This window comes from Pseudomonas baltica (assembly GCF_031880315.1).
Classification (GTDB): domain Bacteria; phylum Pseudomonadota; class Gammaproteobacteria; order Pseudomonadales; family Pseudomonadaceae; genus Aquipseudomonas.
The window spans coordinates 4,312,501-4,427,042 of record NZ_CP134771.1 but is presented as its reverse complement, the minus strand read 5'-3'; the positions used below and the strand labels follow the sequence as shown (position 1 = coordinate 4,427,042).

Genomic DNA, 114,542 nt, shown 5'->3' with positions numbered 1-114,542 from the left:
TCCCAGTTGTCGGCCAGATCGTTGGTGTACTCGATCGACAGCGATTCGCGGCTGATCACCTCGCCGGCCTGGTCGACGCTGGTCTGCGCCACCACCGTCATGGTGTAGTTCTCGGTCACCGCCTGGGCCCAGCGGCGCGCACCGGTCAGGGTGAAGCCCAGCAGGAGATCTGCGTAGTTGTTGACCCAAGGTTGGCCGTTGCCGCAGGGATCGGGCGTGCTGAGAATCACGCGGTACCAGTCTGGCACGCTCGCGATCGTGAGCCCCGCGCTGCTGGACGCCTCTTTGATCATCGCCACGTCGGGCAACTCGGTGCTGTCCGGACGCCATAAGCAAAAGCCCTGGGTGCCGGTGAAGCCATCCGTATCAGGGTGCCTCCAGCTGTAAAGCTGATTCAGCTGCTTGAGGCGCGAGAACCGATAGCTCGCATCGACGATCACTGTGTTGGTGAGGCTGGTCAAATCCGCGTAGCTCACCTGAACTGAGTCATACACGGTGGTGCCGGCGCCGAAGGTGAAGTCAGCGGCATCTGATGCATACCAGGTGCTCAGCCGCAGATCGCCATCGGCGGATGAGTCGAGGCTGGATTGCACCGCGGTTAAACGCTCTTGCGCATAGTCCCATCGGCTACGGCCTTCAGGATCTTCGAACACTTCCAAAGACCAGTAGGACGGGATGAGCTCGTCCACCGCCGCCACGCTGAGTTTCTCGATGCGCTGCTGCAGCTGGTCGCCACAGTTGCACACCAGCAGGCGTGTCAGCGAGCCCCATTCGGTCGTGACGATGCGGCCGGTGAACCGCCGCTTCGCGGTGGACACACCCGAAGAGGTGGTCACGTAATCTATCGTCACGACCCGCCCAACCCAGTCCATGGGCAGGACCGCGCCCGCAGTGAGCTGCAACGTGAAGCTGGCCACGCCGGCGGCGCCCCGCTCCCGATCGACAGTGACCTGACCCGAGAGCCTGCTGCTCATATCGACCTCGCCGACCATGACACGAAGCTGCCAGCGGAATGCGAGTCCGGGCACGATCGGCTGAGTGACGCCCGAGCCAGAAGCCTGGCTGCCCAGCCCATTGAGCGGGCCGGAGTTGAGGGGACCGCCGTTATGCATCAGACTTCCTCCCAGGTGATGGTCCAGCCGAAACTGCCTTGGCCTGAACTCTGTGTTTTCGGGGGCTTGCTGGCGAACACGCTATAAATCGGCATCCAGTGCACCATGTACTTCGAGGCGCCCACCACCAGATCGGCAGTGGCCACGCCAGAAACAAAGCTGCAACCCGTTTCCATCCACTGCGTCCCGACCAGGGCAAATGCCCAAGGCGCCTGATCATCGCGAGGCGTGCTGGTGAGCGTGAACTCCCGCGCATCGCCGACGATGCTTTCCTGCGAGGTGAGCCGAAGCTCAAGCGGCTGGCTGTAGTCGAGGCCATCAAGCCCGGGGGGCATCCAGCCTTGGCCGCTGATGGTTCCGGCCGACTTGCCCCAGTGGGTCATCTTGACGCCGGCACCGCCGGACAAGCGGATGACAGATTCGCCCAGTAGCGGCGTGTCTGACTGGTCCGGCGCGCCAGCGTGCAGAACAATGGGGATACCGCCCAAGGTCACCAATGGAAGGCTCATCCATTACTCCAGAAATGAAAACCCCGCCGAAGCGGGTCTGCTGAGCGAAGTAATCACTCCGTTATGGATCAAGACTTTCCGTACTTGATCCGCTGATTCCGTATCAACCGCTGGAAATCTTGCTGTGGGGCCTGCAGCTGGTACGTCTCCCCACCCATGTTCAGCGTAAAGCTTCCAAGAGATTCGGAGGCTTGGGGATTTGCCATATCGAGAAGCGCTTGGCTTGGCGCAGAAACGCTAGGCGCGAGACGAGCACCGACCTCACCGCCAGTCGCAAAACCCGGCAGGCTCCGCTGGTTTATCGAGCGCAGCAGGTCGGTACCGTAATGCCGGACTGCTGCAGCTCGAACCACAAACTCACCATTGGATAACCTGGCGAGAATGCTATCGCTTGTGCCGGTACCGGGACCGCGAACCATGTCACCGGAGGCAAACCCCGGCACAGTCGAATCGCTTGAGGTGTTCGAAGCCAGATCCCCGGACGAGGTAGCGACAACGCTTACGGGCACCGTCAACCGCTTCCGAAGGTCCTCAGCCATTACTGAAACAGCGGCCTGCGTCTCGGAAACGGAGCTTTGATCAAGTTCCGTCTGCACCGGAACATCAAGGTCGTCGGTGGAGTCAGCCGGCGCCACCGGATCGACTTCAACCGGGATATCGCCCTGATCGTCGATTTGATCCTCGATGGAGGCTGGCGCGCCAGGAGCCACAACCGGTTGGACCTCAACTCCCAGCTCATCCTGCGAGTAGCTATCTTTGCCAGGCACATAAGAAAGTTTCTTCGGCTGAACCGCCGTCACTGGCGTAGCCGTTTGATCAGTCGAAGTCGTGCTGCTTACCTTTTTGACCAAATCATTGGCCAAGTTGGTTCCTGTCGCTCCCCCGAGCTCGGGAGATGGCTGTTGGCCAAGCGACAGCTGGAGGTCCCTGAGCTGCTTTTTGACCTTGGCCAAGGCCTCCTCTGATAACTGCGGCGTGATCGTGATTACTTTCAGGTCGGCAATTTCCGCCTTTAGAGCCTTGACCTTGTCCGTAGCAGTTTTGAAACTGTCTTCGGCCTTATCCAAATTGATTTTGTCAGCCGCAGTTTCAATACTCTGAAGCTCCTTCATGAAGCCTTCAAACCCATAGGTGTTTTCACCTGATTGGGCCAGGCTTTGAAGCATTTTCAGGGCATCATCGGCTTTCTTTTTCGCGGCAGTGGTATCGCCAGCGCGCAGAGACTGCTGAGCGCTAACCTTTAGGTCCTGCGCTGCGCCGTAGCTTGCTTCTTTATCGCCAGACGAATTGAGATCCGCAATAGCTGCAGCATATTTTTTCTGCGTATCGAGCTGATCTTTCTTGGCCTTTTTCACCGCGGCCAACGCAGTCCTTTCGGCGGCTACCTGCTTATCAAGCTGGGTTTTCAGATCTGTTTGCAGGTTGGTCTGGATCGTCACCAGTTCTTTGCTATTGGCCTCAGCGGCCGCGACGCGTTCTTTCTCATACGATGTTTCCTGCTCAAGCGCCTTGCCATACTCGCGCGCTTTTTTTGCAGCGGCGAGGGCATCAGGATCGACTGGTCCAGAACCACCATTTTTTTCTGCGTCGGCCCTGCTTATTTGTTCAGCAAGCTTCGAATAATAGGTCTGCGCATTTCTCAGGCGCTCGACGTAGGACTTCCTCTCGGCTTCCGTCATCGCCTGAATCACAGCCGGCTGCGAGATGATGGTGTCCTTGTATTGCAGGTTTTTTGCGATGAGGTCAACGATGTTCTGCGCTGTTTTTTTCTGCTCGCTATTGAACTGCTCCATTTCTTGATACATGCCATAGAGCTGGCTGAGCTGTGATATCAAAATTCCGTACAGCCCTCCCCTGAGGATGCCGCCTGCAGAACTCAGCACGCCATTCATCTTGCCTGCTTTTGCGGCCGTTGAATCCATCGCAGCCCCCGCCAGCCCCAGCTGCGCAGCCGCCACCGCCGTACCACCGGAAAGAACCGAGAACGCCAAACGCGCGGCAGAAAGAGCCGCACCCACAGCTTTTGCACCAACACCAAAAGCAACGAAGCTCAAAATCCCCGTTTTCAGGTTATCGTTCAATCCGTTGAACGCATTAATGATGTCTCGCGCCAGCGCTACCAGAGGAAGGCCGGCAGCGATGGCCTGGCCAAACGCTATATTCAGATCACCCAAGGCAGCGTTGAATTTTTCAACTTGTGCCTGGGGCGTCTTGCTCATCTTCTCGTAGGCGCGTTCCGTGGTCCCTCCCGCTGCCTCCATGTTTTTCACTTGGCCCATGAAGCCCGCATAGTCTTTGGTCAAGGCCAGGATCGCAGTTCGACCTTCCGTTTCGGGGATTATCTGCGCCAGAGCATCGAAACCAAGCTTCTTGGATGCAATCTGCTCAAGCGTTGCGGAAAGGCCTTTCCACTCAATCCCAAGCTTGCCCATGGCTTTTCTGGCTTCCACGGCCGGCGAAGCAAGCTGGTTGATGGCGCTACGCAAGGCAGTAATCGCGATCGGCGCCTGAATGCCTTGAACAGTCATCCTGGCAATAGCTGCGCCTACCTCGGAGAAGCTAACGCCTGCGGCGGCCGCCGTCGGCAGAACCTGGCCAAGACCAGCGGCGAGCTGGTCGAAGCTGACAACACCGTCTTTGATTGCGACGAACAACTGATCGTAGCGTAGGCCCAGGTTGTCCATGCTTTCGCCATAGGCGTTGATGATCGACACACCTACGCCTGCGGCGGTTTTCGTGTCGCTCATCCCTGCTACAGCGGCCTTGGTCGACTGCTCGAGCACCTTCATCGCATCAGCTGTTGCTACGCCGCTACCGAGCAAGTCGTAGACCGCTGAGGCGCTTTCCTTGGCGGATTTGCCCATGTCCAGGCTCAGCCCACGGATGCTTTGGGAAAGCCCCGACAGCTGCTTGTCGCTCAAATCGGTAATGGTACCGATAGCAGTGATCTGCTGTTGAAAATCAGCATAGGTCGAGAAACCTTTCGAGGCCGCAAGCGCAAAGCCTCCAAAAGCAACGGCACCGGCAAGGATCTGCCCCCGGACATCGCTCAAGCTGGTGTTCCAGCTCTTGGTGGCGCCAGTGAGCTCGGCCGTCTGCGCGGACGCCGCAGCCAAACTTTGGCGCAGCGTGTTCTGCGCGATCGCGATTTCCGTGCTGGAAAGCTTCCCGGTTGAACGCAACAACTGAAAGTCGGATTGTAAGCGCGCAATCTCAGCGCTGGTGCTCGAGAACTTGGCAATACCCAGATTGACCTGCGCATCCTGGATGCCCTTGTCACGCTGGCCAACAACAAGCTTTTGCGAAAGATCCGACTGCAGCCGACGCTGTTCCCCAGAGAGATTCCGGGTATCGACTCCCGCGGCCTGAAGCTCCTTGCGCATCCGCCCCAACTGAGTCGTCTGGCTTTGCTCCTGGCGCTCCAGGACTTTCAGCTGGTTCACGGAGTCCCGATATTCGTTCTGCAACTGCCGAGTCGGTGAGACCGTGGCGGCCATCTGATCGCCCAACGCCCGAACAGCATCGCGCGCAGTAGTGATGCCTCTGCCAGTTTTCATAAGAGTGCTTTCGAGCTCTCGGAAAGAATTGATCTGGCGAAGGGGCTTTTCTACCGCCCGAACCATTTCGGCATACTCTTTCCGGAAGCCGCCGACATTCTTGGTCGCCGAGTCCAGATCCGCCGTCAGTTTCAGTTCGATGTCGCGCACGAGTACTCACTTAGCGGCGTCGATGGCTGCTCTGTAATAGGACCATGGGTAGTAAAACGCGTTGGAGTGGCCCAGCTTGATCAACGCATTCAGTGACCTGTCGAGGTTTTTCAGGCTCTGGCCTGGAGGGCATTTGTCAGACACCCCAGTAGGCCGAAAAAATGCGGGTTCAGCCCCTTGCAGGTGTCAATCACAACCTCCACCTGGGAAGGCCTCAATTGGTCGATCGCCTCATCCGTGAGGTCAGTCATTCGCAGGATGTCACTGATGGTGCAATCCTTGAAAAGCACTGCTGATACGGTATCCAGCGAGGTCGGCTGACTGGCTTCCTCAAGCCATTTGCGAACCTGCATAACCGTGAGTTCGCGGCAGATAACCCGCAAATCACCTATCAGCAGCTCCTTGGAATTCGTTTCTTGAATCATGCAGCGTCTCTCCAAAAGGCCCAGCCCGCCGGAGCGGGCCGGCACGTGTTAAACGCTGGCGGTTTCCTTCATGATCTTCATGTACTTCGACTTGCCGGCGCCAACCTTGGCCGGGTCGGAAAGCACCTTGGCGACCACTTCGGACCCCATGAAGTCGTCGGTGCTGATCCAGTCAGCGGACGCAGCCGGGCTCAACTGGCAACGGAAGTACTGCAGGTTCATGCGCAGCTTGGTGCCCGCGGCGTTGGCGCCCTCGAACAGGATTTCGTACACCTTGCCGCTGTTGGTAAGCGCCTCGATGACGTCGACGGCGGCGGCGCTGTAGGTGACCTTGATTTCGGCGTCATCAGCGATTGCGCCCGCCTCAAGGATTTCCAGGCCGGCGCCGGTCATCTGGTAATCGTCACCGTCCACGTAAGTGGTGCCACCGGTGGAGGCAGTCACGCTGGTGATGATCAGCGGCATCTTATCGAGCAGGATGGTGCCGCCTTTGGTCGCAACGTGGGTCTCGTCCGTCACTGTCGCAGCAGGAACCTTAGTGACGTCGCCCCAATACATGGCCGCCAGGTTGGAGGTGTACAGCTCCCGCCAGTTCATGGTCAGGCTCATGCTGGTGATACGGCTGAGCGCGTCATACTCGCCACCCTGCGGAGTGGTGGTGTCGGCCAGTGTGATGTCGGATTTCTCGATTGCCTGGACCAGCGTGGACACCAGGCCCACCGGGGTGAAAGCGCCGCCGACGCCATACGGGCGCATCTTGACCAAGCCGCCGACCACGAACGTTTCGATATCGCGTGCCATGTTTTACTTCTCCTGCATGTCGCCAGCGATGACGCCCAAGCTCTTCAGCCAGGCGCGTTGCTCTGCGGTGACTTTGATGGTGGCACCTGGTTGCAGGTCCACCCGTTCGTGGGTGTGCGGCTTGAGCAGCTTGACCTCGAAGCGTGGCGCTGCGCGCTCAACCTCGACGACTGTGGTTTCAGTTTTATCGGCCATTACGTGGCTCCTGGATGATGGTGTGCAGATGCACCGGGATGAGCACGCTCGCAGCGCGCACGCCCTCGGCGGGAGGGAAAGACTCGGGGGCACCCACCGTGATTCCGGAAATGCCTCTGGGAAGCCAATCGGGGAGATTGGCCAGTTGAGGCATCAGGCAGCGCAGCAGGTCGTGCTCCATTTCTTCTGCGGCATCTTCGTAGTTGTCGAGGTCGACGTTGACTGCCCCGACGACGTTGAAACCGGAGAAAACCTTCATTGCGTGAGGGCCAGGCTGGGGCGGCAGCCCCTTGGCCTTCTGGACCACGATCAGCGGAAACGCGACGCCCTTTTCGTGCAGCACCTCGTTGAACCACCCACCTCTGACATTCGCGCCAGCAGCGGTGAAATATCCTGCGGCCGGCATGATGGTGGTGAGCCGGTCAATCAGCGCGCGACGGCCCAACGTGATGATGTTATTCATCAGCCCTCCGACGGCATCAGCGAGAAACGATTGATCAACCCGTCAGCGCCCATGTACTCGTTGAGCACGTAGCGCTTGCGGCCAATGGTGAGCAGGTCGCCCTTGCAGGGGGTAGGCACCTCGCGGATTCGCAAATCGACCGCCAACTCGACAACGGTGAATCCGCCACCATCCGGAGAGCCCACGTTGCGCTGTAGCACCGCGCCCACTGCGCAGGGGTGCGCACCCTCCCTGGCGTCGTACAGCGCCCCGCCTTTCTCGCCGAAAGTCTCGAACAGCTCGTCATCCGCATCCGCGAAGGCCTCATCGAACTCCGAGCCGCCCATTACTTGGTCAGCTTGATGATGGCGCGTGGCAGGGTGCAGAGGCTCAGCGGATTGGACTGGGCCTCCATGTCGACGCCCTTGTTATGGCGCAGTGCTTCCTGGCTGGCGTAGAACGGCACGCCGGTGGTGTTCACCGTTTCCATGTAGTCCGCCGGGGCGTAGTTGGTGATGAATAGGCCATCTACACCGACGGGGACCAGGTACGCGGTATCGGGGTCCATGAACTGAACGCCGCCCAGGTTGCCGTAGAACTCTTCCCAGTTCACGCCCCCGAAGCTGAAGCCGTCGCGGCGGTGGTCATCGCGCAAGAATTGGCCATCGTTCCAGCGATCGAACGCCTTCTGGACGGAGTCGTGGTTGGTGAACGCGTCGAACCAGTTGCGGCCAGCAATGCCCAACCAGCCTGCGATGATGCCGGTACCGCCAATGGCGTCTTCTGCCTTGCGTTTAGCCTCGGTGACTTTAGCCAGCAGCTTAGTCTCGGTGGCGTTCATAGCGAATGCCACGGTTTGCTGCTCGATACCGAAGCGCGCGTACAGGTCGAGCAGCACGCGGGTGCCGTCGGCGTCGTAAACCTTGCCAGTGATCGCGCCCACTCGCTGGTAGCGAATGGTGGCTTCCAGGCGCTTGCGCATCTTCAGCAGGCGCTTTTCGACCATGGCCTGCACGGTCTCCAGTTCGCTATCGCTACCAAAGGCGCGAATGCCTTGGACCTCGTCGGCGCGGATAACGGCGCGGGTCGGCAGGTGAATGGTCTGGAACGGGATCATATCCCGGCCAGGCCCGGTGGTCGGATCGCTCGGCGCGCCGCGCTCGGCCGCGGGCACCAAGGTCAGGCTATCTTGTTCCCGTTCAATGAACACGGCCGTGGTAGTCACGCCCTCTTCTTCGAAGAGGGTATCCAGGCGGGTTGGTACCGCTTGCCCTTCAACCGGCTGGTTGATAGCGGTGGTCATGGCGATGGTACCGAACTCATCGCCAGCGAAAATGCTCAAATCGGCCATTCCGATCTCCAGAAATGAAAAAACCGCCAATAGGCGGTTGAAAAATGGGGTGCTGAAGAATCAGCGCAGGATGATGCCGGCGGCAGCCAGGGCCGAGCGTGCTGGATCGGTGAGCCCGACCAAGAGGCTTTCGATCACTTCACAGTCGCGCACCACGCCAGTTGCGTAGCGGTCAGCGGTGTTGTCGGCGGCACGACCTTCGTAAAGAATCGCTACCTCGACAGTTGCGCCGTCGGCCGGAGCGGTGAATGCCACAAACTTGCCCGCGGCATTCTTGGAAAGGATCTGGCCTGCTGGGAAAGCAGTGGCGCTCTTCAGGAGCAGAATCTGCTCGCGGGAGCGCTCGCCACTGGCCTCGTTCAGGAGGAAGGCGGCGATGCGGGCACCCTGGGTGACGATGTCGTATTTCATGCTTTCGCTCCTTTGCGAGAGGCCCAAATGGATTTGGTGGAGAACTCTGCCTTACCTTTGCCCGCAGAAGCGGAAGCAGGGTCGACCTTCTTGGCATCACGCTTGATGCTGTCCAGCGTGACGCCCCGATCTTTGGCCGCCTGGAACAGGCTCAGGCCTGCGGCTTCCACAGTGAGGCCACCGTCGATGGCGGCCTGCACTTCGGTCTCAAAGCCTGGCGATGCCAGCGCCTGGATGCCGGTGATGCGATCCTTTTCGCTGGCAGCTGCAGTTGCTGCCGACTCCTTGCGGATCGCGTCGACATCGACCTTTTCCGGTACGCTGATTTCGATGGCAGTGAGGTCGCCGCCGGCAGCGATGGCCGCCTGCAACTCAGCGGTGGTGCTGACTTTCGTCATGGTCTGTTTCCTCGTGATGTTCGCTGCCGGCTTGGACAGCTCGGTGATCAGGCCCTCAAGGGAGCCCAGTCGGTGGGCCAGCCCAGCGTTAACCGCCGCCCCCCCCACTCGAAGCCCGCCATGGTCGCCCATGCCAGGTACGTGCTCTGCTTCCACGCCGAGGTTGCGCGCGACCTTCGCCACGAACACATCCTCCAGGGCATCCACTGTCTCCGCGACCTTGGCCCGGCCCTCTTCCGTGGAAATGTCCGGGCGTTTGTTCGGCGCGTTGCGGCTGACGATCTGGTAGCTCTTGCGACCAGCCGCCTTTTCACTATCAACCACCGCCTCGACGACGACTCCGACGCTACCGGCAATGCCGGTTTCATCGATCACGATTTCGTGTGCGGCTGATGCGATCCAGTAAGCGCCACTGGCCCCGCTACCGCCGATGTAGGCAACGATGCGCTTCTGCGCCCGGCCGGTGTGAATCATCTCGGCCAGCTCGTTTATCCCGCTAGCCACGCCACCAGGGCTATCGATATTCAGCACGATCGACTGAACCGCCGGGTTGTCCAACGCTTCGCGGATGTCAGTGGCAAGCACCTGAGTACTGGTAGCGCCGCTGATTTCCGTGAAGAGGTTCGCGTAGCGAAAGATCGGGCCAATCACCGGCACCACGGCCACGCCGTTGCGGATGCTGACTGACTGGCTGTTGTCCAGCTTGCGGCCCAGCCGCGTTTCAAGCGCTACCGGGTCACCCATGCGCTCGGAAATCGCCAGCAGGTTTTCCAGTGCGTCCGGCAGCATCAGCCAAGGCTGAGCCGTGGCCAGCTCAAAGGCTCTTGGCATGGTCATTCCTCGTCTTCAGGTAGTTCGGGCTCAGGGGCTTTCGGCGCCAAGGCGGCTACTGGTGTTGCTGTCGTGCCGTTCTGCTGCCGCTGCTTGATCTCCCGGGCCCGCTGGCGGTTGACCTGTTGCCAGGTCTCGCCTGACATGGCCGCGGTTTCCATGGTTTCGTTGCTGATACCCACATCGATGCGCTCGCGGGCCGCCTTCGCTTCCTTGAGCTCGTCGATGGCACCACGCGCCGGGCCGATCCAGATGGCCTGGGTGTAGGCACGGCGAAGTGCCGGGTCACGGTAGCCGGGCGCCCGGATTCGGCCGGCAGCCACCGCTTCGTCGAACATCAGTTCATAGCTCGGCTGGCAGAAATCGCACACCAGCCACCAGCGGCGCATTGTGTAGAACCGCCAGGCCTGAAGCATCGCGGCACGCGCTGCGCTGTAGCTGCTGCTGTAGTGCAGCATCAACTCTTCAAGCGGCAGCTCCAGTGCCGCACCGATTTCCTTCACGATCGCCGAGAAGAAGGGATCGAACTGCGCGTTCGGCCGGGCTGGGTTGGCCACCATCGGCTCTTCGCCCTGGGCAAGGTCGACGATTGCACCCTCTCCAAGCTCCAGCGGCGCTGGTCCGGCGTCACCGCCGACTATGCCGTCTTCATCGCCGAACACCGGCTGGCCCTGCCCACCGCTGTTGAAGCTGTCGCCCTTCTTGATGAACACGGTGAACATAGCCGAAATAACAGCCGCCATCAGCTCGGCGCTGGCGTAACGCTCGAGCTTCTGCAGCGGCTCAAGGATCGGCGCCAGGTAGGGGGCGCCGCGCTTTAGCCCAGGGCGTTCCTTATCGCACCAGATCTGCAGCACGCGACGTCGGCCCGTCTCGGCGCCAAATACCTCGATGCGCTCCCAGCGTAGCGGGTACTTCAAAAACTTGTCGTCGGGATAGCCGTTGCAGATGTGGTAGGCCACCGGGGCGCCGTAGTCGTCGAATTCAACACCCTCAACGAGCCTTTCATTGTCCGAGCAACCATAGGGATTGCTGACCCGATCAGTCTCGATTAGCTGCAACCTGGTGTTGTAGACCGTGCCCGGGCGTTCTATCCACGGCGTGGCCACAAAGCAGTCCCCCCCCGTCATGGCCGAGACCAGCGCCAGAGCCTGCTGCTGGTAGTGATTCAAGGTCGCTTCTGCATCGCACTCGCGAGGGTCGCCAGCATAAAGTTCCCACTCCCGCTGAATCTGTGCGTTGAGGATATCAGCCTGCTCTTCGGTGATGCCCAAGGCTTCATGGTCGATCTGTGGCCGGCAAATGAGCCCGGTACCCACCACGTTGGTTCGGGTGCGCACGATGGCCGCGCGGGCAATCAAGTGGTTGCGCATGGCATCCCGCGAACGAGCCACCAGAGTTTTGCGCTCTGGCGAACTCAAATCGCGGTTCGGGCTACCCAGGAACGGGATCCAGCTCGACATGCTGCGCAACATGCGCGAAGCGCCGCGCCAGCGTGTTTCACTGCCGCCACCGCCACCCTGAGCGCGGGGCTGGCTCTGCACCAGGTTAGAGACTGTGCGCGTGGCTTCACGCACCATCCGCTCTTCTGGAGTGGTACGTGTCCACCAAGCCATGTCAGATCCTCATGTAGCTGATTCGGTTGCGGCCTCGAGCGCGGTTGGCTTCTGCGGCTACATCCGCCGTATAGGCCACTTCAAGCTTGCGCAGCGCCCCAAGGTCAGCCCTGGTTACTTGGCGCTCGCCATATCGAACGCTCTGGCCGCCCTTCAGGATCTTGCCGATCGCATCCTGTACGGCAGCCAGGCGCGCCTGCGCTGGTGTGTTCATGCTCATCCTCTTACCCGGCTGCGGGTGCCTCGTTGTGGTAAAGCGCGCTTGGCGCCGGCGAGCAGTTCAAGATCAAGGCCGAACCGTTGCTGGCTGATGCGCAGTGCGGCTAGGGCGTATACAAAGCAGTCGAGCGCCTCGTTTCGCCGGCCCTTAGCGGTCCAGCGATACTCCCGCCGACCTTTCACGATCTTCAATTCTTTGGTTTCAGCGGTGAGTTGCTTCAGTTCGTCTTCGCCGCAGACATCGTCGTTGGCCGGCAGGTGGACGCAGCCAGGTACCGGCTTGCCGGAGGTATCGGGCTGAATTTTCAGTCGGCTGTAGATCAATTCCTTGGCGTTCTCGGTACCGACCTCTACCAGGTACACCTTTTTCGCGTTGCGGGATTTTGGCCAAGTGGCAACCGGCTTTCCTGGCACGTTCGCGCCTTTCACCGGGATCACCCAGGTATCGCCCAAAGCCCGGCTTTCGGCGTAAACCTCATCGGTGTAGTGTCCGCCGGAGTCCCAGCACCACCTCTCGACGCCCATCTTCGCGCCGTCTCCACGTACGTACTGGTGGCGAACTCTAAGCCGGACCTTTTTTCGCAGCTCTTCGCTGGCCGGGTCCCCCATGAGCACCCACTTATCCACCAACCAGGCCTCTTCCCCCAGACCGATGGCCCAAACACGACCTTCGTAACGGTCGTCCTGGGTGTCGATGGCGCCCATCAGAGTCAAACCGCGCACGGGCACCTGCGGATACACCTCGCGGCGTCCGTACAGCAGCTCCCAATCCACTTTTTCGCCTTGATCGTCTTCCCACGTCTCGCCCAGAGTGGTGTTGACGAAGGCAATCAGGTTTTCGCGGTTGTCCTTGACCTTGTCGAACTCAAGGACCATGTCCAGCCAAGTTGTGAAGGTGCTGTAAGCAGTCCAGACATGAAAGCTCACGACAACAGGCGACTGGCGTACTTGGTCCAGGGAGTTAAGCCATTCGATGCCATCCCGAGTCCAGATGCCGGTGTTTTCGCATATCCACCGCCCGCACTGAGCGGCTTCGACCATCTCATGGTAAAGAACCACGCATTTGGTGTGTTCGCACACGTACCAGGCCTTTACAATCTCGCCCTGCTCGTCGCGGTCCCACTTAATTCCGAACTCGCAGTCTTTGCCGCCCCACTTCAGATGTTGCTCTTTTCCGCAGTGGGGACATGGGATGTGATACCGCAGAAGATACGATGATTCTGCAGCAGCTTTTTCGATCTGGCATGTGCCTTTGATCTTGGGCGTAGAGCCACGAATTGACTTAGGGAACGTTGCGCCCTCAAGGCGCTTATCCCCCAAGAATGTCGGCGCGCCTTCGCCTTCAATGTTCTGATCAAAGTTCGATAATTCATCGTAGATGACTTCATCGGCGGAAATTCGGCGATAGTTCCGACTGGCCTTGCCCCCGCGGCACCAGAACATCTTGCTGTTCTGAAATCGCTTCGAGCTTAGAGAGCTATCCCGGTGCTTTTTGCCGTACCAGGGGGCAAGCTCGAGTAGGGTCGGCACATCTCGCACCATGGTCTCGACGTCTTGCTTCATGAGGTCTTCGGCGTCGTCATCTGTTGGCGAATAAACCACTACACTCCGACGTTTGTGCTGAATTTTGAAGCCAACATTGGCCATGAGCATCTTTGTGTAACCGACCCGCGCGGACTTCATCATGTTGACGACGCGAATCAGGTCGTTGCCCATAGCATTCAGTGGGGCAATCTGGAAGGGGGCGGTTTCCCACTTCCCCTCCTGATAGGAAGACTCGGACGAAAGATAGAAATGCGTGTCTGCCCAGGCAACACACGTCAGTGGAGGTTCTTTAAACAGCGCCTGCAACCCTTTTTTAAATGCCTTTTTCAGGTCACTCATCCAAGGATGCGAGGTATTCATCAAGTATCTCCGGCAGTTGGTCGCCCAGTTCGGCGGCTATATTTCTCGCAAGCGCGACCTCACGCTGTAACGCCTCGACATGACGCACATCGATATCGGGATGTTTACGCTTGACCTTCAAGGCTACGGTGTCGAGCACCGAGCCGATTTGTGCAGAAACTTTGGCGAGAGCAAAAGTGCTGAACTCGACGGGGACGAGTGTTTTATCGGCAACTTGGTTTTTCTTTTCTTGGGCGATCCGCTGAGCAGCGGTTAAACCGCGCCGCTCTTCCATCAGTTTGTACTCGAGCAGCGGGTCTAAACCCTCAATATTAGGCGGGGTGGGTTCCACCTTCACCTGACCGCTGCCAACGCCCCTTAAATATGCGATATAAGCGCTGCGACAGGCGTCAACGTCCATCCCGCCTCGCCCCTTAGATGCCGGTAATACGCCGTCTGTGATCAGATTTCTGATCTGACGGTCGCTCAGGTCCAAATGGGCCGCTACTTCGACCTGACTCGCCATTTTTCACCCGAACCGGAACCGGAACCGCCCCGCCCTCAAAAAAAGTCACAAATAGTGGAAGACCGGGGTTCGAATTACCCGCAACCCGGGGGGCGGGGGCAAAGGACCCTTTGTGGCACGTCAAGCCCCCGAGCCGTCACGCCGTAACACTTCGTATGGCTCAACAGGATTGAATCCATCGGCCGGCCCATTCAACGGTTCGTTGCAAGCGAGCAGCTCGCCGATGGCGAGAAGTACAGCTCAATGATCCGCTCCGGATTGGCGCTTGATCCGTCCCCCCGACTTGCGGCAACGTGTATGACTTGAATCAACTCCGCCCGCGAGGGAGGGATATGCAAAGGAATAGCCATGGATGATCTCCAACAGATACTCGCTTCGCTGGGTGAACTCGAGTCAATTCTCACGGAGCACGACTGCCCAGAACCGAACCCCAGCGCACTAAGCCGTGTGCGCTTGCTTGCGGCACAAATGGCAGGCTACGACTCCTATGTGTCAGCAGAAGCAGCCCGAATTTCGGCGTTGGCTGGCATCTTCTACAGCGATCGAAACCATGCAACGCACCAGGGCGGCACTTCAGCTTTACTCATAGAAATTGCCTACGACCTGCCGAACCGGATTCGCGGACAGATTGCTCACCTGAGACGAATTCAGAAAGAGCGCGATGAACTCAACGACGACGAGTAGCGAGTGCACGGTCGAAGGCTTTCTCAAACTGAGCTGCAAGCTGGGCATCTGCCTCACGCTCGCCGATGCCGAAGAAGTCGAGAGCCCGTGCATAGCCGGGCTTGCTGACGAATGCCAGCACCATACGGATATCGGTTCGCTTCTTGCCGATCCGTTCGGCAATGCCGATCGCATTACGGCCTTTCCTCAACACGAAGTAGCGTGTCAGGTTGCCCACGCTGCGCCTGCTTGTCGTACTGTTCTGCAGCCGATCGCCTTGGGCACCAAGGCCAGACAAGATCTTCTGCAGTTGGCCGCGCCCGATGTTGCCGTAGCTATCGAGCGCCGCGCCCCTGCCGGGCACCAGGAACTTGCCCTCGGACAGAATGCCGCGAGACCTCAGTAGTGCCTCGCTACGCTTGTTGTTCCGTGGTCCGCCGTACACCTCGGGGGTCAGCCACTTAGTAGCTGGTTGGGCGCCGTCAGCTTCGTCCTTGATCCACACCCTGGCCTCCATCCGCTGCTTGGTGGCAGGGATCAGGCGCAGGCTGTTCATGGTGTAGGGGGTGGGCCTGTCGAAAACCGACCGCATCTCATCTTCGAGCCTGGCCTTGACCAGTTTGGCTGTCTCGGTAAGAGCCAGCACTGTGGCGAACGGTATCTGGCGCAGCTCGATGTCGGTCAACTCAGACAGATTGTCGGCGAGGCCGCGAGCTTGAACTGTGATCATGATCGTCCCTAGGTGTGGAGTGCGGCACGTTTACCTGTGTCTTGAGGCGTCCCCTGAACCATTCCAATCATGTCGGCATGTGGTCTATACGACTATTGGCCCAGAGCTTGCTTCTCACCCTTTATAAAACAAAAACGCTGGAAAACTGACACATCGGACTCCCTGACTTTTTGATTTCTCCGTAGTGACTCACTGCCTCGAGGTGAACATTGACAATCTCATCTATTCACAATTTAACCCAAGAATCTCTGTTGATTCTTCGAGCGCTTAAAGAACTGAAGAAAGTGTCGGGTGAGCTCGACCCAGTGGTTTCGGAAGCTCTCTTAGAACTAGCTGACGCCATTGCAGCGCTTCAGGGGAAGATCGAAAAATTAATTAGTATTCAATCATCAATACGGCCTGAGGTAGCCAAGAAACCGCATCTTCGATTAGTAGGATCAGATCGGCCAGCTCCTTAACTTAAGGAAATTCTGAAAAAGACTTCCTGATTTGGCAGAATCCCCGGACACCAATCGCCGAGCTTTTCGATGATGAAGCAAATGACCTTCGCCGACGCCGAGTACGCCGGTAAGCGCAAGCAGACCCGTAAGGAATTGTTCCTGATCGAGATGGATCGGGTCGTGCCCTGGAAGGGTTTGATCGCTCTGATCGAACCCCATTACCCGAAGGGCGAAGGCGGTCGTCCGGCGTATCCGTTGATGGCGATGCTGCGGGTTCATCTCATGCAGAACTGGTTTGGTTACAGTGATCCGGCGATGGAAGAGGCGCTGTACGAGACGACGATCTTGCGCCAGTTTTCCGGCCTGAGCCTGGAGCGAATCCCGGACGAAACCACCATTCTCAACTTCCGTCGCCTGCTGGAAAAACACGAGTTGGCCACTGGCATTCTCGGCGTGATCAATGGCTATCTGGGCGAGCGTGGCCTGTCACTGCGACAAGGCACCATCGTCGATGCCACGCTGATTCATGCGCCCACTTCGACAAAGAACAAGGACAGTAAACGCGACCCGGAAATGCACCAAACGAAGAAGGGCAACCAGTATTACTTCGGCGCCAAAGCGCACATTGGTGTCGACGATGACTCGGGGCTGGTGCACAGCGTGGTGGTCACTGCGGCCAACGTGGCGGACGTGACCCAAGTCGACAAACTGCTACACGGTTCTGAGAACGTGGTCTGCGCCGATGCAGGCTATACCGGTGTCGAGAAGCGCAAAGAGCATGCTGGACGCCAAGTCATCTGGCAGGTTGCAGCCCGGCGCAGCACCTACAAGAAGCACGGAAAACGCAGCGTGTTGTACAAAGCAATACGCAAGATCGAGAGAGCCAAGGCTCAGGTTCGCTCCAAGGTTGAGCATCCATTTCGGGTGATCAAGCGTCAGTTTGGTTATACGAAAGTGCGCTTCCGAGGCTTGGTGAAAAACACTGCTCAGATGGTGACGTTGTTCGCCCTGTCGAACCTGTGGATGGCACGTCGACAGTTGCTTTCTGGCGCGGGAGAGGTGCGCCCGTAATGAGGGAAATAGCCGCTGCAAGGTGCTTGCTGCGGAAAAAATGCATGAAATAAGCGGCAGACTTGATCGATTTTGAACGGCTGCCGTTTTTTGAAACCGCTATGGCTCAGCAGTTGAGAAATAGCTGCCTACTTCAGACCATCCTTAAGGCTCGTGGCTCCGTTTGATCTGTGCGTCTACCTGGTCAGCGCAGGTATCGAGCAGGTTGATAGCCCGGTCTTTCAACGCCCACAAATCGCCGTTCAGGGCTAGGTCGTCCTCTGTTTCACTGACCCGTTCGCACGGCACCATCTCGGGCGACTCCAGCCTTACCGCCGTCGTCTTTACCACTACCGGCTGGGGCTTTCCCGCGCAGCCCGTCAGGCAAAGGCTGAGCAGCCCAATCACGAACAGGCTTACTGTTGCGCTTGAGTTCTTCAAAGTCTTTCCTCGCTTGTTTGGCCTTATCTTCGCTGGCCTTGAGTCGCTTACTCAGGTCGACCGAGTAGTCGGCATTGCGCTTGGCCTCAGCACGCAAGGTGGTGATCGTGGCTTCGCTTTCTTTATTAGCGACGACAGCGTCCTTGGTGGCCTTTGCCTGGATCGTCAGGTCACCCTGTAGCGCGATAAGGCGGTATTGCTGAATTCCCACCAGCAGGATGCCGACCAGGCTGATGATCGCCGCGATAGCCAGTGCTCGAAGAGCCGTCATATCGAATCCACCTTGCGGCCAAGGAAACGTGTCACCAGCTCGCGAATGGCCGCTACGCCAAGGAAGCCGATCGTGCCGCCGGCAGCGACCGATAAACTGGAAGGCCAAGCCATCCATTCGATGATGCTGGACGCTACCAGGCTCAGCGCGCCGCAGATCAGCGACTCGAAGAGAACACGGCGTTTGCTGGTTTCTTTGGCATCGTAGAGAACACGCAGAAGGGATACGACGGCGGCCATGATTGCGCCCTGCCATAGTGGGTTCGAAAGGGCCAGCCAGACCTGAGCCCAGAAGTCAGGATTTTTCTCAGGCATCGAATTCATCCGAATGTTTTCCCTTCCGGGGAGCTGGAGATAAAAAAGGCTGGAAAGACAAAGCCTAGGCGCCCAGTAAGGAGCAGCGCAGGAACGTGAAGTCTTAATCGGGCCCGCTTGCGGCCCTTGACCAAGGCGTCATTGAATGATCGGCGAGCTCGAGTGTCATACGGTCATAGCTATCAGGAGGTAGACCGTATGGTGAAAAAAAATCTGCTTTCAGTCGAAGTTACAAATGAAGTGCCTTTGCTGGAACGACTAGATCAGTGTGCAAGGCTTCAGAGCGAGGCGCTGTTAGCACTTGATGATTTCCGTAATTCAATCGGAGTGGAGGGCGCCGAAGAAGTCAATCGACTGCAGTACGACGCCAAGATGAAGCTGGAAGATGTCATAGCTTACTCGGCCACCGTCTGGGTTGACTATGTTGATCCGGACGTAGCCGCGGAAGCTTAGTTCACATAAATTCGTTTAAATGCACAATGCCGCGCTATGACAGATGTCTATTCAGATGGTACAAATGGATTAGTTCGCATCGCGATCGTTTTTGCCGTATCACGATGATAGATATGGCCAGACAACGTAACTCTGGAGATAGCCAAACCGCTGATACGTGGATGAATCTCGATGTAACCACCATCTACGAGCAGCTCAATGTGCCCTTCTATAGTCACTTCAGGCCACCTAACCTCATCTTGATTTGCGAGCTCCGCGTTCAGGTCTGCCGCAGTCATTCGAAATGACCAACATTCTGGACTGATACAACGATCCAGTATGGAATAAAGCAACCTATTGTCGATCCTCAACATTCAACTCCTTGATTGACCCAAAACTCCGTCAAATCATAGGCCAAATGTCGAATCTGGAAAAGGCTATTGACGGATGCCCATGACTTGGGGCGACTGGATTGCAATACGAAAAAGCCCGGCACGGAGGCTGGGCTAAACCCAGATCACATTGCAGTACGCAGTCCGTGCGAGATACGTGTAATCCGAGGCGGACACGTCACCGCAAAAAGGACAAAGGTGAAGTGGCTGAAATGGCCAGGGAACGTCGCATGGCCAGCGAGCAATACGTGGGCAGCTACAGGAGCTCGTCCATCACAGCTGCCGAAAGCTGCACTGAGCACATCGAGGCTCTCACCGATACAACCAACGCGACTTGAGTGGGTGGAACAGTGACCTCGATAACTTTATCGGGATAGTTTTCTTCGAGCCGCCACTTGAGCCCCTTCGCCAAGCACTCGATCCGATCTAAGTCCCCGTGTGCCAGGCTTAGGGAGAGCTCTGCGGACACGCAGTCGCCCCCTCGATCCTGCGCATCGACGGTTTCACAGATCTTGACAAACATGTCGTTGACTTCTTGATGAAGGCGCTTGCTCATGATGACTGCCCGCCGTACGAGGTCCATTTCATTTTATAGCAGAAGACGGCGACTTCGGTGGCCGTGCACAGCTGAATGGTATGGAACCCTACCTAAACGAAGATATAGAGATATTTTTAGCGCGACATTTAACCGCGGCCAGTCGGGGGGTTCGGCCGCAATAGGTGGGTTCGAACCAGCGACCTTTGGGTTTTGAGCTCAACGAGCTACCAGGCTGCTCCACCCCGCAAAAAACACAAAGCCCCACTCAATGGCAGGGCCTAACTTCAAGGATTCGGAGAATCATCTTCCTCAGAAGGAGGATCTATCGTGGATTTCCGAGCGTTGAATTCTTCTTCGAGGCGCTTAGCCCATGCATTAGCTGCCTCTTCGCCATCGAACGTTTCGGAGACTTTCTTGGCGCCTACAAAAACTGCCCATCGCCTGCCGCCAGGGGTCAGCTTACTCTTTACCGAATACACGGCCATGTTCGCACCTATCAATTTCTCCATGTCGGAGGATGATAGCGGTTTTTCGCGCACAAAAAAGCCCGACTCAATGGCCGGGCTTTCTATCGATCCCCTTAACGCGCAGGGATCAATTGATGGATGGCAATTTCGCTCATTTACCCATCATTGTCAAGCCGCCAAATGTTTTGGCATCAGACTGACGTACCTGGCTTGATGTCATACGCCTTCTGGACCAATTCAGCACGTCGGCCCAATCCTTCATTACTTTTCCGAGACCAAACTGCGTCTAACTGCTCCCGTTGTTGGGTAATAATCTCTTTGGGTTCTACGTTTCGGTAAGTGCCAATCGCCCCAGTGATCACACCGATCGTGGTCTCGAAAACCGGCTCGGGGTCATACTGCCCATGTGGGAAGGCAAGGTTACTATAATCGAAGAGGCGGCTTGAAACGTCATCCGTCCAGCTTTTCCAGCTTTCGAACATCCGGTCATTGAATCCTGTGAGGAATGGGCCGGGATTGACGGTTGCGACTTCAATTCCGAACTCTTTAAGTTCCTGGCTCATCGCATCAGCGATCGCCTCGATTGCATGCTTAGAGGATGCATAAGCTCCTGCAAACGGATCTGTGGTCAAGCCAGCCACTGAGGACATAAAAACGACTTTGCCACGTTGCTTTTTGACCATTTTTTTGACGACAAGCTGAGTCAGCATCAAAGGGCCAATCACATTGACCTCATACTGGCGGCGAAGGTTTTCGGCAGGAATATCCACCGTCGCTCCGCCCTCAGAGATTCCCGCATTGTTCAGAAGTACGTCCACGTCCCACTCCGCGGCCTTGCGACGGTCGCCGTCGTCAGTGACGTCCAGTTTTTCGATCTGAAGACTCACGCCACGTCGGCGGGCCTCCTGTTCCAAGCCGTGTACCTGCGCAACGATCTCCACTCCCGCAATGACGTCAATGCCCTTGGCAGCGAGCCTCAAAGCCACTTCGTAGCCAAATCCAGTGCCTGCTCCTGTTACGAGAACTGTCATGAGTTTTTCCTAAATAAATGAGATTTTCAAGGTTAGAGCGCGGCAACTGCGGCTTCCGCCACGGCCTGATCCTGCTCCCCCGTTCCTCCACTGACGCCAACCGCGCCAACGTAAGCGTCTCCATCGATTAATGGAATGCCGCCTGCGAAAGTGATGATCCGCCCATCGACCGAATTGGAAATTCCGTAAAATTGCCCGCCCGGCTTTGCGTCAGACGCGAGATCACCAGTCGCCGTTTTGCAAGCAAGACTCGTGAAGGCCTTATTGATCGAATGGGTAATACTTGCTAACTGAGCCCCGTCCATCCGGACGTGAGCTACCAGATTCCCGCCCGCGTCTACCACCGCAATATTGCTTGGCGATCCAATGGACGATGCTTTGGATTCTGCGGCTCCAATTACCCGCTTCGCATCAGCAAGAGAGATTGAGACGATATTCAGCATGGTATGTCCCTCAAAAGCTTCGGTAGCATGAAAAACCCCTCGCCCTTCGAGTGACCGTGAAACGATGCTTATGTTCTCTTTATTTCCATGCGGCTGGATGGGCCGCATGCAGAGACGGTTTACTACTGCCCTATCTATCAAGTCCCGTCCAATAACTGCTCCCTGTCCAGCAGCTCCGTCACATGGACCACTGCTGCCTCCTCCATTGCGGCCAAGCATTTATGGATTCCAAGCCGCCAGCGGCCCCTGGTCGAATCTGGACGCGCTTCCGTGTCCCAGGTGTTGATGTCGTAGAACTCGTCGGGAAGGACAGCCACATCAGTCGAGCGCTTGCCTTGCTTGCCCTTCATCTTGGGAATGAACCACACGGTGGTCGCCTTGTAGATGAACAGCGCCGGGGCTGGCGAGGTGATGCGCGGGATTGTCCGGGATATCGCACCCACCCGATTGCCCTTGCTGGTCGAGTATCGGCCCACCAGCACATCCCAGTGCGCCGGGCTCAACTCGCGGTGCAACAGCGCGTGAAGGCAGCAGTCGTAATCGAATTGGTCGCGGGCAGACAGAAGCGCCCTGAAGCCTCCCGAACTGGCCCCTGAGTCGATCAGCTTCTGCCAGCTCTGCTTGGTTGAGTTGTCGATGCTGTCGGCCGCCAACACCCGGACGATCGCCGACATGACGTTGCGGTAAATAGCCGGGCTGAAGTCCGCCAGCATTTTGCGGGATGCCATCACGGTCACCTTACTCATAGTCTCTTCTCCCCTTCCGGCTCGTGAACTTGACCACTCGACCCATCTCGACCTCTTCGTCTGACGGGTAAGGGTTGCCGATGAAGTTGACGAACCGGCCGTACTCGCCCTGCTGCTGGAGCACGCAACTGCCGACCTTCGCGTGACGACACTTAGTCATCAGGATTTCGGTGACACCGTTCTGGCCTTCCTCGGTGTCCATGTCCCGATGAACCATCAGAATGCAGGAGGCATCGGCCTCGATCTCTCCAGAGTCGCGCAAGTCGCTGGATTGCGGCTTCTTGCCGACGCGCTTCGTGGAGTCCCGGTTCAACTGGGCCAGCTCGATCACCGGGATGTTCATCTCCTTGGCCAGACGCAGTAGCGCCTTGCTGATGGTGCCGACCTCCTCGCTTCGCGTCCGTCCCTTTTGCTCCGCTTTGATCAGTCCGAGGTAGTCGACCATGATCCCAGCCAGCCCGTGCTCGCGCTCGCACTGGCGGGCGGTAGCACGGATGGACGCCGGGGTTTGCACTGCGTCTTCACAGATGAACAGCGGCGCACCAACCGCTTGCGCAACTGCGTTGACCATATTCGCCCAGTCCTCGGTCTTCATCCGCTCCGGATTATCCAAGCGCCGCAGGTCGATGCCTCCAAGCGAAGCTATGGCTCGGACGCCCAGTTCCTCCCCGGGCATCTCGATGGAAAAGATCAGCCACGGTTTGTGCGTCCGAATCGCATTGTGCTGTGCGATTTGCAGGCCCAGCGTGGTCTTGCCGCTACCTGGCAACCCCGCGATGACCGTGACTTTCTTCGGCCTGATTCCTTGGACCAGCTCGTCCAAATCCTTGAGCCCGGTGTCGGGCCAGGTAGGCGCCCGGCCGTTGGCCTTGTCGTCGATGGCCTGGCTTGCATCACCCATGAATTCATCGAGACGGCGATACCGCGGGGCATCGTCATCGAGATTGCGCAAGTCGGCGGTGGCCTGCTGGGCCATGGCAATAATCTCGGAGACCGGCTTATCCTCGCTCGCGCTGTCGCGGATCACTTCCGCTACTTCGATCACCTTGCGCAGCGCCGACCGTTCAAGCACGGTGCGGCGATAAGCCTTCCAGTTCGCAATGCTGGGCGTATTCGCCGCGATCTCGCCGGCGTAGGCGATCGTCCGGTTGCCACTGGGCAGCGTAGGCCGCTCGATACCCACAGTCACCGGATCAATGGGCTGGCCAGAGGCGTGCGTTTCGAGGATGGCTTCGTACAGCGCCGCGTTTTCCAAGTCGCTGAAATCCCGGCTGTTCACTTTGCTGGTGATGTCGTCGAACAGGGTGGCGTTCAGCATCAAAGCGCCCAGCAACGCGTGCTCAGCCTCAATCGAAAAGAGCTCTCTCATGCTGCACCCCGCGCCGATGCCCAGCCGAATACCTCAACCAGTCCACCACGGTCGCGAAGCCGGTCGACGGCCCGGTCACCCAGGCACTCGCGCAGTTGAGGAACCGACAGGTTCGAGACCACGATGGTCGGCTTGGTCTGCTCGTATCGGCCGTTGATGACCTCGAAAAGCACCTGGCGCTCGAAGTCCGTACCGTTCTGCAGGCCTACCTCATCAATCACCAGTAGGTGCGGGGCGATCATCCCGGCGTAGACCTGCGCCTCTGTTTTGCCCTGAGCGCCAAACGTGGACTTCACTGAGCGGATAATTCCGCCGGCCGTTGTGTACAGGCCGCGCATCCCCTGGGTACCGAAGTACCGAAGGCTCTGCTGAAGCATCGCGGTGGCCAAATGGGTTTTGCCGGTTCCGACCTTGCCCAGTAGCATCACACAGCGACCCACTTCGAAGTTTTCAGCGAAGGCCTCTACGAAGCCGCAGACGACGTTCCAGACGCGCACCTTGGCTTGGTCATTCCCGGCAACCCAGTTCTCTAGCGTGGCCTGCTGGAAGCGCAGCGGAATGGCAGCATCGAGTAGTTGGTTGTTCAGTTGACGCTTGGTGTGCTCCAGAGCACCGCCAGCGCGGACAGTGAGGTCAGCGGCGTGGCGGCGGTCAAAGTGACAACGGGGGCAGCCATACCAGACCGGATCGGCGCCGAACTGTTCCACCAGCGCGTTAGGGTACTGACCGTGCTCGGTACACTGGCCAGCGCGGGTTTCGATTGTGAAGCGTGGTCGTGTGGTCATTGCGCTGCCTCCCCGATTCGGTAATTGCCGTGCTCGTCCGTCTCAAGGCCGGCGGTGTGGTCGATCTTGTCCAGGCCGGTGTGGCGGGAGTTACCAGTGCCAGCTCGTGCCGGCTTCAGGTCATCCAGGTAGCGTTTCTTGTTGAGCCAGGTCGAAGCCATGGGGACGTATTGCCCATCGTCCTTGGTCCAGTCGCGGGAGACGGAATGTTGCCCAAGGGCAGTCATCAACGTTTGGCGAAGATCGGCGTCAGGCTTGAGGCGCTTCCATGCTGTTGCTGCTTCCTGCTTGCCCTTCCCGTTCGGGTAAAGCTTCCAGAACATTTCAAAGCCTTCCATTGGGTCCGGTTTGCCCGAAGGGTTTTCAGTGCTTGCTGCTTCACTCAGTCCTTGCTTACCTTCAATACTTACTAGTGTCGGATTTGCCGGATGCGGTTGAGCCGTATGCGGTCCAGCCGGATACGGTGAATCCGGAAGCGGTGTTTCGGACACCATGTAAGTGACTTCCCCTAGCACACCGGCCTCTGTGCGCGGTTGTTCACGGCGGACATAGCCCGCCTTGATCAGCTCGTCCAAGAGACCGTAGATGCCATCGCGGCCGGTCGGCTTGACTGATGTCGCGGTCTCCCCACGAAGATGCGCAGGCGACACACGCCAGTGGTCAGGCTTGCCCAGCAGGAACACGAGAACACCCCGAGCAGCCCAGCTCAGGCGCCGGTCTTCGCTGATCGCCTTGTTCAACAGGTAGAAATTCCCCTCAGGGCGAGGGGCGCGGATGATGCTCATGCGGATACCTCCGGCACCTTACGGAAATCAATCGTCTTGGTGCCCTTCCAGCTGTTGCACAAGGCGCAAAGAGTTTGGAGATTCCCCAGCGAAGTTTCTCCCCCATAGCTTTCAGGAAAAACGTGATCTGCTCTGAGGTCCTTCTGGCTTTTGCAGCGGAGGCAGGCGTAGCCGTCTCGCTCGAATACCGCGAGACGCATGCGCGAGTTGATCACTTTCTTGCGATATGTCCGCTTCAACGGCGGATCTACCGGAATGGCGAGGAAGTACTGTCCAACGGCATGTCGCCGGATAAGCCCTCGACGTACCAGCCGTTCGACAGCCAGAAGCACTTCATCTTCGGACAAGTTGGTATAGCGAGCGATGCTGGCGTCGGCGATCGTCGCCTGGTTTTCCTGCGCACTGTCACACATGCACATCAAGACGAACTTATCGATAGGCTCAAGACTGGTCTGCGCCAGCGCCCAAACTACTGATTCCAGGCTCATTGCAGGGTCTCCGCTTTGACTTCAACCAGCCGCACGCCGTCGAACGGCGACCCGGGGCCGAAGAGGTCCGGGAGATCTTCTTTGGGCGCGGTCTTCAACCACTCCACCAAGGTGGCGAAGCAGGCTTCGAACAGCGGTCCACCATCGCCCCAGTTGTCGAGCCGCGGGCTCACGCTGTTCTCGAGGCGAGAGACGTAGATCAGCCCTGCCAGGCTGCGCTCTTCTTGGCGGAGCCTAGCCTCAGCCCGGTGGACCGGGTTGATGCTGAGCAGGTCACAGAGTTTTTCGAACCCCAGTGCCTCATAGGCCCCTTCGCGATCGCGCATTAGCATATGGCCGATACCCGTTAGGACATGGTCGTTACCTTCCAACTCTTGAGCGCGATGGCCGTCGCCCCGCGCGTTGAGCTCATCGATCGCCTTTCTGGCGAATGGCAGGTATGGCTTGAGCTTCGCCGCCTGGCGGTGGAACGCTCGACGCTCAGAAAAAATCTCCTTGCGGTGGCGCAACAGGTTGCGGGTCACGTGCTGGATGAGGATGAAGTGGGTGCTGGCGCTGCAGCCCGGCTTGGCTGCGATGTCGGCGATCTTCTGAGCTTTTTCAACAGTCATTTTCAGCATTGCGAATCTCCATCGGCGCCGAACAGGTCAGCCAGATCAATTTGGTAAACGGCCTCCCAGGCGGCAGCGGGCCAGGAGCGAACCCAGCCATAACGAGAGTCGAGAACCTTCGGCGCGGCGACGCCGTGTAAAGCGCACCAATTTTTAAGCGGGCGAAACCCCTGCTTGCCGAACTTGCGCTTGGCGGCCTTCTCAACGGCGGAGACGGTCGCCTGGAGACAGCCACGGCCAAGTTCGGCCTGAAGAGTGCGGACTTGCCGCACTGCTGCGGAAGCAGTGGCCATGGCAGTGGCTTCGCGCCTAGTGCCGATCTCTGCCTTGGTCGCTACCGCGTGGTCTCGCTGTTCAATCGCGAGTTGCTCGGAGCGTTTGGTGGCCAGCAGGTGCTCAAGAGCGGTGATGTAGTCGCCGGGAAGTGCGGGGGGCGATGCGGTTCGGAAGTACTCGTCAACCAGTCGAGACTGAACATCCCACGCGAGATCGTCGTTGAACGGCTTGGTGAGCAGCATGTAGCCGCGCTCAGTCAGCAAGACCCCTTTCGCGGTGCGAGGCGCGAATGCTTGGGCAATCGACTGCGTACGAATATCGTCCGCAGTCACTTCGAAGCAGTCGCGGCCCTCAACAAAGCGATCTCGGTGTTCATTGAAGTTGCGGCGCGCAGTCCCTTCTGGCCTCTCATGCACCTGGTCGATCATCGCCAAGGTCACGACACGCTGGCCGCGGTACTCGACGACTGGCATGGTGGTGTTGTGGATGGTGATCAGGTTCACTGGACACCCCCAACATTCACCGCGTCGTGCGCGGCACCGACATGACGCTTTTTCCAAAGAAAATTGCAGCTGTCAAAGCTGATCGCTTCGAGGCGGCACTCGATCTGCGAGGCGAGCGGATTGGTCCAACCGCCATCGAGCGACGGGATGATCTGGAACATCAGGATCGAGTGCAGCTCGCGGAACACCGCGCGCGCATGGTTCATCTTGGCCATTTGCTCGGCGGTAAGATTGACCTCGGCGAGCAGTTCGCCTTCGATTTCCAGAACGGATGGATATGTGTTCATTGCCCGTTCTCCAGTTGCGCGCCACGAAATGGCACCTCTTCGTTTTGTGGCGCCGACTGGCGCGGGTCGTACCGGCCGAATTGGCCGAGGCGGGCCAAGTATTCGTGGCCCGGACGATCTGCGGATCGGCACGAGATAATGAGGTCCCGGTTGCGCGCAGCGCGCGGGGTTACGATCTCGAAGTCCTCGGCATCGCCCGCGCAGGTCTGGACAATCACCCTGACGTCGGGTACCGCAGATGCGATTGCAGGCCGAAGTTCGAGCGCCAAATTCTTGTCGAGAATGGGCATGCCTTGAATCCTAATGTTTGGCAGGACCTGATCGACGGTGAACCAAATGAGGCCGAGCGGCATGTCTGCCTCGACTTGAATGTCCGAGGACTCTTGTGCTCTTGGAGGAGCAGTGGTATTTTTCGGGTGCATTAATTCGTCCTCCTATAGAACGAAGATTTGATAAGCTCCCCGGCAAGGGAGTGGTTAAAAGGCCCGCCTACGAGCGGGCTTTTTGTTGCCTGGAATAAAGTCAGCCGGACAGCAAAAATAAGGATTGGCAGGCGGTCATAGAGATACCTGCTTCGTACTGGATGGATTCACAGCAGATTCATGGGGCTGCTGAGTAGCAGCTTTTGCGAGTAAATTTTGCTCCATGGTCGGCAGCGACTTTGCTAACGATGGACGCAGTTGCGCAGCGGTGAAATGGCCACCGGTTTTGTTCTGCGCCACCAGAGCAACATCTGCCGAACATCCGTGGAGTCCTCGAATCCATCCACTAACGGTGCCTTGCGTTACACCGAGAGCTTTTGCGGTAGCGACTTGCCCACCGAAAAAGGCCACGAGGTCGTTAAAAATACTGGTCATCTGCCTAAACCATTTAGAGGTATACCTTTAATATATTTTAAAGGGATACCTTTTTGCAAGAAAAAAGGTATCCCATTAGATTGAGCAGCTATGGAACTTAAAGATCGCCTCAAACATGCCCGTAAAATGGCCAACCTCACCCAGGTTGAGCTTGCGGAACGCGCCGGCATCAAGCAGGCGTCTGTTTCCGAAATCGAAAGGGGACTGTCCCGGACAAGTGGTTATCTTGTAAAAATAGCGCAAATCTGCGGAGTGAGCCCGGTATGGCTTGCGGAAGGGGTCGGCCCTGTTGATTCGGTTGGCAACCCAGCAGTTACTGAATCGCAGGCAGGTAAGGTGACGCCAGGTGCGTCAGCTGCGGATTTGGTAAAGGAGATGCTTGCGAAAAGTGGTAAAGGAATCGCTGAAGAAACACGCGCCCGCTTACTGGCCGCGGCCGATGAGTCTCAAACCGACTTTCTTCCCTCCGAATACAGCTCATTACACCCGCGCAACGAAGAAATAGTCATCCCCCAGTACGACATTCGCGCTGCCATGGGGGATGGGCAAGTGCCACCTGATTACACCGAGGTCGTTCGCAATCTGGTAGTGCGCGAGGAATTGCTACGCGAGAAGGGCGTTACCTACACCTCAGCCTCAGCCCTAGCGATGATCAACGGTTGGGGGCAGTCGATGGAAGGCACGATCAATGACAAGGATTTGGTGATCGTTGATCGAGGAGTGAAGGATTTTATTGGCGAGGGAATCTACGTCATGACCTGGCACCAAGAGCTCTACATCAAACGGGTGATGCGCCTCGATGAAGAAAACTATCGCCTGATCTCGGACAATAAGCATTATGAGAACCAGACGGCCCGGATCGACGATGTGACAATTCACGCGAAGGTTCTCTACATCTGGAATGGTAGGAAGGCTTGAAAAATGTCTCTCACCAAGCCCAACCAAGATCTACGCCGCGACCTCAAGGGCATCGCTTCGGACCTCAAGTGGTCGGCGGTCGAGCTGATGCGAATCGCTGAGCGGCTGAGCCTGGCCGGCAACGAGGCGGATGCCCAGGCCGTGCAGAGGATGTGCCAGGTATGCCAAGATGGTGAGGATCGGCTGTCGGGGTATGCGGACGAGGTAGAATCCGGCGCGATTGAACGCTTCAGCAAAAGGAAACCTCCAGATGCCAATGAAAAGAGCTAACCGTGAGCTGCGCCACGATCTGGAGGCAGCGTTACAGCACCTTGAGGATTATGCTGGCGAATTGTTTCGGCAAGCTACCGTTGCCGGGCCGGATGAGTTTTCAGGTGCAATGGCGAGGATCGCAAAATTGCATTACCTCGTTGATCGGATTGGCGGATACGTCGAAGAGATCAAGGATCGGAAAATCACAAGGGAGTGACGGATGCAGATGAAAGACCGTAATGCGCAGCAGCAACGCAATGAGCTGAGCTACCTGGCGCATGATGCCAGGCGAATCATTGCCTCGAACCACAATAATCCACGGCTCCGGGAGACCCTGATCAGGGCGCTTTGCAGCAGATTCTCTGTGGGGTTATTGCCTAGGCCAGGCGGAGCGGCTGAAGGCGGGTAAATTCGAGGCATATCTGAACACGAAAGTGAAAGCCAAAGCTTTACCTGTTTCGGTTGCCCTGCTGGCGATTGCTTCCTACTCAGTCAATGCTCTTGGCAAGCCACAACAAGCAGCTCGGCCCACCCTAGCGCCGGGCTTTTCGTTTCCGCCATCCCCGCCTGACACCGTAGCCCGCCACTGAGCGGTTTTTTTGTGTACCCCCATCCAATGGCCTATCATGATCTTGGGTGCAGTCCACGCCGGTCACGCACCTAGCCCGCCAATATCCTCCCCGACACTGGCGGGCTTTTTGTTACTACTCCCAGGCAAGTGCTGTCAAAGCTTTCCAGCTCACGCCCGCAATTACAATGCAGACCACAAGGCCAACAAGTATTAGCCACGCCGTTTTGTCGCTACCTGGCGGAAGAAAGTTGCGCATTCGATGAGCCTCCTGGCCCAGAGAATTGACAGGGTATGCTGCGGGGTAGGATAGCTCGAATAAAGCCACCGCCTGATCAAATCGCAGTCCTCGCCACTGAGCGGGCTTTTCAGTTAAACCTTCCCATGTCCACCCAATGCGCGCACTCTTGATCCTCATCAAGGGGAACGCCATGCTCACCGATTCAGAGCGTCACCTCAAACTCAGGTTCTTGCGTTTCGTCCGATATGAGTTACTGCACATAAGCAGTGCTCCGCATTTATTCCGCCGCGATTACTGGCGCCTAAATTCTATGATTGTCTCAATGCGCCTCAGCTCGTACATTACGAGCGCCCAAGCAGCGACCCTGGAGGGGTTGGCTGCGGATTCCATGACACTTGGACACTCAGCCCACGATCATTTGGACACTCGTTCCACGCTTACTTGGACATCTGATCCACATCCACTTGGCCAGGCAGTCGGAGCGCAGCGACGCAGGTTTGCATTGTTAGTCTGAAGTCCCTGCCGCCGTCAATTTCGTTGCGCGCCTGCGCATCGATTCGCCCTTCAGTTCGATTCGATAAGCGTTGTGCACCAGACGGTCGAGGATCGCATCGCCCAACGTCGGATCGCCGATCAGCGCATGCCATTTGTCCACCGGCATCTGGCTGGTAACCAGTGTCGAGCGGTTGCCGTAGCGGTCGTCCAGCAGTTCAAGCATGTCGCGCCGTTGCGCGGCGGTAAACGGTGCCAGGCCCCAGTCGTCCAAGATCAGCAGGTCAGTCTTGGCGTAGCCAGCCATCAGTTTGGCGAAGCGGCCGTCGCCATGGGCCAGGCCCAGTTCCTCCATCAAGCGCGGCAGGCGCAGGTAACGGACGCTGTAGCCGTCGCGGCAGGCCTTGTGGGCCAGCGCGCAGGCGAGCCAGGTTTTGCCTACGCCAGTTGGCCCGCCGATGATCAGGTTCAGGCCATCGCGCAGCCACTGGCCGCTGCCCAGTTGCAGGATCAAGGCCTTGTCCAGGCCACGTGGGCTGCGGTAGTCGATGTCTTCCAGGCAGGCGTTGTGGCGCAGTCGCGCGGCTTTGAGGCGAGTGGTCAGGCGGGCGTCTTCGCGCTCGGTCAGCTCGCGATCGACCATCAGACCGAAGCGTTCGTCGAAGCTCAGATCATTGATATCGGGCGTTGCGTGTTGCTCGCCCAGCGACTTGATCATGCCGTGCAGGCGCAGGGTTTGTAGCTTGTCGAGCGTTGGATTCGGTAGCATTTCGAAGCTCCTTTTTCAGGTCAGTGGTAGTAGCCCGGGCCACGTAGGTTGATGTGCTCGTCGGGCAGTAGTGGCAGGTTTTGCTGGGCCAGCGGCAGGCGCTCCAGCTTTTGGCGCAGGATCGATTCCAGGCTTTTGTAGCTGCATGCGCCCAGTGCCAGCGCTCGCTGGCACGCGGCTTCCAGCCGCGCTTCGCCGTGCTGTTTGCTCAGGCGCAGGATGCCCAGGCAGGCGCGGAAGCCGTGCTGTGGGTGGATTCGGCGTTCGAGGATGTAGGCGATGACGCCAGCGGTGTTAGGCCCGGTCTGCTCTGCCCAGCGGATCAACCGTTGTGGAGTCCATTCGGCGTGCTCGCGGTGGCTCTTGGGCATGTGCTCGGTTTGGGTGGTGTGCCGGCCCTTGTGCAGCGAGCGCAGATGGCTGGCCACGCGTTGGTTGGCGTGGAAACACTCGACCGTCTGAGCCGTGAGCCGTACTTCGAGTTGGTGCTTCACCAGTTGGTATGGCACCGAGTAGAAGTGGCCATCGACCTCGACGTGGTAGTCGATATGGACGCGCACTTTTTTCCATTCGGCATAGACGTACGGGTGTTCCGGCAGCCCTTGCAGCGCCGGCTGGTCGAGGGCCTCGAAGGCTGATCGGCGTGAGCCGGGCAGCTTTTTGAAGGGCTTGTGATTGAGGCGATCCAGCAGCAGTGCGATGGCGGCATTGAGTTCACCGAGCGAAAAAAACTGGCGGTTGCGCAGCACCGCCAGGATCCAGCGCTCGACGACTTGGACGCCGACTTCGACCTTGGCTTTGTCCCTTGGCTTGCGCGAGCGAGCGGGTAATACGGCTACGCCGTAATGCTCGGCCAGGTCGCGGTAGCTGGGGTTGATGTCGGGTTCGTAGCGATGAGCTTTGGTCACGCCACTGCGTAGGTTGTCCGGCACCAGGATCTGCGATGTACCCCCGAGAAAAGCGAAGCAGCGCACGTGCGAGCCCAGCCAGTCGGGCAGTTTCTGCGACCAGGTGGCTCGGCGAAGGTGTAGCTGGACGCGCCGAGAACGGCGACGAAGATCTGCGCCTGGCGGATCTCGCCGGTTCGCCGATCAATGACCGGCACGGTCTGCCCGGCGTAATCGACGAACAGCTTTTCGCCTGCACGGTGTTCCTGGCGCATCACCACATCGACCTTGGCGGCCCAGAGGCGGTAGTGCTCGCAGAACCAGCTGTACTGGAAGCCTTGCGGGTGCGTGAGTCGATATTCCTGCCAGAGCAAGGCCAGAGTGACGCCGGGGCGGCGCAACTCGGCGTGTACCCATGCCCAATCAGGCATCGGCCTTTGGTCGCTTGGAACTGTTGGGGTTGGCGGGAACAAGCGTCGTTCCAACTCGGCGTCCGACAACGATGTCGGCCAACTCAGTCCGCAGGCGTTGAAGCGGTGCAAGTAGTTGCCCGCACTGCCGCTACTGATGCGCAGGCTGGCGGCGATCTTGCGCACGGACAGGCCGGCGTCGAACTTTAGGCGTAGTACCTCTCGGATTTTACGCATGGATATACGCTCCACGACGACCTCTTCGCTGCGAGAAAAGAGGTCGATGGTAGTGAATAAACCTGCGTTGCTGTCTGCCTGAGATTTGAGTGGGTCAGTAGAAAATCACTGTCCAAGTACTCGTGGAATCAGTGTCCAAGTGGCCGTGGAGTGAGTGTCCAAGTCAGCGTGGAATCGGTGTCCAAGTGTTCGTGGAATGGGTGTCCAAGTGCGCGTGGAATCCCCAGGTTGGCAACTACGGCGCTTGGCAAAGCACTGAAAGCAGAAAGAATACCTAGCCAATGAAATCCCTACGCGATGAGCCAGGCCGCCACTGAGCGGGCTTTTTTGTGCATGTCAGAAAGGCGCTGGCTCATCCAGCGCATTGAACTCCTCGTGCATCTCGGCACGCGGATCGTCGTCTGTAAGCGTCCAGCCCAGCCTCCTTGCAAACAGCCGCTCATCGCAACGGCAACAACTCATCAATCCTGCTGTTGGGCCATGTCGGGAGCTTTTCCAACGTATCGCGCAGCCATGCCGACGGGGCAAGCCCATTAAGTTTCGCCGTCGCCAGCAAGCTCTGGATCGCAGCTGCGCGGCATCCCGCTCGCTCAGAGCCAGTAAACAACCAGTTCTTCTTACCCACCGCTATAGGCCTGATCACATTTTCAACTGCGTTGTTATCGATAGGTAAATCACCGCTGCGGGCATAGCGTGACAACGCCACCCAGCGCTTGAGGCTGTAGTCCATCGCCTTGGCCAAGCTGCTGCCGTTCGCTACCCCTTGGCGGGTCGATAGCATCCACTCATGCATGTCTTGCAGCTTGGCCAGCGCCTCGCTGGTGCGCAGATGTTTGCGTGCATCACAGGTCAACATTTTTCCCCGTGATTCGATTTCGTACAATTGAGCGATCCGTAGTAAAGCCTCGGCAGCCACCGCGCTTTGATTGGCCGCATGCAATTCAAAAAACTTGCGCCGTGCATGTGCCATACAACCCACTTCGGTAACGCCCTGAGTAAATAGCGCTTTGTAGCCCGCATAATCGTCAACGACCAAATGACCTTTCCAGTCATCCAGAAAAGCGCGTGCATGCGCACCGCTGCGCCCGGTCTGGTAATCAAATACGGTAATCCCCGGCCCGGGATCCAGGTCGTTACTGCGATAAACCCACAAATAGGCTCGCTTGGTTTTGCCTTTGCCAGGGTCAAGTTGCTGTACCGGTGTTTCGTCAGCATGCAGGATCAGGCGTTGGCGCAACAACTCGGCCAATCGATCCGCCAGCGGTTGCAGCGCAAATCCATAGCGGCCAACCCAGTCGGCCAAGGTTGATCGTGCCAGTGTGACGCCCGCACGCTGGGCGATCTGTTCAAGGCGATACAACGGGAGATGATCGAGGTACTTGCTGATCAACACCCAGGTAATCAGTCCCGGAGCCGCCAGGCCGCCGTCGATGATGGCGGGAGGCACTTGTGCTGAAACAATACGTTCGCAGGGTCGGCAGGCGTATTTGCTACGGATATGGCGATGCACGAAGAACTTGGCAGGCTCGACATCCAGTTGCTCGGTGATGTCTTCGCCCACTTTTACCCATTCACCACCGCATTCAGGGCAACGGCAGGCCTCGGGCTTGTGGCGATGTTCAATACGTGGCAGATGTTCCGGCAGTGGTTGACGGCCGGCGCGAGAGCGCTGCGCTCGCTGTTGAGGCACGAGTGCCTCGACTTCTACTTCAATGGCGGCGCAGTCGGCATCGGCGGTTTCTTGAAATAAGTCTCGCTGCTCGGGCGACAACGCCTCGTTTCTGACGCCGAACCGAATACGCTTGTAATGAGCAAGTTCGAGGGTCAATGCCTGGATTTTCAACGCGTCATGTTGAGCCTGGGCACGTAGCTTATCGACATCGACCTGCTGTGAAAGCGCGGCCATGATCCTCTCCCGCAGGGCGGGATCAAGATTGAGGGCGGCGATTTCATCGGCGACTGGCATCCGTGGATTTTACTGAAAAAATCCACACTATCGTTATCTGCGAACGATATGAAAGAGTATTTCTCTACACTCTCCAGTCACTCATCGGACGAGCTTCCAATCGTTGCCAGTCAACGCCAGTGATCAGCCACTGCCATTGCGCCTGGGTCAATGTGAAGACTGTTTCGCCAGGGACAGGCCATACAAAAGTGCCTTCATGCAGACGGCGCTGGCTAAGCCAGACACCGGTGCCGTCCCATTGAAGAAGCTTGAGGCGGTTGCCTCGGCGATTACGAAAAGCATAAGCGGTGCCGTCGCACGGCGATCTTCCCAGCGCGTGTTGGACGCGCGACGAAAGACCATCGATGCCAAGGCGCATGTCCATCGGTTCAAGAATCAGCCAGACCTGTGCAGGCAATAGCATCAGCGCATCTCCTGGAGCAGATGGGCCAGCCACGCCGGATCTATCGTGCACGGCAATATCAGCTCCCAGCCGCTTGGATGTCTTAGCTTCAGCTCGCTTGCCGTGGCAACTTCACGTACGGCGATGGGCACTATCGTCAGGGTCTCGTTTTCCAGCTCGCGACTTCGAAACCAATAGCCAAATGATTTGGTGTTGATCTTGTGCCGCTCGCAGTAGGCAACTTGGGTCATGCCGCTGTTGCGCCATGCCTGGACATGTTCGGCCCAGAATGCGCGCCGTGCGGTGAGTCCGGCGGGTGGTTTCATGTGTGCTCCTTCGTGGAAGGGCACAGCGTGGCGAGAGGCGGAGGGGAATCATAGGTGGCTGGGCTGGACGCTTACCGTCGTCTGACGGCGCGTCCCAGCTCAGCGTGACCGATTCGTCCTCATCGTTGAATGTAATGTCGATCCCATCGACTTCCGACAATGCCCCCATCACCTCCTCCCACTCGCGGTCGCCGTCTGAATCCAGGCGGTGAATCTTTATGCTTTTCCGTTCCTGGGCGATCGGGTGATTAATCATGTTCGACACCCTGAGCCGTAGCCGCTCAACCCCGCTCACCTCAATCCGTTCTGCCGGTTTCTTCAGTGCCTTAACCATACTGCTTTCCTTCTGCTGTATATCCGTACAGTAAAAGCAAGCCTAACGCCTCTGTAACCGCCAGTAAAAGAGATATCACAAAATAAAGGTATAACTGTTGACAGCGCAATAAAGGCAAGCCTATATTTACTCCATCGAAACCAGCACGGAGCAATACGCCATGACCCACCCCACCATCACCTCGAACGGTATCGTCGGCCGGATCGGCGCCGGGCTGTCCCAGCGTGAGCTGGAGTGCGTCATGGCCGTCGCGTGCGGCATGAGCTCCAAGGAAGCCTCCCGCGATCTGGGCATCAGCAAGGACGGCGTCGACAAGCGCATCCTGGCCGCTGGCGTAAAGCTGGGTGTAGTGAAGCGTGCTGCTCTGGTTGCAGCAGCATTCCAGCGAGGCATCATTGCCTTTGCCGGCGGTGCGCCAACCCCAGGGCCCCAGCACCATGAAGACAGCGACGACCATCAGGGCGTGTTCGTGGCGTAAGAAGTGGCGTGCGCCGGTGCGCGGGCGCAGTCCGGTGATGTAACCACCAAACCCAACTGATTTTTGCGAAAGCCAACAACGCGGCCGGGATTCGTTCGGCCTAGAGAAAGGAAACCACAATGCTGATCCTCACCCGTAAAGCCGGCGAATCCCTCGTGATCGCCAACAACATCGTCGTGACCGTAATCGGCGTCAACCATGGGCAGGTCCGCCTGGGCATTGAGGCGCCGGCTCACGTGGTGGTCGACCGCGAAGAAATCCACCAGCGCCGTCAGGCTGAGCTGCAGAACACAACCCCGCTCGAGCACTACAGCCGTATGGCGGCAGAAGCCAAGGTGCGGCCATGAACAACTCATCCCTCGGACAGCGCCTGATCGCGTTGTGGCAGCTGCTCCAGCGCCGTGAGAGCACTTTTGGCGAAGTCATGGCCATGGCTGCCGAGTGCGGCATCGACGGGCGCCGGGTGCTGGCCGACCACTTCAATCAGCCGGCGGTAATCGTCTGCAGCCTGGAGGCTTAGCCATGAACAACGCCTATCAGCTCCCAGATCGCTACGATCAGCCAAAGCCGCTTTCAGCGCGAGTGGGGCTGCCGAAGAGCTCGTGCTCGACTGGTACTCCTCCCCTGCTGCGTCTTCTCCCTACTCGCCGCAATTCTGGCCTGCTCTACACCCCACGCGAGGGCCACGGTCATGCTCTCATTCAGCCGGGCTGGATAGAATTCTTCAAAGCAGCATCTTCCATCGCTTGCATATACGCCGATGAAGAGCTGAGTGACAGCGTCTCGAGAAAGCCGAACTTGAACGTCAATCAAGGCCCCGTCGGAGAGCCGCTCTTCATGCTCCCTGTAGTGCAGTTGGCAATCAGCCCATGTCCAAAACTTGGGGCCGCGACGGCGCATGTTGAAGCCTCTCTAACAGGAGAAAAAGGAACCACGGAGCAATCCGCGAAGGATCAGTGCGACCCGGATGAAAGTCAACGGAAGGCACCTCGAAATTCAGTGTTTTCGGGCCTTTTTTCGGAATTTAGGACCTGCGGTGGTTATAGAGGAGCGAAATTCCGCCTAGGAAATAGAAAAGGGCCCAAACATTATCCAATTCGAAGCAACGAGTTGCGCCCTACGGACCGCCCATACGGTAGCCACGGACAGCGACATCGTGTGCATCACTGGGAAAAACTCTTCGTAAATGAGTCCCCCATTTCTCTGATAGACGCCGATGAAAGCCTGGGTCGAATTCATGTCGTTCAGCCGGATCCGAACGTCTATCTGAACACCGGTACGATCAATCGAGGGGTAGGAGACGCCATGCATTCCGCTCTTCACCCATGCGTCGTACTCGTTGCCTCGTTTTCTCATAAAACTACTACCAGCGCAGATGGACATCTCAGGAGCCATTTGTTGGCAAGCCTATCACTGGCAAACCACATACCTAAGCCCCCCGACAGGCTAGGTACACCAAGGCACAGACACCAGCTTAGACCGAGATAAGGTGAGCACATGCGCTATGTGACCGTCAGGAAGTTCGCCAGCGAGTCTGGCTACACAGAGGACGCGATCCGCTCAAAGATCCGTGACGGCATCTGGCGGCTCGGAGAGATATGGGTTAGGGCTCCGGATGGCCGGACCATTATTGACGTAGAGGGATATGAATCATGGGTAGAGGCGGGCGGGGAGTTCGGGCGGTCTCCGATACGAGCATCGAAATCACGTTCATGTATCGGGGCGTCCGGTGCCGCGAGCGCATCACGCTCAAGCCCTCCCCCACTAATCTGAAAAAGGCAGAGCAGCACAAGGCGGCGATCGAGCACGCGATATCGATCGGGACCTTCGACTATGCGGTGACCTTCCCCGGCTCGCCCAGGGCTGCGCAATTCGCGCCAGAGGCGAGCCGGGAGACAGTTAACGGTTTCCTGACTAGGTGGCTGGCAGCCAAGAAGAAACACCTCGCGAGCAGCAGCTTCGACGGCTACCGAAAGATCGTCGAGCTCCGCCTGCTCCCTGCCCTTGGCGACCACATGCTGGTCGACCTCAAGCGCAAGATCGTCCGCGACTGGTTGGACACCCTGCTGGTGGGTAACAAGACGTTGAGCAACATCCAGAGCTGCTTGCGCTCGGCGCTGAACGACGCGTGCGAGGAGGAGCTGATAGAGCTCAATCCGCTGGCTGGCTGGACCTACTCCCGTAAAGAGGCGCCCCCGAAGGAAGACGACGTCGACCCATTCGCGCCCGAAGAACAAGCCGCAATTCTGGGTGTCCTCCAAGGTCAGGCCCGTAACCTGGTGCAGTTCGCGCTGTGGACAGGACTGCGCACCAGCGAGCTGGTGGCCCTGGACTGGGGCGACGTGGATTGGCTCCGCGGCGAGGTGATGATCACCAAGGCAATGACCCAGGCATCAGGCGGTATCGCCGAAGTACCCAAGACATCCGCAGGGCGCCGGAGCGTCAAACTGCTGCGCCCTGCCCTTGAGGCACTGAAAGCTCAGAAGGAGCACACGTTCCTCGCCGATCGCGAGATCTTCCAGAACCCGCGCACAGGGGAGCGGTGGACTGGTGATCAGCCGATCAGAAAGACAATGTGGGTACCGGCGATGAAGAAGGCGGGTGTTCGGTATCGGCGGCCTTACCAAACCAGGCATACCTACGCATCCATGATGCTATCCGCTGGCGAGCACCCAATGTGGGTTGCGAAGCAGATGGGGCATACGGATTGGACGATGATCGCCAGAGTGTATGGTCGATGGCTTCCAAATGAGCATTCGACGTCTGGTTCGAAAGCTGAAATTGCTTTCGCAACCGCCGACACTCAGCTAATGAATTGCGTTGTGAGGCCGACAACCTAGATGTAAACTGTAAACCAAGACGTAAACCAGCCCGATTCGAAGGAGCACAACGGTGCCGGACAAATTATCCAATGCCCCGGTCTACTACGCGATAGCGCAAGCGCAATTCAATCCTGTGCCGGCGATGCATAAATATGTAGTCGATATCCAGGACCAGCTTCGACGCGTTGGGTTCACGCTGTTCGAGCCGCAGCAACAGATGCAGCTGCAGATTCCTGAGGCTGGAGCAGCGTTCGCTGAACCGCAGGTTACGCAGACGTCGCTCTGGCTGCTTACAAAGCAGGACCGAAGCTCAGGCTTCATCCTAAACGCGAATTCTCTATCGTTTCATACGACGCATTACGAAACGAGCCAGGAATTTATTCCTACGCTCCTGATGGGGCTCAAAGCCGTGCACGAAGTCGTAGGTCTGGCGCATCTGAGTCGCGTGGGCCTTCGCTACCTAGATGCGGTTCAGCCATCAGAAGGCGAAAGCATTGAGCAATACCTAACACCCGGCCTACACGGATTGGATTTTGACGCACCACGATTACAGTCCATGATGGAATCGGTTTTCCATACAGAATGCGGCCCTCTGGTTCCCACTGGGATGCTGCTGAGCCGTGTCTACAAGGCTCGTGGGGTAGTGGGGTTTCCACCAGATCTCCTACCACATGGTTTAGTCATGATGCCGAAATTCGTGACTCCGGAAATAACTCATGCTGTTATCGATACCGACCATTCCGTCTCGGGGCAAATGCCAATTGATTTCGAAGCGATCGAAATGCAGATGAAAAATCTACACGCCGCAATTAAACAAGTCTTTGCTGCTACCGTTACAGATCATGCCAATCGCGTTTGGGCCTAAATCAGGGGGAAATATGTACGCAAGCCCGACTTCTACTTACCTTTCACCCTCAGCCAGCGGCAGCAAGAGCAAGCTTGTAGTGGCGGTGATGAGTCTTTTGGTTACTGGCACAGGCAGCGCCTATCCGATCACGGCGGCCGATAGCTGGTGGAAATCAGTCAAGCCTCGGGTTTCTTTTACGCTCGCGAAAGAAGATCCGCATAAGCATATAGATGTGCGCTCGCCGGTGGCACACATCGAAAATATTCGAGAAACCCTAAATCCCTCGATGGCGGATCTTTCGGCAGTGTTTGGTGTTTCTAGGCAGGCAATCTACAAATGGATAAGCCGCGACTCCGAGCCAGAGCCTGCAACTCAGGCGAAACTCGCGACGCTAAGCCGCATCGCCGATGAGCTCAAGTCCGCCCAGGTCGAGCGAGTCGGAAACCTGGTAAAAATGAAAGCGTTTAACGGAAGCTCCCTGCTTGACCTAGTGAGGTTGGGTACCAATAGCTCAGAGCATATTTCTGTTCTCATCACTGAGGCGCGGAAAATGGAAACAAATTATGCGAAGTCCGGTCTGCCGCAGTCCAAGGCAAAGCCTTCTGACTCGTGGCAAACCTATGTGTCCATTCCTGGTGCCGTCGAACGAGTGTAGGTAATAAAGATGCTTGGACGTGATACCGAATGGCGGCAAGGGCAAATGCTTAGCGAGGATCACGTTCTCAAGCTGGGCTTGGCTTTAGATGCGGCGGAAAATATCAAGGTTGTCGTGGCGACACACGACTGTGACCTGGCGAACGACCACGAAAATGACATTGAGGTGTTGATTGGTATTGGTCTAGATAAGCCAGAGGGCATCTTGGAGAACGCTAGAAACCCGCGGCGCCTTCATCTTACGTTTTCAACGGATCATGGGCCGATTTACATTGAGGTAGCTCATTCAGGGAGACGGTCGCTCTCCCGAAAGGACTTTATTGCGAGTGCCACAGGCGCCTCCGGGTCACCGCTAGACTCCGAGCAGAAAAGAGCCTTCAAGCAATGGTTAGCCGCACGCTATGGCCGCCCTGCTTTCCCAAATTCGTTTGAGACACGCCTCAGAACGCTGGTCGGAAAGAATCCCGTTGAAAAACAGATAACAAAAATCGTAACGCCTCATGCGAAACATTTGGTCGGGGTATTCTTTGACCTCGGAGAAGAACGTACAGAGGAATTAGGGGAAGAAACCCCCTACTTCCTCTCCATAAGCGTTCTGTACGATGCAAACGACGGAGGTCCAACGGCTCGAGAGGCGGCGGAGGCCGCGGCTGCCGCGTTGGTCGATTTATTTCACAATGCCTATGGGGCCGGTGAAAATCGTGGTGCGATTATTCTGGAGCGCTGCGCGGCAGTAGCGGATACGGTTATGACATTGGCCGATCTGCGCAAAGTGGACCAGTGGCGGCTTGAGTATGTGAGCCTCTCAGAATCCCCACCTGGAGATTTCGTAGGGGCTGGCGAGCTATCGACCTAGAATGACAGCAAAATGACAGCCTTCCGGCTGCACGCCTTATGGAGTGGGTCAGGGACGGGGGTTCAAATCCCCCCGGCCCAACCGAAACAGTAGCACGTGCCAATATGCCTACCCCGCATACAGCTCCCCCCCAAAGCCCACAGGAAAACCTCTGACAGCTCCATAACTCCGGGCAGCAAAACCATAAATCCTGATGCGACTATTTCGCCAGTTGAACCACTGCCATGCGATACGAATTAGCTGTTACGTTTCACAAAGGCGACGGCCTACAAAAATGCCGACCAGCACCAAGGAGACCGGCGGGACCATGCGCTTGCCTCTGCATTTACTCTGCGAACCCTGCAATCTGCCCCAAACGCACCCGTATTTAGTAAGGCCCCTACGCCAGCCTGGTAATAACCTCAACGCCAATCGCAGCATCAATCAAGGCATACCTGTACAATCCCATATTGTCATCCTCCCAGTGCCAACCGCGCCCACGCACGCGATCAGCGCTCACCCCCTGTGCCGGAGCGCCAACTGCATGCCGCAAGAACGACTGGACCTGTTGAAGCTACCCAAGCCTGTCCGTGGACCGATCAACGACCTGGTGCGTGCACTCAATGCAGCGAGCACACGGGAGGACATCGAACGTGAGGGTACGCTGGAGATTGCATTGATCCTTGGCCTCGAAACTGCCAAAAAATTGAAGCCAGCAGATATTGAAGCGCTTTACATGATTTTCGACGACGCGGTGCAGGAACGGTTGCAAAGGCTACCCGCAGAGGAATAGCCCCTCAACGATGGCTGACGCTGAATCCAGTCATTCCCTGCTCCTCTCAATGCCCCTACCTAAAGTCCTGCGCCTTGCAGGGCTTGGGACACCCGCCCGTCGCCCTTCATCCCCGCCCATCCCACCTTGGCCCATTTCTCGCTAACACCCAGCGGGGAACAATTTTCCGGCGCTCCACTCTCCACTCCGCCGGCCGATACCCCCTTGAGAGCAGCAACGCTCCCCGTTCTACCGGTATTCGCCCAAGGCAGAGGTTCCGATGGCCCGACCTTCATTTATCCAGCGCATCCGCACTCGGCTGCGTAATCGTTACTGGCAGTCCGCAGCGGGCATCGCCATCACCCTGATATTGGCCGGCGGCATGTGGCTATCCCACAGTGATTCCCCCGTCTCCGCCAACCCGACCATGGCCGAGCAACTCCAGCACGACGACAGCCCATGGCGCGCTCAACCTGCGCGCTTCTCCAGCTTCGTCGACGACGTGCGTGCCGACAAAGTGGCCGAGGCCATCAGCGGCAACAACCAGTTGTACGTCACCCTCAAGGACGGCAGCCATTACGCCGTGTACGACGGTTCTGGCTTCGTGGCGCGTCAGGCCTACTTGTTCGTGGCCAGCGATGCGACGCCGACCTTCCAGTATTCCGAGCTTAAAGAAAGCGACGCGATCAGTGCCGGCGCTGCCATCGACATGACCATGCGCTTGTTGGTGATCGGTTTGTTGCTGAGCGTCGCGTGGCCGACGGTGTCCGGGCGGGTGATGGGCTATCTGCGCCGCAACAAGCATACGCCGACCACTTTCGACGACGTGGTCGGCTGCGGCGAGGCCAAGCAGGCGTTGCTGGACATCGCCATGGCCCAGCGTTATCCCGAGCGCTTCACCTCTCTGGGCGCGCGACCGCCGCGTGGGGTGCTGCTGACCGGGTCGCCGGGCACCGGCAAGACGCATCTGGCCAAGGCGCTGGCCACCGAATGCGGGGTGAACTTCATCGCCGCTACTGGCAGCGATTTCTCGAGCATGTTCTACGGCGTCGGCATTATGAAGGTCCGCAGTCTGTTCCGGCAGGCGCGGCGCAAGGCGCCCTGCATCATTCTTATCGACGAGATCGACGGCATCGGCCGCCGCGCTGCCGAGCCGCGCATGGGCGAGGCCGAGCAGAATCGCATCGTCAACCAGTTTCTCACCGAGATGGACGGCTTCAGCTCCGCCCATGGCGTGCTGGTGATCGGCGCTACCAACCTGGCGGAATCCCTGGACCCGGCGCTGCGCCGTGAGGGCCGTTTCGACCGTACCATCGCCGTGCCGCTGCCGACGCTGGAGGACCGCAAGGCCTTGCTGCGTCTGTATCTGGGCAAGCTCAAGCAGGTCGGCGAGATGGACATCGACCGTCTGGCCGGCACTTGCATGGGCCTGACTCCGGCGGCGATTGCGGCGCTGGTTAATCAGGCGGCGATCTTCGCTGCCCGGGAAGCGGCCACCAGCATCGAGGAGCATCACCTGGTGAATGCGATCGAGACCCAGCGCATCGGCGAGAAGCCCATGGGTGTCACGCCGTTCACCGAGCAGGAACGTCGTTGTATTGCCGTGCACGAGGCCGGTCACGCGCTCGCGGCCGCGCAGTTGAAAATCGGCAAGGTCGACAAGGTGACTATCCTGCCGCGCGGTCAGGCGCTCGGCGTGACCTTGGTGATCCCGACCGAGGACAAGCGCCTGCATCGCAAGTCTGAACTGCAGAACCGTATCGTCATGTTGTTGGCGGGGCGGGCGGCGGAGAAGCTGTATTTCCATGAGGTGTCGTCGGGGGCGTCGTCCGATTTGCAGGAGGCGACCCGTATTGCCTTGTCGATGGTCAGCGCCTTGGGCATGGGCCCGCACAGTGATCTGGCGACGCTGAGTGTGATGCGCGATGCGGGTATCGAAGTTGACCCGACGCCTACCCTGCTGCAGGTGAATGCGTTATTGCGCGAGCAAGAGGCGATCTGTGATGGGCTGCTGCATGAGCATCGCGTCGCGATGGATACGGTGGTGGCGCGGTTGCTGGAGGCCGAGACCATTGACGGTGCGGAAGTTTATGAGGCGCTGGGGCTGAGTGCTGTGCGTAACTCCGAGCGCGAGCATGCCGCCCTGGAACGAGCGGCTTACAGCGAGGACTCGACGCTGAACTGACCTGCAGGCCGCTCGATCTGCCGCGATCGCCCCGGCGATGTAACTCAATGATGCTAACCGTTAGTCGGCCTTAAGCTACTGATTTTGTACTGGATATTTCTACTAACACTCTTACGGATTTCCGCCTCCAAGATGCTAGAGCCCCTTCTGGAGACCATCGCTAGAGGAAGCTTTCAACCCATAGCTGTTGGTCGAAACTGGCAGCAATGGCTCAATGCCTAGAGCACATCAGCGCACAGCGCTCACTAAGACCCTGGATGTATACAGTCTAACTGTATATATTCAGGTTTCTAGGCATCCAGGCGTCAGGGGTCGTTATGTCGGCAGTGAACAAAGCTATCGTCCGCCGCTTCAATCAAGAGGTTATTGAGAACTGCAACCGGCACGAATTTGAAATGCTCGTAGCGCAAGATTTCATCAACCATTCGGCAGCGGTCGGTCAGGACAAAGGGCGAGAAGGTCTATGGCATACCTTTCACAATGTTCTGCATCCGGGGTTGTCCGGTCTCCAAGTAGAGGTGCTGGATCAGGTTGCTGAAGACGACAAAGTGACGACCCGAAAGCGCATTATCGGCTGCCACTCCGGGGTACTTCTCGGTATATCGGCAACGGGGCGTGCAGTGTCCATTGATGTCATCGACATGGTCCGCATCCATAATGGCCAATATGTCGAGCACTGGGGGCTCAATTCGTTGCCCACTTTGCTGGCAGCTTTGCGCTCAGACTGATTGACCGTCTGAGGCGGTGGCAATCATTTGCTCCAGAATTCTGACCGCAGCTTCAAGCGTTTGCAGCTGGGATGCTGTGGTTTTTTCCTTGAGCTGGCGAGCCAACCAGTCACTGCGCTGATGACGGCTGTGTTCGAGCGCAGCTCGGCCTTGGTGGGTCAGCTCGAAGAGCTGCTTTCGGGCATCGCTCGGATCAAGACCTCGTGTCACCAGTTGCTGCTGCTCCAACTGGGCGATAACCAGCCGCATGCTTTGATGCTTGACGTGACGACGCGCAGCAATCGCGCTTATGCTCGCAGGCCCATGGCGGTCAAGCAGCCCTAGAGTTTCAGACTGTGCTGAAGACGGCGTGTGCGATCCACTGCGCACTTCCCGGACAAGATTGCCGACCACTCTTCGCAGATCTTCGGCCAACTGTTCAGTTGCCTTCTCAGAGGACACAGAGTAACCGCCGGGAGATTCTGAAGGAGAGGACAATGGGCTTTCTCTTAGTGGTCGCATGGGGCAAGCATACCGCTTGTGGCCAGTTGCTGCCGGTCGAATCAAGGCTGCTAACCATGGGGCCAGATGTTGCATTTACTAACAGTCGACATCACTCAGATGAATGTTCGACATACGGGGTGATCAACCAGCCGTTTATGTCCGAGCTGATCCGGTAGAGCTTTTCGCCGTTGAGCGGGACATCTGCCGGGATCGTCCTGACCTCGGCGCCGCCGCACAGCCCGGAGTCGGTCAATCCGACGCCGACAGTGGCTTTGCCCACAGGCAGATGGAAGGTGGCTCGCTCGCTGATGCCCAGTTTGGCCGCGCGTTTGTCGTTGACGTAGACGACTACATCGCAGGCAGCGCCGTAAACCCCGCCCTCCCGCATCACCGTCACTCGCCCGCTCGGGCCGCTAGGTTTTGCCTGATAGGCATAGACCTCATCTGCGGAGGCGGGCGTGGTCTGTTTGATGGTGATGGCGTTGGATGAACAGCCCGCCAATACTGCGACTGCCAACGCTCCGATGAAAATTCGCATGGAGATCCCTCCTTTGGAGGATTGGACTGCGGAACCGCAAAGGAAGATCCCAGAAATCCTCGAGCTTGAGTCGATATAAAGGAATGACGATGCGAACGGGCGGGGGATTCGAAATGGCCGGCGGAAAAGCAATCAACCCGCGCCTTCCCGCTCAAACCCGAAATGCAAAAAACCCGGCTCAATGCCGGGCTTTTTTAGCTACAAAACACCCTCAGTTCAAATGCGCCTTCAACTCCCCAGCCGCCTGGCGCATGGCTGCCTTCACTTCCGGCACCCCGCTCAACGGGTTCAGCAACCCATAGTCATGCACCATTCCGTTATAGCGAACCGCAGTCACGTCCACCCCGGCCGCATCCAGCTTGCGCGCATACGCCTCACCCTCGTCGCGCAGCACATCCAACCCCGCCGTCTGCACCAGCGCCGGTGGCAAGCCCTTCAACTGCTCGACCGTGGCCCGTAACGGCGAGGCGTGAATCTCTGCCCGCTGCGCCGCATCGGTGGTGTAGTTGTCCCAGAACCAGGTCATCATGTTCTTGGTCAGGAAATGCCCTTCGGCAAATTGCTGGTAAGAGCCTGTGTCGAAGTTGGCATCCGTCACCGGCCACAGCAGCAGCTGAAAACGCAGTTTCGGCGTGCCCTGCTCTTTCGCCATCAATGCGACCACCGCGGCCATGTTGCCGCCGACGCTGTTACCCGCCACTGCCAAGCGGCTGCTGTCGACGTTGAGGGCTTTGCCATGCTCGGCCACCCAACGGGTCGCGGCGTAGGCCTGGTTGATTGCCGTCGGGTAATGCGCTTCTGGCGATGGCGTGTAGTCGACATACACCGCAACCGCGCCGGAGCCTACCACCAGGTCGCGGATCAAGCGGGCGTGAGTCAGGTAGTCGCCCAGCACCCAGCCACCGCCGTGGAAGAACATGAACACCGGCAACTCGCCTTTGACATGGGCCGGGCGGACAATTTTCAGTTTGATGTCCTGGCCGTTGACCGAAATGGTCCGATCACTTACTTCGATACCGGACATGTCCACCTTCACGGACGCCTGGGCACCAGTCAGTACGGCACGGGCGTCTTTCGGGCTGAGTTGCTCGATGGGCTTGCCACCGCCGGCGGCCAGGGCGTTGAGAAAGCCCTGGGTCTGGTGCTCGGGCGTCAGATCATCGGCAGCAAAGGCGGTACCTACGCTCAGGGCGAGAAGGCTGGCGGCGAAGGCTTTTTGAATGATGTTCATGGGTGTTTCCTTACGAGGTAATCAGGGGTCGGCGTTCTATTGGTGCCTAGATTAATAGGTGGCCACGAGGGGATAAATCGGCTGAAAAGCGTTTTACTGTCAACTCAAAAAAGACAATCCGCGCGGGTTGGTTCTTTCGGGGAAAAGCGTCCTTGCTACAGATTCCATGCAAGCGGTGCAGGCCTTTTCGCTGGCAGGGCCCGCTCCCACAATGCACGCCGCGCCTGATTCGTACATGTGTGGGAGCGGCGAAGCGGCCAGCCGCACCCATGCGATGCGTGCAGATATTCGGCTTAGGCCAGGCGAGCACCAAGCGACAGGCTCGCCCACGATGAGCTCAAAACTCTTGATGCGTCGGGCGGATGACGATTTCGTTCACATCCACGTCGTCAGGCTGCTCGATCGCAAACGCAATGGCACGCGCCACCGAAGCCGCCGGAATCGCCTTCTTGTAGAAATCCAGCACCGTGTCCTTGGCTGTGCCGGAGGTGCTGTGCTTGAGGTCGCTGTCCACCGCGCCCGGGGCGATGGAGGTCACGCGCACCTTGTCGCCCACTTCCTGGCGCAGGCCTTCGGAGATGGCGCTGACAGCGAATTTGGTGCCCGAATACACCGTCCCGCCCGGTGCGAAGACTTTCACCCCGGCCACCGAGCTCAGGTTGATGATGTGCCCGCTCGATTGCGCCAGAAAGCGCGGCAGCACTGCGGCGATGCCGTAGAGCGTACCCTTGAGGTTGACGTCGATCATGGCGTCCCATTCGTCGGTGTTGACCTCTGACATCGGGCGGATCGGCATCAGGCCGGCGTTGTTGATCAACACGTCGAGCTTGCCGAAATCAGCCACCACCGCAGCGACGACGGCTTCGACCTGGTGCTTGTCGGTGACATCCAGGGTGTAGGCCTTGGCAGCCCCACCCTGGGTGGTGATTTCGGCCACCACGGCATCCAGTTTGTCAGCGCGGCGTGCGGCCACGGCAACCTTGGCGCCGCGGGCGGCAAGCAGGCGGGCAACTTCGGCGCCGATGCCGGTACTGCCACCGGTGATCAGCACCACTTTGCCTTCGATACCTTGACTCATGACACTACCTCCAATTCAGCGGCGACATACCGTGGGTAATCGGTAAAACCTTGCTCGGTCCCGCCATACAGGCCGGTGGCGTTCAGCGGGTTGAGTGGCCAGCCGTTGGCGATGCGCCGAGGCAGGTCGGGGTTGGCGATAAACGGCCGACCGAAAGCGATGAAGTCCGCCAGGCCAGCCTCGATCAGGCGTGCGCCGCGCTCAGCGGTGTACAGCCCGGCGTAGATGATCCGGCCAGTGAAGGTGCTTCTCACCTCGCGGCGGAAATCTTCCGGCAGGTCGGGGGCGTTGGCCCAGTCGGCTTCGGCGATCGACAGGTAGGCGATGCCCTCTTGCTCGAGCACCTTGATGGCTTCGATATAGGTCTCGTGCGGATTTTCCTCTACGAAGCCGATGTACACGCGGTCCTCATCGGTGCTGGTGAACAGTGGCGCGAAGCGCACGCCGACGCGGTCCGGCCCGACCACGGCGCTGACGGCCTGCACCACTTCACGCAAGAAGCGCAGGCGGTTGTGTAGCGAGCCGCCGTATTCATCGGTGCGCTGGTTGGCGTGCGCCGAAATGAACTGGTTGACCAGGTAGCCGTTGGCGCAGTGCAGCTCGACGCCATCGAAGCCGGCGCTCAGGGCGTTGCGCGCGGCTTGGGCGTAGAGCTCGACCAGTGCGTGGATATCATCGACGCTCGATTCACGCGGCATCGAGGGCTCGATCAGGGTGCCGGTGCCTGGGCCGGTTTCGATAAAGGCTTTGACGTTCTTCGCCTGGATTGCCGAGGGTGCGATCGGCGCACCGTCGTCGGGTTGCAGGGCGTTGTGGGATACGCGACCGACGTGCCACAGCTGGGCGAAGATCACCCCGCCTTCAGCGTGCACGGCATCGGTGACGGTGCGCCAGCCATCGATCTGCGCCTGGCTGTAGATGCCCGGCGTCCAGGCGTAGCCCTTGCCGCGGGGTTCGATCTGCGTGCCTTCGCTGACGATGAAGGCGGCGCTGGCGCGTTGCTGGTAATAGGTGGCCATCAGGGCCGTGGGCACGTCGCCAGGCTGGGCGCTGCGCTGGCGGGTGAGCGGCGGCATGACAATGCGGTTTTTCAGGGTCAGCGGGCCCAGCGTGGTGGGTTCGAACAGTGCGGGATATTTCATGAGTCAGTTTCCTTGAAGCGTGAGTCACTCGGCGGGCGAGCCCCGAGGCTGAGAAATTTGTGGGTGCCGCAGGTCTAGCCTGCGCCGCCGCTGCTGATGTCCGTGACGCCGTGATGGGCACGTCAGAAAATCAGGGCGCAATCCGCCGCCCCATGCCGATGGCGTGAAGTGCGGATACAGGGGGTTCAATTCAGGCGAGAGACGCGGCTGCGTCCCCCGCCGAGCGCCGGATCAGCCGTTGTTGAGCAGGTCGATCAGCACGGTCGCGGCTTCGCTGGACGAGCCCGGGTTCTGACCCGTGATCAGCAGGCCGTCACGGACCACGTAGGAAGACCAGTCCGCGCCTTTGGAATACAGGCCGCCGTTGGCCTTGAGCATGTCCTCGACCAGGAAGGGCACGACATTGGTCAGGCCGACCGCCTCTTCTTCGCTGTTGGTGAAGCCAGCGACTTTTTTGCCTTGCACCAGCGGGGTGCCGTCAGGCTTTTTCACGTGGCGCAGTACGCCGGGCGCATGGCACACCAGGGCAGCGGGCTTGCCGGCAGCCAGGAAGGCCTCGATCAACTGGATCGACACCGGGCTTTCGGCCAGATCCCACAGGGGGCCGTGGCCGCCTGGGTAGAACACCGCATCAAAATCGGCTGCTGAGACGCTGTCCAGGCGCACGGTATTGGCCAACTGCGCGGTCGCTGCGGCGTCGGTTTCGAAGCGACGGGTCAGGTCAGTCTGGAAGGACGGCTCGTTGCTCTTCGGATCCAGCGGCGGCTGGCCGCCGGCTGGCGAGGCCAGGACGATTTCGGCCTTGGCATCCTGAAAGGCGTAGTACGGCGCGGCAAGCTCTTCGAGCCAGAAGCCGGTTTTGCGGCCAGTGTTGCCGAGGGTGTCGTGTGAGGTCAGTACCATGAGAATTTTCATTTCAGTGCTTCCTGTCTGAGTTTTGGATAAAGCGTTATTGATTAGACTGGTCGTCTATAAAATAGCTAAAACTGGATTACTTTGCTGCCTGAATGATCAGATCCGCCACTTGCTGGGGGTAAGCCAGCATCGCTACGTGGCTGGACGGCACCTGCACTGAAACGGCGTGCATGCGCTTGACCTGATCACGCTGTTGTTGCGGGGAGATGATCGCGTCGTTGCCGGCGACCACAGCAAAGGAAGGAACGTTGTGCCAGGCCGCATGCTTGACCGGCTCAGCCAGGGCGCGGCTATTCAAGGCGCCTTGTGTGGCAGCCAACAGGGCTTGTTCGGGACGCGGCAGATCCGCCGCGAAATACTTGGCGACACCTTCGTCGCTGACTTTGACGTAACCGGCCTGGTCCTTCACGAAGGAGGACTGGCCTTCGCTACGCGGATAGCCCTTGACGGTGTCGAGTACGGACTGGCCTTGATCCGGCGCGTAGGCCGCTACGTAGACGAGCGAGTGGACCTTGTCGTTGGCGCCAGCGTCAGTGATCACCGCCCCGCCCCAGGAATGCCCTACCAATACGACGGGGCCTTCGGCATCAGCGATAGCACGGTTGGTGAAGGCCACATCGCCGGCCAGGGAGTCGAGCGGGTTCTGCACCGCGACGACTTTCAACCCAACCTGTTGCAGCAGCGCAATGACCTTGTTCCAGGACGAACCATCTGCAAAGGCACCGTGCACGAGCACTACCGTCTTGGCAGGAGCACTTGCAGATACGTCCTGCGCAGCGGCGAAACCGACATGCGCGGCGAATGCCAGCGTGGATATGAATGCGGCCAACTTGGTACGAGTCTTCATCACTGTGCTCCCTGTGGATGCGGTTAATGTGTGACTACGTTAACTACAATTAGACCAGTCGTCTACAGTTTTTTGAATTCTTTTTGTCGATGCTGATTGCGCCTCACCCGCGCAGGCGAAGGCGAGGCGCAAAAGAGCTCGCTAGAGGGCTGAGCGCGTGGATCCGCTGGCCATGGGCGGCTATTGGGCGTGGTGGTCAGGACGGAGCGCGCACCAGGCAGCGCCTTACGGGCGCTACCTTGCTGCGGCCATGAATCAGGACAGGTTGAGGAGCTGACGAGTCGTGGATACCGCCGTTTCAAACGGCTGAATGCTCTTGGTGATTTTCACCATCACGCTGGCGCCGACCCACAATTGATACAGGCTCTGAGCAACGGCGTAAGGGTCGCCACTGGCCTGAAGGGAACCCTCGGCGACCCCTAGTTCGATTGCCTGTGCAAGGCGATCGGTGATCCCCGCCGTGCCGCGCTTGAGCACCGCGCGCATCGCTTCGGATAGGTCGGCGACTTCCACACCAAGCTTCACCGCCAGACATTTGCCCTGGCAATCCTCGAACGACTGGGTGTGCTGCCAGGTTTCCCAATACTTGAGCAGCCGCTGGGCCATCGTCAGACCAGGCAGGGCGAGGATCTGATCGAGTTCGGCCAGATAGGTGGAAAAATAGCTCTCCAACAGCGCCTCGCCAAAGGCGTCCTTCGACCCGAAGTAATGGTAGAAGGACCCTTTGGGCACACCCGCCGTGGCCAGGATTTCATTCAGGCCCACGGCGGAATAACCCTTGGCGGCCATGATTCGTTGGCCTACATCAAGGATTCCCTGGCGGACGTCGGTGGTTTCGCGTGTCTTTGGAGTGCTCATGGCGGGCATGTTAAACCTTACTAGCCGATCGGTCTACTATCCCGCCAGGAACGACTGTTACCCGGTTACGCTGTCATGGGCGACGCCGAGCAAGGTCAGCTCGGCACTCCCCTCCCCGGCGAATACGAAACTCGATGGCTTGATCGCTGCCGCGAGATCCCCGGCCAGGCCGATCTCGAACCGGTGGCCGCTGGCGTTGACGTCGAGATCTTTGACATAGGTACGCCCAGTGTCCGCGCTGTAGTCCACCAAAAGGGTGCCATCGTGGCCATTGCCCAACCCCGTGTAGCCGAGCGCGGCCACGTCGATCTGGTCCTTGAGCGGATTGAAGTCGGTAATCAGATCATTGGCGCCGTGGTAGCTGTCGTCGGACTGGGTGTAGCGAAAGGTATCCGAGCCGCTGCCGCCGGTCAGTACATCGCGGCCCAGGCCACCGATGAACACCGTGTCGCCGACACCGGCGGTGAGGGTGTCATCGCCGCCGTGGCCGTCGACCGTAGCGCCACCCCCGACCGTCAAGATGTCCTTGCCTTCGGTGGTCGTCCAATAGGGCAGATAGTACTTCGAGGGCTCAATGCTCGGCGCGAAGATGAACGCCTTGGCCGCATCGCTGGTCGCCAGCCCGAGGCTGTTGGCGAGGGTAAAGCTCAACGAAAAGCGATTGCCGTCGGCATCGGCGTCCAGTGATTGCACGCGCCAGACGTGGTCGGTGAGATCCAGCGCCAGCGTGCCGTTGTGGCCATCGCCCAGGCCAGTGAACCCGAGGTCGGAGACGTCGATGGCGTCACCGAGGTCGAGGCTGTAGTCGGTGATCAGGTCGGTGGACGTCACGCCGGTGCGGTCGTTGACGAAGCTGTCGCTGATCTGGTGGTAGCTGAAGACATCGGCGCCACCGCCGCCGGTGAGGATATCGGCGCCCGCGCCGCCGTCCAGATGCCCATCGCCGTGACCGCCCTTGAGCACGTCGTTACCGGCGCCACCGTAGATAGCGCTGGCATCCGGGGTGCCGAGCCACGACAGCGTGTCGTCACCGGCGGTGCCTTGGTGCAGCACGGTGAACTGGCTGTCGGTGAGCCGAGTGCGGTAGTCGCCGTCCAGGGCCAGGCGGAAGTCTTCGCGGCCGTTGTCGGCCAGATGCGTGAGGTAGCTGCGATGCTCGGCGGCGACATAGGTGAGCGCGACGGTGTCGTTGTAGCCGTTGCCCAGGCGGTCGATGCCCAGCGCGGTGAGGTCGAGCTTGTCCCGCGTCTGCGAGAAATCAGTAATCACGTCGAGATGGATGCGGGTGCTGTCAGCCAAATGGCTGTACACGAAGGTGTCATTGCCACCGCCGCCGGTGAGAGTGTCAGCGCTCAGGCCGCCTTCGAGCCGGTCGTTGCGGTGGCCGCCGATCAGTACATCGTCGCCACCGCCGCCGTACAGATCGCTGCTGGCCGCGCTGCCGATCAGAGTGTCGGGGCCTGCGGTGCCGTATAAACGGTTGGGCGCCAGCTGCGCAGCGTTCAGGTTGCCGGCCACGTCGATACCATCGGGCAGGCCCTGCACGATGTTGCCGAGAATGTGATGGTACTGCGGGGTGCTGGTGTCGGTGTCGAGCACGGCGGTGGTGCTGTGGTTGCCTTCGCCGCTTACGCTCAGGGTGTTGTAGCTGATCGTCAGGCTGTTATCTGCCGGCACCACCTGGCCGTCGGCGAGGGTGTTGCCGGTGGCGACGATCTGCGCGTCGCCGTTGGCGCGGCCATTGTTATAGATGGAAGAGACGGTAACCACGGCGTGATCGGTACCTTCAAGGCGCACGCCCGCCTCGTTGTTGTCATAAACGCTCACCCCGTCGACGCGCCCTGTGAAGCCACGTATGACGAGGCCCGCACCGGCGTTTTCGTAAACGGCGCCGCCGGAGATCCAGCCGCCGAGGGAGGCTGAGCCTTGGCTGCTGGGCACTTCCTCAAGGACGATGCCATCGCCGGTGCTGCCGTTGGCGACGTTGTTGTAGAGGAGCGTTTTGCCGCCCCAATAGTGCAGATCGAAACCATCACCGCCGCTGGCAGAGGCGGTGTTGTCGTAAAACTTGGCAGTGCTCTGGTCGTCGAAGCGGGTGACGAAACCACTGCCCTGATTGTTCAGGGCCAGGCTGTCGCTGACGACCAGATCGGTAACGTGTGCATTGGCCTGCAGGGCGTTACCGGTGAAGCCGGTCAAGGTCACCTGGCTGACGGTAATGTTGCTGGCATGGGCGCTCGAGCCCGCCGCGGCGCCGGTCACAAAGCCGTTCACCGTACCGCTGGTGTAGGCTGAGGTGCCCAGCAGCGTCAGGTCCTTGATGCCGGCATCATGGGTGTTGCTGGTGCTGGAGGTGCGTACCAGTCCATCGATGTCGTAGCTGGTGCCACGCGCCAGCTGCAGGGTGGTGATGTCCTGGCCGGCGCCTGTCAGGGTGACGTTGGATTTGAGCGTCAGGCTGCCGCCGTCGGCGTTGGTACCACTGACGATGAAAGTGCCTGGCGGCACGTACACCTCCCCGCCTCCCGCCTTGAACGCCGCGTTGATGGCCAGCTGAATGGCGTGGGTGTCATCGGTGACACCGTCGCCTTTGGCGCCGAAATCAAGAACGTTATATCGAGTAGTCATGAGCGGGTCCGTGCTAGCGGGAAAGGGGCTGAATCCCGGTTGAGGCAAGGATCGAGGCAGTTGGTTCCGAGATATCGCCCTTGATTCAGACGGAGGGCACTGAAACTTTCATCTAACAGCTTGTGACAAATTTGTGAAAAGCCTGTCAAATAATAGTGCAAGCCGCTAACACCTCCGCCCTCCATTCCCCGCGCCCCGGAGCCCGCCCGTTTTGAAATCCGATCTGCAAACCCTTCGCCACGCCACCTTGGGCGTGTGTCTCAAAATCGTCCTGAGCCTGTTCGGCCTTGGCATGATCTGGCTCGATGTCGCCGTCTTCAACACGCAAATACTGGAAACCTCATTCACCGAAGTCACTCAGGAAATCATGCTGTTCATCTGCGCCCTTTTGTTTTGGCGCAATGCTCGCTTGCCCCATCAAAAAGGCTTCAGCGTGCTGGCAGGGGGCTTTTTTGCTTGTCTGTTGATGCGCGAACTCGATGGGCTGTTCGACCCCATCAGTCACAGCGCCTGGTGCTGGCCTTTCTGTGCGATCGCGGCGGTGTGCCTGGCCATCGGCTGGAGCAAGGAAAACCGTGCGGACACCCTGCAGGCACTGGCCGCCTTCACTCGCACCCCCGCCTTCGGCTCGATTGCCACGGGCCTGGGCATCCTGGTGTTTTCCCGAGTGTTCGGCATGGGCGATCTTTGGCACCTGATCCTCAAGGATGGCTATGCGCGCCTGGCCAAGACCATGGCCGAAGAGGGCATCGAGTTGCTGACCTATTCGATGTGGCTGGCCGCGACCCTGGACCATGTCTGGGCCATGAAGCGCTTGCATGGCAAGGCGTCAGCACCCGCCACGGCCACGGAGAGCATGGCGCGCAACGATGCGCGCTCAGGGCCGCAACAACGCCCCTCACGCTGATCCGCACTCGCTGCACTGCGCAAGGGTATTGGCGTAGTGCGGTTGTTTCCCGCCGAACCCGCCACCTTGCCCCCAGTGCCAGACGATCCCAGCCGATGCGTAAATTACTGCGGCAGGCCGTCGATGTGGCCGAGGATTCGCAGATAAAGCTTCACGTGGGTGCCTGCGCCTGGGGCGGTTTCAAGCCGTACACAGCCGCCGGCGCTCTGGGCGAACTCGCGCACTTGCGCCAGCCCCAGGCCGGTGCCCTGGCCTGATTGCTTGGTGGTGAAGAAGGGTTCGAACACCTGAGCCGCCAGCGCTTTGGTCATCCCCGGGCCGTTGTCGCTGACACTGAGCACCAGGTAGTCCCCTTGCGCCAGTTGCAGGTCGTCTTCCACCGCTTGCAAGCGGGTGGCCACGGTGACCCGCCCTGGCCCCGCCAAGGCATCTCGAGCATTGGCCAGCAGGTTCATCACCACGGCATGCAGTTGCACCTCGACACACATCACGCCCCAGCCGTGAGCGGCGAGGTCGAACGTCAGCTCGATATCCCGGCTCAGCGAGCGTTGCATCAATTCCTGCGCCACGGCGATGCGCTCGCTGACATCGATACAGATCAGCTCCGGGCCATCACGGCGGACACTGCTGAGCAGATGATTGACCAGTTGCCGACCCTGCTCCACCGCTTGCAGCCCGGTGTCGCTGAAGCGCTCGACGTCGAGCGGCCGCCGCGCGCGCAGGCGGATCATCTGCAGACTGGCGCTGAACGACTGCAGCAAATTGTTGAAGTCGTGGGCGATGCTGGCGGTGAGCATGCCCAGCGACGACACCCGGCGCGAATGATTCAGGGATTGCTCGGCGGCCAGGCTGTGCGCCTGCGCGGCCTCCAGTTGCAGCGTCAGCTCGGCCTCGTGCTGCTCGCGCTGCCGATCGAGCAGGCGCAGCTGCAATAACGCCCCTGTTTGCCGGGCCAAGGCCTGCAAGGCGAGCGATTGAGCGGCGCTGAGGGTGCGCGGCCGGGTGTCGATCACGCACACGGTGCCCAGGGCGTGGCCGGCGTGGGTGCGGATCGGCGCCCCGGCGTAGAAGCGAATATAGGGCGGCCCTAGCACCAGCGGGCTTTCTTCGAAACGCGGGTCGAGGGTGGCATCTTCGACGATCAGCACCTCGCAGGGATCCAGGATCGCATGGGCGCAGAAAGCCAGGTCACGGTGGGTTTCCTGCACATCCAGGCCGATGCAGGCCTTGAACCACTGGCGCTCGCGGTCCACCAGCGACACCAGCGCGATGGGTACATTGCACAGGGTGGTCGCCAACAGCACCACGTCGTCGAAACCCTGCTCGGCGGCACTGTCCAGCACGCGCAGGTGTTCGAGCGACAGAGCGCGCTCTTCCTCGTTGGCAGGAAATGGGGCTGGACGGTGGGTCATGGACGCAGTGCCATAGGGAGGTCGCGTGAAGGAAAATTCTGGCGGCTATCATGCCCTCCGGCGAGGGTGGCGGGCAAGCCTGCGTGAGGCGTGACGGGCCTGCCTCATCTCAGGCAACCCAAAGCACTCGTTGGTTCGAAACGAAATAAGAGATGACCACGTAAAATTGAGGCCCGTAGCCGTTACTCTTGCTCTTCGCAAACCGTATACGGCTATGGCGCCATTAGCTCGGACATGCGGATCAGGGAGCCAGAGTCTGCAGCATGTGCTGCCGAACCAGAGCGCGAAACCCGTCCATATCGAAACTGGGATCGATCTTGCGCCCCGCCGGCAAGGCGAATTCCTTATGCCCGACGCAGTAGTGCGTGTCCGCTTCAAGATGATTGAGGATCGCCGCGACGCCCGCGACATAAGCGTCGTACTGCGCCTGCGGCCAAGGGTCTTCGGCTTCCCCCGAGTGCTCGGCTTCGATGCCGATAAAGCGGCTGTTGCCCGCTGAGCTGCCACGGAACGCCCCGACCCCGGCGTGGTTGCAACGCCCGGCAGCCACCACGTAATAGGTGCCATCGCGGCCCAGCCCCAACTGTGACAGAGGGCCCGGCAGGTCCTTGTGCCCGAGGACCAAGGTGTCGAGTGTCGGCATATTGCCGGATCGGCGGTTAGCGGTGTGATGGCACATAACCCCTTCGACCGTGCCCATTTCAGCGCGCCCACGGGTGGCCCAGCCATCGACGAGTACCACCTTGAGCCCAGAGGCCCGCAGTACGTCCGGCAACCATACGAGTGAGTAAGTCATGATGTGTTCCCTTTGCTGTTCGACCTCCCCGAGGCCAGTGTGCAAAGGGTGACCGCTGCCAGACAGGCAGCGGCCTTGTATATCTACCACCTGCCCTCACCCCGCACCTTGCGCGCGGGGTGAGCCGGTTGTTACACCAGGTTGGCGATCACTACATGCGGCTCGACATCAGCGTCGTAGTCCACGCCTTCGACTTCAAAGCCGAACAGGCGCAGGAACTCGGTCTTGTAACCGGCGAAGTCCGTCAGCGCGTCGATGTTGTCGTTGTCGACCTTTTCCCACAGCGCAGAAACTTCGGCCTGAACGTCGGCTTCCAGCTCTTTGTAGTCGGCGCGCAGGCGGCCTTCTTCGTCGAGGATCGGCTTGGGGTTGTACAGGCTGTCCTTGTACAGGCCATAGACCTGCTCGATGCAGCCTTCGTGGGTGCCCTTTTCCTTCATCACCTTGAACAGCAACGACAGGTACAGCGGCATCACCGGGATGGCCGAGCTGGCCTGGGTGACCACGGCCTTGAGCACCGAGACGCGGGCATCGCCACCGTGGGCCGCGAGTTTTTCACGGATGCTGATGACCTTGGTGTCGAGGTCCTTCTTGGCGGCACCGATGGAACCGTTCCAATAGATGTCGTGGGTGATCTTCTCGCCCAGGTAGGTGAAGGCAGTGGTCTTGGCGCCGTCGGCCAGTACACCGGCTTCGTCCAGGGCGTCGATCCACATCTGCCAGTCTTCACCGCCCATCACGGCCACGGTACCGGCGATTTCTTCTTCGCTGGCGGCTTCGAGGGTGAAGTCCTTGACGACCACTTTGTCGGTGTCCAGGCCACGCTGGGTGAAGGCCTTGCCGATCGGTTTCAGGGTGGAACTGAATACTTCACCGGTCTTGGGGTGCGTGCGGCGCGGCGCGGCCAGGCTGTAGACCACCAGGTCGATCTTGCCCAGGTCCTGCTTGATCACGTCGATGGTCTTGCGCTTGATCTCGTCCGAGAAGGCGTCGCCGTTGATGCTCTTGGCGTACAGGCCTTCGGCCTCGGCGAACTTGTGGAACGCAGCGCTGTTATGGAAGCCCGCAGTACCGGTCTTGCCCTCGGCGCTTTCACGCTCGAAGAACACGCCCAAGGTACTCGCGCCGCAGCCGAAGGCCGCAGTGATACGCGCTGCCAGGCCGTAGCCGGTGGAGGCACCGATCACCAGAACGTTCTTCGGGCCATCGGCGATGGCGCCTTCGCGCTTGACGTAGTCGATCTGGTGTTTGACGTTGACTTCACAGCCGACGGGGTGTGTCGTCACGCAGACGAAGCCGCGAACGCGCGGTTTGATGATCATGGGAGCCCTTCCTCTTTACAGTATGCCGAGAGCCACAGGTGGCTTGAACATTACAATTTGAACACGGGTATAGACGCTTGGGAAACCGGCGGGTCACGGCGACGCTTGCAGATACGCAGGGAGACGCTTCACCACGGGGATCTCGAAGGCTATCTGAATACCCTGTAGCCAGGGGGCTTGCCTGCGATTGCCGTGCCCGATACAGCCGACAGACTACAAACGGCGCTGAGCAGATTCGCCGCTCGCCGCCGTTTGACTCAACAGTAAGTTACGGTTTGTGTAACTTTCTGTTGAGTCATTTCAAAACGGGAGGCGGCAAACACCTCAATCCTCGGCAAAGCGCCGCAGCCCCTCGCCTTCCATCCGATAGCGCACCCACTCGTCCTGCGCCACGGCGCCGATGGATTTGTAGAACTGGATGGCCGGTTCGTTCCAGTCAAGCACGCTCCACTCCAGGCGACCGCAGTCCTTGGCCACGGCTTCGCGGGCGAGCTGTTTGAGCAATGCCTTGCCAGCGCCGCTGCCACGGGATTCGGGGCTTACGTAGAGGTCTTCCAAATAGACGCCGTTGCGGCCAAGCCAGGTGGAATAGCTGAAAAAGTACACGGCGAAACCGATGGGCTGATCGTCCTGCAGGCAGATCAGACCATGGGTGGTTGCGCCTTCGCCGAACAGCGAGCGTTCAATGTCTGCGACGCTGGCGACCACTTCGTGGCGGGCGCGCTCGTAGTCGGCCAGTTCGGTGATGAAGGCGAGAATCTGCGGCGCGTCACTGGGTTGCGCCGGGCGGATGTGGAGGGTCAAGGGGCAGTCATCCGGTTGGGAATAGAGAGTCAATGCTAGCGGGCGGCGGGAGATCCTGCACGTTGTGTTGCCAGAGCGAAGGGCACGCATCCGTACACCTGTGGGAGATTCTATGGTTCTAGGCAAGTAGTGCCGGCCTCTTCGCGGGCAAGCCTTGCACTCACAGGTGCTCGACTCTGGAACTGCTGGCATTGTGGGAGCAAGGCTCGCCCGCGAAAGGGCCGGCAGATTCATACACCCATCAGGATGCTCCAGCACGGTGTAACGGTTGATGCAATGCTCCTTGGCAGGCAAGTCATTGGCCAGCCCTATAGGGTGCTCAACCGAGATCTACCGCAGCAGTACCACGCGCACCCTTAAGCATTTTGAAGCACCCCACCCCCTTGAAAGTGCCCCAACGAAAACCCATCCACAGCCGCCACTTTGCCGCGCCACAACATCCCGTCCGGCGACACCGGCCCTTGATGCCCGGTATACACCCGTGCATCGCGCACATGGATGTACTGCGCGGCCGGGTCTTCCTCTTTACCCGTCGATTCATCAAACCCACGTACCAGCGCGCGGATGCTCTCGGCATCGCTGCTGCCGGCATCGGCGAAGGGTTTGGCGAACTGTTCGGCCAGCAGATGGAAATAGGCCTGGGGCGATATCAACAAACCGGACACTAGATGCCCGCGCACCGACAAGGTGATGCCCACTTCCAGATTGGCCTGGCTGGCCACGCGCACGAACCATTGCAGCAACCAGTCGACCTGGCGGCCTTCCCATTCCATCTTGCTGAACGCGGGGTCGGCGAGGGGCTCGGCAGCTGGCTGCGCAGTGGCGAGCTTGGCGTTGATCTTGGACATGATGGAGCTCCGTTCCATAGATTGACTTCCCTTCTATAGAACACCCGAGGGCAGAGGGCAATGCATCAATCGACGGGCGGGGTGTTGGCGCATCGGATCTGTTCGCCGCCGAGCGCGCAAGCCCGCTGCCCCATATTAAGGGTCAGCGCCCGCCGGTCTCGATCATGCTGCCCAGCTCTTCGATGGTGAACGGCTTGCGCAGCACCGCCACACCGGGGCCGACGGCCGCTTCGAGCTGTTCGGAGTCGGAAAATCCACTGACGAAGATGATCGGCAGATGTCGATGTTTCTGCCGCACGGCGGTGGCCACTTCGGCGCCGTTGAGGTGCGGCATGGCGAAGTCCAACAGCAACACGTCGGGCAGTATCTGCTCCAGGCGCTGCAAGCCGTCGTAGCCGTTGTCGGACTCGTGCACCTCATGGCCCAGCACTTCGAGCATGTCGATGATCACCCGGCGCACCTCGTGATCATCGTCGATCAACAGGATCCTTTTGCCTGGCACCGCATAACCGTCATGGGTCCGCGCTGCGGGCTCGGCCTTGACTGCGCGCAACTGGGTGCACGGCAGCGTCAGGTACACGCGGGTACCTTCGCCCAGCACCGACTCGATATGTACCCGGCCGTGGGACTGCTCGACGATGCTCTGCACCTGCGCCAGCCCCAGGCCTGTGCCCGCGCCGATGTCCTTGGTGGTGAAGAATGGGTTGAAGGCGTTCAGGCGCACTTCGTCGCTCATGCCGCTGCCGGTGTCGGCGATGCAGACCTGCATGGCCTCCGGCACCAGCGCCGTGCCGGGCATGTAGTGAGTGCTGATCGACAGCTCGCCGCCCGCCGGCATGGCATCCCGGGCGTTGATGCCGAGGTTGAGGATCGCCAGTTCGAGCTGGGTCGGGTCGCTGAGCACATAGTGCTGCGCCGGCTCCAGATCGAGGCGGATGCGAATCCCGGCGCCGAGGGTGCGCACCAGCAAATCGGTCATGTCGCCGATCACTTCATTGATCACCAGCGGTTTGAGCTCGAGCTTCTGCGATCGGGAAAACGCCAGCAGCTGCGCGGTCAACTTGGCGCCGCGATCGGCGGCCTTGAGCCCGGCTTCAGCCCAGTGGCCGACCCGAGGCGAATCGCTGCGACGCAGGATCAAGTCGAGGCTGCCCTTGATGCCCTGCAGCAGGTTGTTGAAGTCATGGGCCAGGCCGCCGGTGAGCTGGCCCACGGCTTCCATTTTCTGCGCTTGGCTGAGGCGCGCTTCCATGGCCCGTTGCTCGGTGAGGTCGGTGACCACCCCGCAGATGATCGGCGTACCGGGGAAATCCTGATTCAAGCCGCGGAACGACAGGTAGACCGGCACCGCCACGCCCGCCGGGGTGATCAGATTGAATTCGGCGCGCATGGCGTCGCTGGAACTGGCCAGCAAGAAAGCCTCGAAGCGCGGCCGGTCGCCGGCGATCACGCCGTCGGCAAATGCTTGGCCGACAACCTGTTCCAGCGGCCGCTGCAAAATCTGCCCCAAGCGGTCGTTGCCGTACAGCACCACCCCTTCGGGCGACATCGACACGGCGCCTTCCTGCATTTGCTCGACCAGCGTGCGATAGGGCCGATCGGCGCTTTCAAGGGTGTAGACGCTGACGCCCTCGCCATCATCGATACACAGTGCATCCACCGCACCGATGCGAATGGCCTCCAGCGTGTCATCGGCTTCGCGCAGTTTTTCAGCGAGCTGCTCGATGTACTGCGCATCGCTCAGCCCCGGCGCACGCTCGATCATGCTTCACCCTCCTCGGCGATCTCCAGGGCCTGACGCAACTTGACGCTGTCCGACAGATCTCCGATCAGCAATCGCCGCGGTGCCGGCAACAGCTTGATCAGGGTCGGTACCGCGATGATCTGGGCATCCTTGGCGGCTGAAGGGTTGTGATAAATATCGATGACTTCAAGGCTGTAGCGATCGCGCAGGTAGCGATCGCACACCAGCCGCAGGTTGTGGATCGCCCGGGTCGAGCGCGGGCTATTGCCGGATACATACAGCCGCAAGACGCAGAATGCCTCGTCGCCATCGGGCGCCGTCAGAGGGGCATTCGCGAAGTCGCTCACGCTGTGGGCTCTTTGCGGATATCCAGCCCCACCAGTACCTTGTCGGTATTGGAGAGGTCGCCGATGATTTTCACCAAGGGAGTGGGCAGGTGCCGTACCAGCGTCGGCAAGGCGAGGATCTGGTCCCCGGCCGCCAATTGGGGAGTCACCAGCAGATCGATGATTTCAATGGTGTAGGCGCCCGCCAGGTATTCCTCGCAGATGCGCTTGAGGTTGCGCAGGGCCGTTACCGACTTCGGTGTCTGGCCGGCGACGTAGAGGCGCAGCGAGTAATGGCCATCGATCCCGACGCCATTGGGGTCGATCGGTTGCACGGTGGTTTCGCTCATTCCGCCGCCCCCCGGGCCAACACCAGACGCTGGCGCACATCGTCGTCGGTGATCAATTGGCGCGACTCGTCATCCAGCAGCAGGTTTTCTTCCAGCTCCTCGGCCTCCAGCGCCTCGCGCATTTCGGCGATCTTGCGCTCCAACTGGGTGCGGTTCTTTTCCTTTTCGCGCCGGCGCTGCTCGACCAGCTGTTTGCGCACGTCCGCCTCGCGGTGCTCACGGGCTTCCTGATTGAGCCGCGCTGAGCCGGTGAGCACGCCATGGGGGCCGATATACGGGCGCACCAGGGTAATGCCGTTACTGTCGATATGGTATTCGCGCACCTGGTTGGAGTGGCCCATACCGCGCGCCTTGAGCACGTACAGCAGGCGGTTGTGCTCGCCATCGGCCTCGACCATGCCGAGCGACAGCCAAACGTCCATCAACGAGGAGACCTCGCGATCGAGGCCTTGAGCCCGCGCCTTGGCCTCGGACAGGCTGGTGAAGATAGCCGTGATGTTGTGCTCCTTGAGCAAGTCGACCAGGCGCAACAAGGTGGCGTGCACTTCTGACTCCGGTCCGCGGAACGCCGAGATCGGATCGATCACCACAGCATGGGGTTTGAACTCGAGAATCTCCCGGTACATCCGCGCCAGGTGCACTTCCAGACCATACAGGCTGGGGCGTGCCGACTCGACCCGCAGCAGGCCACTGTCGATATAGGGCTTGAGGTTCAGGCCGACCGATTCGAGGTTGCGCACCAGCTGGCTTTGCGATTCTTCGAAGGAAAACAGCAAGCAACGCTCTTCGCGCTTGCAGCAGGCATCCACGAAGCTTGCGCCGAAGGTGGTCTTGCCGGTACCGGCGAGCCCCGACACCAGCACGCTGGAGCCCCGGTAGAAGCCGCCGCGGCCCAGCATGCGGTCGAGTCCTTCGATACCGCTGGGCACTATCTGCACCGATGCCGAGTGATTGAGCCCGGCCGCTGTGACCGGTAGCACGGTGATGCCGTATTCGTCGATGAAGAACGGGTATTCGTTGGTGCCATGGGACGAGCCGCGGTACTTGATGACCCGCAGGCGACGGGTGGTGATCTGCTCGGCCACACGGTTGTCGAGCAGGATCACGCAGTCGGAGACGTATTCTTCAATGCCGTAACGGGTCAGCTGGCCGTTGCCACGCTCGCCAGTGATGACGGCGGTAACGCCACGCTCCTTGAGCCAGTAGAACAACCGGCGCAGCTCCGCGCGCAGGACCGCCGTATCGGTGAAGCTGGCAAACAGCGCCTCGATGGTGTCCAGCACCACACGCTTGGCACCGATGGTGTCGATGGCGTAACCGAGCCGTACGAACAGGCCCTCGAGGTCGTACTCGCCGGTTTCTTCAATTTCGCTGCGGTCGATGTGCACGTGATCGATGGCGATCTTTTTCTGATCGATCAGGCCTTGCAGGTCGTAGCCCAGCGAAGCGACATTGTCGACCAGGTCGCGGGGGCGTTCCTCGAAACTCATGAACACACCCGGCTCGTCGTGATCGACGGCGCCGCGCACCAGGAACGTCACCCCGAACAGCGTCTTGCCACAGCCTGCGGCACCACAGATCAGCGACGGTCGGCCGGCCGGCAAGCCGCCAAGGGTGATGTCATCGAAGCCGACGATGCCAGTGGCCACCTTGTGCAAAGACGATGGGACGGGGTTCAGAACTACGGGGTCAACGGTCAAGGGCTATCACCTGGAATAGTCGGCTCGAATAAGTTGCCAATGCGTGCGAGTCGCACATCGGCTCACAGCATCCGACCGTGGGGCGGAGTAATAAATCCGTGGGAATATCTAATAATGATGGCAATCAGCTACGCACCGTCACCTGATTGCGCCCGGCTTTTTTAGACGCATACAGCGCCTGGTCGGCCCATTCGATCAGCTCTTTGTGATCGTTGGCCGATGGCGCGAGGTCGGCCACGCCGAGGCTGATGGTAAAGCGGATCACCTGGCCTTCGTGCACCACATTCACCTCTTCTATGGCCTGGCGCAAGCGCTCGGCCAGAATGAGTGCCCCGGCCTTGTTGGTATCGGGCAGCAGAATGGCAAACTCCTCGCCGCCATAACGCCCGCACACGTCAACATCGCGGATGTGGTCGCGCACGATATCGGCCACGCACTGGATGACCTTGTCGCCGCCCGGATGGCCGTAGGTGTCGTTGACGCGTTTGAAGTGGTCGATGTCGAACATGATCAACGCCGCGTTATGCCCATACCGCAGATGCCGGGCAAACTCCAGCTTGAGCATCTCTTCCCAGTGCCCACGGTTGTAGAGATTGGTCAGGCGGTCTGTGCTGGAGAGCTTTTGCAGTTGGTCGTTGACCGACAACAATTGGCGACGGTTGGTAGCCACATCGGTGACGTCATAGATCACCAGGCACAGGTGCTCGACCTTGTTGTTGGTCGAGCGCAGGGGCAGCAGGGTGGTGTTCTGGTACATGAACGCCTCCTGCCCGGTGATCGGCTGGTAGTTATCGAAGTGCACCAGGTACGGCCGCTGCTCCCAGATGGTGAACGACGGCGTGCCGAGGGTGGCGACGTTGTCGGCCTTCTTGCTGAACCACTCGCGATCGACCTCGGGAAACAACTCGAAAAAAGAGCGATCGACGGCGTCCTTGGGCTGCACGCCCGAGCGGTTTTCCATGAAGGTGTTCCACACCTTGACCTGATGATCGCGGTCGAACACCACCACGCCCACATCGATACTTTGGGTGATGGTCAGCAGCCAGTGCAGTTCAGTCAGTTCGATGGAGGTGTTCATCGGGCTCAATTCATCAGGTAGTCGAGCTTGCCTTCAAGGCGCTCGAGGGAGTCTTCGGTGAACAGCAGCAGCAAGTCGAAGTGGATATCGTGGCCCTCGAGGCTGTAGCTGATCTCAACGGCAAGGGTCTTCTTCCAGCGCGTCTGGTTGACCTTGATCAGGTCGTCGATGACCTTGTGCTGGCCGAGGATCTGCGGGTGGCTTTGCGAGAACACCACGTCGATCTGTTCGGCGATGCCGCTCAGGCAGGCGCCGATCAGGATCGACGACAGATCCAGCAGCATCTCCATATTGCAGTCGTCACGACAGGGCCGTTGCATCAGCCGCGCCATGTCGCCCAGATCGCTGTTGTGGAACATCAACAGTGCCTCGCCGGCAATACCGGCGCCGATGTAGCCTTGGCAGATGGCCGTGAGGCGGTCGCCGCTCTGGGCATCAGCGAGAGCCATGTGCAGCTCGCCCACTTCGAGAATATTGACGTTGGGCACTGGCAGCTGCACGAACACCCCCAGCACCCGCGCCAGCAGGGCAGCGGCGCGGCCCATGGCGACGTTGACGGTTTCGCGAAAGGCGTCTTGAAAACTGATGCGGCCGTCGCTGGCCGGGCGCGCCGGCACCCTTTGCTGCGTCGCGACGGCGTCGGTTTGCTTGCTCAGCAGGCCGCAGCGGTCGAGGACTTTTTTCAGCTCGGCCGGATCGGCAGGCTTTTTCAGGAAGGCGGTGGCGCCCAACGCCAGCACGCGGCGCACGGCCTCGTCCTGAACGTCACCGGAGACCACGATCACACGCGCGCGCAAGCCTTCGGCGCGCATGGCGGCGAGGACTTCGTAGCCGTCCATCTCGGGCATGGTCAGGTCGAGGAGTACCACCTGGCCCAAACCACGGCGGATCGCCTCCAGACCCTGCAGACCGTTGTGGGCCTGAGTGACCGAAACAGCCCATTGCTCGGGCAAGGCCCGCAGCAACTGCTTACGCGCCATGTTCGAGTCGTCGCAAATGAGCAGCGGCACGGCGGTAGAGGTAATGGCATTCATGACTGGATCGTCTCGGCTTGGCCGCCCTGGGGCGCAGGCTCTAGCTGAGCCTGTGTCTGATTGTCCGACTTTACCTAAAAGGCGTGGCACTTTGCCAGTTGATTGACGCTCTCAGGTATGAAACCGCGCAAATGTCCAAATACCGACAGACTGTTCGCGTGGCGGTTCAACAGGGGCGGTTGCCCGGGTCTACAATCCTTGCGCTGCCGTTTACCCTTGTGAGGCGGTTTTTCAGGTTGTATGATGTCAGTCAACATTGCTTTTCCCAAGCAGTGGAACTCGACAAGGTCGATCCACTCCACTTGAGGTCTTGATCCGGTAAGCTCCGGATCACCCCCCGCTAACAGGACAAGGAGACAACAATGCCTGACGTTCTCGGTCAAAACTTCATCGCCGGCACTCGTAGCGCCAGCGGCGAACCTAAACTCAAAAGCATAGATGCTTCGACCGGCGAGCCACTGCCGTTCAGCTTTTATCAGGCCACCGAAGCCGAAGTCGACACTGCCGCCAAGGCCGCAGAAGCTGTATTCCCCGAATTCCGTCAGCTGAGCCCGACCCGTCGCGCTGAGTTTCTGGACGCCATCGCTGACGAACTCGACGCATTGGGCGACGACTTCGTGGCCATCGTCTGCCAGGAAACCGCCCTGCCCGCCGGTCGTATCCAGGGTGAGCGCGGCCGTACCAGTGGCCAGATGCGCCTGTTCGCCAAGATCCTGCGTCGCGGCGACTTCCTCGGTGCCCGCATCGACCTGCCGCTGCCTGAGCGCAAGCCACTGCCACGCGTCGACCTGCGTCAGGCGCGCATTGGCGTGGGCCCGGTCGCCGTGTTCGGCGCCAGTAACTTCCCGCTGGCCTTCTCCACCGCAGGTGGCGATACCGCCTCGGCACTGGCAGCAGGCTGCCCGGTGATCGTCAAGGCCCACAGCGGCCACATGGCGACGGCCGACCAGGTGGCCAGCGCCATCATCCGCGCCGCCGAAAAGACCGGCATGCCTAAAGGCGTGTTCAGCATGATCTTCGGCAACGGCGTGGGCGAGACTCTGGTCAAGCACCCGTCGATCCAGGCCGTGGGCTTCACCGGCTCGCTGGGCGGCGGTACCGCGCTGTGCAAAATGGCCGCCGAGCGCCCGACCCCGATCCCGGTTTTCGCCGAGATGTCGAGCATCAACCCGGTGGTCATCCTGCCTCAGGCGCTCAAAGTGCGCAGCGAAACCATCGCCACCGAACTGGCCGCCTCGGTCGTCCTGGGTGCGGGTCAGTTCTGCACCAACCCAGGTGTGGTCATCGGTATCAGCTCGCCTGAATTCAGCCAGTTCCTCGAGCAGCTGCAAGGCCAGTTCGGCAACCAGAACCCACAGACCATGCTCAACGCGGGTGGCCTGCGCAGCTACGAAAAAGGCGTGCAGCACCTGCTCTCGCATCCAGGTGTGACCCACCTGGCCGGCAAGCCGCAAGAAGGCAAGCAGGCTCAGGCGCAGCTGTTCAAGGCTGACGTGAGCGTTTTGCTCAGCGGTGATCCGTTGCTGCAGGAAGAAGTTTTCGGCCCGACCACCCTGGTGATCGAAGTCGCTGACGACGCGCAACTCAAGGCTGCCCTGCTGGCCCTGCGTGGCCAACTGACCGCGACCCTGATCGGCGAGCTCGAAGACCTGCAAACCTACAACTGGCTGGTGCCGGTACTGGAGCAGAAAGTCGGCCGCATCCTGGTCAACGGCTACCCGACGGGTGTTGAAGTGTCGGATGCCATGGTTCACGGCGGCCCGTTCCCGGCGACCTCCGATTCGCGGGGTACCTCGGTCGGTACTCTGGCGATCGATCGCTACCTGCGCCCGGTCTGCTACCAGAACTACCCGGATGCGCTATTGCCGCCGGCCCTGCAAAACGCCAACCCACTGGGCCTGCAACGCCTGGTCAATGGTGAGTGGAGCTCGCTGCCGATCGCCTGATAGAGGCGCGGTAATGTGATCCGCACGACGGCGCAGCTCACCCTGCGCCGTTTTTTTTGTGCCCGTATTTCGGCCGCTGTTGTTTAGCGTCACTTATTTCGCGAAATATTCATCCATATGTTTCAGCTCTGACGAAAGCCGCCGATAAGTCTGGTTCAGACTGCTCGCCTGGTACACAAACACAAGAACCCCTCCAGCGAACGATCACATGGATTATTTGTTCCTGGAGAAACACCATGAGTCACTGGTTCGGCAACATCAGCGTGCGCGCCAAATTGAGCCTGGGCTTCGGCCTGGTGCTACTGCTCACCGTCATACTTGGCCTGATCGGCTGGAACAGCCTGAGCCAGGCGATTTTCCGTGGCGATCGCATGAGCGACATCTCGGCGCTGGGCAACCACCTCACTGCCGCGCGCATCAACCGCTACAACTACATGATGAGCGGCGCCGGTGGTGAAGACACCGCACTGGGCGCCACGGTGCAGAACCAGATCGACGCGCTGGGCGCTGAGGTACAAGGTCTGCTGAAAACCTTCGTCACCCCGAAAAACGTCGAGTTGCTCAAGGACCAGGCCAGCAGTCTGGCGCAATACAGCCAGCAGATGCACCAGTTGCGCGACGGCTACGATGCCACCACCAACGCCCGCCAGGCGATGACTACCGCCGCCAAGAGCGCTATCGACGTTACCACCCAGATCACCGCCGATGCGGCGGCCAGTGGCGACGCTCAACAGATCGCCGCGGCCAACGCCATCAAAGAGCAACTGATCCTGGTGCGCTACGAGGCCCGCGGTTACACCGGCACCACCAACGAAAAATCCGAGCAAGCCGCGTTCAAGCAACTGGCCAACGCGGTCACTGTCATTGGCGGGATCACCTCGCAACTGCCTGAGCAGGCCGCACGCATCAATCAGCTGCTGGCGGCATTGAAGAGCTACAACCAGGCGCTCGAAAGCTTCCGCAGCGCCTTTGCCACCGTCACCCAAGCGCGGGCGGACATGGCCAAGAGCGGCGCGCAGGTCGTCAAGACCAACGACGAAATGGTCCAGCTGCAAACCACTCGCCGCAATGAAGAGAGCAGCACCTCGCAGATACTGCAGATTTCCTCCGGCATCGCCGCTTTGCTGGTCGGCCTGCTGGCCGCCTGGCTGATTACCCGCCAGATCACCAAGCCGCTGCAGGAAACCCTGGTGGCCGTCGAACGCATCGCTGCCGGCGATCTGACCCACTCCGCTACCGTCACCCGCCGCGACGAGCTGGGCGTGATGCAGCAAGGCATCCAGCACATGGGCGAAACCCTGCGCAACCTGATCGCCGGCATCCGGGACGGGGTGACCCAGATCGCCAGTGCCGCCGAGGAGCTGTCCGCAGTCACCGAGCAGACCAGCGCCGGAGTCAACAGCCAGAAGGTCGAGACCGATCAGGTCGCCACGGCCATGCACGAAATGACCGCCACCGTGCAGGACGTCGCTCGCAACGCCCAGCTAGCCTCCGAGGCCGCTACCCAGGCCGACGGCGAAGCCCGCGCCGGCGACAAGGTGGTCGGTGAAGCCATCGCCAAGATCGAGGGCCTGGCGACCGAAATGCGTCGTTCACTCGATGCCATGAACGTGCTGCAGAAAGAAAGCGACAAGATCGGCAGCGTGATGGACGTGATCAAGACCGTCGCCGAGCAGACCAACCTGCTGGCCCTCAACGCCGCCATCGAAGCCGCTCGCGCGGGTGAGGCCGGGCGAGGTTTTGCGGTGGTCGCCGACGAGGTTCGCGGTTTGGCACAGCGCACGCAGAAATCCACCGAAGAGATCGAAGGTCTGGTGGCCGGTCTGCAGGCGGGCACCCAGCAGGTGGCTGCGGTCATGCAAAACAGCCAGGCCCTGACTGACAGCAGCGTCGAGCTGACTCGCCGGGCGGGCACCTCGCTGGGCAACATCACCCGCACGGTGTCGAACATCCAGTCGATGAACCAGCAGATCGCTGCTGCAGCGGAACAGCAAACGGCCGTGGCGGACGAGATCAGCCGCAGCGTGGTCAACGTGCGTGACGTCTCCGACCAGACCGCCAGCGCCAGCGAAGAAACCGCCGCCTCCAGCGTCGAGCTGGCGCGGTTGGGCAATCAATTGCAGATGATGGTCAGCCATTTCCGGGTTTAATCAGTGGCATCTAACCGCTTGCACACCACTCAGCGGGTGTAACGCTCCAGCTTCTCCTGCATGAAATCCAGAAAACACTGGATCCTCAGCGCCAGCTGTGAATTGCGGTAGTACACCGCATGGATCGGCTGGCGATAGCCGCTGGTGGCATCCGCCAGCACCTCCACCAAGCGCCCGGCGCTGACATCCTCATGGGTCATGAAGTGCGACAGACAGGTGATCCCGTGACCGGCGATCGCCAACTGGCGCAGCGTCTCGCCACTGGACGCCGTCAGCGTCGGCTGGATCAGCCAGCGATCCCCGCCCCCGTGCCGCAGCGGCCAATGATTAAGCGTTTCGGTCTGGGTGAAGCCCAGCAACGAATGGCCGGCCAGGTCCTCGACACGCTGCGGCGCGCCATGCTCGGCCAGGTACTGTGGACTGGCCAGAATGCTCAACGCGCTGCTGCCCAACGAGCGCGCATGCAGGGTCGAATCGGCGAGCGCGCCGATGCGAATGGCAATGTCGGTGCTCTGCTCGAGCAGGTCGATGATCAGATCGTTGGTGTTCAGCTCCAGCATGATGTCCGGATAACGCGCGCGGAACTCGGCCATGTACGGCACCATCGCATGCCACATGAACGGCGCGGCCGCGTTGACTCGCAAGCGCCCGGAAGGCGTCTGATGACGCAACGCCAAACGCTCTTCCAGCGTCTCCATCTGTTGGAGAATCTGCTTGGCGTGCTCATAGAAATACCGCCCCTCCTCCGTCAGCACCATGCGCCGCGTGGTGCGGTTGATGAGCGTGGTGTCGAGTTTGCTTTCAAGGCGCGACAGCGTGCGACTGATGGCCGAGGGCGTCTGCCCTGACTGCTCGGCCGCGGCGGAGATCGAGCCGCAGTCGATCACCGCGATAAACACCTGAAGTTCGTCGGATCGGGCTTTCACGTGAAGTCCACTGAAGGGGATACGCGACGACCTTAGAGCTTCAGGCTCGGTTGGGCAACCTGGCTCAGCCCAGGACCTTGTCCAGATGCGCCAGGTAGCGCGCCACATCGGCCTCGATATTCGGCGCTTTCATCACGTCGACGCTGAGGAAGGTCGGCAGCGCACTCAGGCCAAGGAACTCGTTGGCCTTGTGGAACGGGAAGTACACGGCGTCCACGCCCTTGCCTTCGAAGAAGTCGCTCGGGTCGTCAAAGGCCGTCTGCGGGGCGTTCCAGGTGGCGGCGATCATGTACTGCCGGCCATGGATCATGCCACCGCTGCCGTATTTCTTCGAGGCGTCGGTGCGGCTGCGGCCATCGTTGGCATACAGGCTGGAGTGGCCTTCGGTGAAGACTTCGTCGATGTACTTTTTCACGGTCCAGGGCGCGCCCATCCACCAGCCGGGCATCTGATAGATGATCACGTCGGCCCACAGATACTTCTGCACCTCGGCGCCGATGTCATAGCCGCCGTCGATGAAGGTGGTCTGGATATCGAAGCCCTTGCTGTCCAGATGAGCCACTGCGGCGTCATGCAGGGTGGCGTTGTAGCGGCCGGCGGAGTGGGCGAATTGCTTGCCGCCGTTGAGCAACAGAATCTTTTTCATGGGAGCCTCGTGAGCTGAGTGAGGGCCGATCTGAGCGGCCTGTCGAATTGAATGAGCCCAGCTTATCGAGTCAGCTGCGGGGGATTAACCGAGGGTGAAACAAATTACATTTGCCCTGAAAGCACGAATACACAGCAATTATTGCCATAGACTGCGCTTTCACTGTTCATTGGAGGCCGCTATGAGCGAGCACTACGGATTCATCGTCAAAGCCAAGACCCGCCCGGAAAAATCCGACGCCTTCGAGGCGCTATTCGCCGCCTTCGTCGAGCCCAGCCGCCAGGAGCCGGGCTGCATTGAGTACCACATGCTGCGCGACAAACAGGACCCGAGCCTGTTCATGTTCTACGAGATCTGGGCCAGCAAGGCGCATCTGGACGTGCACTCGGCGTTGCCACACATGGTCGAGTTCGCTGAACACCGGATGGAGTATCTGGAGAAAGATTTCGATTTCCAGTTGATCGAGATGCTGAGTGCTTCGTCGGCGCAACGCTGAGGGGCAATCAGGAAGCATTTTGATGTGTTCACCGGCCCTTCGCGTCCGCACGCGGCGGCGAAGAGGCCCGCACAAACGCAGCAAAATCACCGCCGAGTCGAAGACAGCGTCTCGCGCATCTCGGCGATCATCTCCAGCAGGATGGTCTTGACCGCCTGGCCCGGCACCGACAGCGGCAAATGCCCGGACAGGCACAGGGCCAGGGGCGCTTCGATTTCCGGCTCGACGATACAGCTGAGGTGCACCTTCTGATGTTGCTGCATCGCCCGCGCGGCGGACTCCGGCAGCACGGTCGACCCGAACTGCTCGGCCACCGCGATCTCCAGGGTCGAGGCGGATTCCACCTCGGCGATCACCCGCGCACTCAGGTTGATCTTCATGAAGGCGTCGTCCACCAGCCGGCGCATGATGTTATAGGTACGCGGCAGCAACAAGTCGAGCTCGGCCAACTCCGCCAAGGCGATGGTCGGGCGTTCAGCGAACTGCGGATCGGCGCTCACCAGGTACAACTGCTCGCGCAACAAAGGCGTGAAGCTCAGACCATGGATCTCGCGGCCGCCATAGAGCACCGCCATGTCCATGCGGCCGTTCATGATCAGCTCGCTCAGCGTGGTACCGAAGTTTTCGTTGAGATACAGCAGAATGCCCGGGTGGCGTTCACGTACACGGCGCAACAGCGGCACCGACAAGGCCGAGGCCGCCGTGCCCGGCGCCAGCCCCACCGACACCTGCCCGGACAGCTCCAGGCCGGACGCGTTGACATCGCTCTGGGCCTGCTCGCACTGGCGCAAGATCAACTGTGCATGCCCGTAGAGCACCTTGCCCGCCTCGGTCGGCGTGACACCGCGCTTGGTGCGGATCACTAATTGCTGCTGCATCTCGGTCTCCAGCGTCACCAGTTGCTGGCTCAATGCAGGCTGGGCGATGTGCAGCACATTGGCGGCCTGGGTCATGCTGCCGATATCGACGATCTTGACGAAATACTTCAAGCGACGGAAATTCACGAAGTCATACTCTAGCGAGGTTCATGACGGGAGCAGAGCAAGAGCCGCGCCAGCCGCAACCGCTAGGGGGCAAAACGCCGGTCATAAGGCTTTCCTATGGCAGAGCGACCGACTACTGGCCCCCGCGCCGACCACAAGACCTCAGCCCAAGAGCACCAAAACGGTGCAAAGGCGCACACAAAGTGCGTCATAAGGCGCCCTTATCCGTACAGAACGAAGCCGTCTTTTTGCTCTGGCGCCGCAGCTCTTAAATTAGGTTACCGAAACCCAAGGACCGCCCCATGCCCGCCCGCCGTTCTCCCTGCCACCGAGCCGCGTCATGACCGTTGCCGCGCACCCCGCGCTGACGTTTCGCCAGGCGCTGCTGGCCATGCTGGGCGTGTCGCTGGTGCTGATGCTCTCGGCGCTGGACCAGACGGTAATCGGCAACGCGCTGCCGGCCATCGTCGCCGAGCTGAACGGCTTCGAGCTCTACGCCTGGGTGGCCACGGGTTACCTGCTGGCCTCGATCGTCACCATCCCGATCTTCGGGCGCCTGGGGGATTACTACGGCCGCAAACCGTTCGTCATCGCCGCCACGCTGATCTTCATGGCAGCCTCGCTGATGTGCGCGCTGTCCGATGGCATGGTGACGCTGGTGATTGGGCGCGCCTTGCAGGGCATCGGCGGCGGCATGCTGGTCGGCACCGCCTTCGCCTGCGTGCCGGAACTGTTCCCCGACACCCGCCAGCGGTTGCGCTGGCAGATCCTGCTCAGTGCCCTGTTCAGCGTGGTCAACGCCATCGGGCCGGGCCTGGGCGGCTTCATGACCGCGCATCTGGGCTGGCGCTCGGTGTTCTGGCTCAACCTGCCGCTGGGCGGGCTGGCGCTGTTCTTCGCCTGGCGGCATTTGCCCTGGTACCGCCCGAAAACCGGCAAGGTAATCCGCATGGATTGGCTCGGCGCCGGCCTGATCGCGGTGGCGCTGGGCGCGTTGCAGTTGTTCGTCGAATGGCTCGGGCATTCCAGCGCGCTGGTCTGCACAGCCCTGGGATTGCTCAGCCTGGTCGCCTTTATCGCCCTGTGGTTTCAGGAGCGGCGCAGCCCGGCCGCGCTGTTGCCCAGAGCGCTATTGGCCGAGCACAGCATGCGCGTACTGTTCGCCTTGGCCCTGCTGGCGGGCGCGGTGATGTTCACGCTGCTGTTCTATCTGCCGTTGCTGCTGCAAGGCGGCTATGGCTACTCACCGCAACAGGCCGGGGTGCTGATCACCCCGCTGGCGTTGAGCATCACCTTGGGGGCGATCGTCAACAGCCGGGTGATGACGCGCATGAGCAACCCCAATCGGTTACCCCTGGGCGGCTTCATCGCGCTGGGTTGCGCGTGCCTCGGCCTGGCACTGGTCGGCACCAGCGCGGGGTTCAATACCCTGCTGGGCTTGATCCTGTTGGCTGGCCTGGGCTTGGGGTTCATCTTTCTCAACCTGTCGGTATTCACTCAGACGCTGGTCGAACGCCAGTACCTGGGCATCGCCACCGCGCTGCAGCAATCGTTGCGCCTGGTGGGGGGCTTGCTCGGCACCGCGTGCATGGGCGCGCTTGTCAACGTGCTGTATGCCTGGCGCTTGGCCCAGCAGCTGGCACGGGCCGGCCAGAGCCAGGCCCTGGCGCTGCTGGCCGACCCGCAGGTGCTGAGCCATGGCTCCAGCGAGCTGACCCCGCTGCTGCTGACCCTGGGCCGCCATGCGCTGATCCAGGCGATGTCCATCGGGCTGGGGCTGTGCGCGCTGCTGGCGGTCATTGCCGTGCTGGTGCTGCGCCGCTTGCCAGTGGTGCAATTGATGCCCGCCCCCCTTGCGCCGCAGAGCGCCAAACCATGAATTTCCCCCGCAGCGGCCTGGACGGCGTACCGAAGTTTCCATCTCCCGAGCTACAGGAATCCCACCATGAATAGCAGTTCGCAGCCGCTCGAGGCCCCTGTCGCCCCGGCGCTGCTCCTGAATAGTCAGGCCGCCAAGGTTTCGATGATCGGCAGCCGCGCGTTTCTGATCGATGCCCCCGGCGACTTCGACCTGCCCGCCCAGCGACGTATCTGGGCATTGAGCAAGGCCCTGCACGGCCACACGCTGGTCGAAGAGCTGGTGCCGGGGATGACCAATCTGTTGGTCGTACTGCAGCGCACCCCGGCCGACCCGCAGGCGGTCATCGATGAACTGCAGCAGGCCTGGCGCCAGGCGCAAGAGCTCGATCGCCCCGGCCGCCTGATCGAGATCCCGACCTGCTATGGCGGCGAGCACGCCATCGACCTGGCCGCCATCTGCGACTTTTCCGGCTTGCCCGCTGCGGAAGTGATCCGTCGTCATTACCGCGCGACCTACACCGTGTTCGCCATCGCCAGCGCCCCCGGCTTCGGCTACCTGGGCGGCCTTGACCCGACCCTCTATATGCCCCGCAAGAAGGTGCCGTCGCTGAACATGCTCAAGGGCATGGTCACCATCGGCGGCATGCAGTCGGGCCTCTCGGTGCTCGACGGCCCCAACGGCTGGAACGCCTTGGGCTTCGCCGACATGCCGATGTTCGACCCCTATGCCGACGTCCCCGCCACCCTCGCGCCGGGCGACACCGTGCGCTTCTTGCCCGAAAGGATCGAACTGTGATCGAGATCATCGCCAGCGGCCCCCTCAATACCGTTCAGGACCTCGGGCGCCGCGGTCATCGCAACATCGGCGTGGCCTCGGCCGGGGCCATGGACAGCGTCGCCTTGCGGGTCGGCAATCTGCTGCTCGGCAACGACGCCGACAGCGCCGCCATCGAGGTGCAGACCTTCCCCTTCAAGGTGCGTTTCACCCGCCCCTTGGCCATCGCCCTCACTGGCGCCGACTGCAAGGCGCGCCTGGACGGCAAGCCGCTGCTGCCTTGGTGGGCGATCACCGTACAGGCCGGCCAGGAGCTGGAACTCAACTTTCCCAAGGGCGCCGCGCGGGGCTATCTGTGCGTCAACGGCGGGATCGACGTGCCGTTGCTGATGGGTTCGCGCAGCACCTCGTTGCGTGGCAATTTTGGTGGGCTAGAGGGCCGCAGCTTGGTGGTCGGCGACAGCCTCGCGACGCTCGACGCAGCGCTGCCGCAACTGCCCGTCGGCGGCATTGGCGTGACCCCACCGAGTGCGGCAATGCCCGAGCACTTCCCGGTGGCGGACGACGGCACCCTGTTGCTACGCGCCATCCCGGCTGGCGAGTATGAGCTGTTCGCGGCCGACGCCGAGCGCTTCTGGACGCAAAGCTGGAAGATCTCGGCGCAGAGCAACCGCACTGGCTACCGACTCTCGGGCCCGGCCATCCAGCCGGAGACCGTGGTCGAGATGCGCTCCTACGGCCTGGTCCCCGGCATCATTCAAGTGCCACCGGCCGGCGAGCCGATCATTCAGATGAGCGACGCCAATACCGCTGGCGGCTACCCGAAGATCGCCGGGGTGATCGAAGTCGATCTGTGGCGCCTGGGCCAGGCGGCCATCGGCAGCAAGATCCGGCTTGTCAAAGCCGATACCGCCGACGCCCTGTCAGCCGAGCAAGCGCTGGATGGTTACTTCGCCGACATCGGGCGGCTGATCGGGGCGTTGGTGCAGCACTGATCGCGGGCTGCGAAACCACGGTCCAGAAAGGCCAACACCCTGCGCTGGCCTCAGTCTGCCTGGGGCCGTCAAGGCTCCAATGCCATTTCGACGACTCCAGGCCCGCTCGATGGCGGATATCGCCGGGCCGCCATGCAGCGTTCCTAGCCAGAGCATCCCTGCCGTCCTGCCAAGAACGCCCGCAATTCCTCGCTCGCCGGGCACGTCGCCGGCCCGTGCCGAGTGACCGCCACCGCCGCGGCGGCATTGGCCTGCCGGGCCGCATCGACTTCGTTCGATCCGCTCGCCAACGCCGCGAGCATCACGCCCGTATGGGCATCGCCCGCACCATTGCTGTCGATAGCCTGCACCGCGAAGCCCGCCACCTGTTCACACCAGGCGCCGCGTGCCAGCCAACAACCCGCAGCACCATCGCGCACCACCACCAGCGCCCCGCTGGGCAAACGTTCTACCAACATCTGCAGGGCCTGCTCGAGGCTGGCAGCCGCCGTGAAGCGCAAGGCTTCGTCACGGTTGCTGCTCCACAGCGTTACCCAGGGCAACAGACGCCCCATCATCGGCGCATCCGGTGCACTGACCAAAGGCCCCGGGTCGAAGGCCAAGAAACAACGGCCGGCCTGGAGCGCCAGCCAGTCCAACAAGCCTTGAGCTTTGCCGGGATGCAGCAGGCTGTAGCCGCTGACCATGATCCAGTCGTCAGCGGCGGGCACCAACCCGACGAGGTCGGCGGCTGCCAATCCGCCTTCCGCGCCCACTTGGGAAATGAACGAGCGCTCGGCACTGGCATCGGTCAGCGCCACGGACAAACCGGTGTCTTGTTCGCTGCTGGCCGAGAGGAAGACCTCGATCCCCTCCTCGGCCATGGCCTGGCGCGCCAGTTCGCCGAAACGGCCACTGCCATGGCGCCCGAGGTAGCAGGTCGCCAGGCCATTGCGCGCAGCAGCGGCCATCACGTTGAAACCGCCGCCAGCCTCGAAGCTGGCGCTGCGGGCCAGCACGTCCTGGCCGGCGGTGGGCAGGGCGTCCACCGCCATCACCAGATCGATGACTACCTGGCCGGTATAGAGCAATCTAGCGGGCATGGACACGCTCTTGCAGGTGGGTGGCGACATGACGGTCACGGCAACCGCCGAGCAAGCCATAGAGCCCGCCAGCAATCACAAACGTGACGATCCAGCCCAGACCGTTCTGGCCGAACCAGGAGTCCGCCAGCCAGCCATGAAACAGCACATTGGTGGCAGTGGTCTTGACCGTGGTGAAACTGAAGCCCAGGACAATGGCCACGGCCCAGGCACCCAGCGCACGCCACTCCACACCGCCCTGATACCAGTAGGCGCTGCTGGGGCCAACGTTCATCAGGTCGGCGGGCACGTAGCGGTGACGATGCAGCAGATCGACCAGAAAGATGCCCACCCACGCCGTGATCGGCACCGCCAGCAGGGAAATGAAGGTGATGAAGGGCCCATAGAAGCTGTCAGCGAACAGCATGAAGTAGATGGAGCCGGCAAAGATGGCGATGACGTCCACTACTACCGCGTGCACGCGTTTGACCTTCAGGCCGAGGGTCAGGGTGGTGAGGCCTGCCGAGTAGACCGACAGGTTGTTGGACAACAGCAGGCCACCGAAGGCGGTGATCAGGTACGGCACCGCCATCCAGGCCGGCAACAATTCGCGAATCGCCACGATCGGGTCGGCGGCCGAGGCCAGGTGGTCGTTACCGACGGAAATCAAGCCGCCCAAGGTGATCAACAGCACCAGCGGGATCCCCGCGCCAAAGGCTGCCGAGGCGACCAAGGCACCGGCTTTCACGGTTTTATGCTGATAGCGCGACATGTCGGCGCCAGCGTTGGCCCAGCCGATACCGGTGCCTGCGGCCATGGTACCGACGCCGATCAGCACGGCCGATAAAGGCGCCGGGCTTGCGGCCCACACGGCGGTCCAATCGATATGCAACGCCAGGAAACCGCCGACGATCAGGTTCAAGGCACCAAACACCCAGGTCGCCCATTTCTGGATCACCAGCAAGGTGGCATGCCCCAGCCCCGAGACGCACAAAGTCAGCAGCACGAACACGGCGATGAACAACAGCGTCAGCAGCGGTGCGGATTTGGCTTCCATCGGGCTGCCCTGGATGATCGACACCAGCGACAACAGCACAAAGGCCGCCGTGGTGGTGTTAACGGTTTCCCAGCCCAGGCGCGAGCCCAGCGAAACCAGAGTGGGGCCGATATTGCCACGCACTCCGAAAATCGCCCGCGACAGCGTCAGGCTCGGCGCACGTCCGCGCCGTCCGGCGATGGACAGCAGTCCGACCACCGCGAACGAACCGCCTGCACCTAGTACTGCAACGATGAATGCCTGCCCGATCGACAAGCCCTGAAACGCCACCAGCGTGGCCCCCAGCGGCAAGCCGAGGATGCTGATGTTGGCGGCGAACCACACCCAGAACAGCTGCAGCGGATGGCCGTTGCACTCCTGCTCGGGTACCGGTTCAATGCCGCGGGTTTCCAATTGCCCAGCGTGGTTGGACGTGCTCATTGCATGACTCCTGCGATAACTTGTTGTGGTTGGGGGCAGGTCGAAAATGAATCGGGCAGAGGGTTCTTATAGGGGCTGCGGCCGGGCTCCCGCGCTGCGCAGGGCCAGCAGTTGTTCGGTGAGCAATTCGAGGTCAAGACTGTTCACGCTTTTGATTCGTGCCACCGCCTCCAAGGGCCAGGCCTCCAGGCCGTGGGTCGCACCGAGCATGGCCCCGAGCATGGCGGCGATGGTATCGGTATCGCCGCCCAGGCTCGCCGCCATGCACAGCGCCGGGAACACGTGCAGCTGGCCTTCGGCGACTGCCTGAGCCAACGCGAAGGCGGCCACTACGGACTCCTGAGAGGCCACCGAGGTGCCAATCACGTCGTAGATCACATCGGGCAGGCTGGCGGTATCGCAACCGGCGCACACCTGCCGCGACCAGAGGATGCGCGCGGCGATATTGCCACCCGCTACCCAGTGGCCTCGGCGATGACCCCAGCGTGCCGCCTCGATGCCGAATTCAAGTGCAGTCTTGAGATCCGCGCCCTGCACGCCTGCCGACACCACCGCCGCCACTGCGGCGGCGCTGGCGATGCCGAGGCCGGTGTTGTGAGTCACCTGGCAGGCTTGCACGACCTGATCCATGAAATATTCGGGGTCGCTGATGTCGGCAGCGATGCCCACCGGCGCGATGCGCATGGCCGCGCCGTTGGTGGTGCCGAATCGCCCCGCTTCTTCGGGGCTGGCACCGGCCAGGATCATTTCAATAGCGCGTTTGGTGGACGGCCCAAGCAGGTCCTGGGAGCCTTTGGCGCGCATGGCCGCTTCCCAGTCGATCAGGTCCTGGGCCAGGGCCGCAGGCTCGATGCGCCCCTTTCCGGCAACCAACCGGTGGGCGACCAGAATGGCTTGCTCGGTATCGTCGGTAATGGCGCCGGCCGGCATGTTCGGCGCGATGGGTTGTTCGTTGTCAGCCGCCTGCAACGTGGTGATGCGGCCATAGCGGGCACGTACCTGCTCCCGGGACAGGGACTGCGTGGGCATGCCAAGGGCATCGCCCAGGGCCAGGCCATAGAAGGCGCCAAGGGCGCGAGTGCGGGTCTGTTCGAGGCTGATCATTGCAGGCTTCCGAAACTTAAATGAAGTTGAAAGTGGGCTGGGTCGAGCAGGCTTTCCACCTGTTCCATGAAGCGCCCCTGGGTATCGAAGGTTTCTCGCATTGTCTTGAGAAACACCGTGCCCGACGGGCGCTGCAGGCGTTCGGCGGCCACCGTGTCGAGGGCTTCGGCACCGATCCACTGCTTGCCGAGCTGGCCTTCATAACCGTGGGCGGCGAGTGTGGCGGTGAGCGAACCGTCGACCAGCCCCGTTTCGGGCAGCGCCTCCAGGCCATCGCGCGCGGGAATCAATGCCCGCTCCAGTGACACCACGCTGCCATCAGCCGCACGCCGCCGGCGCTCCACAAGGACGAACTCGTCGCTCCCCGCCAACAGCGCCAATGTCGGACGCTGCACGCGGGTGATGCCCAACAGCTCGGTATTCATCTGTACAGCGCCGGCCGCCAGGGCACGGGCCCAACCGCCGCTTTGGTCGAGCGGCACGCCATCGTAGGTGACGATGGAGCCGACGCCGGTCTGGGTGGCGATGTAGTTGCGTCGCTTGAGCTCGGACAGCGCCTCGCGCAACGTGCCGCGGCTGACGTCGAACTCGGCGGCCAGTTCATGCTCGCCAGGCAGACGCGCGCCGGAACCCAGTTCGCCGCGCTCGATGCGTTCGGCAAGGGCTTGGACGACGCGAAATTTCTTGTCAAATCGAACCTGTCTAGTCATGTACAATTTGATACCTCGGCAAGGGGCCGATTGGCAAGTGCTATTTGCATGTCACCTCTGAATCGCGACCGCCGGAGCCCATGGGACGGCCACAGAAAATCGCCCCGGGCATTTCGGCCCAGGGCGTTCGTCAGTCAACTAAAGCGGCTGTGCACCAGCCTGTTCAGCCCATCCGGCTACTTGAGCCCGGCACAGAACGCCGCGATGCGATCACAGCCTTCGCTCAGCACGTCCAGGCTGGTGGCGTAGGACAAGCGGAAGTACGGGCTCATGCCATAGGCCGCGCCTTGGACGGTGGTGACGTGGTGCTCTTCCATCAAGGCCATGACGAAGTCCGTGTCGTTGCTGATCAGGCGCCCGCCACGGGAGGTCTTGCCGATGAGTTCGGCAATGTTGGGGAACAGATAGAACGCGCCCTCCGGCTTGTGGCAGTGCAGGCCTTCGATATCGGCCAAACGCCCGAGCACGAAGTCACGACGTTGCTGGTAGATGGCCGCACGCTCCTTGAGCAGGTCCTGCGGGCCGTCCAGCACGGCAATCGCGGCTGCTTGAGTGAGGGTGCAGATGCCGCCGCTGTTCTGCGTATTGACGTTGCTCATGGCCTTGATCAAGTCACTCGGGCCACCGCAGAAACCCATGCGCCAGCCGGTCATTGCATAGGCCTTGGAGATGCCGTTGACGGTCAGCACGCGGTCAAGCAATCGCGGCTCGACATCACCAATGGTGCAGAACTCGAAGTCGTCGTAAATCAGATGCTCGTACATGTCGTCGGTCATGATCCACACATGTGGGTGGCGCAGCATCACTTCGGCGATGGCGGCCATCTCGGCGCGCGAGCAGGCAGAACCAGTGGGGTTGCTCGGGTAGTTGAGCAGCAGCCATTTGGTCTTGGGCGTGATCGCCGCTTCCAGGTCTTCGGGGCGCAGCTTGAAGTGGTTGGCCTGCGAACACTTCACCGGCACCGGCGTGGCACCGGCGAACTTGGCGATGTCGGCGTAGCTGATCCAGGCCGGGGTCGGGATCAGTACTTCGTCGCCGGCGTTGATGGTGGCGAGCATCGCGTTGAAGATGATCTGTTTGCCGCCGCCTGCGGTGATGATCTGCGATACCTCGTAGTCGAGGTTGTTGTCGCGTTTGAACTTGCGCTGGATGGCCGCGCGCAGGGCCGGCGTGCCATCGGTGGGCGGGTACTTGGTGTCGCCAGCGCAGGCCGCAGCATAGGCGGCTTCGATGGCGTGCTGCGGGGTCGGGAAATCCGGCTCGCCCGTCGACAGGCCGATGACCTTGATGCCTTGGGCTGCCAGGTCGCGGGCTTTCTGGGTCATGGCCACAGAGGCGGAAACGGTTACGTTGTTCAAGCGATCAGCAATAGCAGGCATTGGCGTCAGTCTTCGTGGTGGCGAGATCGGGGTTGCGCGCTCGGGAGCTGGGAAAAAGCATAAAAGCAAACAGCGCACGCCCTCCAATAGAGCTTTGCTGTGGAGACATAACAGAAATGGATGGACCTGTTTGGCGGCCGGCAACAAGCATCGTGCGCCATCTTTTTGGACTGGGCGATTGGGCGATTGGGCGATTGGGCGATTGGGCGATTGGGCGATTGGGCGATTGGGCGATTGGGCGATTGGGGTGTGGCCCTTTGCTGCGGGCCTGTGCGGATCGCCCTGTCCATTGGCCCTTCGCCTAGGCTCAGGGTACCCGCGTGCAGACACCTGAAGAGAGGGCACGGCGCAATGGGCCATCCATGGCCCAACGCGCCTGACCCGGCATCCTGCCGGGATCTCCCTCTCTTCAGGCGCCTGCACGCGGCCTGCTGGAGGGGCGCGCCGCACAGGCCCGCAGCAAAGGACCAGCCGAGATTTGGGGAGCGTCCTAAAGCTTTTTTGAAGCAACGGCACTGATGTCACTGTTCTGCTTTCGAATCGGCCTTGGGGTCGCGGCCCCCTTCCAGCAGGCCGCGTTTCGACGCACTGACGAGGGGATAGCCGGCATGGATGCCGGCTAAGCCCCGTTGGGCCACGGAAGGCCCATCGGGGCGTGCCCCTCGTCAGTGCGTCGAAGCGCGGGAACCCCGAGCGTCAGCGAGGGGCCAATGGCGGGGGCCGCGACCCCAAGGCCGATTCGAAAGCAGAACCACCCCAATCAACGCCCCCCCCCACCGACCAATAAAGCCACCCAGCAACACTCAGCCTTATTGCGTAGCCGAACTACCGCCATTCTGCTTGATCAACGTCAACGCCTTCTGACCACTACGAGCGCAGTTGTCCAAATCACCTTTGGCCTTGTACCCCTTGGCCTCAGCGATCAACTTGTTGACCTCCGAAGACGACCCAGTGGTAGACGCCGGCTTGGCAACCGTCGCCTCATCAGTGAGTTTTTGCAGCTGCAGAGAACACATGTCCTCGGCCGCCATCGCGTTACCTGCAACCAACAAGGCCGCAACCGCCATCAACGTTTTCATATTCGACGCTCCGTGGACTTTGATAAACCGATCGTTCAACTGAGCCGCTGATCACTCCAGCGGTTCGAACTTGAGTGCGCTGAGTTTCTGCACCTTCTCTTCGCGAACCATCTTGTACTCGGTGTTCGGGCCGATCCACTTGGCCCAGATCTGATCGATCTCGCCAGCGTTTTCCATCGCCATCAACGCGTCATTGACCTTCGCCAGCATGGCCGGCTCGTCAAGGCGCATGCCCACGCTCACAGGCTCCAGCGCCATCGGCTCCTTGACGATGCCCAGCTCGACACCACCGGCGGCGGCCTGGCTCACCAGCTTGGTTGCCGACATCGCGTTGGTCACCACGCCCAGCACCTTGTTCTGCTGCACGGCCAGGTACGCCGAACCGGTGTCCTGGAAGGTCACAGGGGTAGCCTTGGCCATGCGAATCGACTGTTCGGATGTCGAGCCCTTGGTGGCGCTGATGCGCTTGCCTTCGAAGTACGAACGCGGTTCGTCAGCCAGTGGCTTTTTCACCACGAGCATTTCCTTGGCCACGTAGTAGGGGTCGCTGAACTGGATCTGCTGGGCGCGGGTCTTGGTGTACGCCAGGTTGGCGATGACCACGTCTACGCGCCCCATCTTCACTTCCGGAACTCGAGCTTCACCCGACAGCGGTTTGAGCTCGACCTTCACGCCAAGGTGCTTGGCCAGGGCGTTGCACAGGTCCACATCCATGCCTTCGAGCGCACGGGTGGTGGGGCTGGGCGAAGAGAACGGGGGGACGTCGGAATATACGCCGCAGCTCAAGGTCTGCTTGGCCTGCACATCGGCCCACTGATCAGCGTGCGCAGTCATGGCCATTACGGGGGTGAACATCAGGGCCAGACAGGCCGATTTGATACGCATGCATCCTTCCTCAAAAAGTGTGTAGTTGGGGCGGCAGGCTGAGTACGCGCGGAGGCCCGCGCAAAATTCGAGGGCGGCTCTGACGGCGCCTCAATGAGAGCGTAAATCGCTGATGAAACGCTGCGCGCGCGGGTGCGCCGGCTGGCTGAAGAACACCTCGGGCGTGGCCTTTTCGAGGATCTGCCCGGCATCCATGAACCAGATCGTGTCGGCTACTTCGCGGGCGAAATTCATCTCGTGGGTGACGCACATCATGGTCATGCCCTCCTTGGCCAAGCCGCGCATCACACTGAGTACTTCGCCGACCATTTCTGGGTCCAGCGCACTGGTGGGCTCGTCGAAGAGCATCACCGGCGGCTCCATGGCCAAGGCCCGGGCGATCGCCACGCGCTGCTGCTGACCACCGGACAGCTGCCCCGGATAGGCCCCGGCCTTGTGCGCCATGCCAACGCGGTCGAGCAGCTCCATCGCCTGCTTCTTGGCCGCGGAACCCTTGATGCCCTTGACCTTGGTGGGCGACAGAATCACGTTGTCGAGCACCGACAGATGGGGGAATAGATTGAAGCTCTGAAACACGAAACCGATACGGCTGCGCAGGCGATTGACGTTGGCATCGGTACCATGGATATCGTGCCCCTCGAACAGAATCTGCCCGCCCTGAATGCCCTCAAGGCGATTGACCGTGCGGATCAGCGTGGACTTGCCCGAGCCCGAAGGCCCGCAGACAACCACCACTTCACCCTTGGTGATCTCGGCGTTGATAGTGGTGAGGGCGCGGTACGCGCCGTACCACTTGTCGATATTGGCGAATGTGATCATCGGTTGCATGGCGATTACCTGGAGAGATCGGTGGAGACGAGTTCGGGAATGACCTTGGCTGCCGGAGCGCTGCCGTTGTCACCCTTGCGCTTGCGCTCGATGCGCTTTTCCACGGCGCCGGCCACTCGCGTCAGGCTGTAGCAGATGCAGAAGTAGCTCGCCGCCAGAATGAAATAAACCTGGAACGGCTTGGTCAGCAGCTGGTTGTTGACCTGATTGGCCGAGAACGTCAGCTCCTGCAGATTGATGATGTAGCCCAGCGTTGTCTCCTTGATGATCGACACGAACTGGCTGATCAGGCTCGGCAAGGCGTTGTACAGCGCCTGCGGCAGGATCACCCAGGTCATCGCCCGCCAATAGCCCATACCCAGTGCCCGCGACGCTTCGTACTGACCGTTGGGCAAGGCCTGAATGCCCCCGCGCACGATCTCGCTGAGGTAGGCGCTCTGATAGATCACCAGCGTGCAGAGCATGGTCGTGAAGGCGCTGATGTTGCGGCCGATCAGCACTGGCACCAGAAAGTAGGTCCAGAACACCACCAGCAACAACGGAATACCACGCAGCACGTACACCCACACGAAGGCCGGGTAACGCAGCGCGCGGAATGGCGAAATGCGCGCCATGGCCAGCAGGATGCTCAGCGGGAAGGCAATTACCAGCGCCAGCGCGGAAAGGATCAGCGTGCTGACCAACCCGCCCAGTGGACCGTTCGGGTACTGGCCGATCAGCAGCAATTCCCAGTTGTTGTGGACGATAGCGAACACATCGAACATGACTGATTACCTCGCTCTGGCCAGATCGAAACGGCGAGCGATAAGCGCCCCGATGCCCATCAGCAACAACGAGACCACCAGATAGCCGACGGTGGCGACCAGGTACGACTCGAACGTGCGGAAGGTGTAGTTTTCAACTTCACGGGTGGCGTAGGTCAGCTCCACCACGCCGATGGCCATGGCCAGACTGGTGTTCTTGAACAGCAGCACGGTGTGGTTGATCAGCGACGGCAGCGAATTGCGGATGCCCTGCGGCAGGATCACGTAGCGCATCGAACGCATGTAGCCCATGCCCAGCGCCCGCGCCGCTTCGGTCTGCCCATCGGGGATGGCACGCAGGCCGGCACGCAGGTCCTCGGAAAAGTACGCCGCTTGGCACAGGCCCAGCGCGATCACCGCGAAAATGAATTCGGTGCTGTAGTTGGCCAGCCACAACTGCGCGCTATCGGGCAGCAAGGTCGGTACGCCGAAATACCAGAGCATCAATTGCACCAGCGTCGGCACGTTGCGGTGATAGGCCACATAGCCCGCCACCAGAGCCACGGCCAGCTTGTTGTGGGTCAGGCGTACGACCACCAGCAAAAAGGCCAGGCTCATGGCCAGCAGCCACGCGCAGAGCATCAGCTTGAGGGTCAACTCCGCGCCCTGCAGCATCAGCGCGGCGTACTCGCCCGTCAAAATCGGCCCCAGGTCGAAACCTTTAATCATGGGAATCACCTTCGGATATCTGTAGCGGCAGCATGAAATGAAAACCGGAGCCCGCAGGCGTGACGGGTGAGATCCCGTTCTGGTCCGGCTGCTGCCTCAACTCTCCTGAGGGCGCGTCGTCTGCAGGCCGCCCGGCACCTGCAGGGTCGGAGTGATTTCCATATGGCCGACATTCATGGACACCGGGGCTGCGATGGCAAAGGCAATGGCGTCAGCAATGTCGCTGGCCACCGGCAGTTCGAAACCTTCGATGTACTTCTTGTGGCTCTCTTCAGGGTTGCCATGCACGTGGGCGAAGATGTCCGTGGCCACGCGGCCCGGGCAGATTTCAGTGACACGCACGCGCTTGCCGAACACATCGATACGCAGATTGCGCGAGAGCATGCTCACCGCCGCCTTGGTGGCGTGATACGTGGAATTGCCACCGAAGTTGTAGGCCGCAGCGATGGAACTGATATTGATCACATGGCCGCGATCGCGCGCTACCATGCCAGGCACGAACAGCCGCGTGAGATGTAGCACCGCGCGCAGGTTGACGTCGATCAGCGCATCGATGCCCTCGGCGTCTGCGTTGAGGATCGAACCCGGACGATCGACTCCGGCATTGTTGACCAGGATGTCGATTTCCAGACCTTCGGCCAAAGCGGTCATGCCTTTGAGATCGGCGACGTCCAGAGCGTGAGGAATGCAGCCAGTGCGCTTGGCCAGCGCTGCCAGGTTCTCGGCATTGCGCGCCACCGCATGCACCGTGATGCCTTCGCGGCACAGACGCTCGACGGTCGCGGCACCGATGCCCGAAGAAGCCCCGGTGACCAGCGCGGTTTTGTAGTCAGAAAATGGCATGTCGCATTCCTCATCAAAGCGTTCGACGACCCGCATGGCAGGTCTTGGTATCGACTGTACTGGGCGGCGATTGTGGGCGCCAAGACGTAATCGCTGTGTGGCGATAAGCCCGCCTTATGGCCCCGCAAGGCCCCGTAAAATCAGGGGATCAGGTGTGAAACAGGGACTATTTCGCCGCCGCCCTGCTCGATTTCCCGGCGAATGCCGCGGGCCAGCTCCACGGAGCCTGCGGTATCACCGTGGAGCAGAATGGAGCAGGCATCGATCTTGATGCGCTCGCCGGTGTAGCAAGTCACGGTGCCTTCATCGAGCAACTGGCGCACGCGATCGCGCACCTTGAGCGGGTCCTTGATGACCGAGTCGGGCAACTGGCGTGGCACCAACAGGCCGCTCTTATCGTACGCACGATCGGCCAGGAAAGTGGTGGCCACCCGCAAGCCGTGACGTTCGGCCGCAGCTTCAATGGCGCGGCTGGTGGACGAACTGATGATCAGCTTCGAGTCGAACGCGGCCACCGCGGCGATCAACGGATCGGCGAGGTCGGCATCGGCGGCGGCCATGTTGCCCAGCGCACCGTGGAAACTCATGTGGGTCATGCGGTGCCCGATAGCGGCGGCGAAACCGGCCAGCGCGCCCAGTTGATAGATGACGTAGGTGGCCAGCTCGCGCGTTTCGATCTGCATCTTGCGGCGGCCGAACCCGAGCAAGTCGGGGAAACCCACGTGCGCACCCAGATCGATCCCGCCCGCCAGTGCCAAGCGCACGGTGCTGTCCATGATCAGCGGGTCGCCGGCATGAAAGCCGCAGGCGACGTTGGCCGACGAGATGATCTGCATCAACGCCTCGTCCTCGCCCATTCGGTAAGCGCCGAAGCCTTCGCCGAGGTCCGCATTCAAATCGATTTTCATGTGCTGCTCCTCAAGCTGGCTCGGCCAGCGATACCAGCGGTGTGCCGTAGCCCACCAGTTGTTGGTCGGCGACCATGAAGGCGCCCAGGGTGCCGCTGGCGGTGGCCGTGACCGGCAACAGCAACTTGCCCACCGCGATCAGGCCGACCAGAGTGCCAGGCTCCAGGGCATCGCCGGGGCGCACCTCGGGTTCATCGCGCGAGGGATGCCGCGACAGGAAGCGGCCGCACACGGTAGCCATGGCGGCGATCTTCAGCGCCGGTGTCTCGATGGCCGGTGCCTCGGTGATGGACGCCTGGCGCGGCGTGCTGGCGGGAGTTTTGGCCGGCCGAGTCAAGCGGATGCTGAACTCGCTGCTGTGCAGTTCGAACTGCGCCAGGTTGGCGCTGCTGACCCATTCGACGATCTGGCGAATCTTGCTGATGTGCATCGTGATTACTCCGCTTCCCGACGGGCCTTGAGCCAACGTTCCAGGTGATGAATGTCCACCGAACCTGCACAGAAGTCCGGGTCCTGGAGAATGTCGCGGTGCAGCGCGACGTTGCTTGAGATGCCCTCGATACGCAACTGCGCCAACGCCGTACGCATCCGCGCCAAGGCTTCATCGCGGGTCGCGCCGTGGGTGATGACCTTGGCGATCATCGAGTCGTAATAGGGCGGCACCTGATAGCCGGCGCTCACGTGAGAATCGACCCGCACGCCCATGCCGCCCGGTACTTCCCAGCGGGTGACGCGGCCGGGGGTGGGGATGAAGGTCTGCGGGTCCTCGGCGTTGATGCGACACTCCAGCGAGTGGCCGTGGGTGCGCACATCGCTTTGCTGGAGCGTCAGCGACTCACCCAAGGCCATGCGTAATTGCTGCTGGACGATGTCGATGCCAGTGGTCAATTCGGTGACCGGATGCTCGACCTGCAGGCGGGTGTTCATCTCGATGAAATAGAACTCGCCGTCTTCGAACAGGAACTCGAACGTACCAACGCCCCGATAACCGATCTGCTGACAAGCCAGCACACAGCGCTCGCCCACTGCCGCGATCAACGCCTCGTCGATACCAGGAGCCGGCGCCTCTTCGAGGACTTTTTGATGGCGGCGCTGTTGCGAGCAGTCACGGCTGCCGAGCCACACACCTTTGCCATGATTATCGCAGAGCACCTGGATTTCCACGTGCCGCGGGTGGCCAAGAAACTTTTCGATATAGAGCTCGGGGTTGCCGAAGGCGCGCCGCGCTTCTTCGCGGGTGACGCTGACGGCTGGCAACAGATCTTCGCCGCGCTCGACCATGCGCATGCCGCGCCCGCCGCCTCCGCCCGCCGCCTTGACGATGACCGGGTAGCCGATCTCGTCACCGATGCGCTGGATGCTGGCCGGATCATCCGGCAGTGAGCCTTCCGGGCCCGGCACGCAGGGCACACCGGCCTTGCGCATGGCGCGCTTGGCGGCGACCTTGTCACCCATCTGCCGGATGCACTCGGCGGTGGGGCCGATAAAGGTCATGCCAGCGGCTTCGACACGCTTGCTGAAGTCCGCGTTCTCGGAGAGAAAGCCGTAGCCTGGATGGATCGCCTGGGCGCCGGTGGCCTGGGCGGCATACAGGATCGCTTGCTGATTCAGGTAGCTCTGGCCGGGGGCGGCCGGGCCGATACACAGCGCCTCGTCAGCGTATTGCAGGTAGGACGCCTGGGCATCCGCCTCGGAATAGACCATCACCGTCTTCAGACCCAGGCCGTGGCAGGCGCGCTGAATCCGCAGGGCGATTTCACCGCGGTTGGCGATCAGTACTTTATCGAACATGGGGGCAACCTGTGGGTGAGCTAGACAATGCTGAACAGCGGCTGGCCGGATTCCACCTCTTCGCCGGGCTGGGCGAGGATGGCGTCGATGCGCCCGGCCTTATTGGCCCTGACCTGATGGAACATCTTCATCGCCTCGACGATACACAGGGTCTGCCCGACCGCCACGGTGGCGCCGATCGTGGTGAAAGGCGGCTCATCGGGTGATGGCGTCAGGTGCAGTACGCCGTACAGCGGGGAGCAGATCTGGCTGGCGGCAGGTGCATTGATCGGGGCTGCTGGCGGGGCGACCTCGGCTACCGCAGACGGCGCCGCTTCAGGGCTCTGGGGCATTGCTGCCGATGCAGTGGAATGGCGGCTCAGCGTCACCGTGGTGCCGCCTTCGCTGAGGGTCATTTCACTCAGGTCCGACTCGGCCAGCAGGTCGATCAGCTGTTTGATGCGTTGTTGATCCATGTTGATTATCTGCCCCTTGCTCATTCGGCTGGCACGGTATTGCCCTTGGTCTGCGGCCAATGTACCGAGCCTGGGCGTCAGCGCGCCAAGAGCGTTTACCGCTGGGGCGATAAGTGCGACTTATGACCCGGCGCGGGGTGATGTTTATTATTGAACTGACGTCGATCACATTTACCGATGCCGCCATAGGCAGCGGCAATGTCGCGCGCACCATTATTGTGATGGCCGCCCTTAATAGTTGCACTTGTGTGAGTCATAAGCGTTCCCTATCCAGCCAGAGCAAAGTTGTCTTAACCCCAAGAAGAAACTTTTGCGTAGGTTTGCGGTGTGCCGAGTACTGCGCCTGACGTGACACAGATCACCGGGGATAGCGCCAATCTTGAAGTAACCGCCTTTTAGCAAGCGATGTATCGCTGTCGCTTTGCTTAAAACCCTGCGCACTCGCACCACTGCCAATAAAGCACGCTATTTCACACATCATGCAAAGGCATTAGGTAGCATCATGACCTTGATTAAATACTCCGCGGGGATTCTCGGACTCTTGGTAGTTCAGAATGGTATGGCAGCAGGTTTCGTTGATGACAGTCATGCGACTTTATTGGCGCGCAACTTTTACAGTAACTCCGATAACCGCGATGGGGCCGCAGCGCCTAATTACACTCAAGAGTGGGGCCAGGGCTTCGTCCTCAACTTTACTTCCGGTTTCACCCAAGGGCCGGTCGGCTTTGGCGTGGATGCCGTAGGCATGTTGGGTATCAAGCTGGATTCCGGTAAAGGCGTGCATTACAACCCCACCGGTAGCTCGCGCAACGGCAACATCTTCCCCACCGACGGGGATGGTCGCGCGGTAGACGAATTCGCCAGTGTCGGCGCGACGCTGAAGGCGCTGGTGTCGAAAACCGAGTTCCGTTACGGCACCTTGCAACCCAACCTGCCGATCCTGGTGGCCAGTGACCGCCTGGTGTTCCAGACCTTCAACGGCGTTCAAGTGCAGTCTCGGGAAATCGACAATCTGACCCTGACCGCCGGGCGTATCGACAAGGTCAAAGAGCGCGGTTCGACCGACGAAGAAGGCTTGTCGATCGCCGGTTCCAACGCCAAGCTCGACCCGACCAATCCGGGTATCAACACCACTACCAGCACCTACTCTCACGAATTCTGGTATGGCGGCGGCACTTATAAAGCCACACCTAACCTGACGCTGCAGTATTACTACGCCAACCTGACCAACTTCTATAAACAGCACTTTGTTGGCGCGTTGTATGGTATCAACTTGGGCCCGGGTCGCCTGACCTCGGACTTCCGTCATTGGGACAACAGTTCCGATGGCAAGAACGGCCATGACTCCGATTACTTCAGCACCGGCTATTACGGCAACGGCGTGACCCGCGGCAAGGTCGACAGCCGTTTGACCAGCGGTTTGTTCACTTACACCCTGGGTGCCCACGCGGTGTCCGCCGGTTATCAGCAAGTCAACGGCAGCAGCGATGCGGTGTGGCTCAACGAAGGCGCCGGGACCACCAGCTACTTCATGACCGAAACCATGTCCGGAAAATTCCAGCGTGCTGGCGAACGTGCCTGGCAACTGCGCTATGTCTATGACTTCGCCGGGCTGGGTTATCCGGGTTGGACGATCAAAACCGTTTACACCAATGGCGACCACATCAAGACCGCCGGCGCCGATGGCAAGGAATGGACCCGCGATACCACCCTCGCCTACACCGTGCAGTCAGGGCCGGCCAAGGGCCTGAGCACCGCATTGCGCCAAGGGGTGTTCCGCACCGACATGCAGCGTGACACCGATGAATATCGCGTGATCATCGACTATCCGATCTCGCTGTTCTGATCCCCACCCCTGTAGCGAAGGGGCTGGCCCCCGATTGCTGTGCGTCAGTCAGCAAGCAATCGGGGCAAGCACCCTCGCTACAGATTTCGGTCAACGTTGATAGGCTTTGACGATCGCCGAAAAATCCAGCCCGCCATCACCGCGCAGGCTCATCGCCTGATACAGCTGCTGCGCCACCGCGCCCAGCACCACCGGCTGGCGCGCCTGCTTGGCCGCCTCGGTCGCCAGGCCCAGGTCCTTGAGCATCAGCTCCGCCCCGAACCCGCCGCTGTAGCCACGTGACGCTGGCGCCGTCTCGACAATGCCCGGCCACGGGTTGTAGGTGTCCGAACTCCAGCAACGCCCCGTCGAACTGTTGATGATCCCCGCCAGCACGCCGGTATCGATCCCCAGCGCATCGCCCAGCGCCATGGCCTCGGCCACGCCGATCATGGAAATCCCCAGCAGCAGGTTGTTGCAGATCTTGGCGATCTGCCCGGTGCCCACTTCGCCGCAATGGACGATGTTGCGGCCCATCTGCTCCAGCACCGGCCTGAGCGTCGCGAACAACGCCGGGGTGGCGCCGACCATGAAGGTCAAGGTCCCGGCCTGAGCACCGCCGGTGCCTCCGGAGACGGGTGCATCGCCCAGGTCGATTCCCTGCTTGGCGGCGGCGGCGCTGATCTCACGCGCCGTCTGCGGATCGATGGTGCTGCAATCCACGGCGGGCGTACCGGCGCGAATCCCGGCCAGCACGCCGTCTTCATTGAGATAGACGCTGCGCACATGAGCAGCCGCCGGCAGCATGGTGATCACCAGATCACCCTGGGCGGCCGCGTCGCGCGGTGACAGGGCAATCTGCCCGCCGAGTTCGGCCAGCTCCGCGAGCACTGTGGTATTGAGGTCGAACAGATGCAGCTCGTGACCGGCCTTGAGCAGGTTGCGCGCCATCGGCGCGCCCATGTTGCCCAGCCCTACGAATGCAATACGCATGGCATGAACTCCTAACGCAGGTTGATGGTGGTGTTGACGCCGTCATTGACGCTGTCATCGTCGAACCACCGGGCAGTGACCGTCTTGGTCTGGGTGTAGAACTGCACCACCTGCTTGCCGTACGGGCCGAGGTCCCCAAGCTTGGAGCCACGCGAACCGGTGAAGCTGAAGAACGGCACCGGCACCGGGATCGGGATGTTGATGCCCACCTGGCCGACGTCGATTTCGCTCTGGAACTTGCGCGCCGCCGCGCCGCTTTGGGTGAACAGGCCCGTGCCGTTGCCGAAGGGGTTGCGGTTGACCAACGCGATGGCCTCGTCGAAGGTATCGACGGTGAGCACCACCAGCACCGGGCCGAAGATTTCTTCGGTGTAGATGCGCATGTCGGTGGTCACCCCGGAAAACAGCGTCGGGCCGACGAAGTTGCCTTCTTCATAACCTGGCACCACCACGTCGCGGCCGTCCAGCTCGAGGGTTGCGCCCTGCTCCACGCCACTGGCGATCAGGCTCAGTACGCGTTCCTTGGCGCGCTTGGAAATCACCGGGCCCACGTCGGTGCCCGCCTCGCTGCCGGCATTGACCTTGAGTTTCTGCGCCAGCGCCTTGAGTTCGGGGATCCATTCCTTGGTGGACCCCACCAGCACCGCTACCGAGGTCGCCATGCAGCGCTGGCCCGCCGCACCGAACGCTGCGCCAGCCAGGGCGTTGAGGGTTTGCGCACGATTGGCGTCGGGCAACACCACGGCGTGGTTCTTGGCGCCCATCATCGACTGCACGCGCTTGCCGTGACGACCGGCCAGGTCGTACACGTGGGTGCCTACCGCCGTGGAACCGACGAAAGACACCGCCTTGATATCCGGGTGGGTGCAGATGGCATCCACCACTTCCTTACCGCCATGCACCACGTTGAGCACACCCGGTGGCACCCCGGCTTCCAGCGCCAGCTCCACCAGCATTAGGGTCGACAGCGGGTCCTGCTCGGACGGCTTGAGCACGAAGGTGTTGCCGCAGACGATGGCCATCGGGAACATCCACAGCGGGATCATCGCCGGGAAGTTGAACGGGGTGATGCCCGCGCACACACCGATCGGCTGGCGCAGCGTGTAGGTGTCGACGCCACCGGCGACATTCTCGGCGAATTCGCCCATCTGCAGGGTGCCGATGGAGCAGGCATGCTCGACCACTTCGAGGCCGCGGAAGATATCGCCCTCGGCATCGGCGACGGTCTTGCCTTGTTCGGCGCTAAGGGTCAGGGCAATGCGCTTGGAGTGCTCACGCACCAGCGCCTGCAGCTTGAGCATGATGCGCATGCGCGCGCCCAGCGGCGTGTGCCGCCAGGTCTTGAAGGCTTCATGGGCGGCGGCCACGGCGGCATTCACTTCGTCGGGGGTGGCGAAGGGCACGTGGGCGAGGACTTGCTGGGTAGCGGGGTTGACGATATCGCGCCATTCGCTGGTCTGCGATTCGACCCACTGGCCGTTGATCAGCAGCTTGGCGGACTGCACGGCAGTCTGGCCGGGTGTGAGGGAAGCATTCATTGAAATCTCCGACTTGTTTTTATTGTGCGGATGTCTGATCGAGCTCAGATGGCCGATCAGGAAGACGAGCCATCAACCTTTGGTATGGCTTGGAAAATGGGGTCGTACAGGAGTATAGATGTGCAAACTTCCAATAAAAATGCAGAATAAAGCCGGTCCAACATGCAAAAAAACATCACCTCGTTAAACGCGCTGAACTGGGACGACCTCAAGTTTTTCCTGGAGGTGGCACGCACGCGCAAGGCCAGCAATGCCGCTAAACGTCTGGGCGTGGATTACACCACCGTGTCGCGGCGCATCTCCTCGCTGGAAACTGCACTCGGCACCTTGCTGTTCGAAAAGTCGCGTACCAACGGCTTCGTGCTCACTGCCGAGGGCCAGCGCCTGCTCAGCTATGCCGAGACCATCGAGAGCACGCTGCACATGGCCTGCGAGCAGGTCTCCGGCTCCGGCGTGGCATTGTCCGGGCATATCCGCATGGGCTGCACCGAGGGCTTCGGCAGTTTTTTCATCACCCCACAGTTGAGCCATTTCGTCGATGCCTACCCTGCGATTTCCGTCGACATCCTGCCGCTGCCGCACTTCATCAGCCTGTCCAAGCGCGAGGCCGATATCGTCATCGCCCTGGAGCGCCCCGAGCATGGGCCCTATGTATGCTGCAAACTGACCGACTACACACTGCGGTTGTATGCCACCCAGGATTACCTGGATGCCCACGGACCGATCCGGCAACCGAGCGACCTCAATAGCCATCCGTTCGTCAGTTATGTGGATGATCTGGCCTTCAGTTCCGAGCTCCTGTACCTGGCCAACTTGTTGCCCGGCGCCAGCGCCAATCTGCGCAGTACCAGCGTGATAGCGCAGTATGTGGCGGCATTGCAGGGGCGGTCGCTGGCGATATTGCCGTGTTTTCTGGCGGCGCAGGATCCACGGATGATTGCAGTGCTGCCGGAGGAGGTGGAGATTACTCGGCAATTCTGGATGTACTGTCGAGAGGACCTGCGCAAGCTCAAGCGGATTACCCTGTTGTGGGACTACATCCGCGAGGTCACCGAGATGAACCACGCCTTCCTCATGGGCGAGCCGGCGCCGCTGAGGTTCCGGCAGCCCATCGCTGCAGAACGATAGTTCAGATTTTCCTGAACTATCGATTTCACCGCGCCTATTCTTTCCCCTCCTCTGCCCTGCCTAAGATCGCCCCATCGAGACCGCTGACACAGAGCAGCGGCTCCAGCGGTCCCCCTTTTGCTACTGCCCATGACAACGCGCACGCACGGCCTGGCCGATGCGTTGCCACGCAGTAGCCAAGAGGAGCACCGTGATGCAACTGGAGATTTTTCGTACCCTCTGGGGCTATACCGCCAGCAAGGCCCAGGCGCTTGAGGAATTGCTGGACGCAGGCTTCGACGGCATGGAAGCACGCATGCCGCTGGACGCCGCCGAACGCGCCGAATTCGCGGCCTTTTTGCGCGCCAATGCGCTGGGCTATATCGCCACTCTGTTCACTGCCTACGATGTGTTGCCCGTGCAATCGGCTCTGCCTGCCGAGCACCTGACCGATCTCGACCGCAAGCTCGGCTGGGTCGGCGAACTGGCGCCGCGCTTCGTCAACGTGCTGGCCGGCAATGATCGCTGGGGCATGGGCGAGCAAGTGGAGTTTTTCGGCGCGGCGATGGCGCTCGCGCACAAGCACGGCCAGACCTGCGTGTTCGAGACTCATCGCTCCCGTTCGCTGTACAGCCCCTGGGTGACGCTCGAACTGATTCGGCAACTGCCCGACCTGCGCTTTACCAGTGACATCAGCCACTGGATCGTCACTTGCGAGCGGCTGCTGGACGACCCCGCCGACGACCTCACGCCCTTTATCGAACGCGTTCACCATATTCAGGCCCGTGTCGGCTACGACCAGGGCCCGCAGGTGCCGCACCCCGGCGCCCCGGAATACGCCCGCGAACTGGCGTTCCATCAACAGCACTGGGAAGCCATCTGGCGCTCGCAGCAGCGCCGCGGCTTCAGCGTCAGCACCCTGACCCCGGAGTTCGGCGCCGACGGCTACCTGCATCACCTGCCCTTCACCAACGTCCCCGTCGCCGATCTGTGGTCGCTCAATCAGTGGATGGGCCGCACCGAGCGCGCGCACTTCGAACGCTTCAGTCAATCGCCGCACCTTCCAGGAGCCCACTCATGAGTGACCAGCCTGTCGCCAACTTCAAAAGCATCCCGGTGGTGAACATCGCCGGGCTGTTCAGCGTCGAACTCGAACATCGCCTGGCCGTGGCCGAGCAACTGGGCCGCGCCGCCAGCGATGTGGGCTTCCTCTACATCACCGGCCACGGCATCGCGCCGCAATTGATCGCCGGGCTGCAGCAGGCGGCCAAGGATTATTTCGCCCAGCCGTTGGACGTCAAGATGCGTCACTACATCGGCACCTCGGCCACCCACAAGGGCTTCGTGCCGGAGGGCGAAGAGGTGTATGCCAAGGGCAAGCCCGATCACAAGGAAGCCTTCGACGTCGGCTTCGAAGTACCCGCCGATGACCCGCTGGTACTGGCCAATACGCCGCTGCTGGGGCCTAACAACTGGCCGACGCTGCCGGGATTCAAGCCGTCGGTGCAGGCCTACTACGCGGCGATTTTCGCCCTGGGTCGCAAACTGTTCGGCGGCTTCGCGCTGGCACTGGGCCTGCCTGAAGATTACTTCGATGCCATGGTCACCCGCCCGCCGTCCAAACTGCGGCTGATCCACTACCCCTTCGACGCGCACGCTGAGGATGCCCCTGGGATCGGCGCCCACACCGATTACGAGTGCTTCACCATCCTGCATTCCGAGCAGCCGGGCCTGGAGGTGATGAACGACCTCGGCCAGTGGATCGACGCGCCGCCGGTGGCGGATGCCTTTGTGGTGAATATCGGCGACATGCTCGAAGTGATGACCGCCGGCACCTTTGTCGCCACCGCCCACCGGGTGCGCAAAGTCGGCGAGGAGCGCTATTCATTCCCGCTGTTCTATGCCTGCGACTTTCATACCCAGATCAAACCCCTGCCCAGCTTTGCCAAGGAAGGTCAGGAATACGAAGAAATCGCCATCGGCGAGCACATGTACGGGCAGGCGCTGCAGACCTACCAGTACCTGCGCAAGCGTGTGGAAAACGGTGAAGCGCAGTTGCCCGCCAAAGCGCGCAAGCCGTCGAGCTTCGGCCATTTGAAAAACCAGTCGCAAGCGTCCTGAAACCCCCACCTCTCCTTGGAGCACCGCCTATGTCGAACCTTCACGTTACGCGCTTGACCCTCTTGGCTGCCGGGCTGCTGGCCGCCGGCGCTGCCCTCGCTGCGCCAACCGCCACACCGGGCGAATTGAAAGTGGGGATGGAAATCACCTACCCGCCGTTCGAATCCTACGATGCCAACAAGAACGTGGTCGGCTCCGATCCCGAGCTGTCCCATGCCCTGGCCAAAGAGATGGGCGTCAAGGCCAGCTTCGTCGACACCAAGTTCCCCAACCTGATTCTGGGCCTGAACGCCGGGCACTACGACGCGATCATCTCGGGCATGTACATCACTGCCGAACGCCAGACCCAAGCGCTGACCATCCCCTACGCCAAGACCGGCGCGGCGATCATGACGCCCAAGGACAGCGACCTGAAACCGCAAAAGCCTGAAGACCTGTGCGGCCTCAAAGTCGGCCTCGAACAGGGCACGACCTGGGTGGCGGCCTTCAACAAGTTGTCGACCGAGTACTGCCTGCCGAACAACAAGGGCGCGATTACCATCAGCGAATACCCGTCCGCGCCGGAAGTCACTCAGGCGCTGCTGTCAAAGAACATCCAGGCCCAGGTCGAGATCGCCGGCGCCGCGCACATGATCGCCGATCGTACCAATGGCCGCGTGGTGGTGACTTCCCATGACCTGGTCTATCCGCAGACCCTGGGCATCTATGTGAAGAAGGGCAATGACGAGACCTACCAGGCGCTGCTCAAGGCGGTCGATGCCAGCAAGAAGGACGGCTCCTACGCGGCCATCCTGAAAAAATACGATCTGGAAGCAGCTGACTGATTGCATTTGCGCCTTGCATCCTCTGTGGGAGCGGGTTGTGTCCGCGAAGATTTTTAAGCCTGAAGGCTTCGCGCGCAGAGCCTGCTCCCACAGGTAACGCAAGGCAGCTGTGGTCTAGCGGTTTGGGTGAGGTATCTATGCAATTCGATTGGTCTTATTTTGTTTCGCTGTTTTCGATGCCGGCCTTCTGGGAGGCGACGCTGACGGTCATCGAGCTAAGCGCCCTGGCGTGGCTGATCGGCATGCTGCTGGGGTTCTTGCTGGCCTCGGCCAAGCTCTCGACCTCGGCGTGGCTGCGGGTACCGGCGTCGATTTATATCTGGTTCTTTCGCAGCATCCCGCTGTTGGTGCTGGTGGTGTTCGTCTACAACCTGCCGCAGCTGTTCCCCTCGACCGGCGGAGTACTGTCGGTGCCGTTCTATTCCGGCCTGTTGGCGCTGGTGGTGACCGAGGCCGCGTACATGGCCGAGATCCATCGCGGCGGGCTGATCTCGGTGCTCAAGGGGCAGAAGGAAGCCGGGCGCGCGCTGGGCATCGGCCTGCTCGGCCTGCAACGCTTGATCGTGATTCCCCAGGCCTTTCGGATCTCGTTGCCGACGCTGATCAACGAGTACATCACGGTGGTGAAACTGACCTCGCTGATCTCGGTGATTTCCCTGACCGAACTGCTCACCGTCGGCCAGCGCCTGTATGCGCAAAACTTTTTGGTGATGGAAACCCTGGCGGCGGTCGGCGTGTATTACGTGCTGATCGTGACCGTGTTCGGCTGGCTGTTGCAGTGCCTGGAACGGTATCTGGATTTGAGCCTGCGCAAGCCGCAGACCCTCACTGACGAGGGGATCACGCGGTTTCGCCAACAGCTCGCCCCTACAGCGCTGGCCGCGACCGCGCTTAAAACCATGGATGCCACGCCGGCGCTGCAACTGCGTACTGTGCACAAGCGCTACGGCCACCACGAGGTGCTCAAGGGCATCGACCTGAACATCGCCTCCGGCCAGGTGATCTCCATCATCGGCCCGTCCGGGTCGGGCAAGACCTCGCTGATTCGTACCATCAACGGCCTGGAGACCATCGACAAGGGCGAGATCGTGCTGTTTGGCGAGAGCTACATCCACGCCAATGACGCGCCCAACAATTCCCAGGTGCGCAAGGGCGTGCGGCAGATCGGCATGGTGTTCCAGAACTTCAATCTGTTCCCGCACCGCACCATCCTTGACAACGTTACCCTGGCGCCGCGTTATCACGGCGTGTCCAAGGCCGAAGCCGAGCAGCGAGCGTGGCGTTTGCTCGACAAGGTGGGGTTGCTGGCCCATGCGGCCAAGTATCCCCATCAGCTGTCCGGTGGCCAGCAGCAGCGCGTGGCGATTGCCCGGGCGCTGGCCATGGAGCCGCAGATCATGCTGTTCGACGAGCCGACGTCGGCGCTCGACCCGGAGTTGGTGGGCGAAGTGTTGAAGGTGATCGCCCAACTGGCGCGCGAGGGCATGACCTTGGTGATCGTGACGCACGAGATGGATTTCGCGATGTCGATTTCCGATCGCGTGCTGTTCATGGAGAACGGCAATATCCAGCTCGATGCCGCGCCGTTGGCGATCCGTACTCAGCCCGAGGGTGAACGGGTACGGCGGTTCATGGGGATCGAGGTGGAGCAGAGTCTGGCGGTGGGGTGATAGGGTGGGTCTATGGCGGCGAAGAGGCCATAAGCCCCACCCTATCATCAGGCATTACAAGCTTTCGAGCATCAACCCGCTCAAGCGTTTGACCTTGCGCTTGACTGCCGCTTCGAACACGCCCCTGCGCGGCTCGATCAGGGTGAACCAGTTTTTTGCCCGGGTAATGCCGGTGTAGATCAGCTCCTTGGTCAACACCGGATTCAGCGCATCCGGCAGGATCAGCGCGGTGTGGGCGAATTCCGAGCCCTGGGACTTGTGCACGGTCATGGCGTACACCGTCTCGACGTCATTGAGCCGGCTCGGCAACACGAAGCGCACGCCGCCTTCGCCATCGTTGCGTGCGAAGGCGACCCGCAGTACCAAATGCTGCGAGCCGGGTGCCTCGGGCAGGCGCAGGGCGATGCCGATGTCACCGTTCATCAAGCCCAGGCCATAGTCGTTGCGCGTCATCAGTACCGGCCGGCCTTCGTACCAGTGCTGATCGCTCTCGATCAAGCCTGCAGCGAACAACGCCTGGGTCGCGCGCTGGTTGAGGCGCTCCACACCCCAAGGGCCCTTGCGCACCGCACACAGCAACTGGAACTCGTCGAATGCACTCAGCACCGCTCGCGCCCACAGCGCCCACTGCGGTGCTTGCAGATCCAGCGTCGGAGCCGGGCGTTGGCTGTGGATAAGCCCGAGGTAATGGCGATAGCCCTTGGGGCCTGTCGCCGCCTGGCCGTTGAGCAGCAGTTTTTCCAGGGCCCGGTCCTGTTCGCCCTTGAGCTGCAGCGAGTAGATATCCTTGAACTCGCCCTTTTGCAGTAGCGCCCGCGCCTGCTCCGGCGCCTGGCGATTGACCTGCCGCGCCAGTTGGCCGATGCCGCTGCCTTCGCCGAAGCGCCGCGAATAACGCAGCATCACCACTTGCTGGGCCAAGGGGTGTTCGCTGGCGGTGCCCGCCAGCAGTTCGCTGCCATCCAAGCGCTCATGCCCTACCTGTTCCAGCCAGGCACGGGTCTCGGGGCTGTAGCGGCCGGCCTCGGCGTCGCGGCACAGGTCGCCCAGCACCGCCCCCGCCTCTACCGACGCCAACTGGTCCTTGTCGCCGAGCAGCACCAGCCGCGCGTGGGCTGGCAAGGCGTCGAGCAGATTGGCCATCATCTCGAGGTCGATCATCGAGGCTTCATCGACCACCAGCACATCCAGCGGCAGCAAGTTGCCGGCGTGGTGACGAAAATGCCGCGTGCCGGGGCGGCTGCCGAGCAGGCGGTGCACCGTGGTCACTTCCACGGGGATGCGTGCGCGCACGGCCGGGTCGACGTCGAGCGTGGCGACCTGGGCGCTGATCGATTCAGTCAAGCGTGCTGCTGCCTTGCCGGTCGGCGCCGCGAGGCGGATACGCAGGGGTTTGTCCGCTTGCACCGCGGGCGCCTGCAGCAACGCCAGCAGGCGCACTACGGTGGTGGTCTTGCCGGTGCCGGGGCCGCCAGTGACGATACTGAACGCGCTGCGGGTGGCCAGGGCGCAGGCAAGTTTCTGCCAGTCCACTGGCACTTCGCTTTGCGCTGGGAACAATTGCTCGAGGCGTTCGGCGAGGTCCGCTGGAGCACTGGAGGTTTGTGCCAGGCGCTGGCGCAGGGCGCGATCGATACGGCGCTCGTAACCCCAGTAGCGGCGCAGGTACAGGCGGTGGCCGGCGAGTACCAGTGGGCGTTGATTGGCGGTGGTCGAGTGGCCCGGGGTAGGCGATGCGCGCTCGACCAGCGCGCTGGCCGCCAGCGTCTCGCGCCACGCCTCCAGGCTCAGGTGTTCGAGCAATTGCGAGGGCAGCAGCAACGGCCCGGTCAGCGCATCGCCCTCGGGCGGCAGCGACAGGGCGAAGTCCGGTTCGGCCAGGGTGGCACCCAGGTCGAGGCAAACATGGCCGTGACCGAGTTGGTGGCTGGTCAGCGCCGCCGCCAATAACACCAGCGGATCGCCCTGAGGGTCGAGCTCGGCGAGGAAGGCCACAAAGGCCTTGTCCAGCGCCCGCAGCCAACCGCGCTCGACCCAGCGTTCGAGCAACGTCAGCAGATCGCCACCCGCAGTGAGCGGCTGCAAACGCGCCAGGCTCTCGGCATCCAGGGGCGTCGGTAACAGGTCATCGAACGTGCGGCTCATGCGCCGGCTCCTTGAAACAGATCGCCTTGTTGGGCGGCGGGCGGGCGCGGTGCGGCCTCACCGCGGAATTGCGCATCGAGCTGCTCGATGAGGGCCTTGTCCGGGCGGGCGAAATAGCAGCCTTGGCTCGGCGCATGCACGCCGCGCAGGAAGATGAACAGCGCGCCGCCGACATGCAGGTCGTAGTCGTAGTCCGGCAGCCGCGCCTTGAGCTGGCGGTGCAAGGCCAGCAGATAGAGCACGTATTGCAGGTCGTAGCGATGATCAAGGATCGCCTGGTCCATGGCTTCCCAGGTGTAGGCCTGTTCGTCCGGGCCGAGCCAGTTGGACTTGTAATCGACCACGTAATAGCGGCCCTGATATTCGAAGGTCAAGTCAATGAAACCCTTGAACATGCCGTTCAACAAGGCGCCCTGAGCCGGCGCGCGCAAGGCACCGTTATGGGTGTGCTCGCGAACCAGCGCGTCTAGGCGGCTGACATCGACGCGGTGACTGGCGAACCAGAACTCCATCTCGATCTGGTATTCGGTGAGGTCCTTGAGGGCGCACCCCGGTTGCCCTTCGGCCAGTGGCAAGGGCTGAGCGATCAGGGCCTGCAGCCAGTCCACCAGGGTCGTGATCCAGCCGCTCCAGTCTCGACGGTTGCAGCGCCGGGCGACGCTGTCCTGGATGGCGTCTTGATCGACCTGGCCGAAGCCTTCGGTACCGGCCCACTCCAGCAGGCCGTGGAGGAAGGTGCCGGGGTTGGGCCCGCGCGGGAAGCGATGGATATCGCCGCTGCTGGCCTGTACTTCGCGAGGTGCCAGGGGATCGAGGCGTTCATCGTCGTAGAGTTTTTGCGCCTGGGCACTGTCAGGTGCGGCGAGCGGGTCGTCGCTGATACGCAGTGCGCTGTAGGAGGCGATCCACCAGTTCTCGGCGGCCTTGCGAGTGGGCGTGAGCTCGGCACGCAAGGGGGCGTCATCGACTGGCGCGATAAAGTGCAGGTCATCGGCTTCGGGCAGGCTCGGGTAGGCGATGCTGGCGCAGCCCTGTTGCAAGTCGCGCAGCCAACTGCTGAGAGCCGTGGATTGCGCCAGCGGCTGGCCACCTCCGAGCAGATAGCCCAGCGCGGCGCGGTGCAGCACCGAGTCCTTGTGATTGCCGCGCTTGAGGTCGGCGATGCCCAGCCAGCAGGCGTATTGCGCGCGGGTCAAGGCGACGTACAGCAGGCGCAGGTCTTCAGCCAGGCGCTCGTCGTCGGCCAGGGCGATCTGCTCGGGCGTCGGGCTGAGGGTCACGTGGGCCAGGCCGTGCTCGTCGTGATAAGCCAGCGGCAGACGCTTGCCATCCACCGGTTTGGCCGAGCAGATAAAGGGCAGGAAGACCAGCGGGTATTCCAGGCCCTTGGATTTGTGGATGGTCACCACCTTGACCAGTTGCTCGTCGCTTTCGAGGCGCAGGATCTGCTCTTCGCCGGCCTGCCCGGACAGCGCCAGGTGCTCGGCCAGATGACGGATCAACGCTTGCTCGCCATCCAGTTCGCCGGCGGCCTGTTGCAGCAGCTCGCTGAGGTGCAGCAGGTTGGTCAGTACGCGCTCGCCGTCACTGCGCAGCATCAGGGTCTGCGGCAAAGCGAAGTCGTGCAGCAGGCGCCGCAGCATCGGCAGTACGCCCTGGGTGCGCCAAAGCGTACGGTATTCGCGGAACTGCATGACCCGCGCCTCCCAGGCCAGTTCGTCCTGGTTGAACTGTTCGAGTTCGGTCAGCGGCAGGTTGAGGGTGATGCAGGCCAGGGCGGCGCGCAACGGGCGCTCGGCATCCGGCTCGGCGCAGGCCTTGAGCCAGGCCAGCAGGTCGTGGGCCTCTTGGGCGGCGAACACTGAGTCCTTGTCGGACAGATACACGCTGCGCACCCCGCGCGCTGCCAGTTGCCCACGCACGGCCTGGGCTTCCTTGCCGTCGCGCACCAGGATAGCAATGTCGGCCGGGCGGATGCCGCGCAGCGCGCCGTCGGTAGCGACGAAACCGCCGCTCTGGTGCTGGCCGGCCATCAACAGGCGGACGATTTCACTGGCGCAGACGGCGGCCATTTGCGTGCGATATACCTCGCCAGAGAGCGGCGCCTCGCTTTGCAATTGCCAGAGCGTCACGGCCGGCACGGCGACGTTTTCGATCCGTAGCGTCTCTTTGCGACCTTGGGCGTCCACCGGCAGAAACGGCACCGGGTTCTGCGCGCCGTCCTTGAACAGGAAGGCTCCGCGCCCCGGCTCGCGCTGCTCGGCAGCGGCGAATACATGGTTGGCTGCCGCGACCATCTCGGCGCTGGAACGGAAGTTCTTGCCCAGCGTGTGCAACCGCCCGGTGGTGGCCTGGCGTGCGCGCAGGTAGGTGTGGATGTCGGCGCCGCGAAAGGCGTAGATCGCCTGCTTGGGATCGCCGATCAGGAACAGGCCAGTGGCCGGGTCGTTAGCCTCGATGTGGTAGATGCGCTCGAAGATGCGGTACTGCACCGGATCGGTGTCCTGGAATTCGTCGATCAGCGCCACCGGAAACTGCTCGCGAATCAGGCTCGCCAGGCGCTCGCCGGACGAGCCACCCAGGGCTGCGTCGAGGCGCAGCAGCATGTCGTCGAAACCCATTTCGGCGCGTCGGCGCTTCTCCGCTTCGAAGCGCTCGCCGATCCAATGTGCGGCATGCTGCAGCACGGCGGCATCGGGGCTGGGCAGGCCGTCGAGCTGGCTGGGCAGATCGAGCATCGCGTCGAGCGCCGGGTGGTCGGGCGGGTCGGTCTTCCAGGCTTCACTCACGCCTTCGCGCGTCAGGCGAGTGAAGCCGGTACCGATATCAAGGTGGTGTTGATCTTCGTTGGTCGCCCAAGCGGTGATCTTTTCGAACCAGGGCTCGAAGAAGCGCGCCTGGATGTATTTGCCGTGCACAGATTTGGAGGAGACGCCGGTGTGGAACAAGGCGAGGAGCTCTTGGGCCCATTGCGTCCAAGGCTGCTTGAGCGTGACCAGGGCGGCGCGGCGTTGCTGCAGGCTGGTGTCGATGATCTCCCCAGGTTCGCGGCCGTCATTGTTGGCGCTGTGGGTGCCGAACAGTGCGCGTACCCGTGGCAGCAGCGCCGCCGGGTTGTTCCAGTGCGTGCGCACCCAGGTCAGAGTGTCGCCTTCGAGGCTGTAGCAAAAGCGCCGCCAGTAATCACGCACTACTTCGCCGAGCAGTTCGCTGTGGTCGGTCTCGAGCGTCTGGGTAAACAGGCTGCCGCTGTCGAAGGCGTGCTCACGCAGCATGCGCTGGCACCAACTATGGATGGTCGAGACGGCGGCTTCGTCCATCCATTGCGCGGCGATGTCGAGCTTGTTGGCGCAGGCCGCCCAGTGCTCGGGCGGATAGTCGTCGCGCAATTGCTCGATCAGCGCATCGGGGCTGGGGATTTCGTCACGAAAGTACCGTGCGGCATCGGCCAGGCGGGTGCGGATACGGTCGCGAAGCTCCTTGGTGGCGGCATCGGTGAAGGTCACCACAAGGATTTGCGGCGGCAGCAGTTCGCGGCCGAAACCGCTGGGCTCGCCACCGTGCCCCAGCACCAGGCGCAGGTACAACGCCGAGATGGTAAAGGTTTTGCCGGTGCCGGCGCTGGCTTCGATGAGTTGGCTGCCGCGCAGGGGGAACGTCAGGGCCAGGGGGGCGGATCGAGTCATGCCTGTGCCTCCTGGGCGTCGACGGATTGCCAAGGGGCTTCGAACAGTGGGCGATACAGGGTGTCGCACCAGCCGCTGAAGGTTTCGTCAGCGAGCATGGCGGCGAAGTCGGGGAATTGCCGTGCCAGGGCAACGCTTTCGCGGCGCTCGCCATCGAAGGTGATGCCGTCGCCTTCGTAAGCTTTGCCCGCTGCCGCGTGGGCCTTGGCGGGGTCGCTTTGGCCGAGCCAGGCGAAAGCGGTCTTTACCGCGACCGGCAGTGGCGCGGACATACCGACGAGCCAGGCGCTGAGCAGGTCGCGCAAGCGTTCGGCGGCAGCGTCCTCGCTCAGTGGCTCGAGCAACAGGGTGTCATCGCTGGCGACCAGCGCCGTGGTCAATGGCAGGCCGACCGCGCAGGCGCTCAGGTGCTCGACCCAGCAGCGGATCATGCGGTGCCATTTGCGCGTGCGCGTGCCACCGATGGCATTGGCAATGGTGGTAACGCTGAGCAAGCCACCGTCGGCGCGCTGTTGCAGGCCACCGATCCAGCCTTCCAGCGTTACACCTTGATGGCTGAAGGTGATTGGCAGAGCGCTCTCCAGGGTGATCGGCCAGAGCACACGCAAATCGCGATAGCGGGCGAGCAGATCGGGCAAGGGCTCGATCAGTTCGGCTTGCAGACAGGCACCAAAACCAGCCATCGGCAGCAGGCCGCTGCCTTGCAGGCGTCGGGCCTGGGACTGCAGGGCCAGGTCGACGCTGTCGACGTTGGCCATGCCCGCGGCCAGCAGGCTTTCGCTGAGGGTGTAGCGCTGCAAGGCGTCGAGGCTGAAGGGCTCTTCGTCCGGCGACGGAGCTTGGGCCGCTTCGAAGAAGACCTTCAGACGTTGGCTGTAGAAGTGCCGGACCGGATGACGCAGAAAGTCCTGTAGTTGGGCGATGCTCAGGGCTGCGCTGGGGGTGTAGGCGCCAAGGGCAGTGGCGGTTGCGCCCGGTGGTAAGGCGTTGTGCAGTTGCTGCCATTCGCGGGCGTAGCTGAACAGCTGCTGATTGCCTTCGTGAAAGTAGCGAGCACTGAAGGGTTGCAGCGGGTGCTCGAGGGTCAAGGCGTGCAGCAAAGCGTCAGGGTCGTTTTGTTCGGACTCGGCCAGTCGCCAGCCGCTGGCGAGGTGGTCGCGCAGTTGGCCGATGAGCACCGAGGCCGGACGCTCGCTGTTGTCGCGGATGCTGCGGCCGACCCAGCTGATGTACAGCTGGTCGCGGGCGGAGAGGAGTGCTTCGAGCAACAGGTAGCGATCGTCTTCACGGCGCGAACGGTCGCCGGGGCGATAGTCGCTGCCCATCAGGTCGAAATCCAGCGGCGGCTGGGCGCGCGGGTAGTCGCCGTCGTTCATGCCCAGCAGGCACACCACCTTGAATGGAATGGCGCGCATCGGCATGAGCGTGCAGAAATTTACCGAACCGGCCAAAAAGCGCTGGGACAGGCGGCCTTCATCGAGACCGGCCAGCCAGGCTTCGCGGACCACAGTCAGGGGCAGCGCTTCTTCGAGGCTGACGCTGTCGCAGGTCTGCAGCCAGGCTTCGCGCAGGTCTTCGAGCTGCACCAGCAGGTATTCATCGTGTTCGCTGGTGGCCTGGAAGAACACTTGCAGCAGGCCATGCAGGCGCTCGCCCCATTGGCTCGGCAATGCCGGCTGCGAGAGTTGCTGGTGAGCGACGGCAAGCGCGTCGAGCAGCGCCACCAGAGGGCCGATCAGGGCCGCGTCGAGGCCGCCAATCTCGTCGTAGGGTTCGATGCCGTCGCAGCCTTCACCTGCACCGACGGCATAGCCCAGCAACATGCGCCGCAGGCCGAAGTGCCAGCTGTTCTGCTCCAGGCCGTGGGGCAGACCGAGGCCGGCGCGCTGGTGGGCGTCGAGGCCCCAGCGGATGCCGGCGCCTTCGATCCAGCGGTGCAGCGTGGGCAAGTCACGCTCTGCGATGCCGAAGCGGGCGCGCAGGGCCGGCACGTCGAGCAGGTCGAGGATCTCACTTACGGCGAAGCGGCTGTCGGGCAGTTTCAGCAAATGCTCGAGGGCGATCAGCAACGGATCGCGACCGCGCTGGCCCTGGTCGGTGAGGGTGAAGGGGATGAAGCGTTGATCGTCGCGGGGCAGTTGACCGAACACGGCGCGGATATGCGGGGCGTAGCTGTCGATGTCCGGGACCATGACGATGATGTCGCGTGGGCGCAGCGTCGGATCGGCGCTGAAGCGAGCCAGCAACTGGTCGTGCAGGATCTCGACTTCACGCTGGGCGCTGTGGGCGACATGGAAGCGTATGGACCGGTCCTGGGTGATGTCCACTGCGGGCCAAGTGCTGCGGGTTTCGGCCAGCGGGCGCAGTTCGAGGATGTCATCCTGCAACTGGTTGAGCAGTGTGTGCGTGGTCGATTCGCTGAACAGGTCGATGCGACCTTCGCGAAAGGCTGCGCGGTAGCTGTCAGGCTGGTCGTAACTGTCGAGCAGGTTGATGTAGTCGCGGCCCTGTTTGCCCCAGGCCGCTAGCAGCGGGTGGGCGTGTTGATGCATGGCGCCGGCGTCGATGCTCAGGGGTGTGCCTTGCTTGCGGCTTTGGCGACGGTATTGATGGCGCAGCAGGTCTTTGTCGGCAACGATGTCGGCCCAATGGTGGCGGCATGGGTTGTGTACGCACAGCAGTACTTGGCTGAACCGTGCCAAACCGGCGAGCGCTTCCAGCGCCTGGGCCGGCAACGAGGAAATACCGAAGACGATGACTCGCGACGGCAAGCCGGCTGGGGCTTGCTCAAGAGCGTCGATGCGTTCGATAAAGCGTTGATGCACGCCAGCGCGGCTTTGCGCCATGCCTTCGGCCCCGACGTCATGCAGCAGGGCCCGCCAAAGTTCGGCCTGCCAGCAGTTGGCAGCGGCCAAGGGCTTGGCTTCGCCGCGGACACTGCGTAATTGGTGGCGGCCGGCCGCCCAGTCTTCCAACCAATCGGCGCGGTAGACCTGGTACTGGTCAAACAGGTCAGAGAGCCGCTCGGCCAGTTGGTAGCGCTTGCGCAGGTCGGTGTCGTCGGTGAGGAAACGTTGCAGCGGTTCGAAGTGGGGTTGGTCGATAAGCTGTGGCAGCAGGCGCATCAGGCGCCAGGTGAGGGGCGCCTTGTCGAGTAGCGACGTAGCGGGGATTTCCTCTTTGCCGAGGACTTTTCGGTACAGCTGCCACATGAAACTGCCGGGCAGTTGTACTTCTATTGCCGCAGCGATACCGCAGCCGCCCAGATCGTCGTCTGCCGGGTCTTCGGCCAAGGCAAGCTTCAACCACTGGGCAATGCCGTTGCTTTGTACCAGCGCGATTTCGCTTTCCAGCGGACGCAGGGGATAGCGTCGCATCCAGCTCACCACCAGACCGCGCAGTTCATCCAGACGGTTGCCGTGGACGATCATGAAGCCAGGAGTGATGGGGGTGGCAGACGACATTCAGGCTTCCTTGGCGGTGAGCAGGGCTAAGGACGAACTTTATCATGCTGGTGCCACAGAACGGGCCGTGGGAAGGCAGCTTTGCTCCCACGGTATGCACGGCATACAACTGTGGGAGCAAGGCTTGCCCGCGAAGCTCTTGATCTTGACTTTGCCAAGCACCACAAAGACAAAACCCCCACCTGCCTTCGCAGATGGGGGTTTCGGAATTCAATCTTGACGATGACCTACTCTCACATGGGGAAACCCCACACTACCATCGGCGATGCATCGTTTCACTGCTGAGTTCGGGATGGGATCAGGTGGTTCCAATGCTCTATGGTCGTCAAGAAATTCTGTTTGCCAGCAGACCGTTTGGGCGGTCTTCCAGCGAATCGGGTATGTGATAATTTGTGGGTGTCGCTTCAGAGTCGACGAACTTTCGGTTCGTGTCATCTCCACAGTCACCGCAATCTGATGCTCTTTCGAGTCGCAAATTGCTTGGGTGTTATATGGTCAAGCCTCACGGGCAATTAGTATTGGTTAGCTCAACGCCTCACAGCGCTTACACACCCAACCTATCAACGTCGTAGTCTTCGACGGCCCTTTAGGGAACTCAAGGTTCCAGTGAGATCTCATCTTGAGGCAAGTTTCCCGCTTAGATGCTTTCAGCGGTTATCTTTCCCGAACATAGCTACCCGGCAATGCCACTGGCGTGACAACCGGAACACCAGAGGTTCGTCCACTCCGGTCCTCTCGTACTAGGAGCAGCCCCTCTCAAATCTCAAACGTCCACGGCAGATAGGGACCGAACTGTCTCACGACGTTCTAAACCCAGCTCGCGTACCACTTTAAATGGCGAACAGCCATACCCTTGGGACCGGCTTCAGCCCCAGGATGTGATGAGCCGACATCGAGGTGCCAAACACCGCCGTCGATATGAACTCTTGGGCGGTATCAGCCTGTTATCCCCGGAGTACCTTTTATCCGTTGAGCGATGGCCCTTCCATACAGAACCACCGGATCACTAAGACCTACTTTCGTACCTGCTCGACGTGTCTGTCTCGCAGTCAAGCGCGCTTTTGCCTTTATACTCTACGACCGATTTCCGACCGGTCTGAGCGCACCTTCGTACTCCTCCGTTACTCTTTAGGAGGAGACCGCCCCAGTCAAACTACCCACCATACACTGTCCTCGATCCGGATAACGGACCTGAGTTAGAACCTCAAAGTTGCCAGGGTGGTATTTCAAGGTTGGCTCCACAAGAACTGGCGTCCTCGCTTCAAAGCCTCCCACCTATCCTACACAAGCAAATTCAAAGTCCAGTGCAAAGCTATAGTAAAGGTTCACGGGGTCTTTCCGTCTAGCCGCGGATACACTGCATCTTCACAGCGATTTCAATTTCACTGAGTCTCGGGTGGAGACAGCGCCGCCATCGTTACGCCATTCGTGCAGGTCGGAACTTACCCGACAAGGAATTTCGCTACCTTAGGACCGTTATAGTTACGGCCGCCGTTTACCGGGGCTTCGATCAAGAGCTTCGCGTGAGCTAACCCCATCAATTAACCTTCCGGCACCGGGCAGGCGTCACACCCTATACGTCCACTTTCGTGTTTGCAGAGTGCTGTGTTTTTAATAAACAGTCGCAGCGGCCTGGTATCTTCGACCGGCATGAGCTTACGGAGCAAGTCCTTCACCCTCACCGGCGCACCTTCTCCCGAAGTTACGGTGCCATTTTGCCTAGTTCCTTCACCCGAGTTCTCTCAAGCGCCTTGGTATTCTCTACCCAACCACCTGTGTCGGTTTGGGGTACGGTTCCTGGTTACCTGAAGCTTAGAAGCTTTTCTTGGAAGCATGGCATCAACCACTTCGCGCTCTAATGAGCACTCGTCATCAGCTCTCGGCCTTAAGATCCCGGATTTACCTAAGATCTCAGCCTACCACCTTAAACTTGGACAACCAACGCCAAGCTGGCCTAGCCTTCTCCGTCCCTCCATCGCAGTAACCAGAAGTACAGGAATATTAACCTGTTTTCCATCGACTACGCTTTTCAGCCTCGCCTTAGGGACCGACTAACCCTGCGTCGATTAACGTTGCGCAGGAAACCTTGGTCTTTCGGCGTGGGTGTTTTTCACACCCATTGTCGTTACTCATGTCAGCATTCGCACTTCTGATACCTCCAGCAAGCTTCTCAACTCACCTTCACAGGCTTACAGAACGCTCCTCTACCGCATCACCAGAAGGTGATACCCGTAGCTTCGGTACCTGGTTTGAGCCCCGTTACATCTTCCGCGCAGGCCGACTCGACTAGTGAGCTATTACGCTTTCTTTAAAGGGTGGCTGCTTCTAAGCCAACCTCCTAGCTGTCTAAGCCTTCCCACATCGTTTCCCACTTAACCAGGATTTTGGGACCTTAGCTGACGGTCTGGGTTGTTTCCCTTTTCACGACGGACGTTAGCACCCGCCGTGTGTCTCCCATGCTCGGCACTTGTAGGTATTCGGAGTTTGCATCGGTTTGGTAAGTCGGGATGACCCCCTAGCCGAAACAGTGCTCTACCCCCTACAGTGATACATGAGGCGCTACCTAAATAGCTTTCGAGGAGAACCAGCTATCTCCGAGCTTGATTAGCCTTTCACTCCGATCCACAGGTCATCCGCTAACTTTTCAACGGTAGTCGGTTCGGTCCTCCAGTTAGTGTTACCCAACCTTCAACCTGCCCATGGATAGATCGCCCGGTTTCGGGTCTATTCCCAGCGACTAAACGCGCTATTAACACTCGCTTTCGCTACGCCTCCCCTATTCGGTTAAGCTCGCCACTGAAAATAAGTCGCTGACCCATTATACAAAAGGTACGCAGTCACAGAACAAGTCTGCTCCCACTGCTTGTACGCATACGGTTTCAGGATCTATTTCACTCCCCTCTCCGGGGT

At 60.7% G+C, this 114,542-nt stretch carries 108 protein-coding genes, 2 rRNA genes and 3 pseudogenes (2 of these 113 only partly in view); 30 read left to right on the top strand and 83 right to left on the bottom strand.

Going from position 1 to position 114,542, the window contains the following annotated elements:
* The 15 genes from REH34_RS19800 to REH34_RS19730 all read right to left on the bottom strand — a co-directional run.
* Positions 1–1,112: the 5' portion of a hypothetical protein gene (locus tag REH34_RS19800; RefSeq protein WP_311968920.1), read on the bottom strand. It extends 634 nt beyond the left edge of the window; the window shows 1,112 of its 1,746 coding nt (coding positions 1–1,112); it begins with the start codon at positions 1,110–1,112; the stop codon falls past the left edge of the window.
* The gene (locus REH34_RS19795) at positions 1,112–1,621 is read right to left on the bottom strand and encodes a hypothetical protein (RefSeq protein WP_311968919.1); all 510 of its coding nucleotides are present in this window, start codon (positions 1,619–1,621) and stop codon (positions 1,112–1,114) included. Before REH34_RS19795 ends, REH34_RS19800 begins: the two co-directional genes overlap by 1 nt.
* Positions 1,622–1,689: 68 nt before the next feature.
* Positions 1,690–5,328: a phage tail tape measure protein gene (locus tag REH34_RS19790; RefSeq protein WP_311968918.1), complete on the bottom strand. Its 3,639-nt coding sequence runs from the start codon at positions 5,326–5,328 to the stop codon at positions 1,690–1,692.
* Positions 5,329–5,438: 110 nt separating this feature from the next.
* Positions 5,439–5,753, bottom strand: a complete 315-nt coding sequence (locus REH34_RS19785) for a hypothetical protein (RefSeq protein ID WP_311968917.1) — start codon at positions 5,751–5,753, stop codon at positions 5,439–5,441.
* Between the two features lie 48 nt (positions 5,754–5,801).
* The gene (locus REH34_RS19780) at positions 5,802–6,554 is read right to left on the bottom strand and encodes a hypothetical protein (RefSeq protein ID WP_311968916.1); all 753 of its coding nucleotides are present in this window, start codon (positions 6,552–6,554) and stop codon (positions 5,802–5,804) included.
* A 3-nt stretch (positions 6,555–6,557) separates the two neighbouring features.
* The gene (locus REH34_RS19775) at positions 6,558–6,749 is read right to left on the bottom strand and encodes a hypothetical protein (protein WP_311968915.1); all 192 of its coding nucleotides are present in this window, start codon (positions 6,747–6,749) and stop codon (positions 6,558–6,560) included.
* Positions 6,739–7,212: a hypothetical protein gene (locus REH34_RS19770; RefSeq protein WP_311968914.1), complete on the bottom strand. Its 474-nt coding sequence runs from the start codon at positions 7,210–7,212 to the stop codon at positions 6,739–6,741. Before REH34_RS19770 ends, REH34_RS19775 begins: the two co-directional genes overlap by 11 nt.
* On the bottom strand, positions 7,212–7,538 hold the full coding sequence (locus REH34_RS19765) for a hypothetical protein (RefSeq protein WP_311968913.1): 327 nt from the start codon (positions 7,536–7,538) through the stop codon (positions 7,212–7,214). The genes REH34_RS19770 and REH34_RS19765 overlap by 1 nt, the downstream gene beginning before the upstream one ends.
* A complete protein-coding gene (locus REH34_RS19760; protein ID WP_311968912.1) occupies positions 7,538–8,542 on the bottom strand; it encodes a major capsid protein in 1,005 nt (334 codons plus the stop codon). The genes REH34_RS19765 and REH34_RS19760 overlap by 1 nt, the downstream gene beginning before the upstream one ends.
* Positions 8,543–8,602: 60 nt before the next feature.
* Positions 8,603–8,953, bottom strand: coding sequence for a head decoration protein (locus tag REH34_RS19755; RefSeq protein ID WP_311968911.1), 351 nt, complete (start codon positions 8,951–8,953; stop codon positions 8,603–8,605).
* Positions 8,950–10,182 (bottom strand): S49 family peptidase, encoded by a 1,233-nt coding sequence (locus REH34_RS19750; protein WP_409373338.1) that lies wholly within the window; start codon positions 10,180–10,182, stop codon positions 8,950–8,952. The genes REH34_RS19755 and REH34_RS19750 overlap by 4 nt, the downstream gene beginning before the upstream one ends.
* A gap of 2 nt (positions 10,183–10,184) precedes the next feature.
* Positions 10,185–11,798 (bottom strand): phage portal protein, encoded by a 1,614-nt coding sequence (locus REH34_RS19745; protein WP_311968909.1) that lies wholly within the window; start codon positions 11,796–11,798, stop codon positions 10,185–10,187.
* Position 11,799: 1 nt separating this feature from the next.
* Entirely contained in the window at positions 11,800–12,012 is a 213-nt protein-coding gene (locus tag REH34_RS19740; RefSeq protein ID WP_311968908.1) for a hypothetical protein, read from the bottom strand.
* A gap of 2 nt (positions 12,013–12,014) precedes the next feature.
* Positions 12,015–13,922, bottom strand: coding sequence for a terminase gpA endonuclease subunit (locus REH34_RS19735; protein ID WP_311968907.1), 1,908 nt, complete (start codon positions 13,920–13,922; stop codon positions 12,015–12,017).
* Positions 13,894–14,322: a terminase small subunit gene (locus REH34_RS19730; RefSeq protein ID WP_311968906.1), complete on the bottom strand. Its 429-nt coding sequence runs from the start codon at positions 14,320–14,322 to the stop codon at positions 13,894–13,896. Before REH34_RS19730 ends, REH34_RS19735 begins: the two co-directional genes overlap by 29 nt.
* Before the next feature lie 453 nt (positions 14,323–14,775).
* On the opposite strand from REH34_RS19730, the gene REH34_RS19725 reads away from it, so the two are divergent.
* Entirely contained in the window at positions 14,776–15,111 is a 336-nt protein-coding gene (locus REH34_RS19725; RefSeq protein WP_311968905.1) for a hypothetical protein, read from the top strand.
* Here the strand turns inward: REH34_RS19725 and REH34_RS19720 are convergent.
* Positions 15,095–15,820 (bottom strand): hypothetical protein, encoded by a 726-nt coding sequence (locus REH34_RS19720; RefSeq protein ID WP_311968904.1) that lies wholly within the window; start codon positions 15,818–15,820, stop codon positions 15,095–15,097. The two genes, REH34_RS19725 and REH34_RS19720, sit on opposite strands and share 17 nt — an antisense overlap.
* A gap of 530 nt (positions 15,821–16,350) precedes the next feature.
* Here REH34_RS19720 and REH34_RS19715 point away from each other — a divergent pair.
* Positions 16,351–17,331 (top strand): IS5 family transposase, encoded by a 981-nt coding sequence (locus REH34_RS19715; RefSeq protein ID WP_311972103.1) that lies wholly within the window; start codon positions 16,351–16,353, stop codon positions 17,329–17,331.
* A gap of 144 nt (positions 17,332–17,475) precedes the next feature.
* On the opposite strand, the gene REH34_RS19710 is transcribed toward REH34_RS19715, so the two are convergent.
* Genes REH34_RS19710 through REH34_RS19700 form a run of 3 tightly spaced genes read right to left on the bottom strand, consistent with a single transcriptional unit; the run spans position 17,476 to position 18,345 of the window.
* The gene (locus REH34_RS19710; RefSeq protein ID WP_311968903.1) at positions 17,476–17,661 is read right to left on the bottom strand and encodes a hypothetical protein; all 186 of its coding nucleotides are present in this window, start codon (positions 17,659–17,661) and stop codon (positions 17,476–17,478) included.
* Positions 17,597–18,022: a hypothetical protein gene (locus REH34_RS19705; RefSeq protein ID WP_311968902.1), complete on the bottom strand. Its 426-nt coding sequence runs from the start codon at positions 18,020–18,022 to the stop codon at positions 17,597–17,599. The genes REH34_RS19710 and REH34_RS19705 overlap by 65 nt, the downstream gene beginning before the upstream one ends.
* On the bottom strand, positions 18,019–18,345 hold the full coding sequence (locus REH34_RS19700) for a phage holin, lambda family (RefSeq protein WP_311968901.1): 327 nt from the start codon (positions 18,343–18,345) through the stop codon (positions 18,019–18,021). The genes REH34_RS19705 and REH34_RS19700 overlap by 4 nt, the downstream gene beginning before the upstream one ends.
* Before the next feature lie 189 nt (positions 18,346–18,534).
* Here REH34_RS19700 and REH34_RS19695 point away from each other — a divergent pair, with 189 nt between their 5' ends.
* On the top strand, positions 18,535–18,789 hold the full coding sequence (locus tag REH34_RS19695; protein ID WP_311968900.1) for a hypothetical protein: 255 nt from the start codon (positions 18,535–18,537) through the stop codon (positions 18,787–18,789).
* Positions 18,790–19,416: 627 nt separating this feature from the next.
* Here REH34_RS19695 and REH34_RS19690 read toward each other — a convergent pair.
* The 13 genes from REH34_RS19690 to REH34_RS19630 all read right to left on the bottom strand — a co-directional run bounded on the left by REH34_RS19690 (position 19,417) and on the right by REH34_RS19630 (position 28,346).
* Positions 19,417–19,716, bottom strand: coding sequence for a hypothetical protein (locus REH34_RS19690; protein WP_311968899.1), 300 nt, complete (start codon positions 19,714–19,716; stop codon positions 19,417–19,419).
* A gap of 640 nt (positions 19,717–20,356) precedes the next feature.
* Positions 20,357–21,196, bottom strand: a complete 840-nt coding sequence (locus tag REH34_RS19685) for an SDR family oxidoreductase (protein ID WP_311968898.1) — start codon at positions 21,194–21,196, stop codon at positions 20,357–20,359.
* Positions 21,197–21,228: 32 nt separating this feature from the next.
* The gene (locus REH34_RS19680) at positions 21,229–21,639 is read right to left on the bottom strand and encodes a heme-binding protein (protein WP_311968897.1); all 411 of its coding nucleotides are present in this window, start codon (positions 21,637–21,639) and stop codon (positions 21,229–21,231) included.
* Between the two features lie 137 nt (positions 21,640–21,776).
* Complete coding sequence (locus REH34_RS19675; RefSeq protein ID WP_311968896.1) at positions 21,777–22,385, bottom strand: hypothetical protein; 609 nt, start codon at positions 22,383–22,385, stop codon at positions 21,777–21,779.
* Entirely contained in the window at positions 22,378–23,754 is a 1,377-nt protein-coding gene (locus REH34_RS19670) for a DnaB-like helicase C-terminal domain-containing protein (protein ID WP_311968895.1), read from the bottom strand. The genes REH34_RS19675 and REH34_RS19670 overlap by 8 nt, the downstream gene beginning before the upstream one ends.
* A complete protein-coding gene (locus REH34_RS19665; RefSeq protein ID WP_311968894.1) occupies positions 23,751–24,539 on the bottom strand; it encodes an ATP-binding protein in 789 nt (262 codons plus the stop codon). The genes REH34_RS19670 and REH34_RS19665 overlap by 4 nt, the downstream gene beginning before the upstream one ends.
* Positions 24,536–25,324, bottom strand: a complete 789-nt coding sequence (locus REH34_RS19660; RefSeq protein WP_311968893.1) for a hypothetical protein — start codon at positions 25,322–25,324, stop codon at positions 24,536–24,538. Before REH34_RS19660 ends, REH34_RS19665 begins: the two co-directional genes overlap by 4 nt.
* Positions 25,321–25,812: an HNH endonuclease gene (locus REH34_RS19655; protein ID WP_311968892.1), complete on the bottom strand. Its 492-nt coding sequence runs from the start codon at positions 25,810–25,812 to the stop codon at positions 25,321–25,323. Before REH34_RS19655 ends, REH34_RS19660 begins: the two co-directional genes overlap by 4 nt.
* Entirely contained in the window at positions 25,809–26,432 is a 624-nt protein-coding gene (locus tag REH34_RS19650) for a hypothetical protein (RefSeq protein ID WP_311968891.1), read from the bottom strand. The genes REH34_RS19655 and REH34_RS19650 overlap by 4 nt, the downstream gene beginning before the upstream one ends.
* On the bottom strand, positions 26,426–27,202 hold the full coding sequence (locus tag REH34_RS19645) for an ORF6N domain-containing protein (protein WP_311968890.1): 777 nt from the start codon (positions 27,200–27,202) through the stop codon (positions 26,426–26,428). The genes REH34_RS19650 and REH34_RS19645 overlap by 7 nt, the downstream gene beginning before the upstream one ends.
* Positions 27,199–27,489, bottom strand: coding sequence for a hypothetical protein (locus REH34_RS19640; RefSeq protein WP_311968889.1), 291 nt, complete (start codon positions 27,487–27,489; stop codon positions 27,199–27,201). Before REH34_RS19640 ends, REH34_RS19645 begins: the two co-directional genes overlap by 4 nt.
* Positions 27,486–27,779 (bottom strand): hypothetical protein, encoded by a 294-nt coding sequence (locus tag REH34_RS19635; RefSeq protein ID WP_311968888.1) that lies wholly within the window; start codon positions 27,777–27,779, stop codon positions 27,486–27,488. The genes REH34_RS19640 and REH34_RS19635 overlap by 4 nt, the downstream gene beginning before the upstream one ends.
* A 267-nt stretch (positions 27,780–28,046) precedes the next feature.
* Positions 28,047–28,346, bottom strand: a complete 300-nt coding sequence (locus tag REH34_RS19630; protein WP_311968887.1) for a YdaS family helix-turn-helix protein — start codon at positions 28,344–28,346, stop codon at positions 28,047–28,049.
* A 90-nt stretch (positions 28,347–28,436) separates the two neighbouring features.
* Between REH34_RS19630 and REH34_RS19625 the strand changes: the two genes are divergently transcribed.
* From REH34_RS19625 to REH34_RS19615, 3 genes are read left to right on the top strand one after another with little or no spacing between them, the layout of a single operon-like run.
* Positions 28,437–29,264 (top strand): S24 family peptidase, encoded by an 828-nt coding sequence (locus tag REH34_RS19625; RefSeq protein WP_311968886.1) that lies wholly within the window; start codon positions 28,437–28,439, stop codon positions 29,262–29,264.
* A 3-nt stretch (positions 29,265–29,267) separates the two neighbouring features.
* The gene (locus REH34_RS19620) at positions 29,268–29,534 is read left to right on the top strand and encodes a hypothetical protein (protein ID WP_311968885.1); all 267 of its coding nucleotides are present in this window, start codon (positions 29,268–29,270) and stop codon (positions 29,532–29,534) included.
* A complete protein-coding gene (locus tag REH34_RS19615; RefSeq protein WP_311968883.1) occupies positions 29,515–29,733 on the top strand; it encodes a hypothetical protein in 219 nt (72 codons plus the stop codon). The genes REH34_RS19620 and REH34_RS19615 overlap by 20 nt, the downstream gene beginning before the upstream one ends.
* Positions 29,734–30,830: 1,097 nt before the next feature.
* On the opposite strand, the gene istB is transcribed toward REH34_RS19615, so the two are convergent.
* From istB to REH34_RS19585, 6 genes and pseudogenes are all read right to left on the bottom strand, one after another.
* A complete protein-coding gene (istB, locus tag REH34_RS19610; RefSeq protein ID WP_311968882.1) occupies positions 30,831–31,586 on the bottom strand; it encodes an IS21-like element ISPsy14 family helper ATPase IstB in 756 nt (251 codons plus the stop codon).
* 20 nt (positions 31,587–31,606) lie between these two features.
* Positions 31,607–33,120 (bottom strand): annotated as a pseudogene (gene istA / locus REH34_RS19605) (IS21 family transposase).
* A gap of 439 nt (positions 33,121–33,559) precedes the next feature.
* Positions 33,560–35,086, bottom strand: a complete 1,527-nt coding sequence (gene tnpC / locus REH34_RS19600; RefSeq protein ID WP_311968881.1) for an IS66 family transposase — start codon at positions 35,084–35,086, stop codon at positions 33,560–33,562.
* Positions 35,087–35,150: 64 nt separating this feature from the next.
* Entirely contained in the window at positions 35,151–35,489 is a 339-nt protein-coding gene (gene tnpB, locus REH34_RS19595) for an IS66 family insertion sequence element accessory protein TnpB (protein WP_311968880.1), read from the bottom strand.
* Positions 35,489–35,794 carry an IS66 family insertion sequence element accessory protein TnpA gene (gene tnpA / locus REH34_RS19590; protein ID WP_311970368.1) on the bottom strand — a complete coding sequence of 102 codons (306 nt, stop codon included), beginning with the start codon at positions 35,792–35,794 and terminating at the stop codon, positions 35,489–35,491. The genes tnpB and tnpA overlap by 1 nt, the downstream gene beginning before the upstream one ends.
* Before the next feature lie 82 nt (positions 35,795–35,876).
* Positions 35,877–36,128 (bottom strand): annotated as a pseudogene (locus REH34_RS19585) (DUF1654 domain-containing protein); the annotation flags it as partial.
* 160 nt (positions 36,129–36,288) lie between these two features.
* On the opposite strand from REH34_RS19585, the gene REH34_RS19580 reads away from it, so the two are divergent.
* From REH34_RS19580 to REH34_RS19530, 10 genes are all read left to right on the top strand, one after another.
* Positions 36,289–36,606: a LuxR C-terminal-related transcriptional regulator gene (locus REH34_RS19580; RefSeq protein WP_311968879.1), complete on the top strand. Its 318-nt coding sequence runs from the start codon at positions 36,289–36,291 to the stop codon at positions 36,604–36,606.
* Between the two features lie 119 nt (positions 36,607–36,725).
* The gene (gene csrA, locus REH34_RS19575; protein ID WP_311968878.1) at positions 36,726–36,953 is read left to right on the top strand and encodes a carbon storage regulator CsrA; all 228 of its coding nucleotides are present in this window, start codon (positions 36,726–36,728) and stop codon (positions 36,951–36,953) included.
* Complete coding sequence (locus REH34_RS19570; protein WP_311968877.1) at positions 36,950–37,126, top strand: hypothetical protein; 177 nt, start codon at positions 36,950–36,952, stop codon at positions 37,124–37,126. The genes csrA and REH34_RS19570 overlap by 4 nt, the downstream gene beginning before the upstream one ends.
* Before the next feature lie 1,132 nt (positions 37,127–38,258).
* Entirely contained in the window at positions 38,259–39,446 is a 1,188-nt protein-coding gene (locus REH34_RS19560) for an Arm DNA-binding domain-containing protein (protein ID WP_311968875.1), read from the top strand.
* Positions 39,447–39,498: 52 nt separating this feature from the next.
* Positions 39,499–40,293 carry a TIGR04255 family protein gene (locus REH34_RS19555; protein ID WP_311968874.1) on the top strand — a complete coding sequence of 265 codons (795 nt, stop codon included), beginning with the start codon at positions 39,499–39,501 and terminating at the stop codon, positions 40,291–40,293.
* 13 nt (positions 40,294–40,306) lie between these two features.
* On the top strand, positions 40,307–40,930 hold the full coding sequence (locus tag REH34_RS19550; RefSeq protein WP_311968872.1) for a helix-turn-helix transcriptional regulator: 624 nt from the start codon (positions 40,307–40,309) through the stop codon (positions 40,928–40,930).
* A gap of 9 nt (positions 40,931–40,939) precedes the next feature.
* Positions 40,940–41,785 carry a hypothetical protein gene (locus REH34_RS19545; protein WP_311968870.1) on the top strand — a complete coding sequence of 282 codons (846 nt, stop codon included), beginning with the start codon at positions 40,940–40,942 and terminating at the stop codon, positions 41,783–41,785.
* A gap of 523 nt (positions 41,786–42,308) precedes the next feature.
* Complete coding sequence (locus REH34_RS19540) at positions 42,309–42,557, top strand: hypothetical protein (RefSeq protein ID WP_311968869.1); 249 nt, start codon at positions 42,309–42,311, stop codon at positions 42,555–42,557.
* Positions 42,558–42,816: 259 nt separating this feature from the next.
* Complete coding sequence (locus REH34_RS19535; protein ID WP_311968868.1) at positions 42,817–44,721, top strand: AAA family ATPase; 1,905 nt, start codon at positions 42,817–42,819, stop codon at positions 44,719–44,721.
* Between the two features lie 317 nt (positions 44,722–45,038).
* On the top strand, positions 45,039–45,449 hold the full coding sequence (locus tag REH34_RS19530) for an ester cyclase (RefSeq protein ID WP_311968867.1): 411 nt from the start codon (positions 45,039–45,041) through the stop codon (positions 45,447–45,449).
* Here the strand turns inward: REH34_RS19530 and REH34_RS19525 are convergent.
* The 9 genes from REH34_RS19525 to REH34_RS19485 all read right to left on the bottom strand — a co-directional run bounded on the left by REH34_RS19525 (position 45,441) and on the right by REH34_RS19485 (position 55,169).
* A complete protein-coding gene (locus tag REH34_RS19525; protein ID WP_311968866.1) occupies positions 45,441–45,863 on the bottom strand; it encodes a MarR family transcriptional regulator in 423 nt (140 codons plus the stop codon). The genes REH34_RS19530 and REH34_RS19525 overlap by 9 nt on opposite strands.
* A 178-nt stretch (positions 45,864–46,041) precedes the next feature.
* A complete protein-coding gene (locus REH34_RS19520) occupies positions 46,042–46,470 on the bottom strand; it encodes a hypothetical protein (RefSeq protein WP_311968865.1) in 429 nt (142 codons plus the stop codon).
* Between the two features lie 211 nt (positions 46,471–46,681).
* A complete protein-coding gene (locus REH34_RS19515) occupies positions 46,682–47,701 on the bottom strand; it encodes an alpha/beta hydrolase (RefSeq protein WP_311968864.1) in 1,020 nt (339 codons plus the stop codon).
* A 337-nt stretch (positions 47,702–48,038) separates the two neighbouring features.
* Complete coding sequence (locus REH34_RS19510) at positions 48,039–48,779, bottom strand: SDR family oxidoreductase (RefSeq protein WP_311968863.1); 741 nt, start codon at positions 48,777–48,779, stop codon at positions 48,039–48,041.
* Entirely contained in the window at positions 48,776–49,921 is a 1,146-nt protein-coding gene (locus REH34_RS19505) for an alkene reductase (RefSeq protein ID WP_311968862.1), read from the bottom strand. Before REH34_RS19505 ends, REH34_RS19510 begins: the two co-directional genes overlap by 4 nt.
* A 231-nt stretch (positions 49,922–50,152) precedes the next feature.
* Positions 50,153–50,836, bottom strand: coding sequence for a type 1 glutamine amidotransferase domain-containing protein (locus REH34_RS19500; protein ID WP_311968861.1), 684 nt, complete (start codon positions 50,834–50,836; stop codon positions 50,153–50,155).
* A 76-nt stretch (positions 50,837–50,912) separates the two neighbouring features.
* Entirely contained in the window at positions 50,913–51,683 is a 771-nt protein-coding gene (locus tag REH34_RS19495; protein WP_311968860.1) for an alpha/beta hydrolase, read from the bottom strand.
* Between the two features lie 255 nt (positions 51,684–51,938).
* The gene (locus REH34_RS19490) at positions 51,939–52,541 is read right to left on the bottom strand and encodes a TetR/AcrR family transcriptional regulator (RefSeq protein WP_311972120.1); all 603 of its coding nucleotides are present in this window, start codon (positions 52,539–52,541) and stop codon (positions 51,939–51,941) included.
* A gap of 57 nt (positions 52,542–52,598) precedes the next feature.
* Positions 52,599–55,169 carry a M10 family metallopeptidase C-terminal domain-containing protein gene (locus REH34_RS19485; protein ID WP_311968859.1) on the bottom strand — a complete coding sequence of 857 codons (2,571 nt, stop codon included), beginning with the start codon at positions 55,167–55,169 and terminating at the stop codon, positions 52,599–52,601.
* 211 nt (positions 55,170–55,380) lie between these two features.
* On the opposite strand from REH34_RS19485, the gene REH34_RS19480 reads away from it, so the two are divergent.
* Positions 55,381–56,076, top strand: a complete 696-nt coding sequence (locus tag REH34_RS19480; protein ID WP_311968858.1) for a hypothetical protein — start codon at positions 55,381–55,383, stop codon at positions 56,074–56,076.
* Between the two features lie 104 nt (positions 56,077–56,180).
* Here the strand turns inward: REH34_RS19480 and REH34_RS19475 are convergent, their stop codons facing one another.
* From REH34_RS19475 to REH34_RS19425, 11 genes are all read right to left on the bottom strand, one after another.
* Positions 56,181–57,488 (bottom strand): ATP-binding protein, encoded by a 1,308-nt coding sequence (locus REH34_RS19475; protein ID WP_311968857.1) that lies wholly within the window; start codon positions 57,486–57,488, stop codon positions 56,181–56,183.
* 241 nt (positions 57,489–57,729) lie between these two features.
* Complete coding sequence (locus tag REH34_RS19470) at positions 57,730–58,284, bottom strand: N-acetylmuramoyl-L-alanine amidase (RefSeq protein WP_311968856.1); 555 nt, start codon at positions 58,282–58,284, stop codon at positions 57,730–57,732.
* Between the two features lie 131 nt (positions 58,285–58,415).
* Entirely contained in the window at positions 58,416–59,606 is a 1,191-nt protein-coding gene (gene fabV, locus REH34_RS19465) for an enoyl-ACP reductase FabV (protein ID WP_311968855.1), read from the bottom strand.
* 324 nt (positions 59,607–59,930) lie between these two features.
* Positions 59,931–60,410, bottom strand: a complete 480-nt coding sequence (locus REH34_RS19460) for a GNAT family N-acetyltransferase (RefSeq protein WP_311968854.1) — start codon at positions 60,408–60,410, stop codon at positions 59,931–59,933.
* A gap of 356 nt (positions 60,411–60,766) precedes the next feature.
* The gene (gene gvpU / locus REH34_RS19455; RefSeq protein ID WP_311968853.1) at positions 60,767–61,258 is read right to left on the bottom strand and encodes a gas vesicle accessory protein GvpU; all 492 of its coding nucleotides are present in this window, start codon (positions 61,256–61,258) and stop codon (positions 60,767–60,769) included.
* 142 nt (positions 61,259–61,400) lie between these two features.
* Positions 61,401–63,023: a response regulator gene (locus REH34_RS19450; protein WP_311968852.1), complete on the bottom strand. Its 1,623-nt coding sequence runs from the start codon at positions 63,021–63,023 to the stop codon at positions 61,401–61,403.
* Positions 63,020–63,349, bottom strand: coding sequence for a circadian clock KaiB family protein (locus REH34_RS19445; protein ID WP_226507137.1), 330 nt, complete (start codon positions 63,347–63,349; stop codon positions 63,020–63,022). The genes REH34_RS19450 and REH34_RS19445 overlap by 4 nt, the downstream gene beginning before the upstream one ends.
* The gene (locus REH34_RS19440; RefSeq protein ID WP_226507138.1) at positions 63,346–63,678 is read right to left on the bottom strand and encodes a circadian clock KaiB family protein; all 333 of its coding nucleotides are present in this window, start codon (positions 63,676–63,678) and stop codon (positions 63,346–63,348) included. The genes REH34_RS19445 and REH34_RS19440 overlap by 4 nt, the downstream gene beginning before the upstream one ends.
* Complete coding sequence (kaiC, locus tag REH34_RS19435) at positions 63,675–65,378, bottom strand: circadian clock protein KaiC (protein ID WP_311968851.1); 1,704 nt, start codon at positions 65,376–65,378, stop codon at positions 63,675–63,677. Before kaiC ends, REH34_RS19440 begins: the two co-directional genes overlap by 4 nt.
* Before the next feature lie 124 nt (positions 65,379–65,502).
* On the bottom strand, positions 65,503–66,456 hold the full coding sequence (locus REH34_RS19430) for a diguanylate cyclase (RefSeq protein ID WP_311968850.1): 954 nt from the start codon (positions 66,454–66,456) through the stop codon (positions 65,503–65,505).
* 5 nt (positions 66,457–66,461) lie between these two features.
* Positions 66,462–67,490 carry a response regulator gene (locus REH34_RS19425; protein WP_311968849.1) on the bottom strand — a complete coding sequence of 343 codons (1,029 nt, stop codon included), beginning with the start codon at positions 67,488–67,490 and terminating at the stop codon, positions 66,462–66,464.
* A gap of 362 nt (positions 67,491–67,852) precedes the next feature.
* Between REH34_RS19425 and REH34_RS19420 the strand changes: the two genes are divergently transcribed.
* The 3 genes and pseudogenes from REH34_RS19420 to REH34_RS30275 all read left to right on the top strand — a co-directional run bounded on the left by REH34_RS19420 (position 67,853) and on the right by REH34_RS30275 (position 71,586).
* On the top strand, positions 67,853–69,436 hold the full coding sequence (locus REH34_RS19420) for an aldehyde dehydrogenase (NADP(+)) (RefSeq protein ID WP_311968848.1): 1,584 nt from the start codon (positions 67,853–67,855) through the stop codon (positions 69,434–69,436).
* 236 nt (positions 69,437–69,672) lie between these two features.
* Positions 69,673–70,680: pseudogene (locus tag REH34_RS30280) on the top strand (methyl-accepting chemotaxis protein); the annotation flags it as partial.
* A gap of 21 nt (positions 70,681–70,701) precedes the next feature.
* A complete protein-coding gene (locus REH34_RS30275) occupies positions 70,702–71,586 on the top strand; it encodes a methyl-accepting chemotaxis protein (protein ID WP_409373337.1) in 885 nt (294 codons plus the stop codon).
* Positions 71,587–71,615: 29 nt separating this feature from the next.
* Here the strand turns inward: REH34_RS30275 and REH34_RS19410 are convergent, their stop codons facing one another.
* Positions 71,616–72,512 carry a LysR family transcriptional regulator gene (locus tag REH34_RS19410; RefSeq protein WP_311968846.1) on the bottom strand — a complete coding sequence of 299 codons (897 nt, stop codon included), beginning with the start codon at positions 72,510–72,512 and terminating at the stop codon, positions 71,616–71,618.
* A gap of 64 nt (positions 72,513–72,576) precedes the next feature.
* Positions 72,577–73,158 carry an NAD(P)H-dependent oxidoreductase gene (locus REH34_RS19405; RefSeq protein WP_311968845.1) on the bottom strand — a complete coding sequence of 194 codons (582 nt, stop codon included), beginning with the start codon at positions 73,156–73,158 and terminating at the stop codon, positions 72,577–72,579.
* 181 nt (positions 73,159–73,339) lie between these two features.
* Between REH34_RS19405 and REH34_RS19400 the strand changes: the two genes are divergently transcribed.
* Positions 73,340–73,654, top strand: coding sequence for a putative quinol monooxygenase (locus tag REH34_RS19400; protein WP_226507146.1), 315 nt, complete (start codon positions 73,340–73,342; stop codon positions 73,652–73,654).
* 86 nt (positions 73,655–73,740) lie between these two features.
* Here REH34_RS19400 and nac read toward each other — a convergent pair whose 3' ends face one another.
* Complete coding sequence (gene nac, locus REH34_RS19395) at positions 73,741–74,658, bottom strand: nitrogen assimilation transcriptional regulator NAC (protein WP_226507147.1); 918 nt, start codon at positions 74,656–74,658, stop codon at positions 73,741–73,743.
* A 319-nt stretch (positions 74,659–74,977) separates the two neighbouring features.
* On the opposite strand from nac, the gene REH34_RS19390 reads away from it, so the two are divergent.
* From REH34_RS19390 to REH34_RS19380, 3 genes are all read left to right on the top strand, one after another.
* Entirely contained in the window at positions 74,978–76,516 is a 1,539-nt protein-coding gene (locus REH34_RS19390; protein WP_311968844.1) for an MFS transporter, read from the top strand.
* A 66-nt stretch (positions 76,517–76,582) separates the two neighbouring features.
* A complete protein-coding gene (gene pxpB, locus REH34_RS19385) occupies positions 76,583–77,293 on the top strand; it encodes a 5-oxoprolinase subunit PxpB (RefSeq protein ID WP_311968843.1) in 711 nt (236 codons plus the stop codon).
* The gene (locus REH34_RS19380; RefSeq protein ID WP_226507150.1) at positions 77,290–78,267 is read left to right on the top strand and encodes a biotin-dependent carboxyltransferase family protein; all 978 of its coding nucleotides are present in this window, start codon (positions 77,290–77,292) and stop codon (positions 78,265–78,267) included. The genes pxpB and REH34_RS19380 overlap by 4 nt, the downstream gene beginning before the upstream one ends.
* 143 nt (positions 78,268–78,410) lie before the next feature.
* Here the strand turns inward: REH34_RS19380 and REH34_RS19375 are convergent, their stop codons facing one another.
* The 15 genes from REH34_RS19375 to accB all read right to left on the bottom strand — a co-directional run bounded on the left by REH34_RS19375 (position 78,411) and on the right by accB (position 92,259).
* On the bottom strand, positions 78,411–79,349 hold the full coding sequence (locus tag REH34_RS19375; RefSeq protein WP_311968842.1) for a PfkB family carbohydrate kinase: 939 nt from the start codon (positions 79,347–79,349) through the stop codon (positions 78,411–78,413).
* Positions 79,339–80,805: a cytosine permease gene (locus REH34_RS19370; protein WP_311968841.1), complete on the bottom strand. Its 1,467-nt coding sequence runs from the start codon at positions 80,803–80,805 to the stop codon at positions 79,339–79,341. The genes REH34_RS19375 and REH34_RS19370 overlap by 11 nt, the downstream gene beginning before the upstream one ends.
* Before the next feature lie 66 nt (positions 80,806–80,871).
* On the bottom strand, positions 80,872–81,909 hold the full coding sequence (locus REH34_RS19365) for an ADP-ribosylglycohydrolase family protein (protein ID WP_311968840.1): 1,038 nt from the start codon (positions 81,907–81,909) through the stop codon (positions 80,872–80,874).
* Complete coding sequence (locus REH34_RS19360; protein WP_311968839.1) at positions 81,906–82,619, bottom strand: GntR family transcriptional regulator; 714 nt, start codon at positions 82,617–82,619, stop codon at positions 81,906–81,908. The genes REH34_RS19365 and REH34_RS19360 overlap by 4 nt, the downstream gene beginning before the upstream one ends.
* A 176-nt stretch (positions 82,620–82,795) precedes the next feature.
* Positions 82,796–83,998, bottom strand: coding sequence for a pyridoxal phosphate-dependent aminotransferase (locus tag REH34_RS19355; protein ID WP_311968838.1), 1,203 nt, complete (start codon positions 83,996–83,998; stop codon positions 82,796–82,798).
* Between the two features lie 809 nt (positions 83,999–84,807).
* Complete coding sequence (locus REH34_RS19350; protein ID WP_226507156.1) at positions 84,808–85,077, bottom strand: hypothetical protein; 270 nt, start codon at positions 85,075–85,077, stop codon at positions 84,808–84,810.
* Between the two features lie 51 nt (positions 85,078–85,128).
* Positions 85,129–85,962 carry a transporter substrate-binding domain-containing protein gene (locus REH34_RS19345; RefSeq protein ID WP_226507157.1) on the bottom strand — a complete coding sequence of 278 codons (834 nt, stop codon included), beginning with the start codon at positions 85,960–85,962 and terminating at the stop codon, positions 85,129–85,131.
* 90 nt (positions 85,963–86,052) lie between these two features.
* Complete coding sequence (locus REH34_RS19340; protein WP_311972119.1) at positions 86,053–86,781, bottom strand: amino acid ABC transporter ATP-binding protein; 729 nt, start codon at positions 86,779–86,781, stop codon at positions 86,053–86,055.
* Between the two features lie 14 nt (positions 86,782–86,795).
* A complete protein-coding gene (locus tag REH34_RS19335; protein ID WP_311968837.1) occupies positions 86,796–87,554 on the bottom strand; it encodes an amino acid ABC transporter permease in 759 nt (252 codons plus the stop codon).
* 6 nt (positions 87,555–87,560) lie between these two features.
* Complete coding sequence (locus tag REH34_RS19330; RefSeq protein WP_311968836.1) at positions 87,561–88,262, bottom strand: amino acid ABC transporter permease; 702 nt, start codon at positions 88,260–88,262, stop codon at positions 87,561–87,563.
* 96 nt (positions 88,263–88,358) lie between these two features.
* A complete protein-coding gene (locus tag REH34_RS19325; protein ID WP_311968835.1) occupies positions 88,359–89,105 on the bottom strand; it encodes an SDR family oxidoreductase in 747 nt (248 codons plus the stop codon).
* A 140-nt stretch (positions 89,106–89,245) separates the two neighbouring features.
* The gene (locus tag REH34_RS19320) at positions 89,246–90,013 is read right to left on the bottom strand and encodes a 5-oxoprolinase subunit PxpA (protein ID WP_311968834.1); all 768 of its coding nucleotides are present in this window, start codon (positions 90,011–90,013) and stop codon (positions 89,246–89,248) included.
* A 10-nt stretch (positions 90,014–90,023) separates the two neighbouring features.
* Positions 90,024–90,443 (bottom strand): hypothetical protein, encoded by a 420-nt coding sequence (locus tag REH34_RS19315; RefSeq protein ID WP_311968833.1) that lies wholly within the window; start codon positions 90,441–90,443, stop codon positions 90,024–90,026.
* A gap of 5 nt (positions 90,444–90,448) precedes the next feature.
* On the bottom strand, positions 90,449–91,804 hold the full coding sequence (gene accC, locus REH34_RS19310) for an acetyl-CoA carboxylase biotin carboxylase subunit (RefSeq protein ID WP_311968832.1): 1,356 nt from the start codon (positions 91,802–91,804) through the stop codon (positions 90,449–90,451).
* Between the two features lie 20 nt (positions 91,805–91,824).
* Complete coding sequence (gene accB / locus REH34_RS19305) at positions 91,825–92,259, bottom strand: acetyl-CoA carboxylase biotin carboxyl carrier protein (RefSeq protein ID WP_311968831.1); 435 nt, start codon at positions 92,257–92,259, stop codon at positions 91,825–91,827.
* Positions 92,260–92,761: 502 nt separating this feature from the next.
* On the opposite strand from accB, the gene REH34_RS19300 reads away from it, so the two are divergent.
* A complete protein-coding gene (locus REH34_RS19300; protein WP_409373152.1) occupies positions 92,762–94,105 on the top strand; it encodes an OprD family porin in 1,344 nt (447 codons plus the stop codon).
* Positions 94,106–94,195: 90 nt separating this feature from the next.
* On the opposite strand, the gene mmsB is transcribed toward REH34_RS19300, so the two are convergent.
* Both mmsB and REH34_RS19290 read right to left on the bottom strand, forming a co-directional pair.
* The gene (gene mmsB / locus REH34_RS19295; protein WP_311968830.1) at positions 94,196–95,077 is read right to left on the bottom strand and encodes a 3-hydroxyisobutyrate dehydrogenase; all 882 of its coding nucleotides are present in this window, start codon (positions 95,075–95,077) and stop codon (positions 94,196–94,198) included.
* An 11-nt stretch (positions 95,078–95,088) separates the two neighbouring features.
* Positions 95,089–96,615 carry a CoA-acylating methylmalonate-semialdehyde dehydrogenase gene (locus tag REH34_RS19290; RefSeq protein ID WP_311968829.1) on the bottom strand — a complete coding sequence of 509 codons (1,527 nt, stop codon included), beginning with the start codon at positions 96,613–96,615 and terminating at the stop codon, positions 95,089–95,091.
* A 162-nt stretch (positions 96,616–96,777) separates the two neighbouring features.
* On the opposite strand from REH34_RS19290, the gene REH34_RS19285 reads away from it, so the two are divergent.
* The 5 genes from REH34_RS19285 (at position 96,778) to REH34_RS19265 (ending at position 102,337) form a co-directional block, all read left to right on the top strand.
* Positions 96,778–97,743: a LysR family transcriptional regulator gene (locus REH34_RS19285; RefSeq protein ID WP_311968828.1), complete on the top strand. Its 966-nt coding sequence runs from the start codon at positions 96,778–96,780 to the stop codon at positions 97,741–97,743.
* 193 nt (positions 97,744–97,936) lie between these two features.
* A complete protein-coding gene (locus REH34_RS19280) occupies positions 97,937–98,803 on the top strand; it encodes a sugar phosphate isomerase/epimerase (protein WP_226507168.1) in 867 nt (288 codons plus the stop codon).
* Positions 98,800–99,843, top strand: coding sequence for an isopenicillin N synthase family oxygenase (locus tag REH34_RS19275; protein WP_226507169.1), 1,044 nt, complete (start codon positions 98,800–98,802; stop codon positions 99,841–99,843). The genes REH34_RS19280 and REH34_RS19275 overlap by 4 nt, the downstream gene beginning before the upstream one ends.
* A 29-nt stretch (positions 99,844–99,872) precedes the next feature.
* Positions 99,873–100,667 carry an ABC transporter substrate-binding protein gene (locus REH34_RS19270; RefSeq protein WP_311968827.1) on the top strand — a complete coding sequence of 265 codons (795 nt, stop codon included), beginning with the start codon at positions 99,873–99,875 and terminating at the stop codon, positions 100,665–100,667.
* Between the two features lie 137 nt (positions 100,668–100,804).
* A complete protein-coding gene (locus tag REH34_RS19265) occupies positions 100,805–102,337 on the top strand; it encodes an amino acid ABC transporter permease/ATP-binding protein (RefSeq protein ID WP_311968825.1) in 1,533 nt (510 codons plus the stop codon).
* Positions 102,338–102,391: 54 nt separating this feature from the next.
* Here the strand turns inward: REH34_RS19265 and recD are convergent, their stop codons facing one another.
* The 5 genes from recD to REH34_RS19240 form a co-directional block, all read right to left on the bottom strand.
* On the bottom strand, positions 102,392–104,482 hold the full coding sequence (recD, locus tag REH34_RS19260; RefSeq protein WP_311968824.1) for an exodeoxyribonuclease V subunit alpha: 2,091 nt from the start codon (positions 104,480–104,482) through the stop codon (positions 102,392–102,394).
* On the bottom strand, positions 104,479–108,168 hold the full coding sequence (gene recB, locus REH34_RS19255) for an exodeoxyribonuclease V subunit beta (RefSeq protein WP_311968823.1): 3,690 nt from the start codon (positions 108,166–108,168) through the stop codon (positions 104,479–104,481). Before recB ends, recD begins: the two co-directional genes overlap by 4 nt.
* Complete coding sequence (gene recC / locus REH34_RS19250) at positions 108,165–111,632, bottom strand: exodeoxyribonuclease V subunit gamma (RefSeq protein WP_311968822.1); 3,468 nt, start codon at positions 111,630–111,632, stop codon at positions 108,165–108,167. The genes recB and recC overlap by 4 nt, the downstream gene beginning before the upstream one ends.
* Before the next feature lie 214 nt (positions 111,633–111,846).
* A 5S ribosomal RNA gene (gene rrf, locus REH34_RS19245) occupies positions 111,847–111,962 on the bottom strand.
* Between the two features lie 161 nt (positions 111,963–112,123).
* A 23S ribosomal RNA gene (locus REH34_RS19240) occupies positions 112,124–114,542 on the bottom strand (it continues 473 nt past the right edge of the window).

Coding starts and splice junctions, on each gene's coding strand:
- REH34_RS19340 (WP_311972119.1), bottom strand. CDS start 86,781: ATGATCACATTCGCCAATATCGACAAGTGGTACGGCGCGTACCGCGCC.
- REH34_RS19530 (WP_311968867.1), top strand. CDS start 45,039: ATGTCGGCAGTGAACAAAGCTATCGTCCGCCGCTTCAATCAAGAGGTT.
- csrA (WP_311968878.1), top strand. CDS start 36,726: ATGCTGATCCTCACCCGTAAAGCCGGCGAATCCCTCGTGATCGCCAAC.
- REH34_RS19535 (WP_311968868.1), top strand. CDS start 42,817: ATGGCCCGACCTTCATTTATCCAGCGCATCCGCACTCGGCTGCGTAAT.
- REH34_RS19520 (WP_311968865.1), bottom strand. CDS start 46,470: ATGCGAATTTTCATCGGAGCGTTGGCAGTCGCAGTATTGGCGGGCTGT.
- REH34_RS19765 (WP_311968913.1), bottom strand. CDS start 7,538: ATGGGCGGCTCGGAGTTCGATGAGGCCTTCGCGGATGCGGATGACGAG.
- REH34_RS19730 (WP_311968906.1), bottom strand. CDS start 14,322: ATGGACGTTGACGCCTGTCGCAGCGCTTATATCGCATATTTAAGGGGC.
- REH34_RS19560 (WP_311968875.1), top strand. CDS start 38,259: ATGGGTAGAGGCGGGCGGGGAGTTCGGGCGGTCTCCGATACGAGCATC.
- REH34_RS19270 (WP_311968827.1), top strand. CDS start 99,873: ATGTCGAACCTTCACGTTACGCGCTTGACCCTCTTGGCTGCCGGGCTG.
- REH34_RS19795 (WP_311968919.1), bottom strand. CDS start 1,621: ATGAGCCTTCCATTGGTGACCTTGGGCGGTATCCCCATTGTTCTGCAC.
- REH34_RS19280 (WP_226507168.1), top strand. CDS start 97,937: ATGCAACTGGAGATTTTTCGTACCCTCTGGGGCTATACCGCCAGCAAG.
- REH34_RS19390 (WP_311968844.1), top strand. CDS start 74,978: ATGACCGTTGCCGCGCACCCCGCGCTGACGTTTCGCCAGGCGCTGCTG.
- REH34_RS19375 (WP_311968842.1), bottom strand. CDS start 79,349: ATGCCCGCTAGATTGCTCTATACCGGCCAGGTAGTCATCGATCTGGTG.
- REH34_RS19650 (WP_311968891.1), bottom strand. CDS start 26,432: ATGCTGAAAATGACTGTTGAAAAAGCTCAGAAGATCGCCGACATCGCA.
- REH34_RS19325 (WP_311968835.1), bottom strand. CDS start 89,105: ATGCCATTTTCTGACTACAAAACCGCGCTGGTCACCGGGGCTTCTTCG.
- mmsB (WP_311968830.1), bottom strand. CDS start 95,077: ATGCGTATTGCATTCGTAGGGCTGGGCAACATGGGCGCGCCGATGGCG.
- REH34_RS19470 (WP_311968856.1), bottom strand. CDS start 58,284: ATGACTTACTCACTCGTATGGTTGCCGGACGTACTGCGGGCCTCTGGG.
- accC (WP_311968832.1), bottom strand. CDS start 91,804: ATGTTCGATAAAGTACTGATCGCCAACCGCGGTGAAATCGCCCTGCGG.
- REH34_RS19550 (WP_311968872.1), top strand. CDS start 40,307: ATGTACGCAAGCCCGACTTCTACTTACCTTTCACCCTCAGCCAGCGGC.
- REH34_RS19685 (WP_311968898.1), bottom strand. CDS start 21,196: ATGACAGTTCTCGTAACAGGAGCAGGCACTGGATTTGGCTACGAAGTG.
- REH34_RS19355 (WP_311968838.1), bottom strand. CDS start 83,998: ATGCCTGCTATTGCTGATCGCTTGAACAACGTAACCGTTTCCGCCTCT.
- REH34_RS19695 (WP_311968900.1), top strand. CDS start 18,535: ATGGTGAAAAAAAATCTGCTTTCAGTCGAAGTTACAAATGAAGTGCCT.
- REH34_RS19365 (WP_311968840.1), bottom strand. CDS start 81,909: ATGATCAGCCTCGAACAGACCCGCACTCGCGCCCTTGGCGCCTTCTAT.
- tnpC (WP_311968881.1), bottom strand. CDS start 35,086: ATGCCAGTCGCCGATGAAATCGCCGCCCTCAATCTTGATCCCGCCCTG.
- REH34_RS19400 (WP_226507146.1), top strand. CDS start 73,340: ATGAGCGAGCACTACGGATTCATCGTCAAAGCCAAGACCCGCCCGGAA.
- gvpU (WP_311968853.1), bottom strand. CDS start 61,258: ATGTCCAAGATCAACGCCAAGCTCGCCACTGCGCAGCCAGCTGCCGAG.
- REH34_RS19780 (WP_311968916.1), bottom strand. CDS start 6,554: ATGGCACGCGATATCGAAACGTTCGTGGTCGGCGGCTTGGTCAAGATG.
- REH34_RS19500 (WP_311968861.1), bottom strand. CDS start 50,836: ATGAAAATTCTCATGGTACTGACCTCACACGACACCCTCGGCAACACT.
- REH34_RS19330 (WP_311968836.1), bottom strand. CDS start 88,262: ATGATTAAAGGTTTCGACCTGGGGCCGATTTTGACGGGCGAGTACGCC.
- REH34_RS19545 (WP_311968870.1), top strand. CDS start 40,940: ATGCTTGGACGTGATACCGAATGGCGGCAAGGGCAAATGCTTAGCGAG.
- REH34_RS19715 (WP_311972103.1), top strand. CDS start 16,351: ATGAAGCAAATGACCTTCGCCGACGCCGAGTACGCCGGTAAGCGCAAG.
- REH34_RS19660 (WP_311968893.1), bottom strand. CDS start 25,324: ATGAGCATCATCCGCGCCCCTCGCCCTGAGGGGAATTTCTACCTGTTG.
- REH34_RS19475 (WP_311968857.1), bottom strand. CDS start 57,488: ATGACCCACCGTCCAGCCCCATTTCCTGCCAACGAGGAAGAGCGCGCT.
- REH34_RS19450 (WP_311968852.1), bottom strand. CDS start 63,023: ATGATCGAGCGTGCGCCGGGGCTGAGCGATGCGCAGTACATCGAGCAG.
- REH34_RS19425 (WP_311968849.1), bottom strand. CDS start 67,490: ATGAATGCCATTACCTCTACCGCCGTGCCGCTGCTCATTTGCGACGAC.
- REH34_RS19290 (WP_311968829.1), bottom strand. CDS start 96,615: ATGAATGCTTCCCTCACACCCGGCCAGACTGCCGTGCAGTCCGCCAAG.
- REH34_RS19580 (WP_311968879.1), top strand. CDS start 36,289: ATGACCCACCCCACCATCACCTCGAACGGTATCGTCGGCCGGATCGGC.
- REH34_RS19680 (WP_311968897.1), bottom strand. CDS start 21,639: ATGCTGAATATCGTCTCAATCTCTCTTGCTGATGCGAAGCGGGTAATT.
- recD (WP_311968824.1), bottom strand. CDS start 104,482: ATGAGCCGCACGTTCGATGACCTGTTACCGACGCCCCTGGATGCCGAG.
- REH34_RS19770 (WP_311968914.1), bottom strand. CDS start 7,212: ATGAATAACATCATCACGTTGGGCCGTCGCGCGCTGATTGACCGGCTC.
- REH34_RS19635 (WP_311968888.1), bottom strand. CDS start 27,779: ATGCCCATTCTCGACAAGAATTTGGCGCTCGAACTTCGGCCTGCAATC.
- REH34_RS19700 (WP_311968901.1), bottom strand. CDS start 18,345: ATGAATTCGATGCCTGAGAAAAATCCTGACTTCTGGGCTCAGGTCTGG.
- REH34_RS19745 (WP_311968909.1), bottom strand. CDS start 11,798: ATGGCTTGGTGGACACGTACCACTCCAGAAGAGCGGATGGTGCGTGAA.
- REH34_RS30275 (WP_409373337.1), top strand. CDS start 70,702: ATGCAGCAAGGCATCCAGCACATGGGCGAAACCCTGCGCAACCTGATC.
- tnpA (WP_311970368.1), bottom strand. CDS start 35,794: ATGAAACCACCCGCCGGACTCACCGCACGGCGCGCATTCTGGGCCGAA.
- REH34_RS19620 (WP_311968885.1), top strand. CDS start 29,268: ATGTCTCTCACCAAGCCCAACCAAGATCTACGCCGCGACCTCAAGGGC.
- accB (WP_311968831.1), bottom strand. CDS start 92,259: ATGGATCAACAACGCATCAAACAGCTGATCGACCTGCTGGCCGAGTCG.
- REH34_RS19665 (WP_311968894.1), bottom strand. CDS start 24,539: ATGACCACACGACCACGCTTCACAATCGAAACCCGCGCTGGCCAGTGT.
- REH34_RS19570 (WP_311968877.1), top strand. CDS start 36,950: ATGAACAACTCATCCCTCGGACAGCGCCTGATCGCGTTGTGGCAGCTG.
- REH34_RS19540 (WP_311968869.1), top strand. CDS start 42,309: ATGCCGCAAGAACGACTGGACCTGTTGAAGCTACCCAAGCCTGTCCGT.
- tnpB (WP_311968880.1), bottom strand. CDS start 35,489: ATGCTATTGCCTGCACAGGTCTGGCTGATTCTTGAACCGATGGACATG.
- REH34_RS19630 (WP_311968887.1), bottom strand. CDS start 28,346: ATGACCAGTATTTTTAACGACCTCGTGGCCTTTTTCGGTGGGCAAGTC.
- REH34_RS19725 (WP_311968905.1), top strand. CDS start 14,776: ATGGATGATCTCCAACAGATACTCGCTTCGCTGGGTGAACTCGAGTCA.
- REH34_RS19485 (WP_311968859.1), bottom strand. CDS start 55,169: ATGACTACTCGATATAACGTTCTTGATTTCGGCGCCAAAGGCGACGGT.
- REH34_RS19370 (WP_311968841.1), bottom strand. CDS start 80,805: ATGAGCACGTCCAACCACGCTGGGCAATTGGAAACCCGCGGCATTGAA.
- recC (WP_311968822.1), bottom strand. CDS start 111,632: ATGTCGTCTGCCACCCCCATCACTCCTGGCTTCATGATCGTCCACGGC.
- REH34_RS19510 (WP_311968863.1), bottom strand. CDS start 48,779: ATGAGTCAAGGTATCGAAGGCAAAGTGGTGCTGATCACCGGTGGCAGT.
- REH34_RS19345 (WP_226507157.1), bottom strand. CDS start 85,962: ATGCGTATCAAATCGGCCTGTCTGGCCCTGATGTTCACCCCCGTAATG.
- REH34_RS19515 (WP_311968864.1), bottom strand. CDS start 47,701: ATGAACATCATTCAAAAAGCCTTCGCCGCCAGCCTTCTCGCCCTGAGC.
- REH34_RS19675 (WP_311968896.1), bottom strand. CDS start 22,385: ATGAGTAAGGTGACCGTGATGGCATCCCGCAAAATGCTGGCGGACTTC.
- REH34_RS19760 (WP_311968912.1), bottom strand. CDS start 8,542: ATGGCCGATTTGAGCATTTTCGCTGGCGATGAGTTCGGTACCATCGCC.
- REH34_RS19275 (WP_226507169.1), top strand. CDS start 98,800: ATGAGTGACCAGCCTGTCGCCAACTTCAAAAGCATCCCGGTGGTGAAC.
- REH34_RS19750 (WP_409373338.1), bottom strand. CDS start 10,182: ATGCCAAGAGCCTTTGAGCTGGCCACGGCTCAGCCTTGGCTGATGCTG.
- pxpB (WP_311968843.1), top strand. CDS start 76,583: ATGAATAGCAGTTCGCAGCCGCTCGAGGCCCCTGTCGCCCCGGCGCTG.
- REH34_RS19775 (WP_311968915.1), bottom strand. CDS start 6,749: ATGGCCGATAAAACTGAAACCACAGTCGTCGAGGTTGAGCGCGCAGCG.
- REH34_RS19755 (WP_311968911.1), bottom strand. CDS start 8,953: ATGAAATACGACATCGTCACCCAGGGTGCCCGCATCGCCGCCTTCCTC.
- REH34_RS19670 (WP_311968895.1), bottom strand. CDS start 23,754: ATGAGAGAGCTCTTTTCGATTGAGGCTGAGCACGCGTTGCTGGGCGCT.
- REH34_RS19625 (WP_311968886.1), top strand. CDS start 28,437: ATGGAACTTAAAGATCGCCTCAAACATGCCCGTAAAATGGCCAACCTC.
- REH34_RS19640 (WP_311968889.1), bottom strand. CDS start 27,489: ATGAACACATATCCATCCGTTCTGGAAATCGAAGGCGAACTGCTCGCC.
- REH34_RS19350 (WP_226507156.1), bottom strand. CDS start 85,077: ATGAAAACGTTGATGGCGGTTGCGGCCTTGTTGGTTGCAGGTAACGCG.
- REH34_RS19405 (WP_311968845.1), bottom strand. CDS start 73,158: ATGAAAAAGATTCTGTTGCTCAACGGCGGCAAGCAATTCGCCCACTCC.
- REH34_RS19740 (WP_311968908.1), bottom strand. CDS start 12,012: ATGAACACACCAGCGCAGGCGCGCCTGGCTGCCGTACAGGATGCGATC.
- REH34_RS19360 (WP_311968839.1), bottom strand. CDS start 82,619: ATGACTAGACAGGTTCGATTTGACAAGAAATTTCGCGTCGTCCAAGCC.
- REH34_RS19285 (WP_311968828.1), top strand. CDS start 96,778: ATGCAAAAAAACATCACCTCGTTAAACGCGCTGAACTGGGACGACCTC.
- REH34_RS19495 (WP_311968860.1), bottom strand. CDS start 51,683: ATGAAGACTCGTACCAAGTTGGCCGCATTCATATCCACGCTGGCATTC.
- fabV (WP_311968855.1), bottom strand. CDS start 59,606: ATGATCATCAAACCGCGCGTTCGCGGCTTCGTCTGCGTGACGACACAC.
- REH34_RS19335 (WP_311968837.1), bottom strand. CDS start 87,554: ATGTTCGATGTGTTCGCTATCGTCCACAACAACTGGGAATTGCTGCTG.
- REH34_RS19705 (WP_311968902.1), bottom strand. CDS start 18,022: ATGACGGCTCTTCGAGCACTGGCTATCGCGGCGATCATCAGCCTGGTC.
- REH34_RS19315 (WP_311968833.1), bottom strand. CDS start 90,443: ATGCACATCAGCAAGATTCGCCAGATCGTCGAATGGGTCAGCAGCGCC.
- REH34_RS19615 (WP_311968883.1), top strand. CDS start 29,515: ATGCCAATGAAAAGAGCTAACCGTGAGCTGCGCCACGATCTGGAGGCA.
- REH34_RS19655 (WP_311968892.1), bottom strand. CDS start 25,812: ATGAGCCTGGAATCAGTAGTTTGGGCGCTGGCGCAGACCAGTCTTGAG.
- REH34_RS19690 (WP_311968899.1), bottom strand. CDS start 19,716: ATGAGCAAGCGCCTTCATCAAGAAGTCAACGACATGTTTGTCAAGATC.
- REH34_RS19320 (WP_311968834.1), bottom strand. CDS start 90,013: ATGAAAATCGATTTGAATGCGGACCTCGGCGAAGGCTTCGGCGCTTAC.
- REH34_RS19490 (WP_311972120.1), bottom strand. CDS start 52,541: ATGAGCACTCCAAAGACACGCGAAACCACCGACGTCCGCCAGGGAATC.
- REH34_RS19420 (WP_311968848.1), top strand. CDS start 67,853: ATGCCTGACGTTCTCGGTCAAAACTTCATCGCCGGCACTCGTAGCGCC.
- REH34_RS19440 (WP_226507138.1), bottom strand. CDS start 63,678: ATGAGCGAAACCACCGTGCAACCGATCGACCCCAATGGCGTCGGGATC.
- REH34_RS19735 (WP_311968907.1), bottom strand. CDS start 13,922: ATGAATACCTCGCATCCTTGGATGAGTGACCTGAAAAAGGCATTTAAA.
- recB (WP_311968823.1), bottom strand. CDS start 108,168: ATGACTCGATCCGCCCCCCTGGCCCTGACGTTCCCCCTGCGCGGCAGC.
- REH34_RS19505 (WP_311968862.1), bottom strand. CDS start 49,921: ATGAAATATCCCGCACTGTTCGAACCCACCACGCTGGGCCCGCTGACC.
- REH34_RS19785 (WP_311968917.1), bottom strand. CDS start 5,753: ATGATTCAAGAAACGAATTCCAAGGAGCTGCTGATAGGTGATTTGCGG.
- REH34_RS19300 (WP_409373152.1), top strand. CDS start 92,762: ATGACCTTGATTAAATACTCCGCGGGGATTCTCGGACTCTTGGTAGTT.
- REH34_RS19720 (WP_311968904.1), bottom strand. CDS start 15,820: ATGATCACAGTTCAAGCTCGCGGCCTCGCCGACAATCTGTCTGAGTTG.
- REH34_RS19265 (WP_311968825.1), top strand. CDS start 100,805: ATGCAATTCGATTGGTCTTATTTTGTTTCGCTGTTTTCGATGCCGGCC.
- REH34_RS19430 (WP_311968850.1), bottom strand. CDS start 66,456: ATGAACACCTCCATCGAACTGACTGAACTGCACTGGCTGCTGACCATC.
- istB (WP_311968882.1), bottom strand. CDS start 31,586: ATGCTACCGAATCCAACGCTCGACAAGCTACAAACCCTGCGCCTGCAC.